A 115343-nucleotide genomic window follows, 5' to 3' on the forward strand; every position below is an offset into this window, starting at 1 on the left:
CGGGTCCGTGGGGTCGGGGTCAACCGGGTCCGGGTCAACCGGCCCGGGGTCCTCGCCGTCACCGGGGTCCGTCGGGTCCGGATCCACCGGGTCCGGGTCGGGCTCCGGCTCGGGGTCCGGGTCGGGCCCGGGGTCCTCGCCGTCACCGGGGTCCGGGGTGACAGCGTCGAAGGTCTCGACCGTTTGCAGGCCGATGTCCGGGACGGTCTCGGCCGCCTCCTGGGTCGCCGCGGGGGCGGCCTCAGGTGCGGTCTCGTCCGGGTTCTCGGCGGCGAACACCGGTCCGGCCGAGAAACCGGCCATGAACAGGCTGGCCGCGGTCACGGTGAATACCCGCTTCTTGGGGGACATCCCACTCCTTTCTTTCTCTTGGGTACTGATCTATTCAGGGGGGATGGCATACAGGTGGCCGTCATGGACCACCACCGCGCGGTCGCCGAGCAGGCCGCGCGGAGTCTCTGCGTCCTCGGGGACCTCGGAGGGCTCCCCGGAGGCGTCCAGCGCCACCCGGGTCCCGTCGAGTTCCCCGAAGACCTGGTTTCCGGCCGAGGCCTCGGGAACGAAACCCGGGACCACGGTGGTCTCGCCGGTGTCCGGGGTGAACAGCACCGGACCGTAGGCGACCAGGTCGAGCCCGATCGGCCCGGAGCGGTGGGCCACGCCCTCGAGGGCGTCCTGCTCGATCTCGGCCGATCCGAGCACGGATCCGTCCCCGCGGTCGTGGAAGGCCAGGATCGAACCCTCGCCCTGGAGCGGCTCCCAGCGGACGATGACGTACTCCCGCAGGGCGGTCAGCACGCCCTCCATCTCACCGGCCTCACCGGGGCGCTCGGCGTGGACCCTCTCGGGGTCGCCGCCGGGCCCCACCCAGTTCCAGGGGCCGCTGACGACGGCGGTCAGGACACGGTCGTCGGCGGCCGCGAGCATCGGAACCGAGCTTCCGGGGGCCTCGACCTCCTCCAGTTCACCGTCGACGACCAGGTAGGCGGCGTCCTCGTCACGGACCATGACGGAGTCACCGGCGTAGCGGGCCGAAGCCGACTCGGGCAGGTCGACGCTGGTGGCCGTGCCGCCCTCGGCCGGCCAGAACCACAGGGCGTCGGCGCTCTCCACCACGATGCTGCTCTGGCCGCCGTACTGCACGAAGCGGGGGGAGCCGAGCCCTTCGGCGACCTCGAAGGGGAGGTCCGCGGACCACTGCCGCGAACCGTCGGCACCGATCAGGTTGAGCCGTTCCTCGGGGTCGACGTAGGCGAGGGCCCCGCCGTCGCGGCTGATACCGGGCTCGGTGTCGGGGGCGAGTTCCTCGGTGATGTCGACGACCGGCGCGAACCCCGGCGGGGCCGAGTACTCCAGGGCCACGGTGTTGTCCTCGGCCTCCTCGGACGCCCCGGGCTCGGAGGGCCCCGGAAGGAACCGGGTGAGGACCGCTCCCGCCCCGACGACGAGCAGCAGGGCGAGTACCGCGGCTCCCCCCACCAGGAGCTTCCTGCCGCGGCTGTTCCCGTTCCCCGCCACCGGAACCGGCCCCTGCACCGGGCCCTGGGGACGGGCCGGGGCGGCCTGGTCCGCAGCCTGCACGACCCCGTCGGGGGTGGCGACCAGGCGCCAGTACCCGTTGGCGTCACGGGCGTCGACGAGCACCGGCTGACCGATCCGGGCGGCGTACCCGGTGGCGATGTCCAACGCCGCACGCCTGGTCTCCTTGGGAGCGGGGCCGGTCACGACCTGGCGGTGCCCCTCGATGACGATCTCGGCGCTGCGTTCGTCGGGCGCGATGACGATGACGGCGGTGGGCCGGGGGTACCCCGGACGGGACGCCCGGCTCATGGTGCCTCCGAAGGCATGGGAAAGGTGAACCTGTTCGTGTACGGGAGCAGGGGAAGGCCAGCGGTGACGCCGGCCGCGGCTCGGCGGGGTGACCGAACGGAGGGAACTGCACACGGGTGGTCGGTGCTGAACGTGATCATACTGAGGGTCACAGGCGACGACCGACGCGGTTGGCGGGGAGGAAAACGGACACTGCTCGCGGAATCTCCACCCGCCCCCGCACCTCTCTTCCACTGACCTGCGACAACCGCCCTCCGCTCGCGGGAGACCGGGTCGGGCCCGCCCAGCTGACCCCTTAGTGGACACTCCAGAAGGCGACGAGGTTCACGCCGGAAATGGCCGGATCTGGCCACACGGGAGTCCCGGAGCCCACCGGTTCCCCTGTCGAGCGCCCGCGCGGGGCCGGGCCGGGAGGGTGTTCACCCGGCTCTCCCGGCCGAGGACGAACCGTCCGCGGCGGGGGTCCCGAGCGTTTGCGGTCAGCGCCCGTTGAGGGTGTCGATGACCGCCTGCTCCCTGCGCTGGGCCATCCGGTCGGCACGCTCGAAGTGGCGGTTGGCGAGCTCGGCCCGGGCCGCGGCGGTACGCACGGTCGGCCACAGGGCGTCGATCTCGGTGTTGAGCGTGGAACCCACCAGAACGGCGATCGCCATGACGTACAACCAGGCCAGGATCGCGATCGGCGCCCCCAGGGAACCGTAGATGCTCACCTGCCCGAAGGAGGCGTCCAGGTAGGCGCGCAGGCCCGCCGAACCGGCGAGGAGCACCAGGGTGGCCAGGACGGCACCGGGCAGGTGGCGCCACAGCGGGGTGCGCACGGGGACGCTGAGCGCGTAGAGGAGGGTGACGGCGGTGATGACGAGCAGGCCCACGATCGGCCAGTAGAAGAGGTTGAGGCGGCCCACGGTGACCGGCAGCAGCTCGTGGACGACGTCCGGACCGGCCACCATGACCGGTAGGACCAGGACCGCGAACATCAGGCCACCCAGGTAGGCGAAGAAGGCCAGGAGGCGCTGGCCGAGCCAGCCGCGCAGCTCGTCCAGGCCGTAGGAGATGGTGATCGACCGGATGAAGACGTTCATCGCCCGGGAGCCCGACCACAGGGACACCAGGAAGGTCACCGAGAGGATCCCGCCCTGGACGCCGCCGAGGAAGTCGTCCACCAGGGGCGCCACGACACTGTCCACTGTGGCGGGGGTGAGGATGCGCGCCGCCAGGTCCAGCATCCACTCGCGGATCTCCACCGCGAGGTCCTCCCCGAACACGGCCGTCAGCGGACCCAGGGCCCCCAGGAGGCAGAGCAGCAGCGCGGGCAGGGAGATCAACGCGAAGAAGGCCGACTCGGCGGCCAGGCCGACCACCCGGTCCCGGGCGAAGGCCCTGACGGTACGCAGCACGAGAAGCGCCCCGTTGTGGAAAAAGGGATGACGTCGGAGCCAGGCGTCGGCCGCGCGCCACAGGCCCTCCCAGAAACCCACCACAGGGAGAACGTTAGCGCTGATCGGAACTGCGGGCACACTCCGGACATGACGTGACTCACGTCTCCCTGGCGCGGGCACACCTGGACAAGGGCCGCGTCCGCGTGCCATTCTCGAAGCATGACCGCTGTTCTTGACCCCATGCTCCGCGTGCGCCGCCACGTGGACTTTCTTCGGGTCAGCAGCGCCATCTGTTGCAGCGTCGGATAACTCCTCGCCGCCTTTTTGACGCACCCGTGATTCAGGGGTGCGCGCGGCTCCGGCGCTCTCCCCTCTTCGAAACTCCCACACGCGGACTTCACCCGTATCACCAGCCACGATGACGTGCGGTGGATACGGGCCTGCGGTGCGGGCGCCGGGACCGCGAGCACCCCGTGACCCCATCGGAGACACCCGCGATGCCTCCCTCTTCCGCGCAGCCCGACAAGGCCGCGACGGCAGCCAAGCCACGGCGCCGCCGTGGCGAGGGCCAGTGGGCCCTCGGCTACCGCGAGCCGCTGAACAAGAACGAGGAGAACAAGAAGAACGACGACGGGCTCAACGTCCGCGATCGGATCATCAACGTCTACTCGAAGGCCGGGTTCGACTCGATCGACCCAGCCGACCTTCGTGGGCGCTTCCGCTGGTTCGGCCTCTACACCCAGCGCGCCCCGGGCATCGACGGCGGCAAGACCGCCGTGCTGGAACCCGAGGAACTCGACGACCGCTACTTCATGCTGCGTGTGCGCATCGACGGCGGCCAGCTGAGCGCCGCCCAGCTGCGCGCCGTCGCGGAGATCTCACGCGACCACGGGCGCGACACCGCCGACATCACCGACCGGCAGAACGTCCAGTACCACTGGATCCGGGTCGAGGACGTCCCCGCGATCTGGGAGAAGCTGGAGTCGGTGGGCCTGTCCACCACCGAGGCCTGCGGTGACACACCGCGCGTCATCCTCGGCTGCCCGCTGGCCGGAGTGGCCGAGGACGAGGTCATCGACCCCACCGCGCAGATCGAGCAGATCTACGAGGACCACATCGGCAGCCCCCTGTACTCGAACCTGCCGCGCAAGTTCAAGTCCTCGCTGTCCGGGTGCACCTCGCACTGCGTCAACCACGAGATCAACGACGTGGCCTTCGTGGGTGTGCGCGACGGGTCCGGCGAGGCCGGATACGACCTGTTCGTCGGCGGCGGCCTGTCCACCAACCCGATGTTCGCCAAGCGGCTGGGCACGTTCGTGCGCCCGGACCAGGTCAGCGAGGTCTGGGCCGGCGTCTGCGGGATCTTCCGCGACTACGGCTTCCGCCGTCTGCGCACCCGCGCCCGGATCAAGTTCCTCATCAAGGAGTGGGGCGCGGAGAAGTTCCGCGAGGTACTGGAGAAGGAGTACCTGGGCTACGAGCTGCCCGACGGACCCGAGCCCGTGCTGGACCCGGGGGTGCGCCGCGACCACGTGGGCGTGCACCGCCAGCGCGACGGGAAGTTCTACGTGGGGTTCGCCCCGAAGGTGGGCAGGGTCTCCGGCAGCAGGTTGCTGCGGGTCGCCGACATCGCCGAGGAGCACGGTTCGGACCGCATCCGCACCACCGCCGACCAGAAGCTGGTCATCCTCGACATCACCGAGGACCGGGTCCCGTCGATCACCGCGGCCCTGGAGGCCGAGGGTTTCGAGGTCAACCCGAGCGTCTTCCGCCGCCAGACCATGGCCTGCACCGGCATCGAGTTCTGCAAGCTCGCGATCGTGGAGACCAAGGACCGCGCCGCGACGCTGATCGACGAGCTGGAGAAGCGCCTCCCGGACTTCGAGGAGCCGGTGACCATCAACGTCAACGGCTGCCCGAACTCCTGCGCGCGCATCCAGGTCGCCGACATCGGCCTCAAGGGCCAGCTGATGCTCAACGAGCAGGGCGAACAGGTGGAGGGCTACCAGATCCACCTGGGCGGCGGTATGGGCCTGACCCAGGCCTTCGGCAAGAAGATCCGCGGGCTGAAGACCACCGCCGACGAACTGCCCGACTACATCGAACGGGTGCTCCGGCGCTTCCAGGAACAGAGGAAGGACGGCGAGAACTTCGCGGCCTGGGCGGGCCGCGCCGACGACGCCGACCTCAAGTGACGACCTGATCCGAGGCCTCAGGGCCCCGCCCGGCCCCCGACACGCGGAGGGCCGGGCCCCCAACAGAAGGAGGAGGTGCGCCATGTCCGAAAGGGCCGCGCCCCACTACTGCCCCTACTGCGGCGACGAGGACCTGGTGCCCGAGGAGGGCGCCGTCGTCAAGGGCGAGGGCTACCCCTGGGCCTGTCTGTCCTGCGCCCGGGTGTTCCGGGTCAAGTACGTGGGCCTGCGCGCCGCCTCGTTCTCGGCGGGTGGCGCCCCCTCCAGACCGACGGAAGGGAACGAATGAACGCCACCATCACCCAGACGGGCGGCCCCGAGCTGGCCGAGCGGGCCGCCCTGGAGCTGGAGGAGGCCTCGGCCCAGGAGATCATCGCCTGGGCGTCCGAGACCTTCGGTTCCGAACTGTGCATGACCTCCTCCATGGCGGACGCCCTCATGGTGGACCTCGCCGCCAGGGCCGCCCCCGGGATCGACGTGATCTTCCTGGACACCGGTTACCACTTCCCCGAGACGATCGGCACCCGCGACGCGGTGGCCTCCGTCTACGACATCAACCTGATCACCGTGGAGCCGAAGCGGACCGTGGCCGAGCAGGACCTGGCCCTGGGCCCGCGGCTGCACGGGCGCGACCCCGGCATCTGCTGCCACCTGCGCAAGGTGGAACCCCTCCAGCGCGCCCTGGAGCCGTACTCGGCGTGGCTGACCGGGCTGCGCCGCGAGGACTCCGTGACCCGCCGCGACACCCCGGTCGTGCAGTGGGACCGGCGCAGGCGGATGACCAAGGTCAACCCGATCGCGCGGTGGACCCAGGAGGAGGTGGACACCTACATGGCCGAACACGGTGTGCTCGTGAACCCCCTCCAGTACGACGGGTACCCCTCCATCGGCTGCGAGCCGTGCACCCGCCGGGTCGCCCCGGGCGAGGACCCCCGGAGCGGCCGCTGGGCGGGGACCGGCAAGACCGAGTGCGGAATCCACGTGTAACGGGTTCCTCCGTCCACGGCCGTGAGGCCGCCCTGGTGGGACGGCTCGCCCCGTCCCGCCGCACCCAAGACCCAGAGAAGGAGGCAGGGGTTCGCCCCGGTCCGAGGGACCGGGGTACGCGCCCCGAACTTCAGATGATCCCTCTGCTCGCGGTGGCCCACGGAAGCCGGGACCCGAGGTCGGCCGAGGCGGTCTCGGCGGTCTTCGAACGGGTGCGCGCGCTGCGCCCGGAGCTGGACGTGCGGCTGTCCTACCTGGACCACGTGGCGCCCAGCGCCGAGGACGCCCTGGACGAGCTGGCCTCGGGCGGCGCCGGTGAGGCCGTGGTACTGCCGACGCTGCTGACGGCCGCCTTCCACAGCAAGGTGGACCTGCCCGGGGTACTGGCCCGGGCGCGCAAACGCGGCCCCTGGCTGCGGGTGCGCTACGCCGACACCCTCGGCCCGCACCCGCTGCTGTTGGACGCGGTGGAACGGAGGCTGGCCGAGGCCGGGGCGCGCCCGGAGCCCGGGACGGCCCTGGTGCTCGCGTCGGCGGGGTCGAGTGACGCGGAGGCCAACGCGGTCGTCGAGTCGATGGCCCGGGAGCTGTCCGGGCGGGGCCCGTGGGGGGAGGTCGTGGCGGCCTACGCCTCGGCCGCCGGGCCGACCCCCGGCGAGGCGGTGCGGTCCCTCCTCGACCGCGGCCACACCGGGGTGGCGGTCAGCGGTTACCTGCTGGCCCCCGGTTTCTTCTCCGACCGGGTCCGCGACCAGTCACTGGCGGCGGGCGCCTCGGTGGTCGCCGAGGCGCTCGGAGACGTACCCGAACTCGCCCGTGTGGTGCTGGACCGCTACGACGCGGCTGTCGCGGCCCGGCACGCCGCCGTGTGAGGGTTCGGCAGGACTCACCGGAAGAGAAGAACAGAGGAGTGGAACGCGGCGGAGGCGGGCGGTCCCTTCCCCCGGGGCCGCCCGCTTCCACGTGTTCGGGGCCGGGGGTCAGCCCGCGGTGACGGCGGCGGCGAGCAGGACCGCCGCGGAGAACAGCAGTGCCCCAGGTGCGCCCACCGCCCCGGCGACACCGGCCGCGGCGGCCGGGATCGCCACCTGGCCCAGCCGGTTGCCCCAGATCCGCAGGGCCAGGGCGGCACCGCGGGCCCCTTCGGGTGCCAGGGTGGTGACCTGGGCCATGGTCAGGGGCTGTCCCAGGCCCAGGAGGAACCCGCCCACGAGCAGCACCGCCGCCAGGGCGGCGAACCCGCCCAGGGGCAGGGCCACCAGGGTGAGCGCGACGGCGGCCACGGAGGTGCTGGCGACGATGAGGGCCCTGCGCGACCACCGGCGCAGCATCCACGGCAGTGTCAGCCGGGAGAGCAGGGAGGAGCCGGCGCGCAGGCTCAGCAGGACTCCGACGAGCATCGGGGAGATGCCCCGGTTCTCGGCGATGAGCGGCAGGTAGGCGGTGAGGATGTCCACCGCGGTCAGCAGCGCGAGGCTGGAGAGCAGGGCGGAGGGCATTCGGCGCTGCCGCAACAGGTCCCGGGCGGGCACCGGCGGCGCGGCCCGCTGCGCCGCGGTGCGCCGCAGCGGGCGCAGCCGTACGAGCGGGAGCAGGGGCAGGGCGCCCAGGGCGGCGACGAGCCCGGCGACGACCAACGCGGTGGAGGTGGCCGGGAGCAGGGCCGGACCCGAGGCGTCGGCGAGGAGGGCACCGGAGATCAGCGGCCCGGCGAGCTGGCCCAGCGAGGCGGCGGCGGTGAACCATCCGAAGTCGCGGTCCAGGTGTTCGGAGCGCGAGTACCGGGCGATGAGGCCCTGCCCGGCGACCATGCACAACAGGTGCCCCACGCCCACGACGGTACTGGCCAGGGCCAGTGCGGACAGGCCGCCGGATCCGGCCAGGAGCAGGCTGCCGACGGCCAGGACGGCCGAACCCAGGCCCACGATCCAGGCGATGCGCGGCGCGCGGTCGGTGAAGCGGCCCAGAGGGACCGCGATGACCAGGGGCAGCAGTGCGTAGGCGGCGGTGACCAGGCCGACCTCGACGGCGTCGCCGCCCACGGCGATGGTCCGGTAGGAGATGAGGGGGCGGATGAGGTTGAGGGCCGTGTGGGTCAGGACCACGCTGCCCAGAAGGGCCCAGAGCCACCGGGCGCGTTCGACCGGTTCCGTGTCCGTCATGCTTCTCCCTCGCGCCGTGCTCGGCCGGGACCCGCCGTGAGTCGTCCCGTGACGGGACCACTCGGTGCGCGTGGTGTCCTTCAGCGCTGGGCATCGTATCGAGGAGGCAGGTCACGGACGTGCTCCGGGTCCGGCGGGGGCACCGCTCACGAGTGGCGACGGGCGCCTCGTGGCCGGCGTCCTCGGTAGGTTCGGCGTAATGGCACCAACCGAACGGAGCACGGGATGACCAAGGACGACGGGATTCGGGACATGTTGCGGGGGCTCCCGGTGTTCGCGGGGCCGCTCGCGGAGTTCGATCCGAAGGCCGCGCCCGCGGAGCCGGAGGAGTTGTTCGTGGACTGGTTGGGCGAGGCGATCGAGGCCGGGGTGCACGAGCCGCACGCCATGACCGTCGCGACGGTGGACGCCGACGGTGCGCCTTCGGCGCGGATCCTCATCCTCAAGGACTTCACCTCCGAGGGCTGGTGGTTCGCGGGGACCACGACCTCCGCCAAGGGCCGTGAACTCGCCGGGAACCCGCGGGCCGCCCTCCTCTTCTTCTGGGGCGCCCAGGGCCGCCAGGTGCGGATCAGGGGTTCCGTGGAGCTGGCCGGGCCCCGGGCCCGCGCCGCCGACTTCACCGCCCGCCCGTTGGAGGGCCGGGTGGCCGGTCTGCACGGCAGGCAGAGCCAGCCCCTGGCCGACCTCGCGGACATCCACACGACCGCGGAGGGGAGCCGCGCCCGTTTGGAGGCCGACCCCGGTCTGGCGCCCGACAACTGGGGGCTGTACTGCCTGTCCGCCACCGAGGTCGAGTTCTGGCAGGCCGACCCGGACCGGCGGCACACCCGCCTGCGGTACCGGCGCGCGCACGCCGGCTCCCCCTGGCGGAGCGAACTCCTCTGGCCCTGACGCCGACCCGGTCGGCGCCGTGCCCGGATCCGCCCGGGCGCCGGCCCGGAGGAGGCCCGGGCTTTCCCCGCCCGCCCCGGGCTCTCCCGCGGACTTGACGGCTTCTGAGGCGGTCAATAAAATTGAGCGTAGTCGCATCAAGTCATTGGATGGAGACACACTCAGGAGGTGACGGATGATGTTGATGCGCACCGACCCCTTCCGCGAGTTCGACCGCCTCACCCAGCGCCTGATGGAGAACGGCCGCCCAGCGGTCATGCCCATGGACGCCTACCGGGACGGGGACGACTTCGTGGTCCTGCTGGACCTGCCCGGCGTGCGGAGCGAGAGCATCGACCTGGAGGTCGAGCGCAACGTGCTCACCGTGAAGGCCGAACGTCCCGGCCCGAACGAGGAGGGGCGCGAGTTCATCGTGGGCGAGCGTCCCTCGGGGACCTTCTCCCGCCAGGTGTTCCTCGGTGACACCCTCGACATCGAGAGGATCACCGCCAACTACGCGGACGGCGTGCTCACCCTGCGGATCCCGGTGGCCGAGCAGTCCAAGGCCCGCAAGATCGCGGTCGGACACGACGCCGGGGAGCAGACCGCCATTCGCTCCTGAGGTACCGGGAGGGTGCGCCCCCGGGAGGCGCACCCTCACCCCCTGCGGGTACACACAACCGAACCTGATTCGGTTCCGTGCGCGGAGAGCGGATAGGATTCCGGCCACCCGTCCGCCGCCCAGAACCAGGAACGGAGCCGGTATGCCCGCCACACACGAGGTGTTCAACCAGGCCACTCCGCTCGGCGACCACAACGCCGCCGACGACCCCGCCCTCCTGGAGGGCCTGCGCCGCGAGGGCGCAGGCTGGGCCGAGGCCGACGTGCGCGAGGTCGGTGAGGCCGCGGGCTCGGAGCGGGTTCGCGCCTGGGGCGAGTCCGCGAACGCCTACCCGCCGGTCCTGCGCACCCACGACCGCTACGGCCACCGCGTGGACGAGGTCGACTTCCAGCCCGCCTACCACGTGCTGATGGACCAGGCCGTGGAGCACGGTCTGCACGCCGCCCCCTGGGCCGAGGGGCGCGAGGGCGCCCACGTGGCCCGCGCGGCCAAGTTCTTCCTCTGGTCACAGGCGGAGAGCGGTCACGGCTGCCCCGTGTCGATGACCTACGCCGCCGTCCCCGCGCTGCGCCACTCCCCCGCGCTGGCCGAGCGGTACGAGCCGCTGCTGACCGCCCGCACCTACGACTTCGGGCTGCGCGCACCCCTGACCAAGCGCGGACTCATCGCGGGTATGTCGATGACCGAGAAGCAGGGCGGTTCGGACGTGCGCGCCAACACCACACGCGCCGTTCCCACCTCCGAGGGCCACTACCTGCTCACCGGGCACAAGTGGTTCACCTCCGCCCCGATGAGCGACGTCTTCCTGACCCTGGCGCAGGCCCCCGAGGGCCTCACCTGTTTCCTGGTGCCGCGCGTCCTGCCCGACGGCGGCCGGAACGGCCTGTTCATCCAGCGGTTGAAGGACAAGCTCGGCAACAGGTCCAACGCCTCCGCCGAGCTGGAGTACGAGGGCGCCGTCGCACACCTGGTCGGCGAGCCGGGCCGGGGAGTGCCCACCATCATCGAGATGGTCAACAGCACCCGGTTGGACTGCGTGATCGGTTCCTCGTCGGGTATGCGCGCCGCCGTGGTGCACGCGCTCAACCACGCCGGGTCACGGAGCGCGTTCGGCAAACCCCTGGTGCAGCAGCCGCTGATGCGCAACGTGCTCGCGGACCTGGCCCTGGAGTCGGAGGCCGCCACCGCGCTCATGACGCGCCTGGCGGGGGCCGTGGACCGCTCGGTGCGCGGTGACGAGGGCGAGGCCGCCTTCCGCCGCCTGGGCGTGGCCGTGGGCAAGTTCTGGGTCACCAAGCGCCAGCCGGTGCACGCGGCCGAGGCCCTGGAGTGCCTGGGCGGCAACGGGTACGTCGAGGAGTCGGGGATGCCCCGCCTGTTCCGGGACTCCCCGCTCAACTCCATCTGGGAGGGTTCGGGCAACGTGGCGGCGCTGGACGTGCTGCGCGCGATGTCGAAGTCGCCGGAGTCGGTGGAGGCCTTCCTGGCGGAGCTGAACACGGCGGCGGGTTCCGACGACCACTACGACGCGGCGCTGAAGCGGTTGGGGCAGGAGCTCGGCGACCTGGACGAGATCCAGTACCGGGCCCGGTCGGTGGTGGAGCTGATGGCTCTGCTCCTCCAGGCGTCCGTGCTGCTGCGGCACGCACCGACACCGGTGGCCGAGGCCTTCACCGCGTCCCGGCTGGGCGGCGGGTGGGGGCACGTGTTCGGGACCCTGCCCAGGGGCGTGGACACCGGGCTGATCCTGGACCGGGCCCGCCCCGGCAACTGAAACCACCCTTTCCATGCCATGAGCCAAGAAACTCCTCTTTCTTGCCGATAACCACATCAGACCCCCGGTGAACACGGCTGATGAATGATCATCGGCCGTGTTCTGCATATTTCTGGGACCGAAGCGGAAGAAAGAAGTCGTCACCAACAAAAAACGCCCTCCAGGGCCCCGACTCCAAGAGACTGACGACGCCTATGGTGGAAGTCTGGCCAGGTAGTTCCTATCCGCTCGGTGCGACCTACGACGGTTCCGGCACCAATTTCTCCCTCTTCTCGGAGGCGGCCGAACAGGTGGACCTGTGCCTGTTCGACGACGACGGCGAGGAGACACGCGTACCCCTGACCGAATACGACGGTTTCGTCTGGCACGGGTACCTGCCCGGCGTCGGTCCGGGACAGCAGTACGGGTACCGCGTGCACGGCCCCTACGCACCCGAGCACGGACTGCGCTGCAATCCGAACAAACTACTCACCGATCCCTACGCGAAGGCGCTGAACGGCAACCTCACCTGGCACGAATCGCTCTTCAGCTACCACTTCGCCTCACCGGAGCGCAAGAACACGGCCGACAGCGCGAAGTACGTACCCAAGTGCGTGGTGGTGAGCCCGTTCTTCGACTGGGGCAACGAGTCCCGACCGCGCACCCCGTACCACCAGACGGTGATCTACGAGGCGCACGTGCGCGGCCTGACGATGCGCCACCCGGCCATCCCCGAACACCAGAGAGGCACCTACGCGGGGCTGGCCCACCCGGAGGTCATCGAGTACCTCACCTCGCTGGGGGTGACCGCCGTCGAGCTGATGCCGGTGCACCACTTCGTGCCCGAACACGCGATGGTGGCGCGGGGGCTGACCAACTACTGGGGGTACAACACCCTGGCCTTCCTGGCCCCGCACAGCGGGTACGCCGCGCTCGGATCCCGCGGCCAGCAGGTCCAGGAGTTCAAGTCGATGGTGAAGTCGCTGCACGAGGCGGGCATCGAGGTGCTCCTGGACGTGGTCTACAACCACACCGCCGAGGGCGACCACATGGGCCCCACCCTGTCCTGGCGGGGCATCGACAACCTGGGCTACTACCGGGTCAGCGACGAGGACCAGCGCTACTACCTCGACTACACGGGCTGCGGCAACAGTCTGAACGTGCGCCACCCGCACTCGTTGCAGCTCATCATGGACTCGCTGCGGTACTGGGTCCTGGAGATGCACGTGGACGGGTTCCGCTTCGACCTGGCGTCGGCGCTGGCCCGGGAGTTCCACGACGTGGACCGGCTGAGCACGTTCTTCGACATCGTCCAGCAGGACCCGGTGATCTCCCAGGTCAAGCTCATCGCCGAACCCTGGGACGTGGGACCGGGCGGCTACCAGGTGGGGAACTTCCCGCCGCTGTGGACCGAGTGGAACGGCAAGTACCGCGACACCGTGCGCGACTTCTGGCGCGGCGAGCAGGTCAAGGGCGAGCTGGCCTCGCGGCTGGCCGGGTCCAGCGACCTGTACCAGGACGACGGGCGCCGCCCGGTGGCCTCGATCAACTTCATCACCTGCCATGACGGCTTCACCATGGCCGACCTGGTGTCCTACAACGACAAGCACAACGAGGCCAACGGCGAGGAGAACCGGGACGGCACCGACGACAACCGCTCCTGGAACCACGGGACGGAGGGCCCCACCGAGGACCCCGCGATCCTCACCCTGCGCCGGAGGCAGGTCCGCAACTACCTCGCCACCCTGTACCTGTCGCAGGGGGTGGTGATGCTCTCGCACGGCGACGAGATCGGGCGCACCCAGGGCGGGAACAACAACGCCTACTGCCAGGACAACGAGATCGCCTGGATCGACTGGGAGGGCGCGGGGCTCACCGGCGAGTACCCCGGCAACGACCTCCTGGACTACGTACGCGGGCTGGCCCGGCTGCGGCGCGAGCACCCGGTCTTCCGGCGCCGCCGTTTCTTCCGGGGCAGCCCCGTGGAGAGCGGGAAGTCCGGCTCGGGCGTGTTGCCCGACATCTCGTGGCTGCGCCCGGACGGGTCGACGATGGAGGGGGAGGACTGGAGCACGGACGAACAGGTGCTGGGTGTGTTCCTCAACGGGGACGCCATCACCGAGCCCGACTCGCGGGGGCGCAGGATCCGTGACAGTTCGTTCGTGCTGCTGCTCAACAGCGGGCCGCGGCCGGTGGAGTTCAAACTCCCCGGCACCGAGTACGGCATGGCCTGGGAGACCGTGCTGGACACCGCCGAGCCCGACGTGGGCGGACGGCCGTTCGTGACCGCCGGCGGCCCCGTCCGGGTGATCGACCGCGCCCTGGTGCTGCTGCGGCGCGTCTCGCACCGGCACGACTGACCGGCGGCGGAACAGGCCGCGCCGGAGGGACCGGTGGACCCGCGGGTCCACCGGTCCCGCGCCGTCCGTCCCCCTAGCCTGGGTGACCATGTCGAGTACACACCGCCCGGGCGACGCCCCGGAGCCCGCCCGCTTCCGCGAACTCCTTCCCGCCCCCGGCAGCACGGACGTGGACCTGCCCCGGGCCTACGCCTACCCGCCTGCCCTGGACCGCCCCTGGATCCGCGCCAACATGGTCGCCAGCGCCGACGGGGGCGCGATCGGCCCCTCGGGCCGCAGCCGTGACCTGTCCTCGGCCCCCGACCGCCGGGTGATGGGGGTACTCCGCGGCCTGTGCGACGTGGTGCTGGTGGGCGCGGCCACCGCCCGCAAGGAGGGCTACCGGCCGGTCCGGCCGCGCGAGGTGTGGTCGGACCTGCGTGCGGACCGGCCGGCGACCCCGCGCATCGCGGTGGTCTCGCGTTCGCTGGACATCCACGAGGAGCTGCTCACCACCGCCCCGGAGGACGCCCGGACCATCGTGTTCACCGCTGGGGACGCGCCCGCGGAGCGCCGGAGGTTCGTTGCCGAGCACGCCGACCTCGTGGTGGTCGACGGGGTCTCGGTCGGCCCCGAGCACATCGTCAACGCCCTGGCCGAGAGGGGGCTGCACCGGGTGCTGACCGAGGGGGGACCGCACCTGCTGGCCGAGTTCGTGGCGGCCGGCCTGTTGGACGAGCTGTGCCTGACGGTGAGCCCGCACCTGCTGGGCGCCGGGCCGCCCCGGATCGTCACCGGCGGTCCGGGGACGCCCGGCGCCCCGGAGCACGCCCCGGCCAGCAGCACACCCGTGCGGATGGCGCACCTCCTGGAGGCCGGGGGGAACCTGTTCACGCGTTACCTGAGGGAATAGGGACCCACGGGGGCGGCACCCGTGAACGGTCGGTTTCGGCCGCCCCACAATGACGCATGAATCATCCTTCAACCGGACATACCCGTTGTGTGCCATCCACTGGAAACGCTTTGACTGGACACACCGCATCGACGGGGCTCACCGGTCTGGTCCCCTGGGCGAGAGGATGAACGTAGTGCCGACGTCCGAAAACGGGTCCCCTCCGGTCTACCGGGAGATAGCCGAGGAACTACGAGGACAGATCCGCTCCGGACGGTACGCCGACGGCGACCGCCTTCCCGGGGAGAACACCCTCATGGAGCACCACGGTGTCGCCCGGGCGACGGCCCGGCAGGCGCTGTCCGTACTCATCAACGAGGGCCTGGCCGTGGCAGTGCGCGGTTCGGGCATATACGTGCGGCAGTTCCGGCCGCTGCGAAGACACGGGGCCAGACGCCTGTCCAAGGACCTGTGGGGCAACGGGCGGGCCATCTGGCAGACCGACAGCGACACCCGCGGCTACGAGGTGGAGGGGCTCGTCGTGGACGAGGTCGTCCCCGCCGAGCACGTCCTGCGGTCCCTGGGGCTGGACCCCGGGAACCCGGCGGTGCGCCGTTCCCGGCGCTACCTCGTGGAGGGCAGGCCGGTGCAGAGCGCGGTCTCCTACCTGTCCCCGCTGCTGTGGGCGGGCCGGGAGGACTCCCCCGCCGCCCAGCGCATCAGGGCCCCGGACAGCGGCCCCGGGGGCATCTACGCGCGACTGGCCGAACTCGGGCACGCCCCCGCCCACTTCACCGAGGAGATCCGCGTGCGCATGCCCACCCCCGAGGAGGCGGAGGAGTTGGCGCTCTCCCCCGGGACACCCGTTCTGGAGGTGGCCCGTACCGCCCTGACCAGCGACCACCGGCCGGTTGAGTTCAACGAGATCACCATGGACGGTTCGGCGTACGTACTGCAGTACGACTTCGACGCCTGAGCCCGGCCGGGCCCGCCCCTTCGGCTGTGCCGGAGCGCTCCGGCACAGCCGAAGGGGCGCCCCCGGGGAGGCACCCCTTCTCTCGTGTCGAACCCGTACTAGCTTCGACGACCCCTCCGTTTGGAGACGAAGACCAGATACGCCAGCGGCAGGAAGGCGAGTCCCACCGCCAGGGCACCCACCGCCGCGAAGGGCATGGCGTTGGACAAGGTCATCGCCCAACGCGCCATCCCCACCCCCAGGACGAGCGCCACCGCCAGCGCGCCGACGGCAATGACCGTGACGAGCACCAGTAGTTTGCGATCGCCCCAGGGCTCCGGTCGCACGTGGTCGATCCCCGCCACGGTGGAGCGGACACTGAGCTCCGTGGCCCAGCGCAGCTCCCGGCCCACGGTGGCCGCGCCGTCCCCGACGGCGCGTACCCGTGACCGCGGTCCCGTGGTGGCCTGGTCGAGCCACCACAGTCCGTATCGGATCCTGCCCACGCGCAGAGGTCGTCTGCTTACTCCGAGTGCCTGTTGAGCTGTAACAGCCATGCCACCTGCCTCAGTGCACCTCGACCACTGACCCCTGTCTGAGCTCGTACCCGCCCACATGGACACCGAACGTCATCAAGGGTGAAGTTAGGTGTATGTGACCCCTAAGAGGGATTTACCTAGCCCGGATACGAATGACCCTTTTCTGACTCGGAGGTCCCTGTCGGCATTCGGGCCCGGTTCCGGGTAGCGTCTTCACCATGGCTGACGCAGCGGACCAGGCCCCGGAGAACAACGGCGGGGCACCGAAGGAACTCCCCCGGACCGAGCAGGAGTGGCGCGAGCGCCTCAACGAGCAGGAGTACGCGGTGCTCCGCCAGGCGGGTACCGAACGCCCCTGGTCCGGAGCCTACGTCGACACCAGGGCCACGGGCGTCTACCGTTGCCGGGGATGTGGAACCGAACTGTTCCGTTCGGACGAGAAGTTCGACTCCCACTGCGGGTGGCCGAGCTTCTTCGACCCGGCCGAGTCCGACGCGGTCACCCTGCACGAGGACGCCTCGATGGGGATGGTGCGCACCGAGGTGCGGTGCGCCACCTGCCGGTCCCACCTGGGCCACGTCTTCTACGGAGAGGGGTACGACACCCCCACCGACGCCCGGTACTGCATCAACTCCGTCGCCCTGACCCTGGAGCCCGCGGAGTAGGTCGCATACCATCCTGGTGCCGGACCCCGCCTCGCCGAGGTCGGGTCCGCCACCGGACCACCCTGCTTCCCGCCCCCGCGGGATCAGGGATAATCTCACCAGCGCACCGAAGTCCGGCCCCGGCCGAGCGGAGGGCGCGCGGCGGGGCACCCCACCCGGTGACCGCGCACCCCCGGCCCCCGGCAGGGGCCGGGCCCCTCACAGCGGTAACCGATGTGCGGGCGACCAGACCGACCCGCGACGAAAGCGCTCGATGACCGACGACTCACCCATCTCCTCCGCCTCCCCGCGTCCCGCGGCCAGGCCGCGGTTCGGCATGGCCCAGGGATCGGCCCCGTGGCTGCTCCCCGCCCTCGGCGCCGCCGGGGCCGCGACCCTCCTCGCCCGGCGCTCCCGGGCCGGGGCCGCGGCCGCAGCGCCCGTGATCGCCCTCGCCGCGGGGATGGCCTGGTTCTTCCGGGACCCCGAGCGGGGCCCGGCCACGGGACGGGTGCTGTCCGCGGCCGACGGCGTCGTGCAGAGCCTCGACCCCCAGCCCGACGGGCGCATCCGGGTCGCGGTGTTCATGAACCCCCTCAACGTGCACGTCAACCGTGCCCCCATCGCCGGTATCGTGACCGGCGTCGAACATCGTCCAGGGGGTTTCAAACCCGCCTTCGACAAGGACAGCGAGCGTAATGAGCGCGTCATCTGGACCCTTGAAACCGAGATCGGTGAGATCACGGTCGTTCAAATCGCCGGCGCGATGGTCAGGCGTATCGTCCCGTATCTCGCTGCGGGGCAGAAGGTCGAGCAAGGCGAGAGGATCGGGCTCATCCGGTTCGGGTCACGGGTCGACGTCCACCTTCCGGCCGGGGTCGCCCCGGCGGTGGAGATCGGCCAGAGGGTCCGCGCCGGAGAAACCCGTCTTGACGCCGGCTGAGGCCGTCTCCGCCGCTGGCCGGGCCGCCTCCTCCGCCCCCGAGGAGGCGCCCAGGCTGCGTCTGGGCGTGGCCGACTACATGACCCTGGGCAACGCCCTGTGCGGTTTCCTCGCGGTCTGGGCACTGGCCACGGCCCAGAGCGCGCACCTGGCCTCCGGAGTCGCCGGCCCGCTGCCCAAGACCGCGATGGCCACGGCCGTGGGCCTGATGATGGTCGCGGCCGCCCTCGACGTGCTCGACGGCCGGGTCGCCCGCAGGCTGGGCGGCAGCGGCATGGGGGCCGAACTGGACAACCTCGCCGACGTGATCAGCTTCGGGGTCGCCCCGGCGTTCTTCTTCGTCGTGTGGGGCACCATCGCGGGCGGCGCCGGCGTACTGCCGGTGGTCGCCGGCGGTGCCGTGCTGCTCGCGGTGATCGTCCGGCTGGCCCGGTTCTCCTGCCAGGCCCCGGGCTCGGACTACTTCACCGGCCTGCCATGCCCCTCCGGGGCGATCGCGGTGGTGACCATCGTGCTCCTGGACCCGCCGGTCCTGGTGGGTGTGGCCGCCGTGCTGTTGGTGGCCTGGCTGATGGTCAGCCGGATGGAGTACCCCAAGCCCCGGGGACGCAAGGCCTACCTGGTGCTGGGCCTGCTCGCCACCGGTGTGGCGCTCATGGCCGCGTGGGGCCTCGGGCTTCCCGCGGGCGACGTGCTCATCTACCTGATGAGCGCCGTGGTGCTGCTGTGCGTGGTGACGATCCCGTTCTACGTGCTCGCCACCCGCAGGGAGACCGCGCGCCCCGAGTAGACCCGGCCCGGCGTCGGCCGCCCGTACGACGGCCCCCGTGCTCCGTCGGAGCACGGGGGCCGTTCGCCGTCCGGCGGGGCGGGGCCGCGGTTACGGCAGAGCGTGCACCAGCTCGGCCACGCTCTTGCGCCGCCCGGTGTAGAAGGGCAGTTCCTCACGGGTGTGCAGGCGCGCCTTGGCGCCGCGCAGGTGGCGCATCAGGTCCACGATGCGGTGCAGGTCGTCGGCCTCGAAGGCGAGCAGCCACTCGTAGTCGTTGAGACCGAACGAGGAGACCGTGTTCGCACGCACGTCCGGGTACGGGGCGGCCATCCGGCCGTGCTCGGCGAGCATGGCGCGGCGCTCCTCGTCGGGCAGCAGGTACCACTCGTAGGAGCGCACGAACGGGTACACGCAGATGTTCTCGCGCGGCTCCTCCCCGGCCAGGAAGGCGGGGACGTGGCCGCGGTTGAACTCGGCGGGGCGGTGCAGGCCCACGACCGACCACACCGGGGTGCTGGCGCGGCCGACCCGGGTGCGCCGGAAGTCGGCGTAGATGTTCTGCACCTGCTCGGGGGTGTCGGCCACCCACCAGAACATGATGTCGGCGTCGGCGCGGAAGCCCTGGACGTCGTAGCTGCCGCGGGTGGTCACGCCCTGCTCGGCGGCCTTGTCGAACAGGCCCTGGATCTCCTGGGCCGCCGCGTCGCGGTCCACCTCCTCCAGGCTGTCGACCCTGAAGACCGACCACATGGTGTATCGGATGAGTTTGTTGAGGTCGGTGCCGTCCTGGGTGATGGCCTCGTTCTGCTGCCCCGTCACGGGTTGACTCCTTGCTGGTTCGGTCCGTCGGCGCTCTGGTCGCCGCGGTCGGTGTGACTGTGGTCGGTGAGGGTGTCGGCCAGACGACCGGCCTCGCGGTCGGCGTCGGCGACACAGGCGGGGATGCCCACTCCCCCGTAGGCGGCGCCGCACACCCCGAGGCCGGGGTGGCGCCGCACGCCCGAACGGATCCGCTCGACCCGGGCGGCGTGGCCGACCGCGTACTGGGGCAGTCCGTCGGTCCACCGGGTGACGCGGGTCTGGACCGGGGAGCCGGTCAGACCGGTGACCCGGGCGAGGTCGGCGAGGGCGACCCGGGCCAGCTCCTCGTCGGAGCGGCGCAGAGCCGCGTCGTCGCCGGACCGGCCGATGGAGCAGCGCAGGACGACCAGGTCCTCACCCGGGTTGACCCTATCCAGCTCACGGGCCAGCCAGGGCCACTTGTTGCTGGAGAAGGTGGCGGCCTTGATGGTCAGCCCCTCCCCCGCCGGAACCAGGAAACCGGTCCCGGTGAGGGGCTCGGGGAAGGCCGCGGCGGGCAGGGCGAAGGTCACCAGCGCCATGCTCGCGTACTCGATCCCGCCCAGCTCCCGTGCGGCGGCGGGTTCGGTGTCGGCGAGCAGGCGTGCCGCCTCGGGGGCGGGACAGGCGAGCAGGACCGCGTCGCAGGCGACCCGCTCCCCGCCGTCCAGTCGCACGCTCCAGCCCCGGGGGGTGCGTTCCAGTGCCCCGGCCCGGGTCCCGGTGCGCAGGTCCGGCTGCCGCTCCGCCAGCGCGTCCACCACCGAGGCGACCCCACCGCGCAGGGAGGCGAAGACGGGACCGGAGCCGGCGGGTGCGGAACCCCTGCCCCGGAGGCTCGTGTGCACCGCCCCCATCAGGGAGCGGCTGCTGCGGGCCATCGGGGCGATCTGCGGAAGGGCGGAGTCGAGGGAGAGCTCGTCGGCCCGTCCGGCGTAGACACCGCCCAGGAGGGGTTCCACGAGCCGTTCCACCACCTGGCGGCCCATGCGGGTGCCGACGTAGGCGGCCACGGGCACGTCGGAGCGCACCGGGGTGCTCGGCCAGACCAGGTCGAGTGCGGCGCGCAGGGTCCCGGCGGGGGAGAGCACACCGCTGCGGGCCAGGGCGCGCAGGTCGCCGGGGACGCCCATGAGCTGCCCCTTGGGGAGGGCGCGGACGCGGCCCCGGCTGTAGACGGCCGCGGCCCCGGGGCCGGGGTGCACCACCCGCTCGTCCAGGCCGAGTTCGGTGAAGAGGTCCAGTGCCTCGGGGCGGCGGGCGAGCACCGCCTCGGCGCCGGCGTCGACGGACACGCCAGCCACGGGTGAGGCGCGGAGCTTGCCCCCCGGGGTGTCGGCGGCCTCGACCACCGTGGTGGTGACGCCCCGGCGGTTGAAGCGGTGCGCGGCGGTGAGTCCGGAGATCCCGCCCCCGATCACGACGACATGCGGTGCTTCAGGCATACCACCAGCCTCCCAGATGCCGCGGGTCACAGTGATCCGCCGCCCCCGGAGCGGGACGTCGGTCCGGGTATTCGGACCGTGGGGCCCGGGGCCGGGGGACAGTCGGCACTCCCCCGGGCCGGACGTTGCGGTCTCGTTACCGCCGGGGCGCAACGGTGGCGCCGCGGGACGCGTCGAAGCGGTATGGACACTCCATCGCTCCCCCAGGCGGGCCGTGTCGCCGGGATGACCGTCGCCACCGGCCTCGCTGCTCTGTTGTTCACCGCCTGCGGTGCCACCACCGAGAACATCGGTGCGGCCGACGGCGGCGGTTCCTCCGCCGAGTACGCCGCCGAGTCCGCCGACCGGGCCGCGCCCGGCGCCCAGGCCGAAGCCGATGCCGCCGAGGAGGACGCGGGTGAGGGCGGTGTCGGTTCGGACCTGGAGGTCGGGGACCGGCAGCTGGTCCACACCGCGAACATGACCGTACGGGTCGACGACGTGGCCGAGGCCGCCGAACTGGCCAAGGAGATGACCCTGGGCGCGGACGGCTACGTGGCGAACGAGAGCCTGTCCACGCCCGCCGGCGGCTCCCCCGAGGGCAATCTGGTCCTGCGCATCCCCAACGAGGACTACGAGGGTGCGCTGGACGGACTGGCCGAGCTGGGCGACCGCTCCGAACTGGAGCGGTCGGTGGAGGACGTCACCGAGGAGGTCGCCGACGTCGAGAGCCGGATCGAGTCCTCGGAGACCGCCCTGGAGACCCTGCGGGGCTATCTGGAGGAGGCGGAGGACGTCGACGACCTGCTGCGCGTGGAGAGCGAGATCCAGCAGCGCCAGGAGGAGCTGGAGGCGTTCCAGGCCCGGTTGGAGTCGCTGCGGAACCAGACCGCCTACTCCACCGTGCACCTGACCCTCGTCCCCCCGGCCACCTACCTGGAGGAGACCACGGAGGAGTCCGTCGGTTTCCTCGGCGGTCTGGAGCGCGGCTGGCGGGCCCTGGTCGGTCTGGGCCAGGGGGCGGCCGTGGCCGTGGGGTGGCTGCTGCCCTTCGCCGCGGTGCTCGCGGTGCTCGGTGCCGGGCCGCTGTGGCTGTGGCGCCGACGCCGCGGGGCACGGGCCGCCTCCTCTGCCGCCGCACCCGCTGACCCGGCCTCCGCCGACACCGCCCAGGACCGTACCGACACCGGGGGCGCACCGCCCCGCCGGGGGGACCCCGAGAGCACGGGGCCGGGTCCGGAGACGGACGGGAGTCCCGAAACGGGCGGGGACCCCGGGAACGACGGCGAGAGGTGACCCGACGCGTCGGCGCCCGGCTCCCCGAACGGGAGCCGGGCGCCGACGGGTGTCCGCGGGACCGCCCTAGCCTGCGGTCTCCTCGTGGACGAAGGCGGTGAGCCGTTCGAGCATGGTCGGGTCGGTGCTGGGCAGCACACCGTGGCCGAGGTTGAAGATGTGGCCGTCGGCGGCCCGTCCCCGCGCGAGGATGTCGCGCGTACGGTCGGCGACGACCTCCCAGGGAGCGAACAGGGTCGCGGGGTCCAGGTTTCCCTGGAGCGCGGTGCCCGGCTGGACCCGCTGCACGGCCTTGTCCAGGGGGACGCGCCAGTCCACGCCCACCACGTCGGCCCCGGCCTCGCTGAGCAGGCTCAGGAGCTCGCCGGTGCCCACACCGAAGTGGATACGGGGCACCTCGTAGTCGGCCAGCTGACCGAAGATCCACGAGGTGTAGGGCAGCACCGAGGCGCGGTAGTCCTCGGCGCTCAGCGCGCCGACCCAGGAGTCGAAGAGCTGGACCGCGCTGGCCCCGGCCTCGATCTGGGTGCGCAGGAAGCCCAGCGTGATGTTGGCCAGGCGGCGCATGAGCTCGTCCCACAGCTCGGGCTCGCCGTACATCAGGGCCTTGGTGTGCTCATGGTTCTTCGACGGCCCGCCCTCGATGAGGTACGAGGCCAACGTGAACGGAGCGCCCGCGAAACCGATGAGCGGCTTGTCGCCGAGCTCTCCCACGAGCTGGCCGACCGCCTCGGTGACATAGGGGACGTCGCCGGGTTCGAGGTCGCGCAGGCGTTTGATCCCGCCGGCGTCCCGGATCGGCTCGTCGACCACGGGGCCCACACCCGGCTTGATGTCCAGGTCGATCCCGATGGCCTTGAGCGGCACGACGATGTCGCTGAAGAAGATCGCGGCGTCGGTGTCGTACCGGCGGACCGGCTGCATCGTGATCTCGGCGATCATGTCGGGTCGCGCACACGCCTCAAGCATCGGCACGTCGGCGCGAACCCTTCGGTACTCGGGCAGTGAGCGCCCGGCCTGGCGCATGAACCACACCGGGGTGTGGGACACCGGAAGGCGCCGGCAGGCGCGGAGGAATGGAGATTCTTGAAGCGTCACCCTTGAATCGTGCCATGCCCGGTCCGGTGGTCCCACTCGGATCACCCGAGAGGGTTCCCACGGCGGGCACGGACGGGACCGAACCGCGTCTGCCACAGGCCGTGCGGTCCCAAGATCATCACAAAACACCGACACGCCGGAGGAACTGCGGCCGCCCGCCGGTGACTCGTGCCACGGTCGAATCCGTGCCCACCATCACACCATCGGCGGGACCGTCCCGGCGACCCCCGCCAGGACGTGATCACCACAAAACGAAGGCTGACGTTTCCACCATGCCCGATGTCGGTAGCGCCGAGAACGCACAAGAGACGTTCCGGCGGGCGGTCGAGGCCCTGCACTCTCCCCTCATCCGGCCCGAGATCACCGTCCGGGAGATCCCCTCACCCCAACGGCTGGCTCCCCACTCCGCCGCCGTGTCCGCCGAAGTGTCGGTCCACGGCGAGGAGATCGCCTGGGGCCGGCTGATCGTCCTGTACGACCCCGAGGGCACCCGCGACTGGCCCGGCCCCTTCCGGGTGGTCTGCCAGGCCAACTCCGAACTGGAGTCGGAGATCGCGACCGACCCCCTGCTCGGCCCGGTCGCCTGGAGCTGGCTCACCGACGCCCTGGGGGCCCACGGCGCCGCCCACCACGCGCTGAGCGGAACGGTCACCCGGGCCACCACCGAGGGGTTCGGCGCCAAGGCCCACGAGGGCGCCACCACCGAACTCGAGATGCGTGCCTCGTGGACGCCCGAGTCGGAGGACCTGTCCGGGCACATGAGTGCCTGGCTGGCGCTGCTGGCCTCGGCGTCGGGGCTCCCGCCCCTGGACGTCACCGACATCGCACGCCAGCGGTCCCGTCCCTGAGGCGTCCGGGGCACCGGCTCACGGGCCGCTCCGGAACCTCGCCGGGCAGCGTCGGCGGGCGGTTCCGGAACGGCCCGTATCTGCGTCCGGTGGCGACAGCGCATACCGTAGTGGTGTGGCGAACGCGTTGAACTCCAAGACAGAACCCCGCGAACCAGACAACGAAGACGCGGAGAGGGCGCCCCTACTTCGGGAACCACGCGAGGGCCTGCCTGCGGTCACCGCCGACGCCGACGCCCTGGCCGGCGTCATCGCGGCCCTGGGTGCCGGCTCCGGCCCCGTGGCCGTGGACGCGGAGCGCGCCTCGGGTTACCGGTACGGGCAGCGCGCGTACCTGGTGCAGGTGCGCCGGGAGGGTTCCGGTTCGGCCCTGATCGATCCGATCGCCTGCCCCGACCTGAGTGAGCTGAACGCGGCGGTCGGGGACGCCGAGGTGGTACTGCACGCCGCGCACCAGGACCTCCCGTGCCTGTCGGAGATCAATCTCCGGCCGACCCTGCTGTTCGACACCGAACTGGCCGGACGGCTGCTGGGTTACCAGCGGGTCGGGCTCGGGTTCATGGTGGAGCGGCTGCTGGACGTGCGCCTGGCCAAGGAGCACTCGGCGGTGGACTGGTCACAGCGCCCCCTGCCCGAGGACTGGCTGAGGTACGCGGCGCTGGACGTGGAGATCCTCATCGAGCTCCGCAACGCCCTGGAGGCGGAGCTGGCCGAGACCGGGAAGCTGGAATGGGCGCGGGAGGAGTTCGCGTCCGTGCTGGCCGCCCCGCCCAAGGAGCCGCGGCCCGACCCCTGGCGGCGCACCTCCGGCATCCACAAGGTCCGCAACCAGCGCGCCCTGGCCGCCGTGCGGGAGCTCTGGTACGAGCGCGACCGCATCGCCCAGGAGCGGGACATCTCCCCCGGCCGGGTGCTGCCGGACGCGGCGATCGTGGAGGCGGCCACGGCGATGCCGCGCACCACGGCCGACCTCACCAGGATCCGGCAGTTCGGGATCAAGCTGGCCCGCCGCTACGTGCAGACGTGGATCAGGGCGGTCGACCGCGCCCGTGAGATGGACCAGGCCGAACTGCCCCGGCCCAACGCACCCGGCGACGGCCCGCCCCCGGTGAACCGCTGGGCCGACCGCGCTCCCGAGGCGGCGTGCCGCCTGGAGGCCGCGCGGGCGACCGTGACGGGGATCGCCGAGGACGTCGTGATGCCGACCGAGAACCTGCTGCTGCCGGACACCGTCAGGAGGTTGGCGTGGGCGCCTCCGGAGACCGTGGACCCGGGCTCCGTGGGTGAGTTCCTGCGCACGCGCGGCGCCCGGAACTGGCAGATCGGGCTGACCGCGGAACCGCTGGCGACAGCCCTTCGGGAGGCGACAAAAGCGTGATCATTACCCCCTTCCGTCACTTTGAACCAAAACGTGATTGAAGTCACCACCCCTCAAGGGCGGTTCACGCCTGTTCCGTAGCCCGTTGTCCGATTAAGTTATAGAAACGTGCCCTGAGACCTCAGGGGCGTTCAGCTTCTTGTACGGGTGTGTACCGGACCGTGGGCCCAAAAGGCCCCGGTCTGCGTGATCAGGGAAATGTGGTGAGTCTGCTTGTCGTTCTGGCGTGCGCTTCTGCGCGAGACGGGGTTGACGCGTTCTGCCAAGGTCGAGTCGGCTGAGGCCGCCGCACCCACTGCCGAGGAGCACCTCGAGGAACGCACCGTGCCCGTGCCCGAGCGGGTGCCGGAGCCCGCTGTCCGGGTGTCCACCGGGGCGCCCCAGCGGTCCCTGCCCCAGCGGCCCGCCGCCGCGCCCCCGACCCCCGGGATGCGCGCGGCGTCGCTGGAGCAGAGCCTGCGGTCACTGGTGGAGCGGTTGGGGACCGAGCACCCGGACACCATCACCGCCCGCAACAACCTGGCGACCAAGTACGCGCAGATGGGGCGGCGCCAGGCGGCCGTGCAGCAGTTCGAGCTGGCCCTGGGCGAGGCCGCGGCGGTCTACGGGGACGACCACCCCCGCACCGAGATCATCCGGGAGAACCTGGCCTGGGCCCTGGAGGACGCGGGCCGTCCGGCCGACGCCGCCGGGCAGTGGGAGACCCTGCTCAGCCAGCGGGAGAACCAGTTCGGTCCGGCCGACGAGGACACCGTGGAGGCGCGCATGCGCCTGGCCGTGTGCTACCGGCGCAGCGGCCGGGTGGACGCCGCCGTGGCCCACTACGCGCGGGCGATCGAGGACGTCACCTCGACCGAGCGCCGTGAGGAGCTGCGTCTGGGCATGAGCGCCGCGCAGAGCATGGCCGGGCGGTACGAGGAGGCCATCTCCCAGCTGCGCATGGTGCTGGCCGGGCGCCGCCGCCGACTGGGCAAGGGCCACCTGGACACCCTCACGGTGCACCACCGGCTGGGCCGCTCCTACACCCAGGCCGGTCGCGCGGACGAGGCCGTGGAGGTGCTGCGCGAGGCCTACCGGGTGGCGCTGAACTCCTCCGGCGACCCGGAGGTCCGTCGGCTCACCATGCGGCTGCGCAGGGACCTGGCGGGCGCCTACAACGCCGCGGGCCGCCACCGTGAGGCCGACGCGCTGCTCTGACACACCCGGGGCACGCACGGGGCCGGGGACTCCATGAGGGGTCCCCGGCCTCCGGTGTGTGCGGGGCACCCGCGGGGAAGGTGCCCTCCACGTGCGAAAACCATTCGCGCGAGCCGCCGGGGGTTGGCAGGATCCGTCCGGTGACGACGTCGGCCGACCGGAGGAGACCATGCGCGAGCTGAGCACCGAGGAGATCCGCTCCTCGTTCGTCAACTGCCCCAAGGGCGAGGCCAGACGGATGCACTTCCCGCCGACCATGCCGCTCCTGGACTGGGAGGACATGGACTTCATCGGTTGGACCGACCCCAAGGCGCCCGGCCGCGCCTACATGGTGGTCGACGCCGGGGACCATCCGGTGGGGATCGCCCTGCGGCTGCCGACCGCGAACCGCAGGACCGACTTCTTCAAGACGATGACGTGTTCGTTCTGCGTGACCGCGCATCCCGCCGGGGGCGTGCGCCTGTTCAGCGCGCCCAAACCCGGCAAGGCCGGCAAGCGGGGCGACACGGTGGGCCTGTACGTGTGCGCCGACCTCGCCTGCCCGCTCTACACGCGCGGCAAGCGGGAGTCCCCGCTGATCCAGCCCTCGGAGGCGCTCACCCGGGAGGAACGCGTCCAACGCCTGCGCCTCAACGTCGACCGCTTCGTGGGCTCCCTGCTCAGGCACGGGGACTGACGCCGCTCCCTCGTTCGTCCGGAATCTCCCTACAGGAGACCGCGTTGGTTCCTGTGGCCACAAGCGCCGAAAGTAGGGGCTGTCCTCTTCCTCGGAAGTGGTCGGCCCCGCCGCTCGCACTATTTGTTACTGGCGAGTAGCATGGGCCCATACAGTCCACCCACCGCTTGGAGAAGGAGGGGCCATCGTGTCGCGAACTGCCCGCGATGTCGTGTTTGTCGATGGGGTCCGCACCCCGTTCGGCAAGTCAGGCAAGGGCCTCTACGCCGAGACGCGCGCCGACGACCTGATCGTCCGCGTCATCCGCGAACTGATGCGCCGTAACCCGGGCCTGCCCCCGGAGCGCGTCGACGAGGTCGCCATCGCCGCCACCACCCAGATCGGCGACCAGGGACTGACCCTCGGGCGCACCGCCGCGATCCTCGCCGGGCTGCCCAAGAGCGTCCCCGGTTACTCCATCGACCGCATGTGCGCCGGCGCGCTCACCGCGGCGACCACCGCGGGCGCGGGCATCTCCTTCGGCGCCTACGACGTCGTGATCGCCGGTGGCGTCGAGCACATGGGCCGCCACCCCATGGGCGAGGGCGTCGACCCCAACCCCCGGATCATCTCCGAGAAGCTGGTCGACCCGTCCGCCCTGGTCATGGGCAACACCGCCGAGAACCTGCACGACCGGTTCCCGACCATCACCAAGGAGCGCGCCGACGCCTACTCGGTGCGCAGCCAGGAGAAGGTCGCCAAGGCCTACGCCGACGGCAAGATCCAGCCCGACCTGGTCGAGACCCTGGTCCGCTCCGCGGAGAAGGGCTTCGGTCTGGCCACCCAGGACGAGCCGCCGCGCCCCGGCACCACCATGGAGTCGCTCGCCAGTCTGAAGACCCCGTTCCGCGCGCACGGCAACGTGACGCCCGGCAACGCCGCCGGTCTCAACGACGGCGCCACCGGCACCCTGCTGATGGCCGAGGAGGTCGCCGAGGAGCTGGGCCTGGACGCCAGGATGCGCCTGGTCGACTTCTCCTTCACCGGCGTCGAGCCCGAGGTCATGGGTGTGGGACCGGTACCGGCCACCGAGAAGCTCTTCGCCCGCCAGGGCATCTCGATCGACGACGTCGGCCTGATCGAGATCAACGAGGCCTTCGCCGTCCAGGTGCTCGCCTTCCTGGAGCACTTCGGCATCGCCGACGACGACGCCCGCGTCAACCCGTGGGGCGGCGCGATCGCCGTCGGCCACCCGTTGGCCTCCTCCGGCGGCCGCCTGATGATGCAGCTCGCGCGCCAGTTCGCCGAGCGTCCCGACGTCCGCTACGGCATCACCACCATGTGCGTGGGCCTGGGCATGGGCGGAACCATCCTGTGGGAGAACACCAACTACGAGGGGGGCAAGTGAGCACCGCCATCGAAGAAGCCCGCGAGCTTTTCAAGGACGAGGTCGTCACCAAGGCGATCTCCCGCGATGTCGAGCTCCCCTACGGCGCGGGCACCGCTGTCCTGATCACCCTGGACAACGGGCACGACCACACCAAGCCGAACACCTTCGGCCCCGGCGGCCTCCTCAGCCTGGACGCCGAGATCGAGGCCGCCAGGGCGCGCACCGACATCGTGGCCGTGGCCGTCACCGGCAAGCCGTTCATCTTCGCGGTCGGCGCGGACCTGACCGGTGTCCCGGCGCTCCAGAACCGCGAGCAGGCCGAGGCCATCGGCAAGCTGGGACACGACGTGTTCCGCAAGCTCGGCGAGCTGGACGTACCGACCTTCGCGCTGATCAACGGCGCGGCCATGGGCGGCGGTGTCGAGGTGGCGCTGCACTGCGCCTACCGCACCGTCTCCTCCAGCGTCCCGGCCTTCGCGCTCCCCGAGGCCTTCCTGGGCCTCGTCCCCGGTTGGGGCGGCACCTACCTGCTGCCGAACCTGATCGGCGCCGAGAAGGCCCTCAAGCTCATCGTCGACAACCCGCTCGCCCAGAACAAGATGATCAAGGGCAAGCAGGTCTTCGAGATGGGGATCGCCGACGCGATCTTCGAGCCCGCCGACTTCGTCGAGGAGTCCCTGCGCTGGGCCGCCAAGGTCGTCAAGGGCGACATCGAGGTCGAGCGCCCCGAGGTCGACAAGGGCGAGGCCTGGGACAACGCGGTCAACATGGCCCGTTTCACCGTCGAGGGCAAGCTGCACGGCGCCGCCCCGGCCCCGGCGCGCGCCGTCGAGCTGGTGGCCGCGGCCAAGACCGCGACCCGCGACGAGGGCTTCGACGCCGAGGACCAGGCGCTGGCCGACCTGATCATGAGCGACGAGCTCAAGGCCGGTCTGTACGCCTTCGACCTGGTGCAGAAGCGCGCCAAGCGTCCCGCCGGCGCCCCGGACAAGTCGCTGGCCCGCAAGGTCACCAAGGTCGGCGTCGTCGGCGCCGGTCTGATGGCCGGCCAGCTGGCCCTGCTGTTCGCGCGCCGCCTGGACGTGCCGGTCGTGATGACCGACCTCGACCAGGGCCGCCTGGACAAGGGTGTGGACTACGTCCACGGCGAGGTCGACAAGCTCCTGAAGAAGGGGCGCGTCAACCAGGACAAGGCCAACCACCTCAAGGCCCTGGTCACCGGTTCGCTGAGCAAGGACGCCTTCTCCGACGCCGACTTCGTCATCGAGGCCGTCTTCGAGAAGATGGAGATCAAGCAGCAGGTGTTCGCCGAGGTGGAGGCCGTGGTCTCCCCCGAGGCGATCCTCGCCACCAACACCTCCTCGCTGTCCATCACCGAGATGGCGTCGAAGCTGAAGCACCCCGAGCGGGTCGTGGGCTTCCACTTCTTCAACCCGGTCGCCGTCCTGCCGCTGCTGGAGATCGTCCGCGGCGACAGGACCGACGACGCCTCGCTGGCCACGGCCTTCGCCACGGCCAAGAAGCTGAAGAAGACGTCGGTGCTGTGCAAGGACGCCCCGGCGTTCGTCGTCAACCGCCTGCTCACCCTGTTCATGGGCGAGGTCCTGGCCGCCGTGGGCGAGGGCACCGAGCCCGAGGCCGCCGACCGCGCGGTCGCGCCCCTGGGCCTGCCGATGTCGCCGCTCATGCTGCTGCAGCTGGTCGGCCCGGCCGTCGGTCTGCACGTGGCCGAGACCCTGCACGAGGCGTTCCCCGAGCGCTTCGCGGTCTCGCCGCAGCTGGAGGCCGTGGTCAAGGCGGGCAAGACGGAGATCTTCGCCCCGGACCTGACCATCGACCCCGAGGTGAAGGAGCTCCTCAAGGGCGGGGACGCCCCGTCCGAGGAGAGCGCGATCCTGGACCGCGCCCTGCGGGCCATGGCCAGGGAGGTCCAGCTGATGCTGGACGAGGGTGTCGTGGCCGAGGCCGCCGACATCGACCTGTGCCTGATCACCGGCGCGGGCTGGCCCTTCCACACCGGTGGCATCACCCCGTACCTGGACAAGGTCGGCGTGTCCACCGCGGTGAACGGCAAGCCGTTCCACGAGGGCGACCCGAAGGCCTTCTAGGTCCGAGTGACCCCTGAGGGCCCGGTCTCCCCGCGAGGGAGGCCGGGCCCTTTTCGCGTTTCCCCAGGAAAACGACTTCCGACCGCATTTCAACTACTCGAACATACTTACCAGTAGCCCTGTGTAATATGCTGCTCGTGGCGATCTCCCCTGAACACCAGATATACGCGGAGTTGTTCTCCGACTCCCCCGACATGGCGGTGGCATTTCTGCAGGATCTCGGAGTGGAGGTACCGAAGTACGAACGGAGCGAGCTGACCTCCTGCGATCTCGGCCACGTCGACCCGGTCGAACGCCGCTCCGACGTGGCCGTCCTGCTGCGCGGCAAGGTCGGCAAGGACCCCTTCGGCAAGCTGATGGGCATCGTCGTAGAGGTCCAGAGAGACGAAAAGCAGCGTAAGCGCTTCACCTGGCCCGAGTACGTGGCCGCGCTCCGCGCCAAACACGAGTGCCCGGTATCACTGCTGGTCATCTGCCCCCGGCAGCACGTGGCCGACTGGTACAGCAAACCCATCCCCCTGGGGCACCCCGGTTTCGTCCTCAACCCCGTCGTCCTGGGGCCGGAGGGCATCCCGGTGATCACCGACCCGGAGGAGGTCGGCCGCTGTCCGACCCTGGGCGTACTGTCCGCGGCCGCCCACGGGCCGGCCGACCCGGATGTGCTCAAGGCTCTACACAGCGGCCTGGATTCCATCGACCAGGAAATAGCGACGAAGTATATTGGCTACGCGCTGCACCTGCTCACCGACAGCAACGGCCAGCGGGCCTTGGAGGCACTCATGATGACGGAGACCTACGAGTACACCAGTGCCTGGACCGAGAGTCTCAGGGCAGAGGGAAAGGCCGAGGGGAAAGCCGAGGGAAAAGCCGAGGCGATCCTGCGCGTATTGGACGCACGAGGCAAGACCCCCACGGATGAGGCACGGGAGCGCATCGAGGAGTGCCGTGATCTCGACCAGCTCGACGCCTGGTTCGACAGGGCCCTGAGCATCGATCACGCGGACGAACTCTTCGAGGACTGAAGCCCTACGTCCGGCCCTCCCGGTGGGGGCGACCGTCGACGGCGGCGCGTAGCCCACAGCGCCGTGCCCGGCCCCTCCACGGGACCGGGCACGGGCCCGGCGGTCGGAGGCTCTCAGACGCCCGCGGTGACCCGCTCGCGCTCCTTGTCCCGTCCGGCGGCGGGAAGGGGCTCCTCCTCGTCGCCGCCCTCGGAGATGCCGATCCGGTCGTGCAGCCAGCGCAGCGGGCGCGGCAGCCACCAGTTGAGGTCGCCGAGCAGGCGCATGGTCGCGGGCACCATGATCGCCCGGACCAGGGTGGCGTCCACCAGCACGGCGAGGGCGAGTCCGATCCCGATGATCTTCAGGAAGAGCAGGCCCGAGGTACCCATCGCCAGCAGGACCACGCCCAGCAGCAGGGCCGCGCTCGTGATGATCTGCCCGGTGCGCTGCAGTCCCAGGGCCACGGAACGGATGTTGTCCCCGCTGCGCAGGTACTCCTCCCGCACCCGGCTGAGCAGGAACAGCTCGTAGTCCATCGCCAGGCCGAAGGAGACGATCGTGATGAGCACCAGGTACGTGGGGTCGATCGTCCCGACCGGGTCGAACCCGAGCAGCCCGGCGAAGTGCCCCTCCTGGAAACCCCAGATCACCACGCCCAGCGAGGCGCCCAGGGACAGCCCGCCCATCAGGACCGCCTTGACCGGCAGCACCACGGAGCCGAACGCGAGGAAGAGCAGGAGCAGGGTGGAGCCGATGATGAAGCCGACCGTCCTGGGCGCCTCGTCGAGGATGGCGTCCAGGTTGTCCAGCTGCATGGCGGCCACACCGCCCACGAGGGCGTCCCGCGCGCCCTCCGGGGCGGGCTCACCACGCACGTCACGGACCAGCTGCTGGACTTCGGGGTCGTCGGTGGCGCCCTGGTAGGCCACCTCCACGTGGGCGATGCCCTCTCCGGTGCGCAGCAGTTGGGTCCGCACCGATCCGGGCAGGGCGTCGAGGCGTTCGACGTACTCGTCGAGCGCCTCCTCGGTGCTCTGGCCCAGTACCGCCACGTGCAGCCGCCCGACCTGCCCCGCGGGGAACTCCGCCCCCATGGCCTCGGTGCCGATCCGGCTGGAGGCGTCGGCGGGCAGGTAGCGCTGGTCGGTGGAGCCGAACTGGGTCGAGGCCAGACCCGAGCTGAAGACGGTCAGGACGCACACCACCGCGACCAGTGACACTGCGGGGCCGCGCATCACGGTGCGGGCCAGTCTGGCCCAGGCGCCCGCGTTCTCGTCGAACGCGCCGGTCACGGTCCGGCGCGGCAGGGGGAGCTTGAGCCGGTCGATGCGGCGGCCGACCACCGACATCAGGGCGGGCAGGAAGACCAGGGCCGCGATGAGGTCGAAGGTGACCACGGCGATGCCGCCGAAGCCGATGGACTTCAGGATGGGCTGGGGGAAGAACAGCAGGCCGGCGAAGGCGATGCCGACGGTGATACCGGAGAAGGCGACGGTGCGCCCGGCGGTGTCGACCGTGCGGCGGACGGCGTCGGGGACCGGGCGGCCCTTGTTCAGTTCCTCGCGGAAGCGGCTGACCATGAACAGGCCGTAGTCGATCGCCAGCCCCAGGCCCAGGAGGGTGGCCACGTTGATGGCGAACACCGACACCTCGGTGAAGTGGGTGAGGGCGCGCAGGACGGTGAGGGAGCCGAGAATGGCCAGGCCGCCGACGGCCAGGGGGACCAGACCGGCGACCAGGCCGCCGAAGATCAGGACCAGGAGGAGGAGCAGGACCGGCAGGGTGATGATCTCGGCGAGGATGATGTCGCTCTCCGCGGTCTCGGAGAGTTCGTGCTCGACCGCGATCGAACCGCCCAGGTGCGTCTCCAGGGGGCCGGACTCCAGGGCCCGCGCGGCCTCCTCGAACTGGTGCAGGCGCTCCTCGTGCGTCTGCCCGGTGAGGGTGATCGGCATGTAGGTGGCGTGCCTGTCCTCGGAGACGAGCATTCCGCGCTCGATGTCGTCGAGTTCCTCGTCGAGGTAGAGGTCGTAGTCCGCGATGACGTCCTCGGGCAGGTCGTCGGCGATCCGCTGCATCGCCTTGGCGAAGGTCGGGTTGTCCACCCGCATCTCGTCGCTGCGGTAGACGGCGATGATGTCGATGTCGTCGTGGCCGAGCTCCTCCTGCAGGACGTCCGTCGCCCGGGAGGACTCCGAGCCCGGGTCCTCGAACCCGCTCTCGCTGACGTCCGAGAAGACCCCGAGCCCCCACACGACGGACAAGGCGGTGAAGAGTCCGGTGAGGGCCAGGACCCACCATCTCCCCCGGTGGGCGCCGAGCCCCAGTCGGCCGAAGAACCCCGTGTGTGTCGGCATGGGCCGCCCTTTCAAGCGAACAGTCGTCATATTCGTGAACAGCGTTTGCTAACGGTGTTCACTTAAGCGTGCGGGCGTTACGATGTCAATATCGCCAATGGATACAGAGCGCCACGACCCTGGCGCGTGAGACGGGGTGTACCGCAACAGATGACGAAACCGCCGGTCACAAGTGACCATCGGACCGGGGGCACCCTGAGCCGCCGCGAACGTGTGCGCGAAGCCACACTCGCCGAGATCAAGGAGACGGCCCGCAGGCACCTCGTGGAGTTCGGGGTCGCCGGGGTCTCGCTCCGCGCCATCGCGCGGGAGATGGGGATGACCGCCCCGGGCCTGTACCGCTACGTACCGGGTATCGACGCCCTGCTCGTGTCGATCACCGCGGACATGTACGAGGAACTGGCCGACGTGGTCGCCGAGGCCGACGCCAGCATGCCCGAGGAGGACACCGACGGTCGCATCCTCACCTCGCTGCGCGCCTTCCGGAACTGGGCGATCAGCCATCAGCCCGAGTTCTCGGTGATGTTCGGTCCGCGCACCCGCCTGGACCCGGAAGCCGACATCACCTCCGCCCTGGAGGCGGGGCGCCGGTTCGGGTCCACGTTCTTCACCCTCTTCGACCGCCTGGTCGCGGAGGAGCGCTTCGCGCTCCCGGCCGACGACGACCTGCCGGTCGCGCTGCGCAGGGAGCTGCGCTCCTTCGCCGACACGGTCGGCTTCTCCTCGCCCAACGTCCCCGAAGGCGCCGTGATGGTGCTCACCACCTGCTGGGTGCGGCTGTACGGGGTGGTGTGCATGGAGGTGTTCCAACACCTGAACTTCGTGGTGGGCGACATGGAACCGCTCTTCGAGTCCGAGCTTCGGAACATGGCGACGGATCTGGGTGTGCGGTACTCCCCGTTGGAGGGAGCAGGGGGACAGGCAGCCAAAGCCTGACCGTTTAAGCCCCATACTGGAGGTCTGCGGCAGTTGCCGGTTTCGTGGGTACGAACCCGGCATGCCCTACCCGTGTTGGCGCGACGACGAGGACGACCCCGTGGAGAACCGAACCGGCGCTGAGCGGCCCGGGGAGAACGCTCCCCTTCCGGACCGGACCGGCGACCGGCCGCAGCCGGACGAGCACACGGGCACGTTCGGGCCCGGGGGCCCGACCCCGTCTCCCGGGGGCCGGAGCACCCAGGCACCGCAGTCCCACCAGGTTCCGCGTCCCCCCTCCCCGCCGGGGCCTCCCGGCCGGGGAGGGGGACCCGCGCCGACCCGCTCCGGGGGTACCGCTCCGGCGTACCCCGCGCACCCCGCAGGGCCGCGGTGGGACCCCCGGCAGGCACCGGCGGGACCGGGAACCGCCCAGCACGGGGCGTACCCGCAGGGGCCCCGGCCGCAGACCGCCGCCCCGCAGGGCCAGCCCGTGCACGGCCACCCCGGGCAGGGTCACCCCGTGCCGAACCCTCCCGGGCAGGGGCCGCCACCGCCGGGGGCTCCCCCGTACTGGAACCACCAGCGATTCCAGCAGTGGCCGCCGCCCCAGCAGTGGGGGCCGCAGCCCTGGGGACAGCCCCACGCCTGGCCCCAGCAACCCAGACGCGATCGCGGCCGGGCCGTGCTGGCCGGGGCGTTCACCGCCGCATCCGTGGCCCTGGTGGCGCTGGTGGCCAGTGTGGTCGTCGTGGCGAACACCCCGAGAGAGGACCCCTCCGCCGGCGGCACGGACGTGTCCACCCTCTACGACAACGGCCTGTACGCCCGGCCCAACCCGGCGGAGGTGGACATCGTCGAGCACCCGCTCTACGGCGTCGCCGTGCCCGAGGCCGTCGACTGCGACCTGCCCGCCCTGGAGTCGGACTCCGACGACTCCTGGGAGTCGTTCGCCAACGGGGCCGGGGACTGCCTGACCGAACTCTGGACGCCGGTCATGGACGAGCTCGGGCTGGTCCCCGAACCACCCCGGATGACCGTCACCACCGACTCCCCGGCGACCGACTCCGAGGACTCCTTCACCCTCGCCTACTACGAGCAGGGCCGGGGCCTGATCACCGTGGTCCTGCCCAACGTGCGCGAGATCGACGCGCAGCTCCCGGACACCCACCGGGAGGACGTGTGGCTCGCCCTGATGGGCCACGAGTACGCCCACCACGTCCAGGACGCCACCGGCATCCTGGACGTCGCCCACGACCTGCGCCGCACGGCCGGCAGCGAGGCCGCGGAGCTGGACACCCTGCGCCGTACCGAACTCCAGGCCGAGTGCATGGCGGGGGTGGCCCTGCGCGGTCTGACCGACCCCTCCGGGAACTCCCTGGACGTGGTCAACCTGCACTTCAACAGCGGCAGCGGCGACCTGGAGACGCACGGCAGCGCCGCCAACCGGTCCCAGTGGCTGGAGTCGGGCTGGTCCGAGGAGACCCTGGACGGGTGCAACACCTACGGCGCCGACGAGGGCGAGGTGGCCTGACCCGCGCCGGGCGCGCTTCGCGACGGCCGCGCCCGGCCGGACTCACCCCTCGTCGACGACCTTCCGGTAGGCGTCCCAGTCGCGGAGTTTGACCCGTTCGCCCCGGTCCAGCTCGGCGGCGTGGCCCGCCTCCGCGGCGTCGATGCGCAGCCAGTCCCCGTAGTCGCTGTGCGCCACCCCCCGCTCGGCCAGGACCTCCGCCAGGTCGACCGGTTCCGGTACCGCCGCACGCAGCTCCGCGGCGTCCTCCAGCAGGGACCGCACGGTCCCCGCGGCGTCGGACTTGTTGGTGCCGATCACCCCGGTGGCGCCCCGTTTGATCCACCCGGCCACGTAGTCGCCGGGCACGGCCCGGCCCCCGGTGTCCAGGACCCGCCCCTCGCGCTGCGGCACCGTGCGCTCCGCCTGGTCGAAGGGGACGCCCTCCAGGGGCACCCCCGCGTATCCGACCGACCGCAGCACCATCCCGACGTCCAGCACACTGCGCTCCCCGGTCCCCTCCAGACGGCCGTCGGCGTCCAGGCGGGTGTGCTCGACCCGCAGACCGCTCACCCGCTCCGTACCGAGGATCTCCTCCGGCCTGGTCCAGAAGTGGAGTTCGATCCGGCGGGGACGGCCCTCGGGGCGGCGCTCGGCCTGTTCGCGCAGCAGCCTGAGGTTGGTGCGGGCGGCACGGGAGAGCTCGCGCAGTTCGGGGCCGCCGACCCCCACCGCGGTCGGGTCGATGTCCACCTGGTCCGGGTCCACGACCACGTCCGCCCCGGGCAGGGCCAGCAGGTCGCGTAGTTCCGGTGCGGTGAACCTGGCCTGGAGCGGACCGCGTCGGGCCAGGACGTGGACGGTGCGCACCCGGCTGGCGGCGAGCACCTCCAGCGCCGCCTGCGGGATGTCGGTGTGCCGGAGCTCGTCGGCGGTCTTGGCCAGGATCCGGGCGACGTCGAGGGCGACGTTGCCCGCCCCGACCACCGCGACCTCCTCGGAGTCCAGCACGAACCGCGCCAAGCCGCTGTCGGGGTGGCCGCAGTACCAGTTCACGAAGTCGGTCGCGGCGACGCTGCCCGGCAGCTCCTCCCCGGGCACGCCCATGCGCCGGTCGTCGCCGGCGCCGGTCGCGTAGACGACGGCGTGGTGGGAACGGGCCAGGTCCTCGCGGGTCAGGTCGGTACCGAACTCGACCCCGCCGACGAACCTCACGTCGGGATGCTCCAGGACCCTGCGCAGGGCCCGCGCCACCCCCTTGATCCTGGTGTGGTCGGGGGCGACCCCGTAACGGACCAGCCCGTAGGGGGTGGGCAACCGGTCCAGGACGTCGACCCGGACGGGCACACGGCTCTGCCGGGTGAGGGCGTCAGCGGTGTAGACCCCGGCTGGGCCGGAGCCGATCACGGCCACCCGGAGCGGGGGCAGCGGCTCCGGGCCGCTCTGCTCGGGGCTCTGGTGCTCGGGTTCGGAAGAGGTCATGAACCCATTCTGGCAGCACCGGAGGTCGTTCCGGCGCTGCCAGAGGGATCGGGCGAGGGACTGGTCAGGCCGTTTCGTCGGCCAGCTCCTGGGCGGCCCCGGCCCCCTCACCGCGGCGGGAGACCGTCTCGGTGAGTTTGCGGGACAGCTCCTGCGGGGTCAGGCCCTGCTGCTGGAGGATCCGGTCGCGCTTGGCGTGGTCCAGGAACTCCTGCTGGATGCCGAAGGTGCGCACGGGCACGTCCACGTCGTGGTCGCGCAGCAGGCGGGCCACGGCGTCGCCGACGGCGCCGGTGCGGCCGTTGTCCTCGACGACCGCGACCACGGAGTGCCGGGCGGCCTCGGCGACCAGCGCCTCGTCCAGCGGCTTGACCCAGCGCGGGTCGACGACCGTGACGCCGATGCCCTGGTCGGCCATCCGGTCGGCCACCTCGCAGGCGACCTGGGCCATGGAGCCCACGCCCACGATGAGCAGGTCCTTGGCGTGTCCGCCCCCGGTGGCGTCGCGCAGCAGGTCCATGGAGCCGACCTTGCCGATCTCGGTCAGCTCCTCGGCGACGGCGCCCTTGGGGTAGCGGACCACGGTGGGGGCGTCCTCGACGGCCACGGCCTCGCGCAGCAGGGTGCGCAGGCGCTCGGCGTCACGCGGGGCGGCCAGGCGCAGGCCGGGTACCACCTGCAGGATGGACATGTCCCACATGCCGTTGTGGCTGGCGCCGTCGTTCCCGGTGACCCCCGCCCGGTCCAGGCAGAACGTGACGCCCTGGCGGTGCAGGGCGGCGTCCATGAGCACCTGGTCGAAACAGCGGTTGAGGAAGGTCGCGTAGACGGCGACCACCGGGTGCAGGCCGCTCATCGCCATGCCGGTGGCGGAGGTGGCGGCGTGCTGCTCGGCGATACCGACGTCGAAGGTCCGCTCCGGGTAGGCCTCGGCGAACTTGTTCAGGCCGGTGGGGTGCAGCATCGCGGCGGTGATGGCGACGATGTCCTCGCGCTCGGCTCCCAGCTCCACCATGGTCTCGGCGAAGACCGAGGTCCACTTCTCCACCTTGGGGCCGGGCTTGGCCTTGCCGGTGTCGATGTCGAAGGGGCCGGGTGCGTGGAACTGGTCCTCGTCGTGGTTCTCGGCCGGGGCGTAGCCCTTGCCCTTCTGGGTGAGGACGTGGACGATCGCGGGGCCGCCGAAGTCGCGGGCGCGCCGCAGCGCCTTCTCCACGGCGCCTTCGTCGTGCCCGTCGATGGGGCCGAGGTACTTGAGTCCCAGGTCCTCGAACATGATCTGCGGCTGGATGGCGTCCTTGACGCCCTTCTTGAGGCCGTGCAGGGCCTCGTAGAGGGGCTGACCGACCACGGGGGTGCGGTTGAGGGTGCTCTTGGCCAGGTCCAGGGCCTGCTCGTAGCCCGGGGTCATGCGCAGCGAGGCCAGGTGGTCGGCCAGGCCGCCCATGGTGGGCGAGTAGGAGCGGCCGTTGTCGTTGACGACGACCACCAGGCGCCGGTTCTTCTTCTCCGCGATGTTGTTGAGGGCCTCCCAGGCCATGCCGCCGGTGAGTGCGCCGTCGCCGATGACGGCGACGACGGTCCGGTCGGTGTGGCCCCGCACCTCGTTGGCCTTGGCCATGCCGTCGGCGTAGGACAGGGAGGTGGAGGCGTGGGAGTTCTCGATGAAGTCGTGTTCGGACTCGGCCCTGGACGGGTAGCCGGACAGGCCGCCCTCGGACTTGAGGTTGGTGAAGTCGTGGCGGCCGGTGAGGACCTTGTGCGCGTAGGCCTGGTGGCCGGTGTCGAAGAGGATGGGGTCCCTGGGTGAGTCGAAGACCCGGTGCAGCGCGATGCTCAGCTCGACGACGCCGAGGCTGGGGCCGAGGTGTCCTCCGGTCTGGGAGCAGGAGTCGACCAGGAAGTCCCTGATCTCCTGGGCCAGCGCAGGGAGCTGGTCGGCCGGGAGCTTCTTGAGCGCTTCCGGATTGTGTATCGACTCGAACAGTGCCACTGTCTCGTCAGTCCCCTCGTCCAGCGTGTCCGCTTACGTTTGCCGTGCCCGACCCCTGACGTGGGACGGTCCTGGCTACCGGCAGGTATACATACCGAGTTTATGGGCGTTCGTCCACGGGACCTACTCGGAACCCCGGGAAGGCCGCGGATCGACGCGCCCCGGCGGAAGGAGTCCGCCCTCCCTTCTCCTCGGACGGAGCGGTGGGCGTTTTCCGCCACCGGGGTTTCGGCGTAGGTTACTCGCTTTTGGGAGCGCGATTACCGCTGGCCATCCGGCTGCCGAGGTTATCCGAGCACCGCCTGTGTGAGAAGGCCGATCGCGGAGGCGGTCACCACGCACAGCAGCCCGACACGCAGCCTGACCGGATCGATCCAGCGGCGTGCCCGGCTGCCGAGGAGGAAGCCGAGGCCGACGAAGGGGATCAGGACGATCCCGGTGGCGGCCGTACGGCCGTCGAGCTGGCCGCCGACCGTGAGGGCGAGCAGGGAGAACGCCCCGCCGAAGAGGAAGAAGGCGGCCAGGGTGGCCCGCACCCGCTCGGGGGGCTCGTGCTGGTAGAGCAGGGCCATGGGCGGGCCGCCCACCGAGGTGGAGGTGCCCGCGAAGCCGGAGAGTGCGCCCGCCGCGATCAGGGAGGTCGGGGTGATCCGCACCCGGAAGGCCCACACGGACAGGACGACGGCCACGAGCACCATCGCTCCGACGACCGCGGCCAGCGCGCGCGGCTCCAGGACGGCCACGACCCACACGCCGAGCACGGTTCCGGGGATCCGGGCCGGCAGCCCCCAGGCCATGCCGCGCCAGTCCACGTGCCGCCACTCCTGGAGGAGGGTGAGCACCGGGAGGATGATCACGGTGACCAGGAGTGCCCCGGGCATGAGTGTGGGGTCGAGGAAGGAGATGACCGGGGCGGAGACGAGGCCGAGGCCGAGACCGACCATGCTCTGGACGGCGGCCCCGGCCAGGACGGCGGCCGCCGCGACGAGGAGGAGGACCCACGCGTCGATCTGGCCGAACAGGGCGTGGGGCGTGGGTGTGAGGAGATCAGCGAACATGAGGGGAACGACGCTATATCTCCCTGTCTCCGGTAGGGATTAGGAGATGGGGACACGGGATGATTCGGCGGCGGAGCCCCGCACCGCGTCCGCGTACTCCATCGCCCGTTCGGGGTGCAGGAACCAGTCGATGAGCCCGCCGGGCTCGCCGAAGGAGTTGGCGAACCGGTCCGCAGTGGGCTGGTGCCGGTCGGCCAACCGGTACAGCTCCCACACGTGGTCGGGACCGGACAGCATGACCCTGCTCCACGCGGTGACCTGGCGGGCGTGACGCCAGTAGGCGGCGAAGGCCGAACGCATGAAGTTCTCGTCGAAGGGGCGCGCGCCGTGGTCGACGATGGCGCGACGGTACACGTCGGCGCAGAGCGAGGCCATGTTGGCGCCCTGAGCGGTGATGGGGTCGTTGCTGACCACGGAGTCGGCCATGCCCAGGACCGGGGTGCCGCCGGCCAGCCGCGCGACGGGCTCGCGCACCGTGGGCGTGTAGCCGCCGCGCAGGGCCGCCATCGGGTCGGCCGGTCGTGCGCGGGCGAAACGCTCGTGTTCCCGAGGGGCATGGGCGCGCAGGACGTCGAGCAGCCCCGCCAGGAGGTCCTCGGCGCTCGCCTCGCGCCCCAGGGGCCGGTCGAGGGGGCCGCCCGGCACCGCCTCGACCATCACGGCCTGGCAGGCACCGGCGAGGGAGAGGGTGGGCAGGGTGATCAGCTCCCCCGCCCCGGGGATCGCGGTACGCCCCAGGACACCGCCCGCGGGGTGCGGTTCGGCGCCGGTGACGTAGGCCAGCGACAGAACGCGCTGAGGCTCTGTGAAGGGCGATCTGCGCTCGTTCCGGGGAAAGAGTTCGGCGAGTTCCCCACGGCCCGCCGCGACGATGGTCAGGTCGTGCTCCGCGCCCAGGCCCTCCAGCTCCGGTACCCCCACCCGGCGCAGGACGAGACGGCCGCCGTTCCGGGCGAACAGCTCCGTCCAGGCGGCCAGCTTCAGGCGTTGGTCCACCGACTGGGCGGGCTCGTCCAGGTGCCCGACCCAGTCCGCCTCCGGGTCCGCTCCCCCGTACCGTCCGGTCACGCGGACCCCCACCCCGGTGATCTCCGGGGCCCGCTCGTCCCAGAAGGCCAGACCGTGGCGGCGTTCCCGGCGCAGGGCCGGGCCGAACAGGCACTGGGTGGACATCACACGTCCGGCACGGACCTCCTCCGGGCCCCGGGGTGCGATCAGGGTGACGTCGTAGTCCTCCGCGAGCAGACCGAGGGCGAGCTGGAGCCCGGACTGTCCGGCACCGACGACGAGGATCTTGCGCATGGTTCTCCTGGAGGCACGCCCGGGCACGGCGGGCCGCGGGCGCTGGGTGTGGCTTGACCCGGCGAAGCTAACAGGGCTCCGAAGGGCACGGATTCCGCCCCTGACCTTGGGACCTTCGCCCCTGACGGGGCGGGACCAACGGACCTGCCGCCCGACGGTGACCCAGCTCACGGCGAACGCTGGTGCCCGCACGCGCGGCACCGCCCTCCCGAAGCCATCAGCGCAGTTCAGCGCGGGGGCACCGGCCCGGGCCGACTCAGCGGGGGCGGTCGCGGGCGGGCACGGCCCGGAATCGGACCGCCCGGCGGCACCCCCGGTGGACGGTGGCACCGGCCGCGGCCGCGGGAGCGACGCAACTCACAGTTCCCCCGCCCGGCCCCAGGGGCGCCGCCGGCCCGTGCCGGGACCGCGCACACGAGGGCCCGGGCCGGTGGGAGTGGAACCGGCCCGGGCCCTACGGCGGTCCGGGGTCGACCGCCGTGTTCCTCCGGGAGGGGAACGGGGAGGCGGCGGCTACGCGCCGCCCCTGGCGTGGGTCTTGCGGCCGCGCCGGGAGATCGCGTCGAGGATGACCGCGATCAGCAGGACCGCCGCCGTGATCATGAAGCGCACGGAGGTGTCCATCTGCAGCAGCAGCAGGCCGGAGGTGATGGCGCCCAGTACCAGGCCGCCCAGCAGGGCGGAGTAGGCGTTGCCGCGTCCGCCGAACAGGCTGGTGCCGCCGATGACCGCGGCCGCGATGGCCATCATCAGCTCGGCGCCGCCGCCGGTGGAGACGCTCGCCGCGAAGTTGCGGGACACGAGCATGACGCCGCCGAGCGCCGCGAGGGTGGAGGCGATACCGAAGACGGAGATCCGGATCAGGTCCACGTTGATGCCCGCCCGGCGGGCGGCCTCGGAGCTGCCGCCCACGGCGTAGACCATGCGGCCGTAGCGGGTCTTGCGCAGCACCAGGTCCAGCATGACCACGAAGCCCACGAAGATCAGGAAGGCGAGCGGCACACCCTTGTACTGGTTGAGGATCCACACACCGCCGACCAGCGGCAGGGCCAGCAGGCCGGCCCGGAAGAGGACCTCGACCAGCGACTTGTGCGGCAGGCCCGCACCGCTCCTCTTCCGCTCGACCGTCAGGACCGACACCAGGTAGAGGGCCAGGGTCAGCAGCACCAGGGCCCAGCCCACCACCGGGACGAAGTAGGTCTGGGTGAGCATCGCGATCGGCCCGGTGGAGCTGGTGTTGATGCTCCCGTCGCTGCCCATGAGGTTCAGGTGTACGCCCTGCCAGCCGAGCAGGCCGGCGAGGGTGACCACGAAGGCCGGTACGCCCATCTTGGCGAAGATGAACCCGTGGATCAGGCCCACCAGAAGGCCGACGCCCACCGCGGCGCCGATGGCGACCCACTCGGAGGTCCCGTACCGGACCGCGAGTACCGCCACGACCCCGGCGGCCAGACCGGACACCGATCCGACGGACAGGTCGATCTCACCGAGCAGCAGGACCATGATCACGCCGGTGGTCATGAGGCCGACGGCGGCGATCTGGACGGTCAGGTTCGACAGGTTCTGCGGTGACAGGAACCGGTCGTTCATGGACTGGAAGACGAGGCCGATCAGCAGGAGGCCGACGATCACCGGCAACGGGCCCAGTTCGCCGCCCCTGATGTTGCGGCGCAGCGCCTGAAGCCATCCGCTGGGCGAGGCGACGGTGGTCAGAAGGCGCGGGTCGCGTCGGGCACCGTCCTGCGGCTGGGCCCCGTCTACGCTGTTGGGAACGTGTGTCTGCTGGCTCATTCCTTGTCCTTCGTGGCCGTGGCCGATGAGCCGGTACGGGTGGAACGGCGGGTCACCGGGTTGTCCGCGGCACCGGTGATGGCGGCCACGATCTCCTCGTAACTGGTCTCCGCGATGGGGAAGTCCCCGGCGGTGCGGCCCAGGCGGAGCACGACCGCCCGGTCGGCGACCGCACGCACGTCGGCCATGTTGTGGCTGATCAGTACGACGCCCAGCCCCTGGTCGCGCAGCCGTTCGATGAGGTCCAGGACCTGGGCGGTCTGTGCCACGCCCAGCGCGGCGGTCGGCTCGTCGAGCATGACCACCCGGGGCTGGCCCAGCAGGGAGCGGGCGATCGCGATGATCTGGCGCTGGCCGCCGGACAGGGAGGCGACGGGGACCCGCAGGCTGGGGATGCTCACCGACAGCGAGTCGAGGAGCTCCACGGCCCGGCGCTCCATCTCGACCTCGTCGAGGGTGCCGGGGAAGTGGAGGCGCTCGTTGCCCAGGAAGAGGTTGCCGACGATGTCCAGGTTGTCGCACAGGGCGAGGTCCTGGTAGATGGTGGCGATGCCGAGGCGCTGGGCGTCGGACGGCGCTCCGATGGTGACCGGGTCACCGTCCCAGGAGATGACGCCGCCGCTGTCCGCGGGGTGGGCGCCGGCGATGACCTTGACGAGGGTCGACTTGCCCGCGCCGTTGTCACCGAGCAGGGCGACGACCTCACCGGGGTCGACGTGGAAGTCGACCTCGCTGAGCGCCTTCACGGCCCCGAAGGTCTTGGAGATCCCGGAGAGTTCCAGGACGGGTGTGCTCATGTGCTTGTTTCTCTTTCTCGCCCCGGCGGGACGGGTCCGGTTGCTCCGTCCCAGGTGGGGCGTCGCACCCGGGCCGCCCCGACCGTGCGGGGCGGCCCGGGCACCGGACCTGGTTAGAGGGCTTCCTGGCAGAATTCGAAGTCGGCGTAGTCTTCGGTGCAGATCTCCTCGATGGTGTAGAAACCGTCGGAGACGACCGTGTCGCCGATGTTCTCCTCGGTGACCGCGACGGGGTCGAGCAGTACGGCGCTGACCGGCTCGCCGTCGGCGTCCTCGACCTCGGTGAGGGTGTGCTCACCGGCTTCGAGGTCCTCGCCGGTGGCGAGGGAGACGGCCATGGCGGCGGCGACCTGGGCCTCGGGGCGGATGGCCTTGTAGACGGTCATGTACTGCTCGCCGGAGACGATCCGCTGGATGCCGTGGAGCTCGGCGTCCTGACCGGTGACCGGGGGAAGCTCGTCCGCCGGGACACCGGCGCTGCGCAGGGCGGAGATGATGCCCGCCGCCATGCCGTCGTTGGCCGAGTACACGCCGATGATCTCGTCCAGGCCGAGGGAGGTGATGGCGCCCTCCATCTGGCTGTTGGCCTCGTCCGGCGACCAGTCGGGGGTGTCGAACTCCTGGCCGATCTCGACCTGGCCCTCGAAGATCTCGTGGGCGCCGGCCTTGAAGTCGCCGGCGTTGGGGTCGGTCGGGGAGCCGTTGATCATGACGATCTGGCCGTCGCCCGCGGTGCCCTCCTGTTCGAGGGCGCCCAGGAGCGCCTCGGCCTGGACCTGGCCGACCCGGAAGTTGTCGAAGGAGACGTACATGTCCACGCCGCCCTGGGCGAGGCGGTCGTAGGCCACGACGGGCACGCCCTGGCTGCTCGCCTCGTTGACGGTACCGGCGGCGGCCTCGGAGTCGACCGCGCCGAGCACGAGCACGTCGACCCCGTCGGTCAGCATCGCCTGGGCCTGGGTCTGCTGCTCGTCGACGTCCTGGTCGGCGTTGGCGTAGGAGAGTTCGCAGTTGGGGCAGAGGTTCTCCAGCGCCTCCTCGAAGTAGGGGCGGTCGAAGGCCTCGTAACGGGCCGTCTGGAGTTCGGGGAGGAGGAGTCCGACGTGGAAACCCTCCTCGATGCTGTGCGTCTCGACCTCTTCGTCCGAACCGCTCGTGGTGAGCGAGCCGCAGGCGCTGGTGAACAGGGCCAGCGCGGCGCTGGCGGCGGCGATACCGAAGACGGTTGAACGTCGGGACTGGGGGCGTCTTGTACTCAACGCGGGGGACCTCTCTTGCGGAACCGGTGCGGGTGAGAACTCGCGATTGATGATGTGAAGTAGAACCCCGCGGCCACCTTGCCGTCAACTCATGAACACATAACCGAAACATCACAAGTGTTAGCTTCATAACATGAAGTCATTAAAAGCGCAGGTCAGAGCGGTTCCCCAGGGGTGTGACCTGCTGTCAACCACACGTGGTGGAAGCCCACGGATTCGCAGGCAGGTGTCCGCCTGGTGGGTGGGACCGACCTCCCGCGCCCTGCGCTCACCTCGGGTGGAGGGTGCGGGGGCGGCTGCCGCCCCAACCCCGGTGATCTTGCTACCAGGGGCAACTTCGGCGCCGAAGTTGCCCCTGGTAGCAAGATCACGGCGAAAAGGGGGGATCCAAACCTGGCCGGGGCGGGTGATCCGGGACCGGGACGCGGCGCCGTGTTCAGCTCAGGTTGTGAGCGGCCGTGAGCAGCGCGCCACGGAGTGAGGCGTCCTCGCCCAGGGCGCTGGGAACCAGTTCGAGCTGGGCCAGGGCTCCGCCCAGGGTCCCCAGCTCCATCGCCCGGCGCATGGGCTCCAGCAGCAGGTCACCGGCATCGGCCAGGTCTCCGCCCACCACCACCAGGTCCGGGTTGAACAGGTTGGCCGTGATCGCGGTGCCCTGGCCCAGGGCGGTTCCGGCCTCGGCGATGATCCGGCGGCTCCCGGGATCCCCCCGCAGGGCGGAGGCGACCACCTCGTTGAGCCGGACCCGGTCCGTCCCCGACCCCAGGTCGTGGTTCCTGGGCAGCATGTTCAACAGGTACCCGGTGCCGACGAAGGTCTCCAGGCAGCCGCGGTTGCCGCAGCGGCACACCTGCCCGCGTGAGTCGAGCCCGATGTGGCCGATTTCGCCGGCGGTACCGCCCGCCCCCCGGAAGAGCTGGCCGGACATGACGATGCCCGCGCCGATCCCCTCCCCCAGGACCAGTTGGATGACGTGGTCGGCCCCCTGGGCGGCGCCCAGCTTCCGTTCGGCCACAACCGCGAGGTTCGCGTCGTTCTCGGCCAGCACGGGCAGGCCCAGCCTCTCCTCCAGCGCCGCGGCCGGACGGAAGCCCGACCAGCGGGGCAGACAGGAGATGGCGCCGACCGCACCGCTGCCGGGATCGATCGGACCCGGCACCGAGGCCACCGCCGAGGCGACCGTGCCCAGGTCGATCCGGGCCCCCAGCAGGGCGGTCTCGGTCAACCAGGCGGCCCGGCGGACCGCACGGGCGGGGTCGGCGGTGACCTCGTAGGCGATGGACTCGTGGGCGAGCATGTTGCCCTCGCTGTCACCGATCGCCACCCGGATCCGGTCGACGGCGAAGTCGATCGCCACCACCGTTCCCGGCGGGCGCAGGAGGGTGACGGCCCGGGCCCGGCGCCCGTTGGAGGAGGTGTTGCGGACCGACACGGTCCCTGCGGCACGCAGGCCCCGCACGATGTTGGAGACACTGGCCGCCGACAGTCCCGTGGCCCGGGCCAGTTCGGCCTGTGTCCGGGTGCCGTCGCGGCGGAGCACGTCCACGACGCGGCGCTCGTTGGCCTGCCGCAGCGCGGACTGGGATCCCGGGGTCGTGCCGGTCTCGGTCACCACACACCCCTTCGTCCTCGTTCCGCGCACTCTGGCGTTGTTTCGAGGAATGCTACAAGCAGTGAACGGAGCGCCGAACCCCGGACCCGGTACTGGGGCTAGGATCCGGAGCATGCCAAGGGAGAGAACCGACCGGCGCGGGTGGGCGGACCGGGTGTCCGGGGCCGTACTGGGCGCCCCGGGGCACGGGCCCCTCGTGCGGGTCGTGGCGGTGGAGGGCCGTTCGGGCTCGGGGAAGAGCACGGTGGCCGAGGAGGTGCGCCGGGCCCTGGCCGACCGGGGCGAGCCGGTGGCCGTACTGACGATGGAGGACCTCTACCCCGGCTGGGACGGCCTGGCCGAGGCTCCGGTACTGCTGCGGGACCGGGTCCTGCTTCCGCTCTCCCGGGGGCGCGAGGCGTCCTGGTACAGGTACGACTGGGAGCGCGGCGGTTTCGGAACGGAAAGGGTGGGTCTGCCCGCCGACCTGGCCGAGGGCGGAGGCACCCTGATCGTGGAGGGGTGCGGTTCGGGTGCGGCACCCGTGCGCGGCCTGGTGGACCTGTTGGTGTGGGTGGAGGCGCCCGGGAGAGTGCGGGCGGAGCGGCTCGACAACCGCGACGACGCCGAGGCTTACGCCCCCCACCGTGCGCGCTGGGCCCGGCAGGAGGACTCCCTCTACGCCCGCGACCACCCCCGGGACCGTGCCGACCTGCACCTGGACAACTTCTGACGGACGGAACGGCCCGAGGAGGGCCCCGGCCGCAGGAGGCCCCGACGACCGGCGCTCACCCGGCCGTCGGCGCTCCCCGGCCGTCCGGGTCAGGAGCGCGGGGACACGGCCCCCGCGCCGGTCTGGGCACGCCGATCCGAGTGGTCAGTCGCGGCGCCGGGGAGGCTGGGAGCAGAGCTGCCGGGCCCTGGCCAGGTCGCGGTCCATCATCTGCAGGCCCTCCACCAGTCTGCGGTCCTGCCCGGGAATGTTCTGCAGACGGAACTCCCTGGACTCCCGCAGGGCATCGCTCCCGTGGCGGTGCGAACGCTGCACGGTCAGGACCACCCAGGCGAGGAAGGAGGCCGCGGAGGCCAGGAAGAACAGCATCCCGATCCCGGAGTCCGGGGCTGCCGAGGCCAGGACGAAGGAAGCGCCCAGGAGGGGGATCACGGCCAGCCCCAGCATCACCTGCACGCTCCGGTGCTCGTTCTGGGCGGCCACCGCCCCGGCGAGCATCTGGTGCTCCCGGTCCAGCACCTCCTTCTTCCGCTCCCAGACCCCGCGCTGCCGGGCGAGGGTGACGATGCTCGGAAGAGCCGCGTAGACCGCCGCCGCGTACCCGGCCCGGCGGGCGCCCGAGGCGGACTCCACCCGTGACCACAGGGCCGAGGTCCACACCCGCACTCCGGGCAGGCCGCCCGGGTCCGGCGCCACCGCGAGTTCCGGGTGCAGCAGGAAGGTCAGCACCAGGGCGGGCTCCGTCCTGCCCTCGAACCTCCGCCAGCCGACGAGGTTCTGTGTGAGCTCCCCGTGGAAGGCCGCCCCGGTCCGTTCCGCTGTCTCGATGTCCCGGGCCAGCTGGCTCAGCTGTGCGCTGTCCCCGGTCCGGTGCGCCGACATCTGGCGCAACAGCTCCGGGCGGGCCAGCAGCATCAGCTCGTTGGCCTCGTGGCCGCCGGTGATGAGCGGGCGCGGATCGTGGAACAACCGGCCCAGCCCCGCGACCGTCAGGTCGTGCCCCCGAAAACGGGGCGCCAGTTCCGGGGCGGCCTGGGCCACGAAGGAGGCCACCGCCATGTTCGCGTCCCGGACCTCCCGGCGGAACAGCGATCGGTCGACTCGGGTGTCGTTGATGTCGTTGATGACCCAGGAGCCGAGCATGGCCCGCTCGGCGTGGTCCCCGAAGACCGTGACCGCGTCCGACCAGTTCTCCTGCATGGCCGCGGCGAGTACCTCGATCCGGGTGAACCGGACCCCGGCGAAGTGGTAGGGCGGCGCCTCCCCCGAGGGGAACGGACCGGCGGCGGAGGGCGTGCGGGCGCCGGGACCGGGCGGAGCGGGTTCCGGAGACTGGTTCGGCGCGTGCCCCGGTTCGGGCCGGGGAGACGGGCGCGCGCCTCCCTCGACCTCGGTGTGGTGCAGGGTGAGCGGGGTCCGCGGCCCCTCCTCGACCCGGGTGGGCGCCACGGTCTCCACGGGGTCCGGCGAGGTGCCGGCCACCAGGTGGTGGAAGAGGGCGGCGGCGTCGGGGCGCCGTTTCGGCTCCTTGTCCAGACAGGCGAGGACGACGTCCAGCAGCGGACCGGACAGGTCGCCGGTGTCGGGCTCCCCGGAGAGCACCCTGGCGATGCGCGAGGCCTGGGTGGGCCCGTGGAAGGCCTCCCGGCCGGTGGCGGCGAACACCATCACCGAAGCCCAGGAGAAGACGTCCACGGCTGAGGAGAGCCGCATCCCCTCCAGCTGCTCGGGGGCCATGTATCCGACTGTCCCGACGATGCCGCTGGCGGTCACCGAGGTGGTCTCCACCGCGCGGGCGATCCCGAAGTCGATCACCCGGGGCCCGTCCGGGGCCAGCATGATGTTCTCCGGTTTCAGGTCCCGGTGCACCACCCCGGCGGCGTGGATGGCCGCCAGCGCGGTCGCGGTGGCGACCGCCAGGCGCTGGAGTTCGGCGCCCCGGCGGGGGCCGTCCTCGGCGACGGCGCGCTGGAGGGTGGGGCCGTCGATGTACTCGGTGGCGATCCATGGTTGGTCGGCAGTGGGGTCCGCGTCCAGGATCGCCGCGATGCAGAACCCGCTCACCCTGCGGGCCTGGTCCACCTCGGCGGCGAACCTGCGCCGCATGTCCTCGTCGCCCGCCCAGTTGGCGTGCAGCAGCTTCACCGCCGCACGGGTGCCGTCCCCGGCCTCACCGAGGAACACCTCGCCGAAACCGCCTCTGCCGAGCGAACGCAACAGGCGGTAGGGGCCGACCGTGCGTCCGGGGGCGGCCAGGTCCGTGGTCTCGTCCACGAGCCCACCTTTCCTTGTTCTCTTGTCGGCCCTGTCCGGGAGGGGTCCGGCCGGAAGGGTCCGTCGGGTCAGCCCGCGGTGATCCTCCGCGCCTGGGCCAGGTCGCTGCGGATGCGGTTCACGCCCGAGGTCAGCTGGGGCAGCTGGTGACCGGAGTTGCTCAACTCCATGATCCGCTGGCTCCTGCGCTTGGCGTCGCCGCACATCACCACGTTCGTGACGGCACTGCCGAACGCACCGAGGAGCGCGAAGAGGCCCGCGTAGATCAGGAGGGTGCCGATCAGGCTCACGACGAGGGCCATGTTGCCCGCGTCCGCGGCCGCGTCCAGGACGAACCCGACGGGCAACGCGACGATGCCGTACCTGCACCACCGGGTCCAGGCCGACAGGCGCTCCTGGAAGCGCACCTTCTCCTGGAGCGCCTCGTGTGTCCCGGACACCTCGGAGTAGCGATCCTCCCAGTAACGGCGCTGCTGTGCCAGGGCCCGGATGGTGTTCATGGCCCCGTAGACCGCTGCGGCGTACCCGGCGCTGTCCGGGTTGGCGGCGTCGGTGACGCGCTGCCAGAGGATGTCCACCCACTCGGCCGCCCCGGCGTCGCCTCCGGTGCCCGGCGGGGTAACGCCTTCGGGGTTGAGGAGGAAGGCGAGGACCAGTGCGGGGTTGACGTTGGGCCGGGTCGAGCGCCATCCGGCGAGTTCGCGGGAGAGGTGCTCGTGCAGGGCGGTCCCGGCGCGTTCGGCCCGGTACAGCTCCTCGGCGAGCCGCTGATGGGCGCCGGGCTCGGGAGCGTGGTGGGCGTTCATGGTGCTCAGCACCTCGGGGCGGGCCAACAGCACGAGCTCGTTGGACATCGGCGCACCGGTGAGCAGCGGACGGGGGTCCGCGAACAGCTCCTTCAGCTCCGCCACCGACACTCCCCGGCCGCGGAAGATCGGCGGCAGGTCCGGGCGCACCTGGGCGACGAAGGAGGCCACGGCCAGGTTGGCGTCCCTGACCTCGCGTCGGAACAGGGAGCGGTCGATCGTGGTGTCACGCAGGTCGTCCATGATCCAGGCGCCCAGGGCCGCGCGTTCGGCGGGGTCGTTGAAGAGCTGGACGGCGGCGTTCCAGTTCTGCTGCAGAGCCTCGGCCAGAGACCCCGGGTCGACGAACCGGACCCCGGCGAAGTGGTAGGGGGGCACACCGCCGGTGTGCCCGGAGGCGGAAGTGTGCGGCCCCGAGGCGTAGGGGCCGTAACCGTGGTGGCCCGAGCCGGACGGGTCCGGTCCGGGGGCGCCCTGTCCGTAATGGCCGGAGGCGTGCGGCGCCGGCGTGTGCGGTGCCTGCGCCGGAGGGGCGGCGGGGGCCTCCTGCGAAGCGACCCGGGTGTAGGCGCGGGTGGGGTCGGCCTTGGCGGGCGGCGCCACCCGGGTGGGGTCGACGGGCACGACGCCGAGCGGCGGGTGCCCGGCGACCCTGGTCCGGTCGACGCCGATCCGGGTCCGGTCGTCGGAGCGGGGCGCCACCGAGGCGGCCTCGTGGTCGGGTGCCGGGGTGAGGGTCGTGGCCTCGTGGTCGGGCGCGGGGGCGGGGGTTGTGTGCGCGTGCCCCCCGGTCCGGTTCGGTCCCCGGGCCGGCCCGCCGCCCGAGGGGGCGGCGATCAGCAGTCTCATGAGGGACTCGGCGTCGGGCCGTCCTCCGGGGTCCTTGTCCAGACAGCCGCGGAGGGCGTCGGCGAACGGGCCCTCCAGACCGCCCAGGTCGGGTGCGCCGCCCAGGATGCGGGCGATGCGCGAGGCCTGGGTGGGTCCGGGGAAGGCCTCCCGGCCGGTGGCGGCGAACACCATCACCGAAGCCCAGGAGAAGACGTCCACGGCCGAGGTCAGCCGGGCGCCCTCCAGCTGCTCGGGTGCCATGTACCCGATCGTGCCGACCACACCGCTGGCGGTCACCGAGGTGGTCTCCACCGCGCGGGCGATCCCGAAGTCGATCACCCGGGGCCCGTCCGGGGCCAGCATGATGTTTTCCGGTTTCAGGTCCCGATGCACCACCCCGGCGGCGTGGATGGCCGCGAGCGCGGTCGCGGTGCCCACGGCCAGGCGCTGGAGTTCCACCCCGGCGCGCGGTCCGTCCGTCTCGACGGAGGACTGGAGGGTGGGGCCGTCGATGTACTCGGTGGCGATCCACGGCCGGTCGGCGGTGGGGTCCGCGTCCAGGATCGCCGCGACGCAGAACCCGCTCACCTTGCGTGCCTGGTCCACCTCGGCGGCGAACCTGCGCCGCATGTCCTCGTCACCCGCCCAGCTGGCGTGCAGCAGCTTCACCGCGGCCCGGGTGCCGTCCTCGGCCTCACCGAGGAACACCTCACCGAAACCGCCCCGTCCCAGCGAACGAGTCAGTCGGTAGCCGCCGACCTCCTCGGCTTCCGATCCCTGGTTCTGAGGGTCGTCCACAGCCCGCCCGTCTCTCTTTCTGTCACCGTTCCCGGGGCGCCCCGGGCGGGGCGCCATGTCAGGGTGCCACAGGGAACTGACCGCCCGTACACGCTCCCGGTTCCCACATCCCCTGATCCGATGCCCGGACGTTATCTCGTCCGCCCCGAGCGGTCGCCGCGCAGAACGCGCTCGACCAGGTCCTCACGCAGGGCACCGTAGCCGGTGGCCGCCCACACGCTCTCCTCGGCGGGCACCTCGTAGTAGGGCACCTCACTCCCCCGGTACCGGGCGGACAGCACGGTCGGGCGCTGCCGGTCCCGGACCGCCTTCGCGCACGGAGCGCACAGCGGCACCCTGATGTCGTTGCGCCCGCCGAACTCCCGCCACTTCGTCATCCTGGTGACGGTCCCGTGCAGCGGGTTCGCGTAGCAGTGCGAGCGCAGGGGCGCGGAGCGCTGGCGGTTGGCGGGCCGGGTCGCCCGGTCCAGGTGGTCCTCGGCCATGTCCAACAGCACCAGCACCCCGGCGATCTCCTCCAGGGCCCCGGTGTCGGGAAGCCGGTCGTAGACCCTGCGGGCCGCTGCGTGTGCGTCAAGAGCCCGGTGAAGGGCCTCCGCCGCACCGTCATCGCTGGTCGGAGCCGCCTGACTCAGCCGCTCACCGAGTTCGACCACCTCCTCACCCGCCCGGCGGGCCAGCTCCGCCCGACGCGCCCGGTTCGCGTTGTCGAACGCCGCGTGCTGGGCGAGCACGGGAACCGGCCGGGGCCTGCGCCAGCGGTAGAAGCCGAAACCGAGCCCCAGCAGGGCGAGAGCCGCCAGGACCCAGGGGAGCACCGCGAACAGCGTGTACGATCCCGGGCCGAGTGAGTACCTCCAGTCGAACGGGTCGCTCTCCTGCTGCTCCCTGGCGGTGTCGTAGATCCCCTCCGGGTCGTCGGAGAGCGCGATCTCCACTGCCCGCTCCAGGCGCTCCGCGGTCGGGGCGTCCCGGCCCAGCTCCATGGAGGCCGCCTCGTTGCCGTAGAAGGCGCGGATCGTGCGGTCGTCCCCCGTCTCGAAGTCGTGCCCGGACAGGGATCGCCCGTCCAGGACCAGGTAGTGCGCCTCGTCCGCGCCGCTCCTGTCGTGCACGGCGGAGACCATGAGGGAGGAGTCACCGTTCCAGTCGCCCCCCTCGATCATCGGGACGGCCACCACCCTCAGCGGCACCCCGGAGTCGTTGATGCTGTTCTCCACCCGCTGGACGAGGTCCTCGGGGAGGGCGCTGGCGTAGGAGGGGTCGACGTAGACGGGTGTCTCCTCCAGCGCCGCCGCCAGGCGCTCACTCGGCCCCTGGCCCTCCTCCGCGGTGTCGGCCCGGGCCACCTCCGGGGCGGCGGCAAGGAGGAGGACGGCCAGTGGTGTCACCGCGGCCGCGGCCCAACGGGTACGCGCGGTCCTGTGGTCAGTGAACATCGGATTCCTTCAGCAGATCTTCGGCCTTGAGTCGGCCCCTGGTCCCGTAGCCGGTGGTGACCCACCGCCGGTTCAGCTCCCCGTGCGGGACGCGGTCTCCCCCCGGAGCGGCGACCCGGAGTGTGCGCCGGTCGCGTTCGCTCTTCCCCAACGCCGTGCAGGAGGCGCACAGGGACGGTCCGGGTCTCGTCCTCTGCCACACGGCCTGGCCGTGCAGGGGTCGGCCGGGGCTGGTCCCCTGCCGCACGGCCTGGCCGTGCAGGGGGTTGACCTCGCAGAGCTGAGCGTCGGCCCCGGTCACGGCCTCGGGGTCGAGCCTGCGCACCGCCCGCTCCGCCAGCACGATCACCCCAACCAGGTCGAGTTCGTCCGGTTCCCCGGCCAGAACGGCCAGAGCCGTGTCGATCTCGCGCAGGGCCGCGTCCCTGCCCGGGCGGTCCTGCGGTGCCGACTCCAACGCCCTGACCGCTCGGCGCACCGCACGGTCGGCGCGCGGGCGCAGAGCGCGTCCCGGCACGGCACGCAGGCGCGCCCTGACACGGAGCGCCAGCCCGGCCAGGGCGAGGAGCACCGCGGCCGTGAGCGGTCCGGCCAGGAACAGGGCCCCGGCGAACCGGCCGGAGAAGAACTCCTCCCACCGTGAGGGCTCGTAGGGCGGTTCGGTCCTCTCCTGCGCCCAGTCCGGTGTCTCCGGTTCCTGCCCTGGAGCCGCCGAGACGTCCCCCAGCCAGTCGAGCAGTTCGACCAACGCCTGGTCGACCGTCTGGTCGAACCGGTGCCCGGTCACGTCCCACAGGCCGTACGGGTCCTCGGTGAGGCCCTCGGCCTCGACACCAAACAGGGCCGCCCCCACCTTGGGAGAGTGCCCCTCGGTGTCGTGCACGACGACGAAGACGCCCTCCTCGTCCATGACGTGGTGGAGTGCGTGCGCGAGGACCTCCGGTTCCCCGCCGGACTCGTCGGTACGGCTCATCGGCAGCACCACGGTGTACACGGGGACATCGGCCCCGGCCACACGGTCCGCGGTTCCGTTCAGGTCCTGGACGCCCACCTGGGCCAGGGGGTCCACGTACAGGGGATCCTCGTCCAGCTCCTCGGCGATCCGCGCGACCCGGACCGTGGAGGCGACGTAGGGGGCGACCTGCGGCGGGGTCGGCCCCCGCTGCTGTTCCTCCCAGGGCAGAGTCGCGGTGGACAGGTGGACCACGGAGGCGACCACCACGACCGCACCCGTCCCCAGGACGAGGACGCGGCCCACCCCGAGGGCCCGGTCACCGGGCAGGTCCCCGTGGTACCCCGCCTTCGCGGCGCGGCCCCGCCGACCGGCGCGGACCGCCCCCAGTAGCAGCCCCAGAGTCACCACCGTTCCGGCGACGCCCGCCGTGAGCTCGCCCAACTGGGCCGGTCCGGACCGGGTGTCCAGCCGCAGACCGCCGAGTTGGGCGTCCAGCCACCAGGTGATCGGTAGTGAGTCGCTCCAGCCCCGTTCGGCCCGTTCGGCGAGGTCGGGGGCGGTCAGGGTGTCCACGAAAACGCCCGCCATCTTGTGCAGCGGGGTGTAGCTGGTGAACGCCCGCTCCCTGGCGAGCACCCGCTGGGCCTCGGCCAGCGGCAGGTCCACCTGACGGGCCACCGCCTGGACCCGGGACTGCTGCGGCCGCAGGTGGACGTACAGGCCGGGCTCGCCCACACGGTCCTGCAACCCGGCCAGGAAGTCGTCGCTCGTGGTCGCGTAGTCCGGGACGCTGCTGGCAACGACGTAGTACGGCACGTCCAGCCGGCCGAAGGAGCCGTGCAGGCTCTGTTCCAGTTCCGACAGGCTGTAGTCCCCGGCGAGGGAGTCGTCGACGACGACCGCCGCGCCCTCGGGTTCCTCCGCCAGGAGACCCGCGAAGTGTTCCGCGGCGCCCACGTCCTCTTCGCCGGTCTCCTCCGGTTCGGCCTGCGCGGGTGCCGCGGAGAGGACGAGGAGTGCGGTCAGCAGCGCCACTGCCAGGGGGGACAGGAGACGGCGGGCCGCCGCCGTGGAAACCGAGTCGGACATTCCATGAAACTACCTCGGCTCCGGCACCCGTCCGGCTCCGGGGTCCCCGCACCGGGCACGTCTCACCAGGTCACCCGGGGCTGTTCCGTCACCGGTGGCCGCCCGCAGGGCCGGAGGGCCCAGGAGGTCGTCCTGGGGTTCTCGGCGAAACTCTTGAAACGCTTCATGTCGCCTGTCGTCCGGGCCTTCACCTGCTTGTTGGCGAGGAAGCCCGGGCGTTCACGCCCGGGAGGAATCGTCTTGCCCGCTGGACCATGAGCGCAGGCGGCTGCAGCGGGTTTCGGGGGAGTTTTGTTGTTCGGCCCCGCAGACGTGGGTGGTGTCGTTAGTGTGTTCGATCATGAAGGTGGTCGTGCGGGTGAAACTGCTGCCCTCGCCGGAGCAGGCGAGGGCGCTTGCGACGACCCTGCACACGCCTCCCAGGTGGCGCAGAACAGCGGGGCTCGGCACAAGTACGCCCTGCAACAGAAGGTCTACCACCAGCTGAAGGCCGAGTTCGGGCTCTCGGCGCAGCCCGCGGTACGGGTGATCGCCAAGGTCGCTGACGCCTACTGGCGGTCCACACGGGTGACGCCCTCCATGAATTCCGGGAAGGTCTCGAAGCGGGTCCACAGCGTGTAGACGGCGGAGACGGGCAGGTCGACCTCGACGGCCTCAATGACTTCGGACACCGTGGAATCCTTTCGTCGTCGTGCGCGTCTCGTTCACCAGGGGCCCTAACCGTGATTCGAGCCCGTAAACGACCCGGGGCGGGGCGTGTCAGCCGGGTTCCCGACCCGCACGAGCCCCAGGATTCACACGACACCCAACCGAACCCCTGCTCGGAAGGCGTGGGGAAGCGGGCACCGCACCTAAAGCACGGGCGACTCCTGAGGCCAGTAGCGAAACCCGCGGCGCCCGAAACCATCCCACCCGCGGTGATCTTGCTACCAGGGGCAAGTTCGGCGCCGAACTTGCCCCTGGTAGCAAGATCACCGCGAAAAAGGGCCGCCACCGTCGGGTGGACGGTGGCGGCCCGTGAACCGCGCGGCGCACCTGTTGGGTGCGGAGCGGAGCTCGTGACTACTGCTTGGCGAGCAGCTGGCGCAGGACGAACTGCAGGATGCCGCCGTTGCGGTAGTAGTCGGCCTCACCCGGGGTGTCGATCCGCACCACGGCGTCGAACTCGACACCGGTGTCGGTGGTGACCTTCACCGTGGCGGGGACGCGGCCCTCGTTGAGCTCGGTCACACCGGTGATGGAGAAGGTCTCCTCGCCGGTCAGGCCGAGCGAGTCGGCGGACTGGCCCTCCGGGAACTGCAGCGGGAGGACGCCCATGCCGATCAGGTTGGAGCGGTGGATGCGCTCGTAGGACTCGGTGATGACGGCGCGCACGCCCAGCAGGCGGGTGCCCTTGGCCGCCCAGTCACGCGAGGAACCGGAGCCGTACTCCTTACCGCCCAGGACGACCAGCGGGGTGCCCTGCTCGGCGTAGTTCTGCGCGGCGTCGTAGATGAACGACACCGGCGCGTCCGGCTGGGTGAAGTCGCGGGTGTAGCCGCCCTCGGTGCCCGGCGCGATCTGGTTGCGCAGGCGGATGTTGGCGAACGTACCGCGGATCATCACCTCGTGGTTGCCGCGACGGGAACCGTAGGAGTTGAAGTCGCGCCGCTCCACGCCGTTGGCCTTGAGGTAGTCGGCCGCCGGGGTGCCCGGCTTGATGGCGCTGGCCGGGGAGATGTGGTCGGTGGTGACCGAGTCGCCCAGCTTGGCCAGGACGCGGGCACCGGAGATGTCGGTGACCGGGTCCGGGGTCTGGCCCATGCCGTCGAAGTACGGGGGCTTGCGGACGTAGGTCGACTCGCCCTCCCACTCGAAGGTGTTGCCGGTCGGCGTGGGCAGCTCGCGCCAGCGGTCGTCACCGGCGAACACGTCCGAGTACGCGGACTCGTACATGTCGGAGGCGATCGCGGAGTCCATGACCTCCTGGATCTCCTCGGCGGTGGGCCAGATGTCGGCCAGGTAGACGGGCTCGCCGTCGTTGCCGACGCCCAGGGGCTCGGTGGTGATGTCGACGTCCATCGACCCGGCCAGCGCGTAGGCGACCACCAGCGGCGGCGAGGCCAGGTAGTTCATCTTCACGTCCGGGTTGATCCGGCCCTCGAAGTTGCGGTTGCCGGACAGGACCGCGGAGACCGCGAGGTCGTTGTCCTGGACCGCCTTCGAGATCTCCTCGGGCAGCGGGCCCGAGTTGCCGATGCAGGTGGTGCAGCCGTAGCCGACCAGGTTGAAGCCCAGCTTGTCCAGGTACGGGGTCAGGCCGGAACGCTCGTAGTAGTCGGTGACGACCTTGGAGCCCGGGGCCATGGAGGTCTTGACCCACGGCTTGCGGGACAGGCCCTTGTCGACCGCCTTCTTGGCCAGCAGGGCGGCGCCCAGCATGACCGAGGGGTTCGAGGTGTTGGTGCACGAGGTGATCGCGGCGATCACGACGGCGCCGTGGTCGATCTCGGTCTCGGTGCCGTCGGCCATGGTGACCTTGATCGGCTTGCGCGGGCGCGCGCCGTCGGGGGCCTGGGCCGGGGCGTCGGAGGCCGGGAAGGACTCGTCGCCCGCCTCGTCCACCTCGTCGTCGACGTAGTTGCTGACGTCGTGGCGCCAGGTCGTCTTGGCCTCGGACAGCGCGATGCGGTCCTGCGGGCGCTTGGGGCCGGCGATGGACGGGACGACCTCGGCGAGGTCGAGCTCCAGGTACTCGGAGAACTCGGGCTCGTTGGCCGGGTCGTGCCAGAAGCCGTTGGCCTTGGCGTAGGCCTCGGTCAGCGCGACCTGCTGCTCGGAGCGGCCGGTCAGGCGCATGTACCGGATGGTCTCGTCGTCGACCGGGAAGATCGCGGCGGTGGAGCCGAACTCCGGGCTCATGTTGCCGATGGTGGCGCGGTTGGCCAGCGGCACCGAGGAGACGCCCTCGCCGTAGAACTCGACGAACTTGCCGACCACACCGTGCTTGCGCAGCTTCTCGGTGATGGTGAGCACGAGGTCGGTCGCGGTGGTGCCGGGCTTGAGCTGACCGGTGAGCTTGAAGCCGACCACGCGCGGGATGAGCATGGAGATCGGCTGGCCGAGCATGGCCGCCTCGGCCTCGATGCCGCCGACGCCCCAGCCCAGGATGCCCAGGCCGTTCTGCATGGTGGTGTGCGAGTCCGTACCGACGCAGGTGTCGGGGTAGGCCTGGCCCTTGCGGTCCATCGTGACCCGCGCGAGGTGCTCGATGTTGGCCTGGTGCACGATGCCGGTGCCGGGCGGGACGACCTTGAACTCGTCGAAGGCGGTCTGGCCCCAGCGCAGGAACTTGTAGCGCTCGTAGTTGCGCTCGTACTCGATCTCGACGTTGCGCTCGAAGGCGTCGGGGCTCCCGAAGAGGTCGACGACGACGGAGTGGTCGATCACCAGCTCGGCGGGGGCGAGCGGGTTGATCTGGTCCGGGTCGCCGCCCATGTCGCGGACGGCCTCGCGCATGGTGGCGAGGTCGACGACGCACGGAACGCCGGTGAAGTCCTGCATGATCACCCGCGCGGGGGTGAACTGGATCTCCTGGCTGGGCTGCGCCTTGGCGTCCCAGTTGCCCAGGGCCGTGATGTGCTCGGCGGTGACGTTCGTGCCGTCCTCGGTGCGCAGGAGGTTCTCCAGCAGCACCTTCAGGCTGTAGGGAAGACGGTTGTAGCCCTTGACGGCGTCCAACCGGAAGATCTCATACGACTCGTCGCCAACGCGCAACGTGTCACGGGCGCCGAAGCTGTTCGCGGACACGGTGTCTGCCTCCTGATATCGCCACTTTGTCCCCAGCATCCTGCCCCATGGGGTGGATGCGGGACCTACTGAGGCCGCCCTAACCGGTTCGCCGGGTCGTGGGGGGCAACACGTGAAGGCCCCCGCCGCCTCAGTGAACCTTCAAGGCCGCTTTCACCTGCGACGACGCCACATCGTCACGGGTTACGCGACCCACTGGCCGCGGACGCCCACGGGTTCTGGGTCCGACGTCGAAGAGCGGTCGACCTCACACGCCCGAACCGGGAGCGGGCCGGGGGGAAGCCCCACTTTTATCTTGACGTCAAGGTATCCAACTTGTATCTCGATATCAAGTTATCGGGTGGCTTCCCTGCGCCTGCGGGCACCCTCCGTTCCCGACCCGTTTCAGTCGAGCTGCGGAGCCACCAGCGAGGCGACCAACTCCAACTGGTCCAGGTCGGACATATCCAGGACCTGCAGGTACATCCTCTCAGCACCCGCCTCCCCGAATCGGCCGATCCTGTCCACGATCTCGTCGGGGCTCCCGGCCAGGCCGTTCCGACGCAGCTCCGACACCTCCCGGCCGATCCGGGCGGCCCGCTTGGCCACCTCGGCCTCGTCCCGCCCCGCGCACAGGACCTGGGCCGCCGAGTACACCATCGGCGCGCCGCGGCCCGAAGCGCGCACGGCGTCGGCCGTGCGGCCGAAGGCCGCTTCGGTCTCCTCCAGGGAGGAGAACGGCACGTTGTACTCGTCGGCGAACCTGGCCGCCAGCCGCGGGGTGCGCCTGGGACCGGTACCGCCGATCAGCACCGGCGGGTGCGGCCCCTGCTGCGGTTTGGGCAGGGCCGGCCCCTCCGCCAACCGGTAGTGCCTGCCCTCGTAACGGAAGGTGTCCCCCGCCGGAGTGGCCCACAATCCCGTGATGATGTCGAGTTGCTCCTCGTAGCGGTCGAAACGCTCCCGACCGGAGTCCGGGAAGGGGATTCCGTAGACCGCGTGTTCCTGCTCGAACCAGCCGGCGCCGAAACCGAACTCGACCCGGCCGCCGCTCATCCGGTCGACCTGGGCGACGGAGATGGCCAACGGCCCGGGGTGGCGGAAGGTCGCCGCCGTCATCAGCGTGCCGAGGCGGATCCGGGAGGTGTCCCTGGCCAGACCGGCGAGGGTGATCCAGGCGTCGGTGGGACCGGGGAGACCGCTGACGTGGTCGCCCATGGCGAGATAGTGGTCCGAGCGGAACAGAGCATCGAAACCCAGGTCCTCGGCGGCCCTGGCAACAGCGAACTGGTCCTCGTAGGTGGCCCCCTGCTGGGGTTCAAGGAAGATCCTCAGGCGCATACACCCCATTTTCTCCCACGGTGCCGACCATTCAGAAACCGCCGCGCGGGTAGCGTGGAAAAGCCGTGGTCAGGGCCTCGCCCGCCCCGCCTCCCCGTAGCTGAACCGTTCCGCCCCCGAGCCGCGATAGCACCCCACGTGAAGCTTCTCCGCCGCGCACGACGCCGTACCCCCTCCTACGGACCCGACAGCACCGACCCGGTGCTGCTGTCAGCCGTGGCGGCCGGGGAGACCGACGCCCTGGAGATCCTGCACCGGAGGCACGCCCCCTGGCTGCGTACGCGTCTGCGCTACCGCTGTTCCGACCCCGACCAACTCGACGCCGCCCTGCAGGAGACCTTCCTCGCGGTGTGGCGCAACGCCGGTTCCTTCACCCCGCGCCCGGGCGACAGCGACGCCGGGGCCTGGCTGTGGACCATCGCGATCCGCCAGCTCATCTCACAGCTGCGCAAACGCGCCAACCGGTGGATCGCCGACAGTACCCCCGAACCGTACGAGACCATCGGCGACGCCTCCGCCGAGGACACCGTGCTGCTCAACATCGAGCACGGGCCGCTGGGCGCCGCCCTGCACGAGCTCTCCCCCGAACTGCGCTCGGCGATCCAGGCCACCGTGCTCGACGGCCTGACCGTGCGGGAGGCGGCGGAGATCCTCCGGATACCCGAAGGAACCGTGAAGACACGGGTCATGCGCGCCAAGGCGCGGCTACGGGAGGCACTGACCACATGAGCTGGCACCTGACCCACGACCAACTCCACCAGTACGCGGCCCACACCGCCGACGACGTCACCGCCATGTCCGCGGAGGCCCACCTGATGCACTGTGCCCGCTGCCGCGACCTGCTGCCCGCGGACGAAGCCTGGCTGGACCGGAGCTGGGCGAACCTGCGCGACATCGTCGACCGGCCCCGCCGCGGCCCCCTCGAACGCCTGCTGTCCGTCCTCGGCCTGCGCGAGAACACCGCCAAGCTACTGGCGGCCACCCCCCAGCTCTACCGCGCCTGGCTGACCGCCACCGTGCTCGTACTCGCCACGGCCCTGACCGTCGCCCACGAGCTGCCCCGCGGCTCACTGCTGTTCTCCTTCACCGCACCGGTGGTGCCCCTGCTCGGCGTGGCCCTCGCCTACGGCCGGTGGGTGGATCCGGCCCACAGCCTGACCTCGGTGACCCCCCTGGCCGGCTACCGCCTCCTCTTCCTGCGGACCAGCGCCGTGCTGGTGCCGGCGCTGACCCTGTGCACCGCCGCAGCGGCCCTGATGCCCTCGACCTCGACCCTGTGGGAGGCGGTCTTCTGGCTGCTCCCCGCACTGGCCATGGTCGCCGGCTGCCTGTCGCTGAGCCGCTGGATGCCCCTGAGCCTGGCGGGCGGCCTCCTCGGGGCCGGATGGCTGCTCACCGTGGGAGTACTCGGCATCGCCGAGGAACTCGACCCGCTGCTGCTCTTCTCCCCCACCGCCCAGTCGGGCTGGGCCGCGGCGCTCACCCTGCTGGCGGGCGCGATCCTGCTCCGGATGAGGACCGTATGACGATGGACACGACGGCGACCGGGGTGAGTGTGCGCGGACTGGTCCGCAGCTACGGGACCCGCCGGGCCCTGGCCGGGATCGACCTCGACCTGGGGCCGGGGGTGACGGGGCTGCTGGGCCGCAACGGCGCGGGCAAGACCACGCTGCTGCGCTGCCTGGCCACCGATCTGGAAGCCACCGGGGGCGAGGTGCGTGTGCTGGGCCGCGACCCCGAACAGGCGGCCGACCGCACCGAGATCCGCCGGCGCATGGGCTACCTGCCGCAGTCGCCCTCCTTCTACCCGCACTTCACCGTGTTCGGACTGTTGGACTACGTCGCGGTCCTCAAGGAGCTGGGCGGGCGCAGGGAGCGCCACGACGAGGTACGGCGCGCCATGCGCAGGGTCGACCTGTACGACCGCAGACACAGCAGGGTCCGCCGCCTGTCCGGGGGGATGCGCCAGCGCCTGGGCCTGGCCTCCGCCCTCCTCGGCGACCCCGAACTCCTCCTGCTCGACGAACCCACCATCGGCCTCGACCCCGAGCAGCGCATCCGGTTCCGCGACCTGGTCTCCGAACTGGCGGCGCGCAGCACGGTGGTGCTGTCCACGCACCAGATCGAGGACGTGGCGGCCCTGTGCCGCCGGGTCCTGTGCCTGGACGCGGGCCGGGTGGTCTTCGACGGCACCCCGGACGAGCTGGTCAGCCGGGCCAGGGGGCGGGTCTGGGAACAGGGCTCGCGTCCCGCCGAGGGCGTGACCTCCTGGCGGTTGGCGGACGGCCGCTACCGGGTGCTCGTACCGGAGGGCACCGAGAACCCGGACTCCACCGCCGGGGTCCCGGTGGAGCCGTCGTTGGAGGACGCCTACCTGCTGTTCACCGGCGCGGGAAGGAAGACCCGGTGAGCACGGGCTCCACGTTCGGGCGGTTGACCCTGTTCAACCTCCGGCACCTGGTGACCAGCCCCGTCTTCTTCCTCACCATGCCCCCGGCCCTGTTCGCCCCGGCACTGACAAGCCAGATGCTGACCCTACCGACGGCGAGCGGCTTCCACCGGTACTGCGTGTACCAGGCGATGTGCGTGGCCGTGGTCATGTTCGTGGTCACGAGTTTTCCCGCGATCCGCGAGGTACGCCACTCGGCGGGGTTGGCTCTGCCCCTGTCCCCGCGTGCCCGCCTGTTGTCGTTGGCTCTGGCCGCGGTGGCGCTGGCCTCGGTGTGCACGGCGATCCAGATAGTCGGGTACCTGGTACGCGTCCCGGTGCCGATAGCCGGGGTGCTGAGCCCGTACGCCGTCCCCGGCGTGATCGTGACGAGCTGGTTCGGCCCCCTGGCCGCGCTGACCACCGTGGTCTGGACGCGCTCCTTCGCGCCCCTGATCGCGTTCGTTCTGCTGATCCCGGCCTACCTGGTGTACACGTCCACGACCGTGGGCAGGAGGGCGGACGTGATCGTCAACCGGGTGGAGACGGCCGCGCGCTCCGTGGTGGAGCCCCTGCCGGTCACCACACCCGGGGTGACCGCTCTGGCGGTGCTGTACCTGTTACTCAACGCCCTGTTGGCGGCCCTCCTCCTGAGCGCCGCCATGGCCCGGAGGGACGACGGCAGGGGCGTACGGCCCGTCACTGCGGCCGTGAGCGCGCTGCTGGCCGTGGTGATCGCGGTGACCGGAGTACAGGCGAACCGGGCCTTCCCCTTCGACGCCGAGTTCTCGGTCGACCAGCTGCACGGAACGGAGAGCGCCCCGTGCCGGACCCGGGACGGGGTGGCGTACTGCCCCCTGCCCGGCTACGAGTCGTGGGTGGAGTACTGGCACGCCGCCCTGGGGCCCGTCGTCGCGGCGGCACCCGAGCGCGTACGCCCCCGCGTGCTCGCGGTGTGGCAGGCCGGGGGCCACATCCGCAGATCCCTGCACTCCGACCCGCCCGAGTACTCGGTCATCGTGACCGAGTACTGGGACACGGAGATGGAGTTCTCCCGCGAGGGCGTGTCCGTCGATGCCGCCGTGCTGCTCGTCGGCCTGCCCAGGGACCGCGAGGAGCCGTGCTCCGCGGCCGGTCAGGCCAGGCTGGCGGTGGGCGCCTGGTTGGCCTCCGCGGACGAGGGACTCTCCCGGCGGGACCGGATCAGCGTGGCGGACAGCCTGCTGACCCGGTTCGACGCCGACTCGGACGGTTTCGCCCTGGCCCATGCGCTCATGGACCTGCCCCGGGAGCGCGTCACCGCGGTCCTGGAGGAGCACTGGGACACCCTGACCGATCCGGGCACCGGCCCGGGGGAACTCACGGAACTTCTGGACCTGCCCGATCCGGGGTCCGCCGAGTTCCCCGAAGCGGACTGGCAGAGGAGCGTCTGGTCGGAGGAGGAGGTGCTGAGCTGGACGGAGTTCCCCTTCCCCGACTGCGGCTGACCCGCCCCCTGCTCCGCGTTCGGTCGCCTCGCGTTACCGTGGGGGCGTGAACTACCACTGGCACAAGGTCCTTCCGCCGCTGTGCGCCTGATCGGGCGCACCGGCTGAACCCCGGAGACCCCGCGGCCCCGCCTCCGCGCGCCCGGGCCGGGTCCTTCGTGCGCCCGCCCTCGGACCAGTTCCCGACGCACGGAGACGAGAGCAAGCACGTGCCAGAGCACACCACCTCCACGGCCGCGGACCGGCCGTCCGCCCGTTCCCGCCTCGCCCGCCCGGGCTCCGGGCCGCTGCCGGTCCTCGGGGCCGCCGTCCTGTGGGGCACCACCGGAACCGCCAGCTCCTTCGCCCCCGCCGAGGCGCACCCCGCCGCGGTCGGCTCGGCGGGACTCGTCCTCGGCGGGATCCTGCTGTTCCTGTTCGGCAAGGGGTCCACCGCGCTGGTGGCCGGAGCCGACCGCGGCACCCGCCGGATGCTCCTGCTGGGTGCGGCGGCGGTGGCCGGGTACCCGCTGGCCTTCTACCCCGCGGTCGCCAACGCGGGGGTGGCCGTCGGCACGGTCATCACCCTGGGCAGCGCACCCGTGTTCTCCGGCCTGCTGGCCTGGGGGACGGAGCGGGCCCGGCCCACCGCGCGGTGGCTGGTGGCGACCGTCGCGGCCGTACTGGGCTGCGCCGTACTCGTCCTGGGCCCGGGGTTCACCGGCGCCGAGAGCTCGGTGAACGTCCTGGGCGTGCTCCTGGCCCTGGCCGCCGGGTTCTCCTACTCCCTGTACGCGGTCATCGCCGAGAAGCTGATCCGGCGCGGGCACACCTCCGGGGCGGTGATGGGCACCATGTTCGCGGGTGGCGGCCTCCTCGTGCTCCCCGTCGTGCTGGCCGCGGGCACCGCCTGGCTGGCCACGGCCAACGGGGCACTGGTCGCCCTGCACCTGGCCCTGTTCACCGTGTTCCTGGCCTACTGGCTGTTCGGTCACGGCCTACGGCACACACCGGCCGCGACGGCGACCACCCTCAGCCTGGCCGAACCGGCCGTGGCCGCCCTGCTGGGTGTGGCCCTGGTCGGCGAACGGCTACCGCTGGTCTCCTGGGCAGGGCTGGTCGTGCTCGCCCTGGGTCTCGCCGTCCTGAGGGTCCCGCTCCCCCGCCGTAGGGGCTGACCGGACGGGGCCCGGCCGCGTATGGCGGCCGCGGACGAGGAGAACGCCCGGGAGCTTGGCGCTTCCGGGCGTTCTCCTCGTGGTGGGACCGCGGGGCCTACTCGGTCTCGGCGGCCTCGCGGTGGCGGCGGGCCAGCTTGACCGGTTCGAGGACGGCCAGGCACTCGATGTGGTGGGTCATCGGGAACGCGTCGAAGGCGCGCAGGTCCACCAGCCGGTAGCCGGAGCGGCCGAACTCGGCGAGGTCGCGGGCCAGGGTCGCGGGGTCGCAGGAGACGTAGGCGATCCGGCGCGGCTTCATGCCAGCGATCTTGCGGACGACCTCGACACCGACGCCCGCGCGCGGCGGGTCGAGGGCAACGATGTCGGCGCGCACGTCGGCCCACTCACGCATCTGCTTGACCACGTCGGCGCGCTCGACCCGGACCTGCGGCAGGTCCTTCAGGTTGTACTGGGCGTCCCGGACCGCGTGCTCGCCGTTCTCGACGCCCATCACGCGCCCCTCGGCGCCCACGGCCTCGGCGAGCGCACCGGTGAACAGGCCCGCTCCGCAGTACAGGTCCAGGGCGGTCTCGCCGGGCTTGGGCTCCAGACCCGCCAGGACGGCCGCGCTCAGGGTCTCCGGCGCCGCCGGGTGGACCTGCCAGAAGCCGCCCGCACCGACGCGGTACTCGCGCCCGGACACGTCCTCGCGCACACCCTTGCGGCCGCGCACCGACTGCACCCGTCCGCCCTTGAAGCGGCGCAGCACCGCGCTGGAGGCCTTGAGTTCGGGCAGGGCTCCGAGCTTGGCGGTGGTGGGGGTGACCACGACGGCGCGGTCGGCGCGGGTGGCGGAGGCCACGGCCTCGACGTCCTTGACGCCCTCCCACTTGACCTCGGTCACGCCGAGTTCGGTGACGCCGGGGTGTGCGATCAGGCAGCGGTCGACCGGTTCGATGTCGTGGGAGCGGTGGCGGCGCAGACCGGCGTTGCCGTCCTCGTCCACGGCGAAACGCACCCGGGTGCGCCAGCCCAGGCCGTCAGGGGTGCCGGGCAGCTCCTCCACCTCGACCTCGCGGTCGATCCCGGCGATGCGGCTGAGCTGGTCGGCGACGACCCTGCCCTTCATCCGGCGCTGCGACTCCAGGGAGGCGTGCTGCCAGTCGCAGCCGCCGCACATCCCGGGGCCGGAGAACACGCAGGGCGCCTCGACCCGGTCCGGGGAGGCGGTGAGGACCTCGACGGCCTCCCCGCGCAGGAACCGGGTGGTCTGTTCGGTGACGCGTACCCGGACCCGCTCGCCGGGCAGCGTGTGGCGGACGAAGACGACCTGGTCGCCGTGGCGGCCCACACACCACCCCCCGTGTGCGACATCGTCCACGGTCAGTTCGAATTCGTTTCCCACAAGGCTCATGGCGGCGTCCTTCGCTGGTCGGGTCGTGTGAAGGGTGACCCTGCGCGCACAGCCACCAACCAGCCCCAATCTACCGGCCTCGGAGCACCACACGTGCTGGTCCGAACACCGCGGAGCCGGGGCGGGCGCACGTGCGCGGGTGATGTGTGCCAAGGTGTAGCTGTCGGGGCATGTTCGACTACTCCGTGCCCCGGGTCGGACGGCGAGGTCGACGGGAGTGCGGTCGAGGTGCACATCGTGATCATGGGGTGCGGCCGGGTGGGTTCCACCCTGGCGCACACGTTGGTGGACCTGGGCCACTCCGTGGCGGTGATCGACCAGGACCCCGAGGCGTTCCGCAGGCTCCGCACCGCCGTGGCCAAACACTCCGTACGCGGTGTCGGACACGACCGCGAGGTACTGCTCAGCGCCGGTATCGACCGGGCCGCGGCCTTCGCCGCCGTCAGCAACGGCGACAACTCGAACATCATCTCGGCCAGGGTGGCCCGGGAGGCGTTCGGCGTCCAGAACGTGGTGGCGCGGATCTACGACCCCCGCCGCGCGGAGGTCTACCAGCGTCTGGGCATTCCCACGGTGGCGACCGTGCGCTGGACCGCCGACGCGATCCTGCGCCGGGTCGTGCCCGGTGACGACCGACTCACCGCGGTACCCGAATGGCAGGACGCCTCGGGCAGTCTGAGCATGAACGAACTCACCCTGCCGGAGCGCTGGGCGGGTGAGACCGTCATCGCCCTGGAGGAGGACTCCTCGCTGCGTGTGGTGTACCTGGTCCGGGAGGGCCGCATCACGCTGGCCCGCCCCCGGGAGCGACTCGCCAGCGGAGACGTGCTGCACGTGGTGGCGCACAGCCGGGAGATGGAGGGCCTGGTCGAACGGCTGGGTGAGCGGCACGAGGACGAGACGGGGCGTGGGTGAGATGCGGATCGCGATCGCGGGTGCCGGGAGCGTGGGCCGCTCCATCGCCACGGAGCTGGCGGGCAGCGGGCACGAGGTCCTGCTGATCGACCGGGACACCCGGGCGATCGGCGTCGACGACCTCCCCCAGGTGGAGTGGCTGCTGGCGGACGCCTGTGAGCTGGCCACCCTGGAGGACGCCCGGTTGGGCGACTTCGACGTGGTCGTCGCGGCCAGCAGCGACGACAAGGTGAACCTGGTCGTGTCCCTGCTCGCCAAGACCGAGTTCGGGGTGGACCGGGTGATCGCCCGGATCAACGACCCGGACAACGAGTGGCTGTTCAACGACTCCTGGGGGGTGGACCTGGCGGTCTCCCCGCCCCGGCTGATCGCGGACCTGGTCGAGGGCGTCCCCGCGGAGGAGGACCTCCCGGAGGAGGGCGCTCTGCCCCCGCTGCCGGGCGCGGAGATCGCCGAGTCGGTACTGCACGCGCAGAGCCCGTTCGTGAGCGGCCTGGAGAGCGAGCTGACGGGTGCGCTGCCGGAGGGGGTGGCGCTGGTCGCGGTGGTCGGCCCGGGCGGGGTGCGCCCACCGGACCCCGGGCGGACCCTGGCGGTGGGCAACACCGTGGTGTTCCTGGCCGAACCGGACGCGTTGGGCCCCTTGGAGGAGCTGTTGGGGCCGGTGGACGGGCCCGGAGGGGACGCCGGGAGCTGAGCCCTCAGCGGTCCCCGGTCTGCTCGGCGGACCCGCTCCGGGGCTCTTCGGTGTCCTGTTCCCGCTCCAGCGGGGTGCGGCCGCGGGCCAGCACCCACACCATGCCCGCGAACGCGGCCACCTGGAGCGGCCACCCCATGGCGACCTTGGACAGGCCCAGCAGGGCGAAGGTGTCGGCCCAGTCGTTGGTCGCGGCGAGCCAGAGCGGGTACTGGACCAGGACCCGGATGATGCACGGCAGCACCAGCAGCCAGGTCAGCCGGGAGGCCAGCCTGACCACGGCGGGGTTGCCGCGCCAGGAGGTGAAGTCCTCCCTGTGTCCGATGAACGGGCCGATCATCAGGCCGATGGCGGGCCAGCGCACCAGCACCGAGATGCTCAGCACCACCGCGTAGACCGCGTTGTAGATGATGCCGGGCAGGAAGGCGTCCTCGGCGTTGCCGCTGCGCATCGCGAAGATCGCGGCGATACCGATACCGAAGAGGCTGGTGAGCACGTACTGCACCGAGGAGCGCTGCACCAGCCGGACCACCCCCAGGAGCAGGGCGGCTCCCACACCGAGCAGGATCGACGTCCGCAGTTCGGAGCTGAGGATGTAGGAGAGCGTGAAGGTGAGTGTCGGAACGGCCGCCTCGACCATGCCGCGTTTGCCGCCCAGGGATTCGGCGAGCTTGGTCCGGACCAGGGCCTCGACCGTCCCCTCGGTGACGACGGGCTCGCCCGTCCGGTCCTCGGCCTGGGCCGCCTCGTCGGAGGCCCGCTGCTGCTCAGTCATCCCGCTCCCGGTCCGGTTATCGCTGTGGGGCCCGAGGGCCGCCGCCCATGATCCACCACCCTACGTGAGTCATGACCGGGCACGCTCGGTGTTTCACCGACTTCTATCGGTGACAACGCACCGCCCTCCCACCCCTGGCGCCGACGGCCGCCGCCCCGGAGCCCGCACGGACCGGCCGACCGGCCCCCGCGCCAGAGCTCATCTCAAAAGCCGTCGGCATGCTCAACCAGGTACTTGCAGCAGACGAAGACGCAGGCGATGCCGAGCATTGCCAGGAAGGTGGAGGCCTTGCGCTCCCAGCGCACGTTCAGCCTGCGGTAGGAGCCCAGCCGGGCGATCGAGCGCTCGACCTTGTACCGATGCCGCCCCAGACGCTGTGAGGACTCGATACCAGGACGGGCGATGCGCACCCCGACCTGGCGCTCGTGCAGCCATCGGCGCCGGTCACGGGAGTGGTACGCCTTGTCTCCGTGGAGCTTGGCCGGGCGGCGCCTGCGAGGCCCGCGGCGCGAGCGCACTGCGGGGACACCCCGCACCACAGGATGGCGCGGTAGCTCGTGGGCCATAGGCCCATCTCGGTCCGGGCCTGGAACCAGCGGTGCGCGGTGGCGCGGGTGACACCGAACAGCCCGTCGACCTTTCGCACCGAATTCCGACGGGAAGCCGCATCGCGGGGAGGAGGACTTCGACCTGCACCAGAACCGGGCCTGCGGGCTGCGGCGGCGCGGCCCGGCGCTGGCGCGGCCGCGTCCCCGTTCCGTACGCTGGCGACTCCGACCCCTTTCTCCAGGAGCCACCGTTGGACACCACCGCACGGGACGAGCCGCAGGAAGAGCACGCCCGCTTCACCCTCGGGCTGGACCGGGAGCTGGCTCTCGGGGAGGCCTCCCACGTGTGGTCGCCCTACTCCGTCGGATCCGTGCTCGGCCTGCTGGCCGCGGGGGCCGGGGGCCGGACCCGGCAGGAACTGGTGGACCTGTTCGCACCGGTGCACGGTGACCCCGGGGAGCACCTGGCCGCCCTGAACGAGGCGGTCGAGGGGCCCGCCGAACTGGACCTGGCCTCTCTCAACGGGTTGTACGTGCCCGCGGACCTGCCGCTGCGCCCGGACTTCGAGGACCGGGTGCGGTCCCGGCCCGCCGCCGAGGTGGACCGGGTCGACTTCCGGGGCGACAGCGAGGGCGTGCGCGGCAGAATCAACGGCCGGGTCGAGGAGGTCACCCGGGGCCTGGTCCCCGAACTGCTCTCACCCGGCACCGTCCACCCCGACCTTCGCATGCTCCTGGTCAACGCCCTGTGGGTGAAGCTGATGTGGAGCGAACCCTTCGAGGTGTCCCGGACCCGCGAACGCGCCTTCCACGCTCCGGGGGGCACCCGCCGGGTCCCCACCATGCGGCGCACCGGCCGCATGGACCTGGCCGAGCACGCGGGCCTGCGCATGGTGACCCTGGAGGGCGCGCAGGGGCTGGCGCTGGACGTGATCATCCCCGCCGCACCGGGGAGACAACGGGCCCAGGCTCCGCCGTTGACCCCCAGGAACCTGCTGGGACTGTACCGGGCGAGCCGGAACGAGCAGGTGAGCCTGGCACTGCCGCGCTTCGCCGTCCAGACCGAGACGACGCTGCTCGATCCCCTGGCCGCAGTCCCCGCCAGGGTGCGCACCCTGGCCACCGACGACGCCGACTTCGGCGGGATCAGCAGCGAACCGCTCAGGGTCGACGCCATCGTGCACCAGGCCGTGCTGCGCGTGGACGAGAAGGGGGCGGAGGGCGCCGCCGCCACCGCCGCCGTCATGGTGATGTCGGCCGCGATCCCGTCCAGGCCCAAGGAGTTCCTGGTGGACCAGCCCTTCCGGTTCGTGCTGCGCCGCAGGGGGACGGTCCTGTTCACCGGAAGGGTCGCCGACCCGGTGGACCCCGGGTCGGCCCGGGCCACCGACGCCTGAACCGTTCCCTACCGGTCGCCCGGTCAGGAGGGGGCGAGGAAGGCGCCGGTGACCTCGGCCAGGGCCTGGTGCGCCTGTTCGTCGGTCAGTTCCGGTTCTCCGTCCCCGGCCTGATGCCCGTAGGAGCCGAACTGGGCGTGGTTCATGCCCTCGATCACCTCCATGGCGGCATCCTCGGGCAGGTTGGGTCTCTGTTCGGCTATCTTCTCCGAGGTGAGCACGCCGTCACGTCCCCCCGCCACCGAAAGCACCCGCAGGTCCTCGCGATCGGCCAGGTCGGCGGCGGCCACCGCGTAGGAGGCCCACAGCACCAGCCCCTCCCAGTCGGTGGCTCCGTCCCCGCTGCCCAGGTGCTGCGCGGCGAAGGCCCCGCCCATGGAGTGCCCGCCCAGGTACCAGGTCTCCACGCCGGGGGCCTCTGCCACGGCGGTCTCGGCCCGGGCGGAGTCGAGCAGGGCCAGGTTCAGGCGCAGGTCGGGCAGGACCACCGTGAGCCCCGTCTCGGCGACCACCGGCGCCCAGACCGCCGCGTAGGCGTCGGCCTCCACCCGCGCCCCCGAGTAGAAGACCACCCCGGTCCCCGACGGGTTCTCGGCGGGGGCGATCAGCACGGCGTCCTCACGGTGCTCCACCAGGACCGCCGGGTCGTCCGCGGCGCGGGCCAGCGGCTCCGGCTCCGCCTGGTACGGGTTCAGCACCCAGACGGCGAAGGCCGCCCCGGCGACGAGCAGCAGCGCCGTCACCGCGGCCAGTGTCCACAGCAGGACCCGGCCTGCCCTGCTCCTCCTTGCGCCCATGGCGCTCCCTCCCGTGGGGGCTCGGCTCCGGAACCCGGAGCTCAGGTGTCGAATACCTCGAAGGAGGTGGCCAACGGTACGCCCGCCCACTCCCCCGCACGCAGAGCACTCTCCCGCAGAAAGGTCTTCTGGTCGAAACCGTCCAGGTTGGCCAGGTACACCTCGTGCGCGTCCAGGGAGGCGATGCCCGCCGCGAGGTCCTGCTCCCCCAGTTCCACGAAGTGGGTGGGGTCGGGAGCCGCGGCGAAGGCCGCGAAACGCACACCCGGCCAGGGCTCCGCGCCCTCGACCAGCTGTTCGGTGAACACCCACCGGTTGGCGGCGTCGCGGACCGAGTCCAGCAGGGCGGGGCCCAGGACCCGGTGGTCGGCGTGGTTGAACCCGCTGCCGCCACCGAAGAACTCACGGAAGTTGATGGAGAGGACCACGTCGGGTCTGTGCCGCCGGATCGCCCCGGCCAGCGCCCTGCGCAGCGGCAGACCGTACTCCACGGTGCCGTCGGGGAAGTCCAGGAACTCCACCTCGGCCGCACCGACCGCAGCGGCCGAGGCACGCTGTTCGGCCATCCGCAGGGGCCCGCAGGCCCCGGGATCCAACGTGTCGATCCCGGCCTCGCCCTTGGTGACCAGGAGTTCGACCACGTCCTTGCCCTGGGAGGTCCACCGGTGGATCGCCGAGGAGGCGCCGAACTCCAGGTCGTCGGGGTGGGCCACCACGGCCAGGGCCCGGTCCCAGTCCTCGGGAAGCGGCCGGGGTGCGCTGTTCTGCGTCGTCTGTGCCATGAAACACACACTACGGAACGGCGCACCCCCGGACACGGTTGTACACAGGCCGACCCCGCGGAAACCACCGGTCTCCTCCGGCCCCTCCTCAGGCGCCGCTGGCGGGGCCGTCGGCGGAACCGTTGGGCGAGCTGCCCGCGTTTCCGCTCTGGGCCGCCTGCTGGGCGGCGCGCTGTCTGGCGGCGGCCGCCATCTGCTCCTGGATCTTCTTCGGCACCGTGATCTGCAGCAGCTCGCTGGGCGGCACAGGCTGCTCACCGCGCACCACGACGATGTTGGCGAAGAGCTGCTCGACCTCGGACATCATCTCGGGCTTGCTCGCGCCCTCGCCGCGGATCACCCCGCGCAGGACCCATCGGGGGCCGTCCACCCCGATGAAGCGCACGCGCTGGCCCAGCTGTTTGCCGTCCTCGGTCTTCTTCCCCTTGATGGGGATGAGCGCCTGGAGCTCGGGGCCGAAGGTTCCGTCGTGGTCCTCGACCTTGCCGCCCTGTTTGGTGACCTGCTCGCGCAGTTCCTCACGCATCTCCTCCCACAGCCCGGAGGACTTGGGGGCCGCGAAGGGCTGCACCTGCAGCGCGGTCTTGCCGCGCACCAGGGTGACCCCGATGATCTTCTGCTTGTTCTGCTTGTCCTGGGCCACGTTCACCTGGATCTCGGTGCCCTGCTCCATCGGCAGCAGCATGCTGCCCAGGTCCATCCGGTTGGCTTCGGGGGCGTCCTCGGTGGAGTCCCACGGCCCGGTCCGCCGGTACTGGTCCGCGCCCTTGACGGGCTCTCCCGTAGCACGCTCCGGCTCGACCTCGTTGTCGAACGAGACCGCGCCGGCGGCGCCCTGCCGCTTCGGCCGGGCCTCCGTCTGCCCGGTTCTCTCTGTCTCTTCGTCCCGCTTCTTGCGGCGGCGTCCGAACACGCCTTCACCTCTCCGCTTCTTCCGTAGGTCCCGGGATCACACCGGGGAGTCAGGGAACGTTCACCGCTGTGCGGCGTGGCCCCCGGTCGAACCGAAACCGCCCGCACCGCGCACCGAGTCGGGGAGGGTGTCCGCCTCGACGAACTTCGCCCGCTCCACGCGCTGGATCACCATCTGGGCGATCCGGTCGCCCCGCGCGAGTTTGACCGGGGTGTCGGTGTCGGTGTTGAGCAGGGTCACCCTGATCTCACCCCGGTATCCGGCGTCCACGGTCCCCGGGGCGTTGACGACCGTGATCCCGCACCGGGCGGCGAGCCCGGACCGGGGGTGCACGAAGGCCGCGTAGCCCTCGGGCAGGGCGATGGCCAGGCCGGTGGGGACGGTGACCCTTTCTCCGGGGTCGAGGTGGACGTCGGTGGCGGCGTACAGGTCCGCGCCCGCGTCACCGGGGTGGGCGTACTCGGGCAGGGGGAGGCCGGGGTCCAGGCGACGAACCGTGATCGGCACCCGCCCGCCTTCCAGGGATGAGGTACTCACATCCGCCGAGCCTATCGCTCTCCGGACGCTGCCCGGGTGCGACGACGGGGCGGGCCCGGAAGGAACCCGGACCCGCCCCGCGGGTGTCGGTGCCGGACGGCACCGCCGTGTGCCGCTACTCGGTCGGCTCCGGCAGCGTCACCTCGACGGTGAGGTCGCTGTCGTCGGTGGTCTCGAAATCGATCCCGGCGGCGCGGCCGGCGGCGGCGATGTCGGTGGCGGCGGCACGGGCGGACCCGGCCTGCTTGCCGCGGACCCTGACGTTGTCGACCTCGGCGCGCATGGACAGCTTGGCCTCGGACTTGGCCTTGCGGACCGCGCGCAGGACCTCCGCGGTCGCGGCCAGGACGGCCGGGTCCCCGCCGGAGGCGGCGGCACGGTACTCGGCGGCGTCGGGCCAGCTCTGGGCGTGCACCGAACCGTCCTGCCACCAGCTCCAGACCTCGTCGGTGACGAAGGGGACGAAGGGGGCGAACAGCTTGTGCAGGGCCCCCAGGGCGATGAGCAGCGCGGTACGGGCGGAAGCGCCCTCGGCGGACCCGGTGTCGTAGGCGCGGGTCTTGACGAGCTCCAGGTAGTCGTCGCAGAAGTCCCAGAAGAAGCGCTCGGTACGCTCCAGCGCACGGGTGTGGTCGTAGGCGGCGAACGCCGCGGTGGCCTCCTCGACCACCTCGGCCAGCGCGGCCAGCATCGCCCGGTCCAGGGGCTCGGTGACCCGGGCGGCTTCGGTAGTGGCGTTCTCACCGGCCACGGACATGACGAACTTGCTGGCGTTGAGGATCTTGATGGACAGCCGTCGGCCGACCTTCATCTGGCCCTCGTCCATGGCGGTGTCGGTACCCAGACGGCCGCTGGCCGCCCAGTACCGGACCGCGTCGGAGCTGTACTTCTCCAGCAGCGCGACCGGGGTGACGACGTTGCCCTTGGACTTGGACATCTTCTTGCGGTCCGGGTCCAGGATCCAGCCGGAGATGCCCGTGGCGCTCCAGGGCAGGCTGTCGTTCTCGAAGTGGGCGCGGACCACGGTGGAGAACAGCCAGGTGCGGATGATGTCCTGGCCCTGCGGGCGGAAGTCCATCGGGAAGACCCGCTCGAACAGGTCCTGGTCCCGTTCCCACCCGGAGGCGATCTGGGGGGACAGCGAGGAGGTCGCCCAGGTGTCCATGACGTCGGGGTCGCCCATGAAGCCGCCGGCCTGGCCGCGCTGGTCCTCGGTGTACCCGGCGGGCGCCTGCGAGCTGGGGTCGATGGGCAGCTGGTCCTCGGTGGGCAGCAGCGGCCGGTCGTAGTCGGGGTTGCCGTCCGCGTCCAGCGGATACCAGACCGGGAACGGGACGCCGAAGAAGCGCTGGCGGCTGATCAGCCAGTCACCGTTGAGGCCCTCGACCCAGTTCTCGTAGCGCTGGCGCATGTGCTCGGGGTACCAGGTGAGCTCACGGCCGCGCTGGATGAGCTGGGCCCGGACGTCCTCGTCCCGGCCGCCGTTGCGGATGTACCACTGGCGGGTGGTGACGATCTCGAGGGGCTTGTCGCCCTTCTCGTAGAACTTCACCGGGTGGGTGATCGGCTTGGGGTCACCGACGAGGTCGCCGCTCTCCCGGAGGAGTTCGACGGTGCGCTCACGCGCGGTGTGGACGGTGGCCCCGGCCAGCCTGGCGTAGGCCTCGCGGGCGGCGTCGGACTCCACGCCCTTGGGCGGGTCGGCGATGATGCGGCCGTCCCAGCCGACGATGGGGCGGGTCTCCAGCTGGAGCTCACGCCACCAGGTGACGTCGGTGGTGTCGCCGAAGGTGCAGATCATCGCGATGCCGGACCCCTTCTCGGGGTCGGCGAGGCGGTGCACCCTGACGGGAACCTCGACGCCGAAGACCGGGGTGGTCACGGTGGTGCCGAACAGGTCCTGGTAACGCTCGTCGTCGGGGTGGGCGACCAGGGCGACGCAGGCGGCCAGCAGCTCGGGGCGCGTGGTCTCGATGTGGACCGGGGTGCCGTCGCCCTTGTGGAAGGCGACCTTGTGGTAGGCGCTGGGGCGCTCGCGGTCCTCCAGTTCGGCCTGCGCGACGGCGGTGCGGAAGGTGACGTCCCACAGGGTGGGCGCCTCCGACATGTAGGCCTCGCCCCGGGCCAGGTTGCGCAGGAAGGCGCGCTGGGCGGCGGCGCGGGAGTTGTCGTCGATGGTGGCGTAGGTGTGCCGCCAGTCCACGCTCAGCCCCAGACGGCGCCAGATGGACTCGAAGACCTTCTCGTCCTCGATCGTGAGGATGTCGCACAACTCGATGAAGTTGCGCCGGGAGATGGGGATCTGCCGCTTGGGGTCGGGCTTCTCCGGCGGCTGGAAGTCCGGGTCGTAGGGGACCGAGGGGTCGCAGCGGACACCGTAGTAGTTCTGGACGCGGCGCTCGGTGGGCAGGCCGTTGTCGTCCCAGCCCATGGGGTAGAAGACGGCCTTGCCGTTCATCCGCTGGAAGCGCGCGACGGTGTCGGTGTGCGTGTAGGAGAACACGTGGCCGATGTGCAGCGAACCCGAGACCGTGGGCGGCGGGGTGTCGATCGAGTAGACGTCCTCGCGGCTGCGGGTCCGGTCGAAGTGGTAGACGCCGGACTCATCCCATACGTCGACCCACTTCGCCTCGATACCGTCCAGCGAAGGCTTGTCGGGCATACGGAAGGAATGAGAGCGGTTGGTCATGGGGCAATGCTAGTGCTCCCGCGACCCTGGTCGCTCCCGCTTTTCGGCTTCCCCGGGGCGGGGAGGAGACGCCCCGGCCGCGGCCACCGGTGCGCGGGACCGGTCGGCGTGAAAGGATTCTCACGCAGACGGTGCGCCTTCGCGCGCACCATCGTACGCACAAGGGAACGGTGAACGATTCACATGGCTAAGAAGGACGGTGAGGTCGTACCGGTCGTCCTCGGACTCGTCGCGGGTTTCGCGGCGGAGTTCGTCACGCGCAAGGCCCTGACCTTCGCCTGGACGCGCGCGACCGGTGAGGAGCCGCCGACGGACCTGGAGTCCCCCGACGTCAGCCTGGGGCGCGCCCTGAGCTGGGCCGTGGTCGCCGGTGTGGGCGTCGAGGTGGCCCGTGTGCTGGCCGTGCGTGCCACCCGCAAGCGGATGGTCGGTTCCGGCGGACGCGACCTGGAGGTCTGAACCGCCCCGGGACGGACGTGTCACGACGACGGTGGGCGGCTCACCGCACAGGGGTCCCGCCCCGCGTGCGGTCGGCCGTCCACCGTCGCGTTCTCGCTGACCGGCCGTACCCCGCCTGGGGGAAGGCGCGCGATGCGCCCCCGAGGGGGACGCATCGGATCGCGGCTCGGCTGCCCGCCGGTCATGACCGGCGGCAGAACAGGTCCTTTCCGGCGCCCCGGTGTCCTCAGGACGGCGGGGAGGGCGGTGTCGGGACCCGTGGTCGTCGGTCCTAGGCGCACTCCTTGCAGACCAGCTGACCGGCGCGCTGCTCAGCGAGCTGACTGCGGTGGTGTACCAGGAAGCAGCGCGAGCAGGTGAACTCGTCGGCCTGGCGGGGAAGCACGCGGACCGCGAGCTCCTCGCCGGACAGGTCGGCACCGGGCAGTTCCATGCCCTCGGCCACCTCGTCGGGGTCGACGTCGATGGTGCCGGTGCCCTTGTCCACGCGCCGCGCCTGCAGCTCCTGGAGGCTGTCCTCGTTGATGTCCTCGTCAGTTTTGCGCGGGCTGTCGTAGTCGGTCGCCATCTCTGCTAACTCCATCCCCCTCGTTTAGTGCCTCGTCGCGCGGGTGTAACGCTTGAGAGACCTTCGTTGTGCCCGGTTCGGCCGACGAGTTTCCCGGTGTCGATGAACTGTGCCCCCTCCCGGGTCACTGTTCACAGGTCAGCAGCATCTTGACGGGGTTTTGACCGGAGGCGGCCAAGGTTCAGCGGCCGCTGCGGGTCGTTCCCTGCCGTACTACCCGACGCCGGGAGCCTCGTAGACCTGAAACACGTTTGCTCCCACACACCGGACAAGCGTGGAAAACTCCCCCGGGTACGGGCGAAAATCAAGACATGCCCACGTCAGGAGGGATTCCCTCCGTGTCCACGCCCGGGGAAGCATACCCACCCCGGGTCTGCGCTCGTGACAGGGGTGGGCGTGTCTTCGGACACGTATAGATACCACGAAGCGCGGCCTTGCGCAGCTTGGGCCGTCGAGGGCGTTCGGCGTCCCCGCCCCGCTACCCCGGGGGTACGGGCAGGCACACGGTGACGACCAGACCGCCGCCGGCACGGGGCCAGGCGGTCACCACGCCCTGGTGCGCGCGGACCACCGAGCGCACGATGGACAGGCCCAGGCCCGCGCTGCGACCCGAACCCACCCGGTCTCCGGAACCGCGGCGGAACGGCTCGAAGAGCCCTTCGATCTCGTAGGCCGGGATGACCTTGCCCGAGTTCTCCACCTGGACCGCGGGCATGCCCTCGTACATGCCGCTGCGCACGGTGATCTCGCCTTCCTCGACGTTGTACTTGAGGGCGTTCTCGACGAGGTTGGCGACGAGGCGCTCCAGCAGGACCGGGTCACCGGTCACCGGCCCGGGCCTCAGGTCCTGGCGCAGCGACAGGCCCGACTTCTCGATGTCTGCGGCGAGCTGGCTGAGCACGGTCCCGGCGACCTCCCCCAGGTCGACCCTGGCCTTGGCCTCCAGCTCGCGGTCGCTCTTGGCGAGGAAGAGCAGGCCGTCGATGAGGCGTTCGTGGCGGGCGTTGGTTTCCAGCAGGGTCTGCCCGACGGTCTTGAGGTCCGGTGAGACGTCCGGGGCGCTCAGGGCCACCTCCAGGAGGGTGCGGTTGATCGCCAGCGGCGTACGCAGCTCGTGGGAGGCGTTGGCGACGAAGCGCCGCTGCCCGTCGAAGGCCCGGTCCAGGCGTTCGAGCATGCCGTCGAAGGTGTCGGCGAGCTCGCGGATCTCGTCGTCCGGCCCGGACAGGGCGATGCGTTCGTGCAGGGACCGTTCGGAGAGCCTCCTGGCGATCCGGGTGATCTTCTGCAGGGGCGACAGGGCACGGCCGGCCACGACGTACCCCAGGCCCACGGCGAGCAGGCCCACGAGGAACAGGGCGAGCAGGGAGAACCGGGTGACGTGGGTGAGGACCTGCTCGATGTGGTGGCTGTTCTCGATCAGCTCCGCCGGGCTCTCCTCGGCCAGGAGCGCGTTGAGAAGGACCGCGATGACCAGGTAGTTGACCAGCACCAGCAGGGAGCCCGCCGCGAAGAACAGCATCCCGTAGATGAGTGTGAGGCGGGCGCGCAGGCTGAGGTTGTCGGTGAGGCGGTGGACCGTGGCGTGGGCGGAGGAGCGTTCGGCGCCGTCCCCGTCGGGGGCGACGGAGTTCAGGCTGCGCCAGGTCCCGGTGTCCCCGGGGCGCGTGGGTTCCACCTGCCCTGGCTCTGGGCGCTCCCCCGGTCTCACAAGCGGTACCCCGCCCCCGGAACGGTCTGGATGACCGGCGGATCGCCGAGCTTCTTGCGCAGGGTCATGACGGTGACCCTGACGACGTTGGTGAAGGGGTCGGCGTTCTCGTCCCAGGCCTTCTCCAGGAGCCCCTCGGCGCTGACCACGGTCCCCCGGGCGCGCATGAGCACCTGGAGGACGGCGAACTCCTTGGGGGTGAGCGAGACCTCGCGGCCGTCGCGGCGCACCAGGTGGTTGGCCGGGTCCAGGGTGATGCCGCCCCGTTCCAGCACCGGTGGCAGCGGGGGTGCCGAACGGCGGCCCAGGGCGTGCACACGGGCGATGAGTTCGGCGAAGGCGAAGGGTTTGGCCAGGTAGTCGTCGGCTCCGATGGTGAGGCCCTCGACCTTGTCCTGGACCCCGTCGGAGGCGGTGAGCATCAGGATGCGGCCGTTGTAGCTCTCGTTGACCAGGGAGCGGGCTACGTCGTCGCCGTGGACTCCGGGAAGGTCCCGGTCGAGGACGACGACGTCGTACTCGTTGACCGCGGTGTGCTCCAGGGCGGTGTCCCCGTCGTAGACGACGTCCACCGCCATGGACTCCCGTCGCAGTCCGACCGCCACCGCGTCGGCCAGGACCCGTTCGTCTTCGACCACGAGTACGCGCAACGTTGTCCTTCTAGAGCATCGGTGTCTGGAAACAAAAAGGGGGCCGCTGCCGGCGCATCCCCCAACACACCGGCAGCGGCGTTCTTGGTCCCGGCCGCGTCAACCGTTCTTTCACAGTGGAGGTAAGGAGACGGTAAACCCGCCGGGAACTCCGGGGGGAGTCCCGCTCTCCTCGCTCCGTGTGACACGGGCGCTGGGCCGGGAGCTTCACAGCTCCCTCTGAGCGCGGGGCGGCCGTCGCCGACGAATCCCCCAACCGTCGGCGACGGCTCAACCCCGCACATCTCAAATCTGACAGATCAAGAATAAGGAACGAGTAAGCAGAAGCCCCATTCGGGAAATGTGTCTTGAGACACTTTTTCCTGCCGCTTGCCGGAACCGCCCGGGGGACACCGGTGGCGGCGCCCCCCGATGGGGCACCACCCCGCCGACGGGCCCTTTTCCATCCTGCGGAAGGGGCCCCCGCGGCCGGCTACCGTCACGGAAGGATCACGCGCGGGGGGCGGGGGTTTGACGCGGATCACAGTGCGGTAGAGGTAGGAGACGCACGCGTGGAAACCGGGGTACCGTCCCGGACCGCGACGAGCATGCATGTCACAGGGTCGTGACGACTTCGGTTCGTGCCCACGCGCAGGCGTGCGCACAAGGATGCACACCGGGGCACTGACCGTGTCCCGGTGCCTACCCCTGGAAGAGGTGCAATGGGCGAGTTCATGGCGGAGATCAAGGTCCGTATCAACGAGACCTACCGGTCACTCCAGTCGGCGCAGGCCGCCGGGGACGACTTCCTTGCCGACACCCATGCGTCGGAGCTCGAGGATCTCTACCGCATCGCGGCTCGCAACGGCGTCGACGCCCACTCCTGACCGGAGCGGCCGACGCGGTTCCCGCCCCCGAGGGGCCGGGGACGCACAGCAACAGCATCGGGGCGGGCGGACAACCTCCGGGTGTCCGACCCCGCCTCTCCCCCGCCCCGGGCACCGTGTGTGCCCGGGGTTCCGTGTACCCGGGGCCGCGCGTGCGGACCCCGCTCAGCCGTCGGTGTCGGCTCCGAGCGGTGCCAGGAGGGCGTCGAGCTCCTCGTAGAGGCCGGGGCGGGCGACGATCACCAGGTCGTTGCTGGGCGGGCCGCCGTGCAGGCCGCCCACCCGCAGCCCGGCCTCACTGGCCACCAGCCCCGGCGCGGCCCAGTCCCAGATGTGCAGTCCGCGCTCGTAGTAGGCGTTGTAGCGCCCGGTGGCCATGCCGGTGATGTCGACCGCGGCGGAGCCGCCCCGGCGGATGTCACGGATGTGCTGGACCACCCCGGTGAGGACCCTGGCCTGCTGGAGCCGGCGTTCGGGCAGGTAGCCGAAGCCGGTGGCGACCAGGGCCCGGTCCAGCGGGACCCGGTCCGGTGCGCGCAGGGTACGGCCGTCGAGCCGGGACCCGCCGCCCAGGACCGCGTCGAACATCTGCCCGTGGACGGGCAGGTGGACCGCGGCGGCCACGACCACCCCGTCGACCTCCGCGCCGATGGCCACGCCCCAGTCGGGGCTGCCGTACAGGTAGTTGACGGTGCCGTCGATGGGGTCGACGACCCAGCGCACCCCGCTGGTGCCCTCGGCCCCGCCGCCCTCCTCACCGAGGATCGCGTCGTGGGGTCGGGCCGCGAGCAGACGCTCCCGGATCAGGTCCTCGGTGGCCCGGTCCATCTCGGTGACGACGTCGGTGGGGCTGGACTTGGTGTCCAGGACGGTGATGCCCTCCTGCCCCTTGGCCGCGAGTTCACCGGCCTCCGCCGCCACGGCGACGGCGAGGTCCCGCAGCTTCTCCGGGTCGTGTGGGGACTGGATGGTGGTCACTGTTGCCCTCCTGCTCGTGGCCCTCCGGACGCGTGTGCCCGGATGATTCCGCCACCGAACTCTACGTGGAGCCCGCTGCCGCCCACGGAGCAGGGCGAACGCGACGGGGGCCCGGCACGCGCGGTGCCGGGCCCCTCCCCCGGTTCGGACCCCTAGAGCAGCTCGGGCCTGGTCCACTCCTTGCCGTGGACGTGGTGGTCCAGGAAGGCGAAGACCGTCTCGTACCAGACCTGGGCGTTGCCGGGCGTCAGGATCCAGTGGTTCTCGTCCGGGAAGTACAGGAACTTGGCGTCGACCTCGTGCAGGAGGAGGTCGCGCCACAGGCGCAGGCCCTCCCCGATCGGCACCCGGTAGTCCTTGTCGCCGTGGATGACGAGCATGGGGGTGCGGATCCTGTCGGCGTGCAGGTGCGGTGAGTTGAGCTGGTAGCGCTCCGGCTGGGCCAGCGGGGTGCCGAACTCGCTCTCCCACACCGGCGGGTAGTCGGTGGTTCCGCTGAACCCGTCCAGCTGCCACAGGGAGGCGTGCGAGATGATCGCGCTGAACCGGTCGGTGTGCCCGGCGATCCAGTTGGCCATGTAGCCGCCGAAGGAGCCGCCCATCATGGCGGTGCGCTCGGCGTCGATGTCCTCGCGGGCCTCGGCGGCGTCGGTGATCGCCATGACGTCGGCGTGCGTGCGCGGGCCCCACCGGCCCCAGGCGCGGCGGAGCATGTCCTGGCCGTAGCCGGTGGACAGGGCGGGGTCCGGGAGCAGGACGGCGTAGCCGCGGGCGGCCAGCAGCCACGGGTTCCAACGCCAGGACCACCCGTTGAAGCTCATGTAGGGGCCTCCGTGGACCCAGAGCATGAGCGGTGCGGGCGAGGCGGCGGAGGCCTCCTCGGGCAACACCAGCCAGGACCGGATCCGGGTGCCGTCGTCGGCGGTGGTCTCGATCTCGGTGAGGGTGCCCGGCATGGTCAGCTCGGAGCCGGGGGTGCGCAGGTACTCGGGCTGGCCGTCGGTGGCGTCGGCGGCCAGGCGCACGGGGGCGGGCGGGGCGTCCCAGGCGTCGCGCAGCGCGTAGACGTGGCGGCCGTCGGGAGACGGGTTCAGCTCGCTGTAGGCACCGTGGTCCCCGGTGACCCGGGTGAGGGCGCCGGTGGCCACGTCCAGGCGGAAGACCGGGCGGCGGCCGTTCTCGTCCGCGACGAGGAAGACCGTGCCGGAGTCGGCCGACCAGGCGTAACCGCGGGGCCAGAGTTCGTGGTCGGGCAGCAGGTCGCGGCCCTGGCCGGTGGCGAGGTCGGTGAGCCACAGCGTGGCGTTGCGGGGCTCTCCGTCGTAGCTGCCCTCGTCATCGGCGAAGACCAGGGCCCTGGCGCCGTCCGGGGAGACCAGGGGGTTGCCGAAGTCGAACCGGGCGTCGGGGCCGCCGGCGACGGTGCGCCGCTCGCCGGTGGCCGTGTCCACGGCGACGACCTCGTCCCGGCGGGCACCGCGGGAGGTGGGCACCGACCAGGTGGTGAGCAGGGTGGACCCGTCGGGGGTCAGTTCCGGGGAGGCACCGAGAAGGGACAGGCCGGCGTCACCGGTGAGGTCCTTGGGCTCACCGAGGCGGGCGTCCTCGTCCTCGGGCGGGGCGGCCGTGAAGATCCGCGGGTGGTCCGGACCGATGTCACTGTCCCAGGAGCGCACGGGCAGGGCCTCGTGCAGGATCGCGGTGACCCCGGCCTCCTCACGGGCCTTTCTGGCCTCCGTGTCTGCCTCGGCGTCCTCGGCACCGGGGTGCGCCCTTCCGGTGAAGGCGACCAGTCCGGAGTCACGGGCGACGGCGAAGGCGCCGATGCCCCCGGGGCGGGAGGCGACCTGGCGGGCCTCGCCGCCGTCCGCGGGCAGCAGCCAGAGTGCGGCCTTGGGCTTGTCCTCGGGCTTGGCCTCGGGATCGACGCGTGCGGTGCTGAAGAGCACCGAGCCGTCGGGAAGGAACTCGGCGCCGGACTCGCCCTTGGTGGAACGGGTCAGCCGCCGGGGAGCGCGCCCGCCCTCGGATTCGGGGGCGGTGTCGATCTCCCACAGAGCGCTGCGGAAGGACTTGGAGTCGGGGGCGATGTCGCTCACGGGCGCGATGAGGCGGGTGCCGTCCGGAGACAGGCGCAGCCCGTTCACTCGGCGCAGGCGGACGTACTCCGGCAGTTCATACCAGGAACGAACCAAGACAAAATCTCCTGAAACCGTCGACTTGTGGTCTGACCCGACCCTATCGGCCGCGGTGACCCGGGTCACCGCGGCATCTCTCGCACCTCAGAGGGCGTCAACAATGTTGACAAGTCTTGCACTCAAGAGCGTGTCCCGCCCGGATCCCCCGGAGAGCGGGGACCGGGTCACCGCCCGTCCCGGCGATCGCACCAGGGCCCGCACCGGCGGGACGCCCCCGTGTCCCGCCGGTGCGGTCCGGTCAGCGCTGCTTGCAGCACTGACCGCTCCCCCCGGCGCAACGCGGCAGGGAGGTGAGCCGCTGCTCCGCTGCCCGGCCGGTGTACTCGTGCACCAGTTCGGTCACCATGGACACGAACGCGGGGTGCGTGCCCGGGCTGAGCGCGCGCTCGTAGCCGATGCCGAGCTTCTCGGCGGTCTCGCGGGCCTCCACGTCGAGGTCGAACTTGACCTCCATGTGGTCGGAGACGAACCCGTGCGGGACGACCACCACGGCGGGGACGCCCTCCCCGGCGAGCTGCTCCATCCGGTCGTTGACGTCGGGCTCCAGCCAGGGCTGGCTCGGCGGACCGCTGCGGCTCTGGTAGACGAGCTCGTAGGGGTACTCCCGGTCGAGGCGCCCGACCACCAGGCGGGCCACCTCCGCGAGCTGGGCCCCGTAGGCGCCCTCGGGTCCCAGGTCCTGGTCCGGACCGCCGCTGGCCTCGGCCATGGCGGTGGGGATGGAGTGCGCGGAGAACAGCAGGCGCACACCCTCGCGCTGCTCCTCGGGGAGCCTGTCCAGACAGGCCTGGGCGTGCTCCGCCAGGGGTCCGACGAACCCGGGGTGATCGTAGAAGGGGCGGATCAGGTCGACCTCGGGAGCGTCCTCGCCCAGCGCGGCACGGGCGCGCTCGATGTCCTCGCGGTAGGCGGTCCGGCTGGACCAGTTGCAGTAGGCGGAGGTGGGCAGCGCCAGCACCCGGCGGACCCCGTCCTCCCTCATCCTCGCGAGGGTGTCGGTGAGCATCGGCTCCCAGAACCGGTTGCCCCAGTAGACCGGCAGGTCGACGCCGTTGGCGTCGAAGTCGGCGGTGACCGCGGCGAGCAGGTCCCGGCACTGCTGGTTGATCGGGCTCACTCCACCGAAGAGGAAGTAGTGCTCACCGACCTCCGCCAACCTTTCGCGGGGGATGTTGCGCCCGCGGGTGACGTTCTCCAGGAACGGGATGACCTCGTCCTCGCCCTCCGGGCCACCGAAGGAGATCAGCAGAAACGCGTCGTAAGGCCTCATGGAACTCATGAAACCAGCTCCCCGGGACCGGCCTGATCCGCCCCCGCCCCTCGTCGTGGAACTTTCACGTCTTGCGTGACCAGGGACACTCTTCCTCTGGTCACACAAGTGACTGATCGGTAATGTCACCGCATGACTGATGTGTTGTGGCACACCTGGGCCGACACCCACCAGGCCCGCCCCCGCCGTACGGCGACCCCCAACAGCACCGGGGAGGTCGCCTCCGCGGTCTCCTCAGCCGCCGCCGAGGACCTGCGCGTGCGCATGGTCGGCTCCGGCCACTCCTTCACGGACGTGGCCGTCACCGACGGCCTGCTCCTGGCACCCACCTCCCTGACCCGTGTGCGCTCGATCGACCCCGTGGCGGGCACCGCCACGGTCGAGGCGGGCCTGCCCCTGTGCGACTTCAACGACGCGCTGGCCGCGCGCGGCGTCGCGCTGGCCAACATGGGCGACATCGCGGTGCAGACCGTGTCCGGCGCGGTACAGACCGGCACCCACGGCACCGGTCGGGACGCGGGGGGCCTGGCGAGCCAGGTCGTGGGCATGGAGATGGTTCTCGCCGACGGGTCCGTGGTCGAGTGCTCGGCCGACCGGGACCCGGACCTGTTCCACGCGGCCCGGGTGGGCCTGGGCGCCTTCGGCGTGGTGACGGCGCTGACGATGGCGGTCCGCCCGGCGTTCCTCCTGCACGCCCGGGAGGAGCCCATGCCCCTGGACGAGGTGCTGGAGCGCCTCCCCGAACTGCGCGCGGAGAACGACCACTTCGAGTTCTTCTGGTTCCCGCACACCGAGAGCACCAACACCAAGCGCAACAACGTCTCCCCGGGTCCGGCCGAGCCGCTGTCGAACTTCCGGTCCTGGCTGGACGACGACTTCCTGTCCAACACGCTCTTCGACCGGATCAACCGGGTGTGCCGCCGTTTCCCCTCGGTGGTCCCGGCCGTGAACCAGATCAGTTCCCGGGCGCTGTCCGCCCGGTCCTACACCGACGTCTCGCACAAGGTGTTCGCGTCGGTGCGCGACGTGCGGTTCGTGGAGATGGAGTACGCGATCCCGGCCGAGCACGTGGCGGACGTCCTGCGCCAGACCCGGGAGATCGTGAACCGCGGCGACCACCGGGTGAGCTTCCCCGTGGAGGTGCGGTTCGCCCCGGCCGACGACGCCTGGCTGTCCACCGCCCACGAGCGGGAGACCGCCTACGTGGCGGTGCACATGTACAAGGGAACGCCCTACGAGTCCTACTTCGCCGACCTGGAGGCGGTCTTCACCTCCGTGGGCGGACGCCCGCACTGGGGCAAGATGCACACCCGCGACCGCGCCTACCTGGAGAGCGTCTACCCGCGTCTGGGAGATGCCCTGGCGGTGCGGGACCGGGTGGACCCGCACCGCCGCTTCGGCAACGCCTACCTGGACCGGGTGTTCGGCTGAGGGGCGTTCGGCCGGACCCTCCGGGAGGGGCCGGGCCCGCGGCGCGGACCCGGGCGGCCGGGCACCGCGCCACGGGCGGGAGGGCCGCCGTGCCGGGCTCACTCCACGGGTGCCTCCGGCGCGGGCTCGGGCTGTGCGCCGCCCTCGGGCGCCTCCCCCGCCCCGGGGTCGGGAACCTCCGGGTCCCCCGGTTCCTCCGGAGTGCCCTCGTCCACCGGCGGTTCGACGGGGTCGGTCGTGTCCTCGGGGGTGTCCGGCCCGGCCTCCGACGGGGACGGGGTGGGTTCGGGTTCGGTCGGCGCCCCGGTCTCCGGCTCCCCCGTTCCGGCGCCGTCCTCAGTGGAGGGCCGTTCGTCTCCGGTGCCCTCGGGGGTTTCCTCCTCGACCTGTGCCGTGACGGAGCTGCCGCCGAGCAGGGAGGGCGAGGTGGGTTCGTCCTGTCCCTGGGTCCACGCGGTCAGGGAGCGGCCGGTGAACAGCTCGAAGGCCAGGATCACCAGCATGACCAGGACGAACACCGCCGCGGCCGAGACGGCCGCGGTACGCCAGCCGCGCTTGGGGCGCTTCCCGCCCGGTCCCTCCCCGGGACCGTCCGGGTCGCCGGTGTATCTGTCGTGGGCGGCGGGCATGAGCTCGGTGGCGTCGGGGGCCGCCGGGCCTCCCACGACGGCGGGGGCCTCGGGGTTGCCGAAACCGTGCGCGACGGTCTGCCCCGGCAGGTCCCGTCCCGGGGCCGGCATGGCCGTCGTCCGGGCCGCGTCCGGGTCCCCGAGCGGCCCGTGGAGGCCGGCGTCCGCGGCGGGGATCGCGTTGGCGTCGAACTCCGGGTCCACGGCACCGGGGCGGACGGGGGAGCGCGCGCCGGTGTTCCTGGCGGCCTTCTTCTCCGCCAGCTCCTTCGCCTGCTCGCTGCTGCGGGTGATCCAGTGCTGGATCACCGGGGCCGCGCTGGTGCTGAGCACGGCCATGACGGCGGTACCGATGACGGTGCCGTAGACGTTGAGGTAGGAGGCCGCGGTGGCCGCGGTCAGGGTCGCGACGCCGGCACCGGCGACCTGCGCCACGCTCAGGTCGATGCGTTTCCTCCTGCCCGCGCTCTCCTCCGGTCCCTCCTCGCCCGCCTCGGGTCCGTCCCCGTGCTCGGATCTTGGCATAGCGCTGTCCCCCCTTCGTCGGCCGCGTTCGGGCGCGGCGGGGCACTTGGTCGTGGGATGGGCGTGTGGTGGGGCATTTGACCCCGTAGGCCCCAGACATCACAAACCGCCCATGAGTTGAAACTTCACCATAACGGGGACTCATCGCTGATAACGCCATGAGATTAGAAGGATCACTGTCTGGCATCCATCGGCGTGTCGATTTGCGAACACCAAGACGGCTCATGTTCGGACCTGGTCCGAGATCAGAGTTTTCCACAGCCCTGGGGTGATTCGGGAAGCGCGGGATACCATCACCGCGGAGCCTTCGCGCGGGATCGGCGACATTCCCCCACGATCGCTCCCGGTCGCGGAAGGTTCAGCGTGTCAAGATTGGCACCGGAAGCGACCGTGAGGGCCCCGGAACCTCGGGGCAGCTCCCGCCGTGGTGCCCACCACGGGCCGGGAGGCGGGCACAGTTCGGACATGCCGGGCGCGGTACTGGCCGAACAGTTGTCGGCCGACCAGACTTGGAGAACGCGGGGGACGGTCCGCCGGACCGGCTCTCGACGGGACGCGAAAGGGAGGGCGATGCACGAGCTTCGCCTCGTGGCCGTGAGTGAGGACGGCACCTACCTGGTGCTGGCCAGCACCGGCCGTGGCACCCGCTTCATGCTGCCCGTCGACGACCGCCTCCGTGCCGCAGTACGCGGCCAGTTCTCCCGGCTCGGCCAGTACGAGATCGAAGTGGAGAATCCGTTGCGCCCCAAGGAAATCCAGGCCCGCATCCGGTCCGGCGAGACCGCGGAGGCCATCTCCGAGATCTCCGGGATACCCATCGAACGGGTGCGCTGGTTCGAGGGCCCCGTCCTCCAGGAGCGCGAGTACATCGCGCAGCAGGCCCAGCGCGCCACCGTGCGTTCACACGGCGACGCCGCACCGGGCCCCTCCCTGGAGGAGGTGGTCACCAGAAGAATCGGCGCCCACCAGCTGGAGACCGGCGACGCGGTGTGGGACTCGTGGAAGCGGGAGGACCGTTCCTGGCAGCTCAAGCTCGTCTTCCTGCACGGCGGCGACGAGCGCGTAGCCCACTGGCTGTACGAGCCCAGACACAACAGCGTCGTCCCCGCCGACGAGGAGGCCGACCGGTTCTCCTCCAACGAGCCCCTGGGCGCGCCGCCCTCCCCCGGCACGAACGTCACACCCTTCGCCCCGCGCCGTAACGAGGCCGCCACCGACCTACCCCGCATGGACGCACAGTCCGCCGCCGAGCGACGTCACGACCACGTCGCCCCGCGCCGCCTGTCGCCCGCGCAGGACACGCCGTTGGACGAACCGCTGCACCCCGTGGCGCGGCGCACCGAGACCGACCAGTTCGGTGTCCCGCTCCGGGAGGAGCGCCACCGCCAGGCGCCGCAACCCCCGGAACCCGCGCCCCGACGGCCCCTGGAGCGCCCCAGCGAACGGTTCGCGGAACGTCCGGACGAGGCGCCGCCCGCGGCACCCCTGCCGCAGACGCACCGGCCCGCCGCGCCCCGGCCCGAGCCGGTCCACCGACAGTTCACCGAACCGGCCGAGGCCCCGCCCGCGCACCCCGAACCCCGCGGGTACGGGCTGGAGGAGAGCGGGCCCGCCGCACACCGGGCCCCCGAGCACGCCGAACCCCGGCAGCGGACCGGGCCTCCCAGCGCGCCGGAGTGGTCGGACGCCCCGTCCGCACCGGCGGCCGCACCACGGACCGACCCGGAGGAGGAGGCCCCGGCCGCCGAGGAGCCCGCACAGCAGCGGCCGCGCCGCCGCCGCGCCACCATCGACCTCAACGACGCCGGAACGCCGCGCCGCGCCGCCGGGGAGCAGCCGCCCGCGGCGGCCGTCCCGGCCGCGGCCAACGGCTCCACCGCCGCAGGGCCCGCCAAGCGCAAGGGGCGGGGGCGCCGGGCCTCGGTGCCCTCCTGGGACGAGATCATGTTCGGTTCGAAGAAGAACGACTGACCGAACGGCACAGAGGCGCCGGGGACGGCACCGGCACACCCCGTGGGAGGGCGGTCGCGCGCGAGCGGCCGCCCTCCTCCCCGTTCCGGCGACGCCTGCCGGAGGTGCCCCCGGTGGCCCGGGCCGCGTCAGGCCGACCCGCGGCCCGGACCCCGCAGATCGTCCGCCCAGCCCTCCTCGTCCCCGTCCGCGGCGAGGAAGGGGCGCACCATCTCGGGGGTGATCCGGGCGGCGAAGTCCACGGACTCCTCCAGGGAGGCGTCCTGTGCGGTGTAGCCACCCGCGCCCGCACCCACGGTGACCTGGAGGTCCGCCAGGCGGGACCGGCGTTGGAAGAGGGTCTGGGTCCAGGTCCACCCGATCACCGCGGACCGCTCCACCGTGGCCTGGGAACGGGACAGCGACCCCGAGCGCACGCTCACCCGCTCACCGTCGTAGCCGTGCCCCAGCGAACGGTAGCGGTCGACCGCGAGGGGCACCCCCAGCAGGGCCAGGACCCCGGCGACCGCCGCCGGCCACACGGCGCCGAAGGCCAGGGCCACGGCAGCCACCGCGGCGAAGGGCAGCACCGCACGGATCAGCCGCCGGTACAACGCCGCCCGGGGATGCCGGGTCAGCGGCCCCCGGAACAGGGCCAGAGCGCTGTCCACGACCTCCTCCACCCGGGGCCTCGGGCCGACCGGCAACAGAACCGCGCGGGTGGCGGTGTCGCCCAGGCCGGTGACGATGGCGCGCAGCCCCACCGCCCCGCGGGTGCGTTCGAGGGGGTTGTCCAGCAGTTCGTACCCGCGGATGCGCCGCTTCTCCAGGGTGACGCTGCGCCGGGTGAACAGACCGCGCTCGGCGACCAGGGAGCCGTCCCGGTCCCTGAGTGAGAACCCCCAGTGGGTCAGGGAGTAGGAGACCACCGCGAACAGCGGCATCAGAGCCACCAGCACACCCACGGACACCGTCCCGAACACGAGGAGGAAGGCGCTGTCGGTGCTGGTCACCCAGTCGACGAAGAAGTCGGTGGCCACCTCCCCCGCCGACTGCTGGACCATGCCGAGCAGGGTCGCCAGGACGACGAACGGGGTCAGCAGGTACCCCAGGCTGAGCACCCCGTACAGGTACCAGCTCCGGGGCATCGTGAAGTGGGTGACGGTGGCATCGGGGTCGTCGATGTCATCGGCGACCCCGTCCGCGCCCGGCGGGTCCTCCGTCGTACCGGAGGTGTCCCGGCCGGGCTCGGGGCCCTGCGCTGGGTCCGCGGCCCGCGGTCCCCGCCGCGCCGCCGCGTCCCGCCCCGTGAGCACGGCCCTGCGGTGCAGCAGTACCCGGCGCAACCGCTCGGCCTCGGCTGCGGAGACCGCGTCGAGTTTGCCGTCCTCGGTGGCCCCGGCCGATCCGGCCGCCGCCTCGATCCGGACCACCGCGACGCCGAGCATCCGGTGCAGGAGGGTGCTGGTGACGTCCACCCCGCGGACGCGTTCCAGCGGGATCGTGCGCCGGGAACGCCGGATGAGGCCCCTGCGGATCTCGATCCGGTCGTCCTCCACCTCGTAGCGGAACGTCCTCCAGGTGACGAGCCCACCGATCAGGAGTGCGACGACACCCGCCCCCGTGGCCGTCAGCAGCCACGGGTTGAACCCGCCGACCACCAGGCCGGCCAGGACGGGCAGGAGAAGGCCCCTGAGCTGGTTGATCGGACCGACGACCATGCTGCGCGGGCTGAGCCGGCGGGCACTGCGCGCACCGGAGCCGGCGGGCGGCCCGCCCTCTGGTGCCTCACCCCACCAGGAACGGGGCTGTTCGGCGGCGGAGGGCGCGTCGGCGGCGGCCCCGCCGACGGCAGGGGCCGAGGGTGCGGAACCGGGGTCGGAGACCTCCGCCGCGCCCTGGCCCGGTCCGCGCGCGGTTCCGGAGGGTGTGCTTCCCGGCGCGACCCAGCCTCCCGTCGCGGGGTCGGTGGGTTCGGCGCCGTGGGGGTTCGGTTCGGATTCGTGCCGTCGGTCCATCAGGTCGCGTCGTCCCGCAGGGTTCCGGCACGCACGGCGAGCTCCTCGCTGATCCGGCGCGCCTCGTCGGAGTCCAGGCCCTCGATGGTCGAGGAACCGGCGTAGGAGGCGGTCTGGACCTGGAGCGTGGCCACGTCGAAGACCCGCTCCAGCCAGCCCTGGGTGTGGTCCACGGTCTGGAGCCGGTTGACCGGAACCAGCTGCCAGGTGCGGCTGATCCACCCGGCCCGGGTGTAGATGACGTCCGCACCGACCTCCCACCGGTGCACCCGGTACCGCCAGGAGGGCACGATCGCGATCTTGGCCAGCGCGTACACCGAGTAGGCCACCGGCAGCATCCAGGCGTTCTCCGCCGCCCGCTCGGGGATCCAGGCCCAGGGCGCCGAACTCGCGCCCCAGGCGAGAAGGCTCAACACGACCAGGGTGAGGACCGCCCCGAAGAGCAGCCGCAGCGTCCAGACCCCGATCGCGCGTCCGCTCACCCGCCGCGAGGGCGGGCGCAGCCGTGCGCTGCCGGTCCGTTCCGGTGGCTGCGAGGGCTCTCCCCTGGGGGGAATGGCGTCATGCGGCGGGGTGTTCATCACCTGCACGAGTCTAGGCCGTGGCTTCCCGGACGGGGCGTGCGCCTATGGTGTCAGAGCGGGGCGAGTCAGACTGTCAGCGTTCTGTCAGTGCAGGTCGGCACACTTGGGGACAGACGTTGAAACGGAGGACCAATGACTGACGCCATCCGCGCGGAAGGGCTGGTCAAACACTTCAAGGGCAAGACCGCCCTCGACGGTGTGGACCTGACGGCCGAGTCGGGGGCCGTGCTGGGCGTCCTGGGGCCCAACGGGTCCGGGAAGACGACGACCGTGCGCATCCTCTCCACCCTGCTCAGACCGGACGCCGGGCATGCCACCGTCGGCGGCTTCGACGTGGTCCGCGAACCACACGAGGTCCGCCGCCAGATCGGCCTGACCGGGCAGTACGCGGCAGTGGACGCCGAACTGACCGGCACCCAGAACCTGGTGCTCATCGCCCGCCTGCTCGGGTTCGGCCGCGCCGACGCACGGGCCAGGGCAAGGGAGCTCCTGGAGCGCTTCGGGCTCGCCGACGCCGCCGACCGCCCCGCCAAGACCTACTCCGGCGGGATGCGCCGCCGGCTGGACCTGGCGGCGAGCCTGGTGGGACGGCCCGCCCTGCTGTACCTGGACGAACCGACCACCGGCCTGGACCCGCACAGCCGCATCGGTCTGTGGGAGGTCGTGCGCGGACTCGTGAACGACGGCGTGACCGTGCTGCTCACCACCCAGTACCTGGAGGAGGCCGACCAGCTCGCCGACGACATCATGGTCCTGGACCACGGCCGGGTGATCAGCCGGGGCACCCCCGAGGAGCTGAAGAACCAGGCCGGCGACCAGGTACTGCAACTGCGCACCGTCGACCCCGCGCAGCTGCCGCTGGCCACCCGGATCGTCGAGGCCGTCACCAGCACCCCGGCGACCACGGACGGGATGCTCCTCAGCGTCCCGGTCACCGACTCCGGCGTCCTGCCCGAGACGGTGCGCCGCCTGGACGAGCAGGGGGTGTCCGTCGCCGAGCTCTCCCTGCGCAAGCCGAGCCTGGACGAGGTCTTCCTCGCCCTCACCGGGCACACCGCCGAAGACGAGAGCACGGGCACGCCCGCGAACGAAGGGACCCCCGCATGAGCACCGTGACGACCCCGAAGCGACCGGTGGCGGGGGGCGCTCCGGTGGCGCCGCCGAACGTCTCCCCGCTGACCACCGTCCAGAACGGGCTCCAGCTCACCTGGCGCAGCATCCTGAAGATCAAGGCCAACCCCGAAGAGGTCTTCGGGCTCATGCTGCAGCCGGTCATGTTCGTGACCCTGTTCGTGTTCGTCTTCGGACAGGCGATGATGGGCGACTGGCAGGCCTACCGCGACTTCCTGATGCCCGGCATCATCGCGCAGTCGGTCATCTTCGCCACGATGGGCACCGGTTTCAGCCTGAGCCAGGACGTGGAGAAGGGGATCTTCGACCGGTTCCGGTCCCTGCCCATCGCTCGTTCGGCCCCGCTGATCGGCGCGGTCCTGGGCGACCTGGTGCGCTACGCGATCACCGTGGTCATGGTGATGCTCGTGGGACTGGCCATCGGTTTCCGCCCCGAGGGCGGGGTGACCGGCGTGGTCGCCGCCAGCGCGCTGGTGCTGCTGTTCGCGTTCGCGCTGTGCTGGATGTCGGCCTTCGTGGGCATGATCGTCCGCACACCCATGGCCGTGCAGTCGTTCGCGATGATCCTGCTGTTCCCGCTGACCTTCGGCAGCTCGACCTTCGTCTCGCCGGACGACATGCCGGGCTGGCTGGCTCCGATCGCCGCGAACAACCCCGTCACCCACGTCGTGGACGCCATGCGCGGGCTGATGCTCGGCGGTGACGTCGCCGGCCCCCTGACCTGGACCCTGGTCTGGACCGTCCTGATCACCGCGGTCTTCTTCCCGCTGGCGGTGTGGGCCTACCGCCGACGCACCTGACACACACCGCAGCGGGGCGGCGCCGCGGTCCGCGGCACCGCCCCGCGGACTCAGCGCGCCCAGTCGCCCAGGTCGACGTCGTCCGGCACGGTCGGGGCGAGCCACCGCGCCACCCGGGCGCGGGCCGCCTCCGCCCCGGCGCCCTCGCCCCGGGCCAGCAGCTGCCGGAGTCCGTCCTCGCCCAGCCGCTCCACCAGGCGCTCACGGACCCTGCGCCCCCTCGGTGAGGCCGAGTCCGCGACGCCGCGCAGGGCGGTGGCGTGGCCGAGCAGGAGGGCGGCCCACTCCGGGTCCTGCTCGGCCACCATGCCGGCGAAGGCGTCCAGGACGTCGGCGCTGACCGTTCCCAGCCCGTGCCGGGACAGCCACCAGGCCCGGCCCGCCTCCCGCCAGGCCCGGTCGGTGTCACCCTCGTCCCAGGCCAGGTCAGCGGCCAGGAGCCGCCAGGCGGGCTCGATGTAGGCCGGGGCGAAACCACCCAGACCGGCCACGGTCGGCTCGGTCCGGTCCATCAGCCTCCGGGCCTGGGCGGTTCGGCCCGCGGCGCGCAGCCACTGGGCCCGGGTCTGGCTGAGCACCACCAGGTGCTCGCCCTCCGCCGAGGTCCCCGCGAGCTGCTTCAGGTCCTGCTCGGCGCCTTCCAGGTCGCCCAGGTCGACGAGGATCTGGGCCCTCCGGGTCCGGAAGACGGCCGCCATCCCCTCCAGACCGCGCTCCCGGGCCAGCTCGACGCCCTCGGCGAGCAGGCGCCGACACCGTTCGAGGTCGGTGAAGCGGGCGATGTCCACCAGTTGGATGAGCGCGTGGCACTGGCCCCACACGTCACCGAGCCCGCGCATGGCCTCCAGCGCGGTCGAGGCGCGCTCCAGCGAGCGGGCCGCCTGTCCGAAGACCGCGTCCAGCAGCGAGAGCATCAGATACGTGGCCGCTCTGGCCCAGGGGTCCGGCTGCCCGTCGAGGGCCTCCTCCAGGCGTGCGCGGGCCGGGCTGTCCGGCCGACCGTCCGACATCGCGTGATAGACCAGGCAGAGGATGAGCAGGGGGTGGTCCTCCACCCGCCGGCCCACGCTCCGGAGTACCTCCTCCACCCGGGCGATCCGTGCCAGAACGGTCGTGCGGCCCAACCCCGTCTCGCCGGACGTGTGGAACAGGCAGCTGGCGTAGGCCACCTCGCGGCCCGCGGGCGGCTGGTCCCCGACCAGCTCCAGCGCCTGCTCCGACCAGCGGTGGATCTGCCGCCAGCCCCCGACCAGGGTCCAGTACCACTGGGAGTACTCGACCAGGTCCAGGGCCAGGGCGGCGTCCCGGCGCTCCAGTGCCCAGTGGAAGGCGGCCGCGCAGTTGTCGGCCTCCCTGCCGAGCCGGTCGATCCACCTTCCCTGGTCGTGTCCTCGCAGTTCGGGGTCGGCCCGTCTCCACAGGTCACGCGTGTACCGGGCCTGGGTGTCCCGGACCCGGTCCTGCTCACCGCTCCGCGTCAGGCGCTCGGCCGCGTAGGCGCGGACCGTCTCCAACTGCCGGTAGCGGGGAGGGGCGTCCTCGCGTTCGGAGGTCTCCGCGATCAGGAGGGACTTGTCCACGAGGGCGAACAGGACGGCCCACACGTCCTGCCCGGCGACGGTCCCCGGCGGGCCCTCGGGGTCGGAACCGACCCGCTCGACCGCGTCCAGGTCGGCCCCGCCCGGGAAGACCGCCAGGCGGCCCAGCAGGAGGCGTTCGGGTTCGTCGAGCAGTTCCCAGCTCCAGTCGACCACGGCGCGCAGGGTGCGGTGCCGGGGTAGCGCCGAGCGGTTTCCACCGGTGAGCAGGCGGAACCTGTCGCAGAGGCGGGCGGCGAGCTGGGCGGGCGACATCGCCCTGAGTCTGGCCGCGGCGAGTTCCAGGGCCAGCGGCATGCCGTCCAGCTCCCGCATGATCCGGACGACGTGGGCGACGTTGTCGGGGCCGACCGTGAACCCGGGCCGCACCGCCCCGGCGCGTTCGGTGAACAGCACCACGGAGGTGTAGGTACGGGCCTCCTCGACGTCGGCGTCCTCGGGGGGCAGGGCCAGGGACGGCACCGGCAGGAGGCTCTCCCCGTCCACCCCCAGCGGCTCCCGTGACGTGGCGAGTACGCGCAGGTTCGGACAGCGCGACAGCAGGGTCTGCACGATGCGGGCGGTGTCGGCCACCAGGTGCTCGCAGTTGTCCAGCACGACCAGGCCCGCACGCTCGCCCAGGAAGGCGAGGACCCTTTCCAGGGAGGGCTGGGGCGCCGTACCGGTACGTGCCTGGAGCACCGTGTGCCCGCGCAGTTCCAGTGCGGTCGCGATCGCGTCGGGCAGGTCGTCCCCCTGCCGTACGGGGGCGAGTTCGACGAACCAGACCCCGCCGGAGACGAGCTCGGGGGTGCGTTCGACCAGGGTCGCGGCGGTCTCGACGGCGAGACGGGTCTTGCCCGAGCCGCCGGGGCCGGTGAGCGTGGCCACGCGCGCGCAGGACAGGCGGGCGACCGCGGCGGACACCTCGGCCTCGCGGGGGACGAAACTGGTCAGGTGCCGGGGCAGCCGGACCACTTCGGGCGGGACCGGGTCCGGAGCCCTGCGCGGTCCGGGCGCCGGTGCTGTGGCGAGTTCCCCGCGGAGCAGGCGCAGGTGGGTTTCGCGCAGGCGGGCGGAGGGGTCCAGGCCGGTCTCCTCGGCCAGCCGTTTGCGGAACTCCTCGTAGGCGGCGAGGGCGTCGGCGGTGCGACCGTCGCCCGCCAGTGCGCGCATGAGCAGTTCGACGGGGCGTTCGCGCTGCGGTTCGCGTGCGGCCAGGGCCTCCGCCTCGGGCAGGGCCTGTGCGAAGCGGCCCAGTTCGATGCGGGCGCACAGGTGGTCCTCCAGCACCGTGCGGTACGTCTCGGCCAGGCGCAGCGCGATGTCGTCGGCGACTCCCCTGGCGGTGAGGTCGGGCAGGGCCGGGCCGCGCCACAGGGAGGCCGCGGCGGACAGGGCGCGTTCGGCCTCCCGGGGGCGGCCGGCCTGGAGCCGGTCCCCTCCGTGCCTGGCCAGGTCCTCGAACTCGTGCAGGTCGACCTGCCCGGACACGACGTCCAACCGGTACCCGGAGGCGTCGCCGTGCAGACGGGTCCGCTCGCCCAGGGCGCGGCGCAGTCGGGAGGCGAGGGCCTGGAGCGCGTTGCCCGCGGCCGCGGGGACGTCCTCCCCCCAGATCGCGTCGGTGAGCTGTTCGTTGGCCACCTGTTGGCCGGGGCGGAGCAGGAGCAGGATCAGGAGGGCGCGCAGGCGCGCGCCGCCGATGGTGATGGGGTGCCCCGAGGCGTCGTGCACCTGGAGGGGGCCCAGAATGGAGAACCGCACCGACCCATGATCGCCGATCCGGGCGGCGGGCGCCCGTCGGCACCGGTGTCGGCAGCGGCGCGACACCGGCCCGCCGAACTCCCGGAATCCCATGGCCGGGGCCGATCGCAGTAGGGTTCGCTCAGGACCGTTTTCCGGGACCCGTGGTGGTTCCCGTGCACACGGTTCCACCGTGACCGCTCCGGGGCCGCCCCGGTACCGGGTCCGGTCCACAGCGAGTCTCGCCTTTTGGCCCGAAAGTCCAGCAGGAGCCCCATTTTGTTCCCGGTCTTGCCTTCCACCCGGACCACCGCCGCGCGCGGCGCAGCCCGAACGTCCCCCGGTGTCCGGGTGGGAGCCGTGGCGGCGGGGACCGCCCTGCTCGCCTCGACCGGCTGCGGGGTGCTGTCCTCGGACCTGCGCGGTGAGATGCCGACCGACATCAACGTGAGCAGCCCGATGATGCAGGAGGGGGAGCCGTTGCCGGTGGCGTACACCTGCGGGGCCGAGGGCGACCCGGTCTCGCCGCCGCTGAGCTGGTCGGGACTGCCCGACGACGCCGGCTCGATCGCCCTGGTCGTGGACGATCCGCGCGACGCGGTCGTGTTCTGGCTGGTCTACGACCTGGACCCGCAACTGGTCGAACTGCGGCAGAACACCGTTCCGGCCGACGCGAAGCTGGGTCAGAACAGCGCCGGAGACACCGCCTACGGGGCGCCGTGCCCGGAGGAGGGGGACGTGCACGAGTACCGTTTCACCGTCTACGCGCTGGACGGGACCCTGGACCTGCCCGAGGGCGCGGCTCTGGACCTGACCCTGGAGGCCATCGCGGAGCAGGCCGTGGCCCGGGGGTCGCTGGTCACCAACAGCGAGTCAACCACCAGCGACTGAGGCCGTGGGCCCGCGGCCAGGCGCACCCCTGGGGGATGGCGCCTCCCTCTTCCTCCCGCACCCGACATCCCGCCTGCCCGTCAGGGGCGGCTGGCCCGGGCGCCCCGCGATCCGCGCTCCGAGCCGCACCGGGCCGGGTCGGGGCGCGCAGGACGGGGCCGCAGTCGGTCCCGGGGCGGCGCAGACCGCCTTTCGGGGCGTATCCGCGCCGTTCGCTCCGTAGGCGAACGCCCCGGCTTCCTCGCCCGACCAACGGTGAAACGGGCCGTACCGAGCGTTTCCGTCGGCCCGGTCCCGTAGGTGCCGCTCCTGACGGAGGACTCAGGGATTAACCGAGGAAGCTCCTATCGCCCTCTGCACACAGCGCACGACAGCACATACAGTAGGGCTGTGCCCCTCGCCCCTTTTCAGATGACCGATTCCCGTCCACCCGCCCCGCGGCACCCTGACCTGAGACCGCGTCGGAACACCGGCGGCCGCACCCTGCCAGGCACACGGGCTCAGCACAACGGGGTCACGCGGGACCGGGCCGCCGCCTCTTCCCGACCGGCCCCTGCCCGGCCGGTCCCCGGCGCTCCCCGGGCGCGGCCGACCTCCCCAAGGTAGTGCGTACATCATGACCGTCACCGTCATCATCATCATCGCCGTCATCGTCGTGCTCGCCGTACTCGTGCTCCTGCTGTTGGGTATGCGCGCGCTCAGCCTCGGCTCGCGGGAGGACGACTACGACGACGAGTACGAGTACGACGACGTCGAGGACAGCGGTCCGGACGACCGGCGTGACCGGGGAGAGGGCCCCGAGGACGAGGAGGCGGCCCCGCGCAGCCGGTCCCGCAGGTCGCGTCAGGGCGGGGGCAGGGCGGAGCGGCGCCCCAAGGGCAGGCGTCAGCGCGGGGTCGACTGGGAGGACGGCCCCGAGGAGCTCTCGGACAACGACTTCTGGTCCAGCCTGAGCGACGAGGACACCGACCGGCCCGAGCCGGGGCGCCGCGGTGACGTCGGCGGTTACGCGGACGACGAGTACGACGACGGTTACGACGACCGCGAGGAGACCGCTGGGCGGGACCCCTTCGAGCAGGGGCCGCCCAGCGGGCCCAACGCCCTGCCGTCCGCGCCGGGCGCCTCCGGGACTCCCGGGGCGGGCGCGGGTTCCACCGCCGACCTGGCGATGCTGGCCAGTCTGGGGCAGGGCAGCGCCCCCGCCCAGCCCGAACCCGCTCCCCGTCATGCGGAGCAGTGGCCCTCGGAGCCGGGCGCCCGGGCCGGGGACACCGGAGCGCGTCCGTCCGGCGCGGACCCGGGACAGTCGGCGCTCTCTTCCAGCCAGGGCCTACCGCCCACGCAGGGGCTCCCTCCGGTCCAGCCCGCAGCGCCCCAGGCCGCCTCTGACGACGACCCCCTGGGACCGGGGTCCTGGTCGCCCCGACCGCCTTCGACCGGTGACCCGTTCGAGGGTCGCGAGCCCCTCAGGCCCGCTGAGCGGCGTGATCCGCTCGCAGCGGACTCTCCGGGGGGTCCCCCCTTGAGCGGCGGCGAACGCCCGCCCTACGAGAGCGGTTCGATGAACCGCTCCGACTACCCGTCCCTGAGCGGTACGGAGCGCTCGGTCTCCGCCGATCCGCTGGACCCGGGTTTCCGGCCGGGGCCCCCGGGTGAGGGGGGACCGGGCTCCCCGATCTGGTCCAGCATGGACACCGGTGCCCACCAGCGCCCGGACCTGTCTTCGACGGGCGGCTACGGCAGCGGTCCGGACACGGGCAGCGGCGGCCCGCCCTTCCCCGACACGGGCGCCCGCCCCGCCACGGGTCAGCCGATGGGCGGCCCGAACATGCCCGGGCACCCCCTCCCCGGTGACGCCGCCCCTCGGACCGGCGGATACCCGGCGGGCTCCTTCCGGTCGGAACCGGCCTACGGCACCGACCCCTTCGCACGCCCCGCCTACGACACCGGCACCCACCAACGCAGCCCCTACGACAGCGGCACCCACACCCGACCGGACTACCCGAGCGGCCCCCCGAACACCCCCTCCCGCCCCGAGTACGACACCGGCCAGCACACCCGACCCACCTACGACACCGACCCCTTCGCACGCCCCGCCTACGACACCGGCACCCACCAACGCAATCCCTACGACAGCGGCACCCACACCCGACCGGACTACCTGTCCGGTCCCGTCGGCCCGAACGTCCCGGGTGGCGGCCCCGGCGCCCAGGGCAGCGACCAGTGGTGGGGAGTCCAGGACGACACCGGCACCTTCGGGGCGGCGAGCCGTCCGACGATGCCGGGCGGGGGTCAGGCCCCCGACCAGTCTTCCCCGTTCGGCCACGGCCCCGGGCCCCTCAGCCAGAACGGTCCCGGCCAGGGCGGCCCCGGGTACCCCGGCGCACCGGGTCACCCGACCGGCGGTTACCAGTCCGGCCAGTTCAGCGGGGACCTCCCGACCGCCTACCCGGGCCACACCCAGCAGAGCGACCCCTACGGCCACCCGGTGAACCCCGGTGGCCAGGGGACGCCCCCCGGGGGCGGCTACTCCGATGTCCTGAGTGGCGGCTTCGCCCCGCAGTCCCCCGAGCCCGACTACGGTTACCCGCCCCTGGAGGGGTGGCAGCCGCGCGGCGAGGAAGCCGAGGGCCCGGGCGGGCCCGGCCAGCGGCACGGGAACGGCCCCTACGGCCAGGAGTCCTACGGACAGGACCCCTACGGTCGGCCCGCACCCGGCCGGGACTACTACGAGGGCGGCTACGAGGACGGGCGCTTCCGCTAGGACCCGCGCCCCGGTCCGCCCCCCGGAAGCGGAGCGGGGCCACACCGCCGTTCCGGACACGCACCACCCGGAGTGACGACCGAGCCGAGCGCCTCCGGGCCCGGCCTCCACCGCTTCACACCGCCGAGGCTGCGGGAGACCCCCGCAGCCTCGGCTTCTTTATGTCCCGTTCTGCCCCGCGAACGTGTGAAGCCGGGAAAATGGTTACCGAAACCACAACAGTTCGTAACACAGGGTCACTCATATTGACTACAATCGGTGATTGACAAAGCACCCTTCGCGGTTCCGCTGTCGTCACGCGTCCAGCCGCGCCCCGTCCCGGACACCGCTGTCCCCGTGCGCCTACGCATACACCTGCCTGGTCCAACCCGAACGGAGCAACCATGCGCAACGACGCCCAGGGAGCACCACCCGAGCAGCCGGAGGCCGCCGCCTCCTCCCCGCTGCCCGGGACCCACACGGATCGCAAGGGGGTCGCCGCCGACGTCGGCGCCTCCCTCGTGGTCTTCCTGGTCGCCGTCCCCCTGTCCCTGGGGATCGCCGTCGCCTCCGGCGCGCCCCTGATAGCCGGGATCATCGCCGCCGTCATCGGCGGCATCGTCGCCGGACTGGTCGGCGGGTCAATGGTGCAGGTCAGCGGCCCGGCCGCCGGTCTGACCATCATCGTCGCCGACCTGATCATGACCTACGGGTGGCGGGTCACCTGCCTGATCACCCTGCTGGCCGGACTGGTCCAGCTCGCCCTGGGCGCCTTCCGCATCGCGCGGGCCGCCCTGGCCGTCTCCCCCGCCGTCGTCCACGGCATGCTCGCCGGAGTCGGCGTCACCATCGCCCTCGCCCAACTGCACGTGGTCCTGGGCGGGGAACCGCAGAGTTCGGCCCTGGCCAACATCACGGACCTGCCGGAGCAGATCGCACACAACCACACCGCCGCGGTGGCGGTCGGGGTCATCACCATCGCGATCCTGTTCGGCTGGAACCGCCTGCCCGCCATCGGTCGGCTCCGCCCCGGGATGATCCCGGCCGCCCTGGTCGCGGTGGGCACCGCCACGGTCATCGCCACCCTGGGACGCTGGGAGGTCGAGACCGTCGCCCTGCCCGCCTCGATCTCCGAGGCCTGGAACGGACCGATGCTGCCCGAGTCCGGTCAGTGGCACGGTATCGCCCTGTCCGTGGCCGCCGTGGCCATGGTCGCCAGCGTCGAGTCACTGCTGGCCGCGATCGCGGTGGACCGCCTGCACAGCGGCCGCCGGGTCATGCTCAACCGCGAACTGTTCGGCCAGGGCGCGGCCAACACCGTCAGCGGCGCCCTGGGCGGCCTTCCCGTCGCCGGTGTGATCGTGCGCAGCACCGCCAACGTGCGCGCGGGCGGCCACAGCCCGCTCTCCACGGTGCTGCACGGCGTCTGGATCCTGCTGTTCGTCGCCCTGTTCGCGCACGTGGTCGAACTGATCCCGATGGCGGCCCTGGCCGCGCTCCTGGTGTTCATCGGTACCCAGATGGTGTCCGTCGCCCACCTGCGCGACCTCCGGCGGCACCACGAGGCCAGCGTCTACCTGGTGACCCTGGCCGGTGTGGTGCTCCTCGGGCTGCTGGAGGGGGTGTTCCTCGGCTTCGCGCTGGCGATGGTCGTCTCCCTGCGCCGGCTGACCAAGCTCACCGTGGTCACCGAGGAGCGCGCCGACCGCGTGCACGTCACCGTGCACGGTTCGCTGACCTTCCTGGGCGTCCCCCGGCTCGCGCACGTGCTGCGCACCGTCCCCGCGGGCGCCGCGGTCGACCTGGACCTGCACGTGGACTTCATGGACCACGCTGCCTTCGAGGCCATCCACGCCTGGCGGGTGGACCACGAGCGCACCGGCGGCAGCGTCGACATCGACGAGGTCCACGAGAAGTGGTACGCGCGCAGTTCCACCAGGTCCGCGCCGGCCGCCAAGACCATCCCCAAGGGCCGTTGGTGGGCGCCGTGGGGGATGCGCCGCGAGTCGGGGGACGCACCGGAGGTGAACCCGCTGGGGCTGCTCACCGCCGGGGCCCGCGAATACCACGCCGGAACCGCGGACCGGATGCGTTCGGTGATGAGCCGCCTCGCACACGGCCAGAGCCCGACCGCCCTGTTCATCACCTGCGCGGACTCACGGGTGGTGCCGAACCTGATCACCGCGAGCGGGCCGGGCGACCTGTTCACCCTGCGCAACGTGGGCAACCTGGTGCCGCCGCACGGCAGCACCGACGGTTCCGCCGGTGCGGCGGTGGAGTACGCCGTGAACGTCCTGCGGGTGCCCTCGATCGTGGTCTGCGGGCACTCCCACTGCGGTGCCATGCGGGCCCTGTCGGAGAAGACCCACCAGGGCCCGGAGGAGGCGGAGACGGCGCACCTGCGCCGCTGGCTGGCCAACGGCGAGGGGAGCCTGCGACGGGCCGGGGCGGACGCCGGGGCGCTGGCGGGCCTTCCGGGGCCGGAGGTCCTGCGCCGTCTGGCCCAGGCGAACGTGGTCGAGCAGCTCGGCAACCTCATGGGGTACCCGGTCGTCCGCGAACGGGTGGAGTCGGGTGAGCTGACCCTGTCCGGGATGTACTACGACCTGGAGACCGCCAAGGTGCACCTGCTGGACGCCGAGACCGGGGAGTTCTCCCCCGTACAGGGCGTCCAGGACGTGCCCGAACCGGTGCCGTACCCCCGGGAGGGCACGGCGGGGGATCAGCCGTCGTCCTCGGGCGCGTCGTCACGCCCGTCCTGCTGAACGCCTGAGGCCTGGTAGGCGGCGAGCAGGATGATCGCCACGATCGCCAGGATCGGCAGACCGAAGAGGACCACCCAGAAGCCGGTGGAGTCGAACAAGAGTCACCCATTCCCGTGAACGCGGATGCCCGCCGGACCACCGACCCCGGAAACGTCGGCCCGCGGGCGTTCGCGCTCCGGGAGGCAACCGGGGTACGGAGCGCAGGCCCAATCTACCGGTGCCGCAGGGGATGTAGCCATCACCGGCAGGCTGTAACCGTGTATCCGCGGACCGCCGAAACCGTTCCGGCACCACCGTTCCTCACCTCTGCTGCCGACCCACTACCGCCCTCAGCTCCTCGGGAGTGATCCAGTCCTTACTGCGATGGATCATTCGATGGCAGTTGGAGCACAGCAGCGCCAGGTCCTCCGGGCGGGTCCGGCTCTCTCCGATGTGGTGCAGGGGGACGACGTGGTGGCACTCGATGTACCCCTGCCCCCGCTCCCCGTAGAACCTTCCGAAGTCGAACTCACAGACCTCACAGGCGACCGGCAGACCCTTTTTTCGCACCTGGTCGATCCTGGCCCGACGGAGCTTCGGATCGCGCTCGCGGCTCCGGTGGGCGCGGAGGAGGAGGCGGCCCTCCACTGCGCTGAACTCCTCGCCCTCCACCGAGTCGTCTACCGGCAACTGCTCCTCGAACTCCCCGGACAGCGCACGTATGCGCGCAGCAGCAGCCGTCATCCTTTCCGGCTCCTCCCAGAAAGCACGAACGACCTCCTTGTCCAGCTTGCCGCCCTTGGTCGCCGCGCCCGTGTAGCCGGGGCGGCTGGTAGCCAGGTCGGTGGTCTTGCGCGAGACGCTGTGGGGGCTCCGGAACGCGTCGGACCTGGCGCTCACGGGGTGCAGCGGGAGTCGTCGCAGCAGAGCTGACAGCTCGGTCACTCCCGCATCCCCCGAGCGGAGCTCCTTCCAGCCGTTGTCCACCACCAGGGCACAGGCGAGGATGATCTCGTCCTGTTCCCAGGGGGGATCACGCAGGAATCGGACCTGGAAATCCAGGTCACGCAGGAGACGCCCCACATGCTGTTCCCCTCCGGAGAACTCGGAGGACTCCAGGGCACGGCCCGAGACGAACTTGTGGGCGACTCCGACGACGGCCTTGGAGTCGTAGGTTCTTCCCTCGTACTCCAACAGGTACGACCTGGCCTCCTTGAAGCCGTAGCGCTGGAGGAAGTCAGTCCTCCCCAGCGTGTCGCACTCCTGGATCGCCTGCAGGACAGCGGTTCGGGTGATGTCGGACAAGCCCATGGAGGAAGCGTAGGCCACACCTCGGACATCTGGCCCCCGTGAGGGGCCAGGGGTGCGCGGAGCTTTGGAACCGGAGGGCATTTGTCCTGATACGGCGCCACGGTCGGCCTACCGGCACTGCCGGGGCCCTGCCCAGTTCGCACCCGGCCGCCAGGCACGAAAGCTGACAGCAAGGGCGGAAGAGAGGAGGGAGTCGGCCGGTAAGCCGGATTCCACCACACCCGTTCCGCTGACCTCGGACGATACCCACAGAAGCCGCGTCAACTTCGATGACAGGTCTCGCGGCTTCTCGCTGTTCCTCGGGGCTCCCCGATCTCCGAGCAAGCACAGAGCAAACACGAACTCACCACATGCGTGGGAGCCGACCGGGCGAACGGCCGACCTCGGGCTTCCAGACCGATGAGTCAGCGACCTGGGACTCTGGCCACTCATTGCTTGTCGCCTCCACGCACCCTACGCCGACCCCAAATAGATCATCTTAGTCCCTACTCAGATTCTTAATTTCTGCATAGGCGGAACTCGCAACATCTACATAGGCCATAGCTTCGCCGGTGGTGGGCTGCTCACTGCTATGCGCGATGCTGTTTCTCGTCCTACGCAAACTGTCCAAGTGCCTGGAAAGCTCATACGTGAATATGTTATTTTCACCGAGCTGGCGCAATACATCATAAGTGCGCCTTGGGTTTTCGACTTCCACCCCCTTGGCCTTGCACAAATCTACCAAGGCCTGCTCAATACGCCTCCATGATTCAACTACCGCCGCCGAAGGAGAGTGCTCCGCTATCGGGGCCACTTCTTCATAGAGGTCAGCGGGAGAGAAGGGGTCGTCTGGCTCATGTTTCTCTTGAGGCAAGGATGAGAGCTCTCGCTGCTGCTCCTCCAACTCCTTGACCCCACGACCAAACTCAGCGTCCCCAATGGGACTCTTGATGGCTTTCACGTTTGCAATAAGATCTGATATCGGCTCGCGAAATATCATGGCAACAAGAAATGCCACGACTGGCCATGAAATGATATACCCAATAACAGAAGAAGAGAACTCGATCCAATTCACGCGGGAATCCTATACCCAGAGGGGCGCCTGGACACAACAGGATGCCGTGATACGTGTTCACAAAAGAAGAAAGTACTCATAAGAGTTCTATTCGACCAAATGAGTGCTATGTAGCCGAAGGCGGTGATACCTCCGAGAGGAGGTGCTTGATCGTGCCAAGCACCTCACACCTGAGTGCGCCAACTCGCCTATCGTTCAACCTCTGCCTCCCGCATTCTTCTCTGCCTTCTGCGCCCCTCTAAGGCTTCATCTTCCGTGTGCTGCCTCCCGCCCCACGGCTGCTGCCCCTGGCCGTGGATGTCTGGGAGTCTCCGCGCACGCTCGGCTCGGCCGTCCTGTCGGTCCACCACACACCCTGTGTCCCTGGACTGTTGATGCCCCTGGTTCGCCCACTCCCTGTGACGAACCGCCGTGCCCGTCTTCCTGGGCTCGGCGGGGCGCGCTCGGACGCCCCGTGCGGAACGCTGGCGGGAGCGCCCGATGGCGCGCCTACCGCCGGACACCCTTGGAGTGTCCCGCAACCGCGCTCCGCGCACTCTGGTTGCTCGCGTACACCAACACGCCCGCACTCGACCTCCCCTGAGGATGACCCCCGGGTAGCGATATGCCCACGACCCCTTCGGCACCCCCGCCACCCGTTCAGGCCCCTCGATCTCCGAACACCCCCGCCGGCCCCGCATCCAATTCGAGCGCTCCGCTCCCGCACATCCGGCCCGGCCTGCCTCATCCGCTTCGCGCTTCGACCCGCCCGGGTCGAACCAGCAAAGGAACCAGGCCCCACCCCCACCCCTCCCAACTCTCTTCCCCCCGCACCCTCCCCACCCCCTGAGGTGGTGATCAGACTTTGGGCGGTGTCCTGTCCGGGGTGGGCTGGACCGCCGCCAGGGGGCCATTAGGCTGGCCCGCCAATGGGGAGGGGGCTCGCCCCCTCACCCCGTTGTCCCCCCTCCGGCCCCCTGGTGGTGGTCCAGGAGGGACCCGCCCCGGAGAGGTGCCTAAAGTCTGAACGCCACCGACCCCACCAGGGCCTCCCGCACCGCAGGTGCGGGCTTGAATACGTAAGGAAACTTCTCATCACCCGGCTTCAGGCATGAAGAAACCCGGAAGACTCGCAGGTCCTCCGGGTCACTCCCCTAGCTCACACCAGGTTCATACCGTCATGGCATCGTCAGCAACACGTGGGAGGCCGTGGCCAAGCCGTCGGTGCTCATCGCGGCCAGGGTGAACCCGAAGGTCATTCAGCGCCACCTGGGGCACGCTTCCATCAAAGAGACCTTCGACGCCTACGGGCACCTGTTTCCCCAGGCACGAAGAACCGGGGCACAGGGCGATCGGCTTGCTGCTGCACTCCGCACGCTAAACGGCGGGAGCAAACGAGGAGCAAACACCGCCGGTTCTCGCTCGCTACGGTGCAGTTCAGAAGCCTGGGAGAGGAGGGAGTCGGCCGGTAAGCCGGATTCTGTCGGTCCGAAGACCGGACGGTCATCCATCTGGGGCCGCCGTTGCCGACGACCTCGGTGCGGTCTACCCGCGGACTCGGGCGGGCCGCCCTCGAACATCCGCGCGGGAACCCGAAGGTTCCCTTTTTGACCTTGCTCCGGGTGGGGTTTACCTAGCCGACCGGATCGCTCCGGCCGCTGGTGGTCTCTTACACCACCGTTTCACCCTTACCACCGCGAGCGGTGGCGGTCTGTTTTCTGTGGCACTGTCCCGCGGGTCGCCCCGGGTCGGTGTTACCGACCACCCTGCCCTGTGGAGTCCGGACTTTCCTCGAACCCGCGCTGGGCGCGGGGCCGCGACCGTCTGGCCGACTCCCCCTCTGTCCCTAGCCTACCGCTCCCCGGGAGGTCTGCCGATCCAGATGCGCGGTGTCGTTGAGGGAACGCACCACCTGGGGTCCGTCCGCGTAGCAGTCCACCTCGGTCAGGCACGCGGTGTCCAGGTGCATCCGGTACAGCGCTCCGATCGGGGCGAGCATCGCCTGCTGCACGGTCACCTTGATCGGGGTGACGTGGCTGACCACCAGGACCCGGCGGCCCCGGTGGCGTTCCAGCAGGGCGTCCCGGGCCCCGCCGACCCGGCGGGACACCTCGGCGAAGCTCTCACCGCCGGGCGGACCCGTTTCGGGGTCGGCCAGCCACCGGCTGACGTGCTCGGGGTCCTGTTCCCGGGCCTCGCCGAAGGTCAGCCCCTCCCAGGCCCCGAAGTCGGTCTCCACGAACCCCTCGTCCACCTCCACCGCAAGACCCAGCAGGTCCGCCGCGTACCCGGCGGTCTGCCGGGTGCGCAGCAGCGGAGAGGAGACCACGGCCCCGATACCCCACCCGGCCAGGCGGCGGGCGGCCGCCTCGGCCTGGGCGTGGCCCTCGTCGGTGAGGGGGATGTCACCGCGTCCGGCGAAGCGGCGTTCCACGGACAGCGGGGTCTGGCCGTGCCTGAGCAGGACAAGGCGGGTCGGTTCGGTGTCCGGCCCGCCCCACCCCCCGCTCATTCGGCGGCGGGGGTGCCCAGCCCCGACTCCTCGGTGCGCACCAGGATGCGGCGGCAGTCCTCGCAGCGCACGACCTCGTCGGCTGGGGTCGCGCGGATCTCGTTGAGCTCCACGGTGCTCAGTGCCAGCTTGCAGCCGTTGCAGCGGCCGTAGCGCAGCGGAGCGGCCGCCACACCGTCGTACTGGGCGCGCAGCTTGTCGTACAGCCCCAACAGGTCTGCGGGGATGTCCTCGGCGACCCGCTGCCGGTCCTGGGTGAGGCGGGTGCGGTCCCACTGGATCTCGGCGGCCGCGGTGTCCCGGCGGGCGGTGACCTCGGTGAACTTGGCCACCGCGGCCTCACGCTCCTCGGCCAGACGGCTGACCTCGGCGTTGAGCGCCTCGGCCTGCTCCATGACCTCCAGGACGACCTCCTCCAGCTCGGCCTGGCGGCGGCCCAGGGACTCGATCTCCGACTGCAGGTTCTGCAGGTCCTTGGCGTTGGTGATCTGCCCCGACTCCAGGCGCTTGGTGTCGCGCTCGGCGCGGGTGCGCACCTGGTCGACGTCGCTCTCGGCCTTGCGCTGGTGGCGTGCGACGTCGGAGACCCTGGTCTGCGCGGTGATCAGCTCGGCGTCGAGGGCGTCGGCGCGCTCCTTGAGCTCGGCCGCCTCGACGATCTCGGGCAGGCTCCGGAGACGGTGGTCCAGACGGTGGAGCTGGGAGTCGAGCTCCTGGAGGTCGAGAAGTCTGGCCTGAGCGGCGGGTTCGGCTTTCACTTGGAGTCTCCTGGGAATCGCGGTTGGGAGGCCGGGGAGGCCGCCCGCGCCCTGTGCAGTTGTGGTCTTCTGGGTGGATCTCTTGGAGCGGGTCCCGCACACGCTCTACACGTGCTGGAAGGTCCGTGACCAGGCGTCCGTCACGGTGGTCGACACTCGGAACTCCACGTTAGCCCCATTCTGGCCGCCCGCGCGCCCGAGCGCGTCACGCAGGTGTCCGGCGCCGTCGGCCAGCCAGGGCCACTCGCTGGCGAAGTGGGCGGTGTCGATCAGTGCGGGGCCGCCCGGCCGTTCGACGAACTCCGACGCCGGGTGGTGGCGCAGGTCGGAGGTGACGTAGGCGTCGACCCCGGCGGCGCGGGCCGCGCCGAGCAGGGAGTCGCCCGCGCCCCCGGAGACCGCGACGGTACTGACGAGGCGGTCGAGGTCGCCGGCCACGCGGACACCGCCCGCGGTGGCGGGCAGTCCGCGGGCGACCTGCTCGGCGAAGTCGCGCAGGACGAGCGGCTGGTCGAGCTCACCGATCCGGCCGATCCCGCGCCGCCCCTCCGGGTCGGTGGTGTCGGGCTCCAGCGGGCGCAGCCGCCCGGTGATCCCGACCGCGCGGGCCAGGGCGTCGGACACCCCGGGTGAGGCGGTGTCGGCGTTGGTGTGCGCGGTGTACAGGGCCACCCCGGAACGGATCAGGCGGTGCACGATCCGGCCCTTGGGGGTGTCGGCGGCCACACTGGTGACCCCGCGCAGCATCAGCGGGTGGTGCGTGACGATGAGGTCGGCGCCCCAGGTCACGGCCTCGTCGACCACCGCGTCCACCGGGTCGACCGCGAACAGGATCCTGCCCACCGGCTGCGCGGGGTCACCGCAGACCAGGCCGACGGCGTCCCAGGAGGCCGCCCACTGCGGCGGATAGACCTCCTCGAAGGCGGCGGTGACGTCGGACAGGGTGACTGGCTGCGCGGTCGAGGTGCTCACGGGCACGAGACTAACGGTCTCCCCGCCCGAGCGTGAAAACGCCGGTGTCGGCGGTTCCTCACCGGCCCGGAAGTGCGGCCGCCCGCCTCAGCCGGTCGGTGACCTCGGCGGGGGCGTCGAGTGCGGACCCCGCGCCCAGGGACAGCACCACCGCCGTGTACTGGCAGACCAGGTCCAGGGAGTCCGCGCTGATCCGGACCTCGCAGCGGTCGGGGCCCCGGGGTTCGACCCGGCCGGGCAGGGGGCCGTACAGCCGCTCCCGGACCTGTTCCTCGGGCAGTTCCACCGTCACCGTGGCCGTGTACCGGTACGTCCCCCGGGCGAACAGCCGGGTGAGGAAGGTCGCGGGGTCGGGCGCGGGCAGGTCGCGCGGGCGGAACCGGCCGTGGGTGGGGCGCGGGTCGCTCAACCGGTCCACCCGGAAGGTCCGCCAGTCCTCGCGGGCGGTGTCGTGGGCGAGCAGGTACCAGTGCCCGCCGTGGGACACCAGGTGGTGGGGTTCGACGCGGCGTTCGGTGCTGTTCCCCATCCGGTCCCGGTAGGTGAAGTCGGTGACCGCCCGTTCGTGGCGGCAGGCGGCCAGGACCCCCAGCACGGTCGGGTCCACCCCCGGGGCGTCGGGGTGGGGGACGACGGACGCCGCCCTGCCCACCGCCACCAGGCCGGGGCGCAGCCGCGCGGGCAGGACCCGTTCGAGTTTGGCCAGCGCCCGCAGGGCGCTCTCCTCGACCCCGGTGGCGGTGGCCAGGGCGAGGGCGATCGCGACCGCCTCCTCGTCGTCCAACAGCAGCGGTGGCAGGTCGCGTCCGGACACCAGCCGGTATCCGCCGGCCACGCCGGGGGTGCCCTCCACCCGGTAGTCGAGGTCGCGCAGGCGTTCGACGTCGCGGCGCAGGGTGCGGGCGCTGACACCGAGCCGCTCGGTGAGTTCGGCCCCGCTCCACTCCTGGCGGACCTGGAGCAGGGACAGCAGGCGCAGCAGCCGCTGCGGAAGGGTGCCCCGTGCCGACCCCGTGCTCTCCCGGTCCATGGATCCCATGCTGCCAGTCATCGCGGCCGTGTTATGACCGCATTGGTTCCTACGGTGACCGCATGAGTGAGACCGGACGTGAAACCACTGAAACCACGAGGACGACCGAGGTGCTGAACGCGCTGCGGGCCGGGGTGTCCGGGCCGGTGCACGCACCCGGGAGCGGGGGCCACGAGAGGGGCCGGTCGGGGATGCAGCAGCTGGAGCGGCACGAACCCGACGCGGTGGTGGAGGCCGCCACCGCCGGGGACGTGCGCGCCGCGGCGGCGGTCGCCGCCGACCTGGGCCTGCCCGTGGCCGCGCAGCGCACCGGGCACGGCCACGGGACCGGGATGCGCGGCGGTGTCCTGGTGGACACCCGGCGCCTGTCGGGGGTCCGGGTCGACCCCGAGCGGCGCACGGCCCGCATCGGCGCCGGGGCCACCTGGCAGGACGTGGTCGACGCCGCCGCGCCGCACGGGCTCGCCCCGCTCTCGGGCAGCGCGCCCGGGGTGGGGGCGGTCTCGTACACCCTCGGCGGAGGGCTGAGCCTGCTGGGCCGCCGGTACGGGTACGCCGCCGACCACGTGCGGAACCTGGACCTGGTCACCGCGGGGGGAGAGCCCCTGCGGGTGGACGAGGGCACCGACCCGGACCTGTTCTGGGCCCTGCGCGGCGGAGGAGGCTCCTTCGGTCTGGTCACCGGGGTGGAGCTCGACCTGTTCCCGGTGGCGCGCCTGTACGGCGGCAGCCTGTACCTGGACGCGACCCACGCCCCGCGGGCCCTGGACAGCTGGCGGCGGTGGGCGCAGGAGAGCCCCGAGGAGCTGACCTCCGGGCTGTCGGCACTGGTCTACCCGGACATGGAGGAGGTCCCCGAACCCATGCGCGGACGGCTGGTCGTCCAGGTCTCCCTGGCCTGGTCCGGCCCTGCGGAGCGGGGGCCCGACCTGGTGGAGCCGCTGCGTTCGGTCGCCCCGGTGCTCCTGGACACCCTGCGCGAACTCCCCTACGCCGAGTCCGGGTCCGTGTTCGACGAGCACGACGACCGGGCCGGGTTCCGCGGTGAGGGGATCCTGGTGGACTCCCTGGAGCCCGGGGCCCTGACCGAGCTCCAGGGGCTGCTCTGCGCCGAACGCCCGTTCATGAGCGTGGTCTGGCTGCGCCACCTTGGCGGGGCCATGGCCCGGCCGCCCCGGGTCCCCGACGCGGTCGGCCACCGGGGCGCCGCCCACGCCCTGAGCACCCTCACCTTCGCCGGCGCCGACGGCGTCGACACCGCGGCCATGGCCGAGCTGCGTGCCGGGGTCGCGGGGCTCTTCAGCGAGCACACGCTCGGCTGTTCGGCCAACCTGAGTTTCGGCCCGGTGGGCGCGGACGAGGTGGGCGCCATGTACGAGCCCGCGACACTGCGGCGGCTGTCGCGGGTCCGGGACCGGATGGACCCGCACCGTCGGATCCACTCGAACCGTCCGATCCCGCCGGTGGGCTGAACCGCCGCCCCGCCCGGGTTCCGCACCGGAACCGCCGCTTCGATCCGTTTGCC

The 115343-nt window shown here is 71.6% G+C and carries 91 protein-coding genes, 1 other RNA gene and 1 pseudogene; 43 read left to right on the top strand and 50 right to left on the bottom strand.

The window, feature by feature from the left end:
• The 3 genes and pseudogenes from IE195_RS26210 to IE195_RS13015 form a co-directional block, all read right to left on the bottom strand.
• Positions 1-351: pseudogene (locus IE195_RS26210) on the bottom strand (hypothetical protein); the annotation flags it as partial.
• Between the two features lie 30 nt (positions 352-381).
• The gene (locus IE195_RS13010; RefSeq protein WP_191271081.1) at positions 382-1830 is read right to left on the bottom strand and encodes a hypothetical protein; all 1449 of its coding nucleotides are present in this window, start codon (positions 1828-1830) and stop codon (positions 382-384) included.
• Positions 1831-2309: 479 nt separating this feature from the next.
• Positions 2310-3311: a YihY/virulence factor BrkB family protein gene (locus IE195_RS13015; RefSeq protein WP_191271082.1), complete on the bottom strand. Its 1002-nt coding sequence runs from the start codon at positions 3309-3311 to the stop codon at positions 2310-2312.
• Between the two features lie 138 nt (positions 3312-3449).
• Between IE195_RS13015 and IE195_RS26700 the strand changes: the two genes are divergently transcribed.
• The 5 genes from IE195_RS26700 (at position 3450) to IE195_RS13035 (ending at position 7263) form a co-directional block, all read left to right on the top strand.
• Entirely contained in the window at positions 3450-3518 is a 69-nt protein-coding gene (locus IE195_RS26700) for a putative leader peptide (protein WP_363319952.1), read from the top strand.
• Between the two features lie 188 nt (positions 3519-3706).
• Positions 3707-5404: a nitrite/sulfite reductase gene (locus IE195_RS13020; RefSeq protein ID WP_191271083.1), complete on the top strand. Its 1698-nt coding sequence runs from the start codon at positions 3707-3709 to the stop codon at positions 5402-5404.
• A gap of 82 nt (positions 5405-5486) precedes the next feature.
• Positions 5487-5693 (top strand): hypothetical protein, encoded by a 207-nt coding sequence (locus tag IE195_RS13025; RefSeq protein ID WP_191271084.1) that lies wholly within the window; start codon positions 5487-5489, stop codon positions 5691-5693.
• On the top strand, positions 5690-6391 hold the full coding sequence (locus IE195_RS13030; protein ID WP_191271085.1) for a phosphoadenylyl-sulfate reductase: 702 nt from the start codon (positions 5690-5692) through the stop codon (positions 6389-6391). Before IE195_RS13025 ends, IE195_RS13030 begins: the two co-directional genes overlap by 4 nt.
• Positions 6392-6525: 134 nt before the next feature.
• Entirely contained in the window at positions 6526-7263 is a 738-nt protein-coding gene (locus tag IE195_RS13035) for a sirohydrochlorin chelatase (RefSeq protein WP_191271087.1), read from the top strand.
• Positions 7264-7371: 108 nt separating this feature from the next.
• On the opposite strand, the gene IE195_RS13040 is transcribed toward IE195_RS13035, so the two are convergent.
• On the bottom strand, positions 7372-8553 hold the full coding sequence (locus IE195_RS13040; RefSeq protein ID WP_191271089.1) for an MFS transporter: 1182 nt from the start codon (positions 8551-8553) through the stop codon (positions 7372-7374).
• A gap of 225 nt (positions 8554-8778) precedes the next feature.
• Here IE195_RS13040 and IE195_RS13045 point away from each other — a divergent pair, with 225 nt between their 5' ends.
• From IE195_RS13045 to IE195_RS13070, 6 genes are all read left to right on the top strand, one after another.
• Positions 8779-9447, top strand: a complete 669-nt coding sequence (locus IE195_RS13045; RefSeq protein WP_191271091.1) for a pyridoxine/pyridoxamine 5'-phosphate oxidase — start codon at positions 8779-8781, stop codon at positions 9445-9447.
• Positions 9448-9622: 175 nt separating this feature from the next.
• Entirely contained in the window at positions 9623-10048 is a 426-nt protein-coding gene (locus IE195_RS13050) for an Hsp20/alpha crystallin family protein (protein WP_191271093.1), read from the top strand.
• Positions 10049-10190: 142 nt separating this feature from the next.
• The gene (locus IE195_RS13055) at positions 10191-11822 is read left to right on the top strand and encodes an acyl-CoA dehydrogenase family protein (RefSeq protein WP_191271095.1); all 1632 of its coding nucleotides are present in this window, start codon (positions 10191-10193) and stop codon (positions 11820-11822) included.
• A 194-nt stretch (positions 11823-12016) separates the two neighbouring features.
• On the top strand, positions 12017-14161 hold the full coding sequence (gene glgX / locus IE195_RS13060) for a glycogen debranching protein GlgX (protein ID WP_191271097.1): 2145 nt from the start codon (positions 12017-12019) through the stop codon (positions 14159-14161).
• An 88-nt stretch (positions 14162-14249) separates the two neighbouring features.
• A complete protein-coding gene (locus IE195_RS13065; RefSeq protein WP_191271099.1) occupies positions 14250-15053 on the top strand; it encodes a pyrimidine reductase family protein in 804 nt (267 codons plus the stop codon).
• A gap of 166 nt (positions 15054-15219) precedes the next feature.
• Positions 15220-16008 carry a GntR family transcriptional regulator gene (locus IE195_RS13070; protein WP_191271101.1) on the top strand — a complete coding sequence of 263 codons (789 nt, stop codon included), beginning with the start codon at positions 15220-15222 and terminating at the stop codon, positions 16006-16008.
• Between the two features lie 98 nt (positions 16009-16106).
• Here the strand turns inward: IE195_RS13070 and IE195_RS13075 are convergent, their stop codons facing one another.
• A complete protein-coding gene (locus IE195_RS13075) occupies positions 16107-16493 on the bottom strand; it encodes a hypothetical protein (protein WP_191271103.1) in 387 nt (128 codons plus the stop codon).
• Between the two features lie 251 nt (positions 16494-16744).
• Here IE195_RS13075 and msrB point away from each other — a divergent pair, with 251 nt between their 5' ends.
• The 3 genes from msrB to IE195_RS13090 all read left to right on the top strand — a co-directional run bounded on the left by msrB (position 16745) and on the right by IE195_RS13090 (position 18903).
• Complete coding sequence (msrB, locus tag IE195_RS13080; RefSeq protein ID WP_191271105.1) at positions 16745-17191, top strand: peptide-methionine (R)-S-oxide reductase MsrB; 447 nt, start codon at positions 16745-16747, stop codon at positions 17189-17191.
• A gap of 253 nt (positions 17192-17444) precedes the next feature.
• Positions 17445-18113, top strand: a complete 669-nt coding sequence (locus IE195_RS13085) for a phosphatidylserine decarboxylase (RefSeq protein WP_191271107.1) — start codon at positions 17445-17447, stop codon at positions 18111-18113.
• On the top strand, positions 18100-18903 hold the full coding sequence (locus tag IE195_RS13090) for a CDP-alcohol phosphatidyltransferase family protein (RefSeq protein ID WP_225942401.1): 804 nt from the start codon (positions 18100-18102) through the stop codon (positions 18901-18903). The genes IE195_RS13085 and IE195_RS13090 overlap by 14 nt, the downstream gene beginning before the upstream one ends.
• A 90-nt stretch (positions 18904-18993) precedes the next feature.
• On the opposite strand, the gene hemQ is transcribed toward IE195_RS13090, so the two are convergent.
• Together hemQ and hemG are read right to left on the bottom strand one after the other, a co-directional pair.
• Positions 18994-19704 carry a hydrogen peroxide-dependent heme synthase gene (gene hemQ, locus IE195_RS13095; RefSeq protein WP_191271109.1) on the bottom strand — a complete coding sequence of 237 codons (711 nt, stop codon included), beginning with the start codon at positions 19702-19704 and terminating at the stop codon, positions 18994-18996.
• Complete coding sequence (gene hemG, locus IE195_RS13100) at positions 19701-21170, bottom strand: protoporphyrinogen oxidase (RefSeq protein ID WP_191271111.1); 1470 nt, start codon at positions 21168-21170, stop codon at positions 19701-19703. The genes hemQ and hemG overlap by 4 nt, the downstream gene beginning before the upstream one ends.
• Positions 21171-21353: 183 nt before the next feature.
• Here hemG and IE195_RS13105 point away from each other — a divergent pair, with 183 nt between their 5' ends.
• On the top strand, positions 21354-22445 hold the full coding sequence (locus IE195_RS13105; protein WP_191271113.1) for a DUF4349 domain-containing protein: 1092 nt from the start codon (positions 21354-21356) through the stop codon (positions 22443-22445).
• 66 nt (positions 22446-22511) lie between these two features.
• Here the strand turns inward: IE195_RS13105 and hemE are convergent, their stop codons facing one another.
• Complete coding sequence (gene hemE / locus IE195_RS13110; protein ID WP_229826221.1) at positions 22512-23480, bottom strand: uroporphyrinogen decarboxylase; 969 nt, start codon at positions 23478-23480, stop codon at positions 22512-22514.
• 335 nt (positions 23481-23815) lie between these two features.
• Here hemE and IE195_RS13115 point away from each other — a divergent pair, with 335 nt between their 5' ends.
• The 7 genes from IE195_RS13115 (at position 23816) to IE195_RS13145 (ending at position 32141) form a co-directional block, all read left to right on the top strand.
• Entirely contained in the window at positions 23816-24391 is a 576-nt protein-coding gene (locus IE195_RS13115) for a DUF3000 domain-containing protein (RefSeq protein ID WP_191271117.1), read from the top strand.
• Between the two features lie 127 nt (positions 24392-24518).
• On the top strand, positions 24519-25769 hold the full coding sequence (locus IE195_RS13120) for a ribonuclease D (protein ID WP_191271583.1): 1251 nt from the start codon (positions 24519-24521) through the stop codon (positions 25767-25769).
• 213 nt (positions 25770-25982) lie between these two features.
• Complete coding sequence (locus IE195_RS13125) at positions 25983-26966, top strand: tetratricopeptide repeat protein (RefSeq protein WP_191271119.1); 984 nt, start codon at positions 25983-25985, stop codon at positions 26964-26966.
• Between the two features lie 91 nt (positions 26967-27057).
• Positions 27058-27642, top strand: coding sequence for an FBP domain-containing protein (locus IE195_RS13130; RefSeq protein ID WP_229826193.1), 585 nt, complete (start codon positions 27058-27060; stop codon positions 27640-27642).
• Between the two features lie 211 nt (positions 27643-27853).
• Positions 27854-29029 (top strand): thiolase family protein, encoded by a 1176-nt coding sequence (locus IE195_RS13135; protein ID WP_191271587.1) that lies wholly within the window; start codon positions 27854-27856, stop codon positions 29027-29029.
• A complete protein-coding gene (locus IE195_RS13140; protein WP_191271121.1) occupies positions 29026-31119 on the top strand; it encodes a 3-hydroxyacyl-CoA dehydrogenase NAD-binding domain-containing protein in 2094 nt (697 codons plus the stop codon). Before IE195_RS13135 ends, IE195_RS13140 begins: the two co-directional genes overlap by 4 nt.
• Positions 31120-31256: 137 nt before the next feature.
• Entirely contained in the window at positions 31257-32141 is an 885-nt protein-coding gene (locus tag IE195_RS13145; RefSeq protein ID WP_191271123.1) for a hypothetical protein, read from the top strand.
• Positions 32142-32254: 113 nt separating this feature from the next.
• Here the strand turns inward: IE195_RS13145 and IE195_RS13150 are convergent, their stop codons facing one another.
• Positions 32255-34480 carry an MMPL family transporter gene (locus IE195_RS13150; RefSeq protein ID WP_191271125.1) on the bottom strand — a complete coding sequence of 742 codons (2226 nt, stop codon included), beginning with the start codon at positions 34478-34480 and terminating at the stop codon, positions 32255-32257.
• A 150-nt stretch (positions 34481-34630) separates the two neighbouring features.
• Here IE195_RS13150 and IE195_RS13155 point away from each other — a divergent pair, with 150 nt between their 5' ends.
• Positions 34631-35416: a TetR/AcrR family transcriptional regulator gene (locus IE195_RS13155; protein WP_191271127.1), complete on the top strand. Its 786-nt coding sequence runs from the start codon at positions 34631-34633 to the stop codon at positions 35414-35416.
• 664 nt (positions 35417-36080) lie between these two features.
• The gene (locus tag IE195_RS26215; protein WP_229826222.1) at positions 36081-36929 is read left to right on the top strand and encodes a neutral zinc metallopeptidase; all 849 of its coding nucleotides are present in this window, start codon (positions 36081-36083) and stop codon (positions 36927-36929) included.
• Positions 36930-36971: 42 nt separating this feature from the next.
• Here the strand turns inward: IE195_RS26215 and IE195_RS13165 are convergent, their stop codons facing one another.
• The 8 genes from IE195_RS13165 to IE195_RS13200 all read right to left on the bottom strand — a co-directional run bounded on the left by IE195_RS13165 (position 36972) and on the right by IE195_RS13200 (position 48202).
• Complete coding sequence (locus IE195_RS13165; RefSeq protein ID WP_191271131.1) at positions 36972-38390, bottom strand: FAD-dependent oxidoreductase; 1419 nt, start codon at positions 38388-38390, stop codon at positions 36972-36974.
• A gap of 64 nt (positions 38391-38454) precedes the next feature.
• On the bottom strand, positions 38455-40383 hold the full coding sequence (gene dxs / locus IE195_RS13170) for a 1-deoxy-D-xylulose-5-phosphate synthase (RefSeq protein ID WP_191271133.1): 1929 nt from the start codon (positions 40381-40383) through the stop codon (positions 38455-38457).
• Between the two features lie 287 nt (positions 40384-40670).
• On the bottom strand, positions 40671-41441 hold the full coding sequence (locus IE195_RS13175; protein WP_191271135.1) for a sulfite exporter TauE/SafE family protein: 771 nt from the start codon (positions 41439-41441) through the stop codon (positions 40671-40673).
• Positions 41442-41480: 39 nt separating this feature from the next.
• Positions 41481-42743, bottom strand: coding sequence for a styrene monooxygenase/indole monooxygenase family protein (locus tag IE195_RS13180; RefSeq protein WP_191271137.1), 1263 nt, complete (start codon positions 42741-42743; stop codon positions 41481-41483).
• A 513-nt stretch (positions 42744-43256) separates the two neighbouring features.
• Positions 43257-44534, bottom strand: a complete 1278-nt coding sequence (locus IE195_RS13185; RefSeq protein WP_191271139.1) for a sugar ABC transporter permease — start codon at positions 44532-44534, stop codon at positions 43257-43259.
• Positions 44531-45331, bottom strand: coding sequence for an ATP-binding cassette domain-containing protein (locus IE195_RS13190; RefSeq protein WP_191271141.1), 801 nt, complete (start codon positions 45329-45331; stop codon positions 44531-44533). The genes IE195_RS13185 and IE195_RS13190 overlap by 4 nt, the downstream gene beginning before the upstream one ends.
• 113 nt (positions 45332-45444) lie before the next feature.
• Positions 45445-46590: an ABC transporter substrate-binding protein gene (locus IE195_RS13195; RefSeq protein ID WP_191271144.1), complete on the bottom strand. Its 1146-nt coding sequence runs from the start codon at positions 46588-46590 to the stop codon at positions 45445-45447.
• Between the two features lie 436 nt (positions 46591-47026).
• Positions 47027-48202: an ROK family transcriptional regulator gene (locus IE195_RS13200; protein ID WP_191271146.1), complete on the bottom strand. Its 1176-nt coding sequence runs from the start codon at positions 48200-48202 to the stop codon at positions 47027-47029.
• Positions 48203-48314: 112 nt separating this feature from the next.
• On the opposite strand from IE195_RS13200, the gene IE195_RS13205 reads away from it, so the two are divergent.
• Positions 48315-48914, top strand: coding sequence for a uridine kinase family protein (locus tag IE195_RS13205; protein WP_191271148.1), 600 nt, complete (start codon positions 48315-48317; stop codon positions 48912-48914).
• Between the two features lie 144 nt (positions 48915-49058).
• Here IE195_RS13205 and IE195_RS13210 read toward each other — a convergent pair whose 3' ends face one another.
• The 7 genes from IE195_RS13210 to IE195_RS13240 form a co-directional block, all read right to left on the bottom strand.
• The gene (locus IE195_RS13210; protein WP_191271150.1) at positions 49059-51188 is read right to left on the bottom strand and encodes a serine/threonine protein kinase; all 2130 of its coding nucleotides are present in this window, start codon (positions 51186-51188) and stop codon (positions 49059-49061) included.
• 68 nt (positions 51189-51256) lie between these two features.
• Positions 51257-53623 carry a serine/threonine protein kinase gene (locus IE195_RS13215; protein ID WP_229826194.1) on the bottom strand — a complete coding sequence of 789 codons (2367 nt, stop codon included), beginning with the start codon at positions 53621-53623 and terminating at the stop codon, positions 51257-51259.
• A 131-nt stretch (positions 53624-53754) separates the two neighbouring features.
• A complete protein-coding gene (locus IE195_RS13220; RefSeq protein WP_191271154.1) occupies positions 53755-55062 on the bottom strand; it encodes a hypothetical protein in 1308 nt (435 codons plus the stop codon).
• Positions 55052-57106 carry a hypothetical protein gene (locus tag IE195_RS13225; RefSeq protein ID WP_225942399.1) on the bottom strand — a complete coding sequence of 685 codons (2055 nt, stop codon included), beginning with the start codon at positions 57104-57106 and terminating at the stop codon, positions 55052-55054. Before IE195_RS13225 ends, IE195_RS13220 begins: the two co-directional genes overlap by 11 nt.
• A gap of 548 nt (positions 57107-57654) precedes the next feature.
• Complete coding sequence (locus IE195_RS26495) at positions 57655-57777, bottom strand: SRPBCC family protein (RefSeq protein ID WP_264081824.1); 123 nt, start codon at positions 57775-57777, stop codon at positions 57655-57657.
• Between the two features lie 391 nt (positions 57778-58168).
• Positions 58169-60895 (bottom strand): aconitate hydratase AcnA, encoded by a 2727-nt coding sequence (gene acnA / locus IE195_RS13235; protein ID WP_308428426.1) that lies wholly within the window; start codon positions 60893-60895, stop codon positions 58169-58171.
• Between the two features lie 384 nt (positions 60896-61279).
• Positions 61280-62215, bottom strand: a complete 936-nt coding sequence (locus tag IE195_RS13240; protein ID WP_191271158.1) for an LLM class F420-dependent oxidoreductase — start codon at positions 62213-62215, stop codon at positions 61280-61282.
• 138 nt (positions 62216-62353) lie between these two features.
• Between IE195_RS13240 and IE195_RS13245 the strand changes: the two genes are divergently transcribed.
• From IE195_RS13245 to IE195_RS13265, 5 genes are all read left to right on the top strand, one after another.
• Positions 62354-62944, top strand: a complete 591-nt coding sequence (locus IE195_RS13245) for an RNA polymerase sigma factor (RefSeq protein WP_191271160.1) — start codon at positions 62354-62356, stop codon at positions 62942-62944.
• Entirely contained in the window at positions 62941-63741 is an 801-nt protein-coding gene (locus IE195_RS13250; protein ID WP_191271162.1) for a zf-HC2 domain-containing protein, read from the top strand. Before IE195_RS13245 ends, IE195_RS13250 begins: the two co-directional genes overlap by 4 nt.
• Positions 63738-64625, top strand: coding sequence for an ATP-binding cassette domain-containing protein (locus IE195_RS13255; RefSeq protein ID WP_191271164.1), 888 nt, complete (start codon positions 63738-63740; stop codon positions 64623-64625). Before IE195_RS13250 ends, IE195_RS13255 begins: the two co-directional genes overlap by 4 nt.
• A complete protein-coding gene (locus IE195_RS13260) occupies positions 64622-66130 on the top strand; it encodes a hypothetical protein (RefSeq protein ID WP_191271166.1) in 1509 nt (502 codons plus the stop codon). The genes IE195_RS13255 and IE195_RS13260 overlap by 4 nt, the downstream gene beginning before the upstream one ends.
• Before the next feature lie 209 nt (positions 66131-66339).
• The gene (locus tag IE195_RS13265; RefSeq protein WP_191271168.1) at positions 66340-67287 is read left to right on the top strand and encodes an EamA family transporter; all 948 of its coding nucleotides are present in this window, start codon (positions 66340-66342) and stop codon (positions 67285-67287) included.
• Positions 67288-67384: 97 nt separating this feature from the next.
• On the opposite strand, the gene IE195_RS13270 is transcribed toward IE195_RS13265, so the two are convergent.
• Positions 67385-68683 (bottom strand): class I SAM-dependent RNA methyltransferase, encoded by a 1299-nt coding sequence (locus tag IE195_RS13270; protein ID WP_191271170.1) that lies wholly within the window; start codon positions 68681-68683, stop codon positions 67385-67387.
• 228 nt (positions 68684-68911) lie between these two features.
• Here IE195_RS13270 and IE195_RS13275 point away from each other — a divergent pair, with 228 nt between their 5' ends.
• Complete coding sequence (locus tag IE195_RS13275; RefSeq protein WP_191271172.1) at positions 68912-69598, top strand: potassium channel family protein; 687 nt, start codon at positions 68912-68914, stop codon at positions 69596-69598.
• Positions 69591-70295, top strand: coding sequence for a potassium channel family protein (locus IE195_RS13280; RefSeq protein WP_191271174.1), 705 nt, complete (start codon positions 69591-69593; stop codon positions 70293-70295). Before IE195_RS13275 ends, IE195_RS13280 begins: the two co-directional genes overlap by 8 nt.
• Positions 70296-70299: 4 nt before the next feature.
• Here the strand turns inward: IE195_RS13280 and IE195_RS13285 are convergent, their stop codons facing one another.
• Both IE195_RS13285 and IE195_RS13290 read right to left on the bottom strand, forming a co-directional pair.
• Positions 70300-71070 carry a DUF3159 domain-containing protein gene (locus IE195_RS13285; RefSeq protein WP_191271176.1) on the bottom strand — a complete coding sequence of 257 codons (771 nt, stop codon included), beginning with the start codon at positions 71068-71070 and terminating at the stop codon, positions 70300-70302.
• A 203-nt stretch (positions 71071-71273) separates the two neighbouring features.
• On the bottom strand, positions 71274-71636 hold the full coding sequence (locus IE195_RS13290; RefSeq protein WP_191271178.1) for a transposase: 363 nt from the start codon (positions 71634-71636) through the stop codon (positions 71274-71276).
• A gap of 233 nt (positions 71637-71869) precedes the next feature.
• On the opposite strand from IE195_RS13290, the gene IE195_RS13295 reads away from it, so the two are divergent.
• A complete protein-coding gene (locus IE195_RS13295; RefSeq protein WP_191271180.1) occupies positions 71870-73015 on the top strand; it encodes a serpin family protein in 1146 nt (381 codons plus the stop codon).
• Between the two features lie 23 nt (positions 73016-73038).
• On the opposite strand, the gene IE195_RS13300 is transcribed toward IE195_RS13295, so the two are convergent.
• The 5 genes from IE195_RS13300 to valS form a co-directional block, all read right to left on the bottom strand.
• On the bottom strand, positions 73039-73812 hold the full coding sequence (locus IE195_RS13300; protein WP_191271182.1) for an alpha/beta hydrolase: 774 nt from the start codon (positions 73810-73812) through the stop codon (positions 73039-73041).
• Between the two features lie 41 nt (positions 73813-73853).
• Positions 73854-74594, bottom strand: coding sequence for a PIG-L deacetylase family protein (locus tag IE195_RS13305; protein ID WP_191271184.1), 741 nt, complete (start codon positions 74592-74594; stop codon positions 73854-73856).
• A gap of 88 nt (positions 74595-74682) precedes the next feature.
• The gene (locus IE195_RS13310; protein ID WP_191271186.1) at positions 74683-75507 is read right to left on the bottom strand and encodes a DUF3710 domain-containing protein; all 825 of its coding nucleotides are present in this window, start codon (positions 75505-75507) and stop codon (positions 74683-74685) included.
• Positions 75508-75567: 60 nt separating this feature from the next.
• The gene (gene dut, locus IE195_RS13315) at positions 75568-76044 is read right to left on the bottom strand and encodes a dUTP diphosphatase (RefSeq protein ID WP_191271188.1); all 477 of its coding nucleotides are present in this window, start codon (positions 76042-76044) and stop codon (positions 75568-75570) included.
• 115 nt (positions 76045-76159) lie between these two features.
• Positions 76160-78733, bottom strand: coding sequence for a valine--tRNA ligase (valS, locus tag IE195_RS13320; protein ID WP_191271190.1), 2574 nt, complete (start codon positions 78731-78733; stop codon positions 76160-76162).
• Positions 78734-78916: 183 nt separating this feature from the next.
• Here valS and IE195_RS13325 point away from each other — a divergent pair, with 183 nt between their 5' ends.
• Positions 78917-79192 carry a DUF4235 domain-containing protein gene (locus IE195_RS13325; protein ID WP_191271192.1) on the top strand — a complete coding sequence of 92 codons (276 nt, stop codon included), beginning with the start codon at positions 78917-78919 and terminating at the stop codon, positions 79190-79192.
• A 271-nt stretch (positions 79193-79463) separates the two neighbouring features.
• Here IE195_RS13325 and IE195_RS13330 read toward each other — a convergent pair whose 3' ends face one another.
• The 3 genes from IE195_RS13330 to IE195_RS13340 form a co-directional block, all read right to left on the bottom strand.
• Positions 79464-79760 (bottom strand): DUF4193 domain-containing protein, encoded by a 297-nt coding sequence (locus IE195_RS13330; RefSeq protein ID WP_013153901.1) that lies wholly within the window; start codon positions 79758-79760, stop codon positions 79464-79466.
• Positions 79761-80238: 478 nt separating this feature from the next.
• Positions 80239-81471 carry a sensor histidine kinase gene (locus IE195_RS13335; protein WP_191271194.1) on the bottom strand — a complete coding sequence of 411 codons (1233 nt, stop codon included), beginning with the start codon at positions 81469-81471 and terminating at the stop codon, positions 80239-80241.
• Entirely contained in the window at positions 81468-82121 is a 654-nt protein-coding gene (locus IE195_RS13340; protein WP_191271196.1) for a response regulator transcription factor, read from the bottom strand. Before IE195_RS13340 ends, IE195_RS13335 begins: the two co-directional genes overlap by 4 nt.
• A gap of 701 nt (positions 82122-82822) precedes the next feature.
• Between IE195_RS13340 and IE195_RS13345 the strand changes: the two genes are divergently transcribed.
• Positions 82823-82987: a hypothetical protein gene (locus tag IE195_RS13345; RefSeq protein WP_191271198.1), complete on the top strand. Its 165-nt coding sequence runs from the start codon at positions 82823-82825 to the stop codon at positions 82985-82987.
• A gap of 165 nt (positions 82988-83152) precedes the next feature.
• Here IE195_RS13345 and IE195_RS13350 read toward each other — a convergent pair whose 3' ends face one another.
• From IE195_RS13350 to IE195_RS13360, 3 genes are all read right to left on the bottom strand, one after another.
• Positions 83153-83965 (bottom strand): inositol monophosphatase family protein, encoded by an 813-nt coding sequence (locus tag IE195_RS13350; RefSeq protein WP_191271200.1) that lies wholly within the window; start codon positions 83963-83965, stop codon positions 83153-83155.
• A 152-nt stretch (positions 83966-84117) separates the two neighbouring features.
• Complete coding sequence (locus IE195_RS13355; RefSeq protein WP_191271202.1) at positions 84118-86160, bottom strand: S9 family peptidase; 2043 nt, start codon at positions 86158-86160, stop codon at positions 84118-84120.
• Between the two features lie 241 nt (positions 86161-86401).
• Positions 86402-87433: a ferrochelatase gene (locus IE195_RS13360; protein ID WP_191271591.1), complete on the bottom strand. Its 1032-nt coding sequence runs from the start codon at positions 87431-87433 to the stop codon at positions 86402-86404.
• A gap of 132 nt (positions 87434-87565) precedes the next feature.
• On the opposite strand from IE195_RS13360, the gene IE195_RS13365 reads away from it, so the two are divergent.
• Positions 87566-88864, top strand: coding sequence for a D-arabinono-1,4-lactone oxidase (locus IE195_RS13365; RefSeq protein ID WP_191271204.1), 1299 nt, complete (start codon positions 87566-87568; stop codon positions 88862-88864).
• A gap of 98 nt (positions 88865-88962) precedes the next feature.
• On the opposite strand, the gene IE195_RS13370 is transcribed toward IE195_RS13365, so the two are convergent.
• Entirely contained in the window at positions 88963-90018 is a 1056-nt protein-coding gene (locus IE195_RS13370; protein WP_191271206.1) for an ICP22 family protein, read from the bottom strand.
• A gap of 570 nt (positions 90019-90588) precedes the next feature.
• Here IE195_RS13370 and sepH point away from each other — a divergent pair.
• Entirely contained in the window at positions 90589-91989 is a 1401-nt protein-coding gene (gene sepH, locus IE195_RS13375; RefSeq protein WP_191271207.1) for a septation protein SepH, read from the top strand.
• Positions 91990-92117: 128 nt separating this feature from the next.
• On the opposite strand, the gene IE195_RS13380 is transcribed toward sepH, so the two are convergent.
• Both IE195_RS13380 and IE195_RS13385 read right to left on the bottom strand, forming a co-directional pair.
• The gene (locus IE195_RS13380) at positions 92118-93986 is read right to left on the bottom strand and encodes a PH domain-containing protein (RefSeq protein ID WP_191271208.1); all 1869 of its coding nucleotides are present in this window, start codon (positions 93984-93986) and stop codon (positions 92118-92120) included.
• Positions 93986-94567 (bottom strand): PH domain-containing protein, encoded by a 582-nt coding sequence (locus tag IE195_RS13385; RefSeq protein ID WP_191271209.1) that lies wholly within the window; start codon positions 94565-94567, stop codon positions 93986-93988. Before IE195_RS13385 ends, IE195_RS13380 begins: the two co-directional genes overlap by 1 nt.
• A gap of 135 nt (positions 94568-94702) precedes the next feature.
• On the opposite strand from IE195_RS13385, the gene IE195_RS13390 reads away from it, so the two are divergent.
• Together IE195_RS13390 and IE195_RS13395 are read left to right on the top strand one after the other, a co-directional pair.
• Complete coding sequence (locus tag IE195_RS13390) at positions 94703-95677, top strand: ATP-binding cassette domain-containing protein (RefSeq protein WP_191271210.1); 975 nt, start codon at positions 94703-94705, stop codon at positions 95675-95677.
• Positions 95674-96501: an ABC transporter permease gene (locus tag IE195_RS13395; protein ID WP_191271211.1), complete on the top strand. Its 828-nt coding sequence runs from the start codon at positions 95674-95676 to the stop codon at positions 96499-96501. The genes IE195_RS13390 and IE195_RS13395 overlap by 4 nt, the downstream gene beginning before the upstream one ends.
• Before the next feature lie 50 nt (positions 96502-96551).
• Here the strand turns inward: IE195_RS13395 and IE195_RS13400 are convergent, their stop codons facing one another.
• A complete protein-coding gene (locus tag IE195_RS13400; protein ID WP_191271212.1) occupies positions 96552-99845 on the bottom strand; it encodes an ATP-binding protein in 3294 nt (1097 codons plus the stop codon).
• Positions 99846-100103: 258 nt separating this feature from the next.
• Between IE195_RS13400 and IE195_RS13405 the strand changes: the two genes are divergently transcribed.
• The 3 genes from IE195_RS13405 to IE195_RS13415 all read left to right on the top strand — a co-directional run bounded on the left by IE195_RS13405 (position 100104) and on the right by IE195_RS13415 (position 106223).
• Positions 100104-100715, top strand: a complete 612-nt coding sequence (locus IE195_RS13405; protein ID WP_191271214.1) for a YbhB/YbcL family Raf kinase inhibitor-like protein — start codon at positions 100104-100106, stop codon at positions 100713-100715.
• A 616-nt stretch (positions 100716-101331) separates the two neighbouring features.
• A complete protein-coding gene (locus IE195_RS13410; protein WP_191271216.1) occupies positions 101332-103479 on the top strand; it encodes a hypothetical protein in 2148 nt (715 codons plus the stop codon).
• A gap of 383 nt (positions 103480-103862) precedes the next feature.
• The gene (locus IE195_RS13415) at positions 103863-106223 is read left to right on the top strand and encodes a SulP family inorganic anion transporter (protein WP_191271218.1); all 2361 of its coding nucleotides are present in this window, start codon (positions 103863-103865) and stop codon (positions 106221-106223) included.
• Here IE195_RS13415 and IE195_RS13420 read toward each other — a convergent pair.
• The 8 genes from IE195_RS13420 to IE195_RS13455 all read right to left on the bottom strand — a co-directional run bounded on the left by IE195_RS13420 (position 106181) and on the right by IE195_RS13455 (position 113839).
• Positions 106181-106321: a hypothetical protein gene (locus IE195_RS13420; RefSeq protein WP_191271220.1), complete on the bottom strand. Its 141-nt coding sequence runs from the start codon at positions 106319-106321 to the stop codon at positions 106181-106183. The two genes, IE195_RS13415 and IE195_RS13420, sit on opposite strands and share 43 nt — an antisense overlap.
• Positions 106322-106523: 202 nt before the next feature.
• The gene (locus tag IE195_RS13425; protein ID WP_191271222.1) at positions 106524-107513 is read right to left on the bottom strand and encodes an HNH endonuclease; all 990 of its coding nucleotides are present in this window, start codon (positions 107511-107513) and stop codon (positions 106524-106526) included.
• Between the two features lie 478 nt (positions 107514-107991).
• A complete protein-coding gene (locus tag IE195_RS13430) occupies positions 107992-108567 on the bottom strand; it encodes a DUF4145 domain-containing protein (protein ID WP_191271225.1) in 576 nt (191 codons plus the stop codon).
• 1432 nt (positions 108568-109999) lie between these two features.
• Positions 110000-110382, bottom strand: an RNA gene (gene rnpB, locus IE195_RS13435) — RNase P RNA component class A.
• A gap of 10 nt (positions 110383-110392) precedes the next feature.
• Positions 110393-111058: a histidine phosphatase family protein gene (locus IE195_RS13440; RefSeq protein ID WP_191271227.1), complete on the bottom strand. Its 666-nt coding sequence runs from the start codon at positions 111056-111058 to the stop codon at positions 110393-110395.
• Positions 111055-111816, bottom strand: a complete 762-nt coding sequence (locus IE195_RS13445; protein WP_191271229.1) for a zinc ribbon domain-containing protein — start codon at positions 111814-111816, stop codon at positions 111055-111057. The genes IE195_RS13440 and IE195_RS13445 overlap by 4 nt, the downstream gene beginning before the upstream one ends.
• Before the next feature lie 105 nt (positions 111817-111921).
• On the bottom strand, positions 111922-112794 hold the full coding sequence (locus IE195_RS13450; protein ID WP_191271231.1) for a Nif3-like dinuclear metal center hexameric protein: 873 nt from the start codon (positions 112792-112794) through the stop codon (positions 111922-111924).
• Between the two features lie 52 nt (positions 112795-112846).
• Positions 112847-113839, bottom strand: coding sequence for a helix-turn-helix transcriptional regulator (locus tag IE195_RS13455; RefSeq protein ID WP_225942398.1), 993 nt, complete (start codon positions 113837-113839; stop codon positions 112847-112849).
• Positions 113840-113880: 41 nt separating this feature from the next.
• On the opposite strand from IE195_RS13455, the gene IE195_RS13460 reads away from it, so the two are divergent.
• Positions 113881-115290 (top strand): FAD-binding oxidoreductase, encoded by a 1410-nt coding sequence (locus IE195_RS13460; RefSeq protein WP_191271233.1) that lies wholly within the window; start codon positions 113881-113883, stop codon positions 115288-115290.
• Positions 115291-115343: the final 53 nt, after the last annotated feature.

It is taken from the genome of Nocardiopsis terrae (assembly GCF_014651695.1).
Taxonomy (GTDB): domain Bacteria; phylum Actinomycetota; class Actinomycetes; order Streptosporangiales; family Streptosporangiaceae; genus Nocardiopsis; species Nocardiopsis terrae.

Bases quoted from the DNA above. Each gene is read 5' to 3' on its own strand.
- IE195_RS13305 (WP_191271184.1), bottom strand. From the start codon at position 74,594: ATGGCACAGACGACGCAGAACAGCGCACCCCGGCCGCTTCCCGAGGAC.
- sepH (WP_191271207.1), top strand. From the start codon at position 90,589: ATGCACGAGCTTCGCCTCGTGGCCGTGAGTGAGGACGGCACCTACCTG.
- IE195_RS13240 (WP_191271158.1), bottom strand. From the start codon at position 62,215: ATGCGCCTGAGGATCTTCCTTGAACCCCAGCAGGGGGCCACCTACGAG.
- IE195_RS13020 (WP_191271083.1), top strand. From the start codon at position 3,707: ATGCCTCCCTCTTCCGCGCAGCCCGACAAGGCCGCGACGGCAGCCAAG.
- IE195_RS13010 (WP_191271081.1), bottom strand. From the start codon at position 1,830: ATGAGCCGGGCGTCCCGTCCGGGGTACCCCCGGCCCACCGCCGTCATC.
- IE195_RS13370 (WP_191271206.1), bottom strand. From the start codon at position 90,018: ATGCCAAGATCCGAGCACGGGGACGGACCCGAGGCGGGCGAGGAGGGA.
- IE195_RS13425 (WP_191271222.1), bottom strand. From the start codon at position 107,513: ATGGGCTTGTCCGACATCACCCGAACCGCTGTCCTGCAGGCGATCCAG.
- IE195_RS13300 (WP_191271182.1), bottom strand. From the start codon at position 73,812: ATGGGCGCAAGGAGGAGCAGGGCAGGCCGGGTCCTGCTGTGGACACTG.
- IE195_RS13065 (WP_191271099.1), top strand. From the start codon at position 14,250: ATGTCGAGTACACACCGCCCGGGCGACGCCCCGGAGCCCGCCCGCTTC.
- IE195_RS13440 (WP_191271227.1), bottom strand. From the start codon at position 111,058: ATGAGCGGGGGGTGGGGCGGGCCGGACACCGAACCGACCCGCCTTGTC.
- IE195_RS13250 (WP_191271162.1), top strand. From the start codon at position 62,941: ATGAGCTGGCACCTGACCCACGACCAACTCCACCAGTACGCGGCCCAC.
- IE195_RS13035 (WP_191271087.1), top strand. From the start codon at position 6,526: ATGATCCCTCTGCTCGCGGTGGCCCACGGAAGCCGGGACCCGAGGTCG.
- IE195_RS13085 (WP_191271107.1), top strand. From the start codon at position 17,445: ATGACCGACGACTCACCCATCTCCTCCGCCTCCCCGCGTCCCGCGGCC.
- IE195_RS13255 (WP_191271164.1), top strand. From the start codon at position 63,738: ATGACGATGGACACGACGGCGACCGGGGTGAGTGTGCGCGGACTGGTC.
- IE195_RS13175 (WP_191271135.1), bottom strand. From the start codon at position 41,441: ATGTTCGCTGATCTCCTCACACCCACGCCCCACGCCCTGTTCGGCCAG.
- IE195_RS13070 (WP_191271101.1), top strand. From the start codon at position 15,220: ATGAACGTAGTGCCGACGTCCGAAAACGGGTCCCCTCCGGTCTACCGG.
- IE195_RS13055 (WP_191271095.1), top strand. From the start codon at position 10,191: ATGCCCGCCACACACGAGGTGTTCAACCAGGCCACTCCGCTCGGCGAC.
- IE195_RS13415 (WP_191271218.1), top strand. From the start codon at position 103,863: ATGCGCAACGACGCCCAGGGAGCACCACCCGAGCAGCCGGAGGCCGCC.
- IE195_RS13185 (WP_191271139.1), bottom strand. From the start codon at position 44,534: ATGAGCCAGCAGACACACGTTCCCAACAGCGTAGACGGGGCCCAGCCG.
- hemG (WP_191271111.1), bottom strand. From the start codon at position 21,170: ATGCCTGAAGCACCGCATGTCGTCGTGATCGGGGGCGGGATCTCCGGA.
- IE195_RS13205 (WP_191271148.1), top strand. From the start codon at position 48,315: ATGCCAAGGGAGAGAACCGACCGGCGCGGGTGGGCGGACCGGGTGTCC.
- IE195_RS13050 (WP_191271093.1), top strand. From the start codon at position 9,623: ATGATGTTGATGCGCACCGACCCCTTCCGCGAGTTCGACCGCCTCACC.
- IE195_RS13270 (WP_191271170.1), bottom strand. From the start codon at position 68,683: ATGAGCCTTGTGGGAAACGAATTCGAACTGACCGTGGACGATGTCGCA.
- glgX (WP_191271097.1), top strand. From the start codon at position 12,017: ATGGTGGAAGTCTGGCCAGGTAGTTCCTATCCGCTCGGTGCGACCTAC.
- IE195_RS13105 (WP_191271113.1), top strand. From the start codon at position 21,354: ATGGACACTCCATCGCTCCCCCAGGCGGGCCGTGTCGCCGGGATGACC.
- IE195_RS13325 (WP_191271192.1), top strand. From the start codon at position 78,917: ATGGCTAAGAAGGACGGTGAGGTCGTACCGGTCGTCCTCGGACTCGTC.
- IE195_RS13025 (WP_191271084.1), top strand. From the start codon at position 5,487: ATGTCCGAAAGGGCCGCGCCCCACTACTGCCCCTACTGCGGCGACGAG.
- IE195_RS13380 (WP_191271208.1), bottom strand. From the start codon at position 93,986: ATGGACCGACGGCACGAATCCGAACCGAACCCCCACGGCGCCGAACCC.
- IE195_RS13390 (WP_191271210.1), top strand. From the start codon at position 94,703: ATGACTGACGCCATCCGCGCGGAAGGGCTGGTCAAACACTTCAAGGGC.
- IE195_RS13030 (WP_191271085.1), top strand. From the start codon at position 5,690: ATGAACGCCACCATCACCCAGACGGGCGGCCCCGAGCTGGCCGAGCGG.
- IE195_RS13290 (WP_191271178.1), bottom strand. From the start codon at position 71,636: ATGGCCCACGAGCTACCGCGCCATCCTGTGGTGCGGGGTGTCCCCGCA.
- IE195_RS13150 (WP_191271125.1), bottom strand. From the start codon at position 34,480: ATGCCGACACACACGGGGTTCTTCGGCCGACTGGGGCTCGGCGCCCAC.
- IE195_RS13365 (WP_191271204.1), top strand. From the start codon at position 87,566: ATGACTGATGTGTTGTGGCACACCTGGGCCGACACCCACCAGGCCCGC.
- IE195_RS13330 (WP_013153901.1), bottom strand. From the start codon at position 79,760: ATGGCGACCGACTACGACAGCCCGCGCAAAACTGACGAGGACATCAAC.
- IE195_RS13190 (WP_191271141.1), bottom strand. From the start codon at position 45,331: ATGAGCACACCCGTCCTGGAACTCTCCGGGATCTCCAAGACCTTCGGG.
- IE195_RS13225 (WP_225942399.1), bottom strand. From the start codon at position 57,106: ATGTCCGACTCGGTTTCCACGGCGGCGGCCCGCCGTCTCCTGTCCCCC.
- IE195_RS13045 (WP_191271091.1), top strand. From the start codon at position 8,779: ATGACCAAGGACGACGGGATTCGGGACATGTTGCGGGGGCTCCCGGTG.
- IE195_RS13180 (WP_191271137.1), bottom strand. From the start codon at position 42,743: ATGCGCAAGATCCTCGTCGTCGGTGCCGGACAGTCCGGGCTCCAGCTC.
- IE195_RS13455 (WP_225942398.1), bottom strand. From the start codon at position 113,839: ATGACTGGCAGCATGGGATCCATGGACCGGGAGAGCACGGGGTCGGCA.
- IE195_RS13385 (WP_191271209.1), bottom strand. From the start codon at position 94,567: ATGAACACCCCGCCGCATGACGCCATTCCCCCCAGGGGAGAGCCCTCG.
- IE195_RS13040 (WP_191271089.1), bottom strand. From the start codon at position 8,553: ATGACGGACACGGAACCGGTCGAACGCGCCCGGTGGCTCTGGGCCCTT.
- IE195_RS13165 (WP_191271131.1), bottom strand. From the start codon at position 38,390: ATGACCTCTTCCGAACCCGAGCACCAGAGCCCCGAGCAGAGCGGCCCG.
- IE195_RS13410 (WP_191271216.1), top strand. From the start codon at position 101,332: ATGACCGTCACCGTCATCATCATCATCGCCGTCATCGTCGTGCTCGCC.
- IE195_RS13220 (WP_191271154.1), bottom strand. From the start codon at position 55,062: ATGTTCACTGACCACAGGACCGCGCGTACCCGTTGGGCCGCGGCCGCG.
- valS (WP_191271190.1), bottom strand. From the start codon at position 78,733: ATGACCAACCGCTCTCATTCCTTCCGTATGCCCGACAAGCCTTCGCTG.
- IE195_RS13285 (WP_191271176.1), bottom strand. From the start codon at position 71,070: ATGACTGAGCAGCAGCGGGCCTCCGACGAGGCGGCCCAGGCCGAGGAC.
- IE195_RS13155 (WP_191271127.1), top strand. From the start codon at position 34,631: ATGACGAAACCGCCGGTCACAAGTGACCATCGGACCGGGGGCACCCTG.
- IE195_RS13115 (WP_191271117.1), top strand. From the start codon at position 23,816: ATGCCCGATGTCGGTAGCGCCGAGAACGCACAAGAGACGTTCCGGCGG.
- IE195_RS13460 (WP_191271233.1), top strand. From the start codon at position 113,881: ATGAGTGAGACCGGACGTGAAACCACTGAAACCACGAGGACGACCGAG.
- IE195_RS13360 (WP_191271591.1), bottom strand. From the start codon at position 87,433: ATGAGGCCTTACGACGCGTTTCTGCTGATCTCCTTCGGTGGCCCGGAG.
- IE195_RS13345 (WP_191271198.1), top strand. From the start codon at position 82,823: ATGGGCGAGTTCATGGCGGAGATCAAGGTCCGTATCAACGAGACCTAC.
- IE195_RS13395 (WP_191271211.1), top strand. From the start codon at position 95,674: ATGAGCACCGTGACGACCCCGAAGCGACCGGTGGCGGGGGGCGCTCCG.
- msrB (WP_191271105.1), top strand. From the start codon at position 16,745: ATGGCTGACGCAGCGGACCAGGCCCCGGAGAACAACGGCGGGGCACCG.